This is a genomic window from Bacillus sp. K7, from assembly GCF_053903245.1.
On record NZ_CP096406.1, the window covers coordinates 2301251 to 2413543 of the forward strand.

130 protein-coding genes, 1 tRNA gene and 1 riboswitch (2 of these 132 only partly in view) are annotated in these 112293 nt (G+C 42.9%); of the genes, 24 read left to right on the top strand and 107 right to left on the bottom strand.

Going from position 1 to position 112293, the window contains the following annotated elements; all coding sequences use genetic code 11:
- The 23 genes from M1D98_RS11710 to M1D98_RS11820 all read right to left on the bottom strand — a co-directional run.
- Window positions 1-208, bottom strand: partial view of a TlyA family RNA methyltransferase gene (locus M1D98_RS11710; RefSeq protein WP_121642874.1) — the beginning only. The gene continues 638 nt to the left of window position 1, outside the view; 208 of the gene's 846 nt are visible here — the first part of the coding sequence; it begins with the start codon at window positions 206-208; its stop codon lies beyond the left edge, outside the window.
- On the bottom strand, window positions 205-2106 hold the full coding sequence (dxs, locus tag M1D98_RS11715; protein ID WP_010328292.1) for a 1-deoxy-D-xylulose-5-phosphate synthase: 1902 nt from the start codon (window positions 2104-2106) through the stop codon (window positions 205-207). The genes M1D98_RS11710 and dxs overlap by 4 nt, the downstream gene beginning before the upstream one ends.
- A gap of 180 nt (window positions 2107-2286) precedes the next feature.
- A complete protein-coding gene (locus M1D98_RS11720; protein WP_121642875.1) occupies window positions 2287-3177 on the bottom strand; it encodes a polyprenyl synthetase family protein in 891 nt (296 codons plus the stop codon).
- On the bottom strand, window positions 3167-3421 hold the full coding sequence (locus tag M1D98_RS11725; RefSeq protein WP_039074437.1) for an exodeoxyribonuclease VII small subunit: 255 nt from the start codon (window positions 3419-3421) through the stop codon (window positions 3167-3169). Before M1D98_RS11725 ends, M1D98_RS11720 begins: the two co-directional genes overlap by 11 nt.
- Window positions 3418-4764, bottom strand: coding sequence for an exodeoxyribonuclease VII large subunit (gene xseA, locus M1D98_RS11730; RefSeq protein WP_121642876.1), 1347 nt, complete (start codon window positions 4762-4764; stop codon window positions 3418-3420). Before xseA ends, M1D98_RS11725 begins: the two co-directional genes overlap by 4 nt.
- A gap of 137 nt (window positions 4765-4901) precedes the next feature.
- On the bottom strand, window positions 4902-5753 hold the full coding sequence (folD, locus tag M1D98_RS11735) for a bifunctional methylenetetrahydrofolate dehydrogenase/methenyltetrahydrofolate cyclohydrolase FolD (RefSeq protein WP_010328289.1): 852 nt from the start codon (window positions 5751-5753) through the stop codon (window positions 4902-4904).
- 11 nt (window positions 5754-5764) lie between these two features.
- Window positions 5765-6160: a transcription antitermination factor NusB gene (gene nusB / locus M1D98_RS11740; protein ID WP_010328288.1), complete on the bottom strand. Its 396-nt coding sequence runs from the start codon at window positions 6158-6160 to the stop codon at window positions 5765-5767.
- A 263-nt stretch (window positions 6161-6423) separates the two neighbouring features.
- Window positions 6424-6831, bottom strand: a complete 408-nt coding sequence (gene yqhY, locus M1D98_RS11745) for a fatty acid biosynthesis protein YqhY (protein ID WP_010328286.1) — start codon at window positions 6829-6831, stop codon at window positions 6424-6426.
- Between the two features lie 20 nt (window positions 6832-6851).
- A complete protein-coding gene (accC, locus tag M1D98_RS11750) occupies window positions 6852-8204 on the bottom strand; it encodes an acetyl-CoA carboxylase biotin carboxylase subunit (protein WP_010328285.1) in 1353 nt (450 codons plus the stop codon).
- 11 nt (window positions 8205-8215) lie between these two features.
- Window positions 8216-8698, bottom strand: a complete 483-nt coding sequence (gene accB, locus M1D98_RS11755) for an acetyl-CoA carboxylase biotin carboxyl carrier protein (protein WP_268539298.1) — start codon at window positions 8696-8698, stop codon at window positions 8216-8218.
- A gap of 155 nt (window positions 8699-8853) precedes the next feature.
- Window positions 8854-9516 (bottom strand): stage III sporulation ratchet engulfment protein SpoIIIAH, encoded by a 663-nt coding sequence (gene spoIIIAH / locus M1D98_RS11760; protein WP_268538238.1) that lies wholly within the window; start codon window positions 9514-9516, stop codon window positions 8854-8856.
- Entirely contained in the window at window positions 9517-10206 is a 690-nt protein-coding gene (gene spoIIIAG / locus M1D98_RS11765; protein ID WP_268524170.1) for a stage III sporulation protein AG, read from the bottom strand.
- Window positions 10199-10819, bottom strand: a complete 621-nt coding sequence (gene spoIIIAF, locus M1D98_RS11770; protein WP_010328281.1) for a stage III sporulation protein AF — start codon at window positions 10817-10819, stop codon at window positions 10199-10201. The genes spoIIIAG and spoIIIAF overlap by 8 nt, the downstream gene beginning before the upstream one ends.
- A 13-nt stretch (window positions 10820-10832) precedes the next feature.
- Window positions 10833-12032 carry a stage III sporulation protein AE gene (gene spoIIIAE, locus M1D98_RS11775; protein WP_010328280.1) on the bottom strand — a complete coding sequence of 400 codons (1200 nt, stop codon included), beginning with the start codon at window positions 12030-12032 and terminating at the stop codon, window positions 10833-10835.
- An 18-nt stretch (window positions 12033-12050) separates the two neighbouring features.
- Complete coding sequence (gene spoIIIAD, locus M1D98_RS11780) at window positions 12051-12452, bottom strand: stage III sporulation protein AD (RefSeq protein ID WP_003230228.1); 402 nt, start codon at window positions 12450-12452, stop codon at window positions 12051-12053.
- Window positions 12453-12458: 6 nt separating this feature from the next.
- Complete coding sequence (spoIIIAC, locus tag M1D98_RS11785) at window positions 12459-12665, bottom strand: stage III sporulation protein AC (protein ID WP_003153142.1); 207 nt, start codon at window positions 12663-12665, stop codon at window positions 12459-12461.
- Window positions 12666-12687: 22 nt separating this feature from the next.
- Window positions 12688-13203: a stage III sporulation protein SpoIIIAB gene (spoIIIAB, locus tag M1D98_RS11790; protein WP_121642878.1), complete on the bottom strand. Its 516-nt coding sequence runs from the start codon at window positions 13201-13203 to the stop codon at window positions 12688-12690.
- The gene (gene spoIIIAA, locus M1D98_RS11795; RefSeq protein WP_456279606.1) at window positions 13197-14120 is read right to left on the bottom strand and encodes a stage III sporulation protein AA; all 924 of its coding nucleotides are present in this window, start codon (window positions 14118-14120) and stop codon (window positions 13197-13199) included. The genes spoIIIAB and spoIIIAA overlap by 7 nt, the downstream gene beginning before the upstream one ends.
- A 75-nt stretch (window positions 14121-14195) precedes the next feature.
- Window positions 14196-14477 carry a YqhV family protein gene (locus tag M1D98_RS11800; protein WP_010328278.1) on the bottom strand — a complete coding sequence of 94 codons (282 nt, stop codon included), beginning with the start codon at window positions 14475-14477 and terminating at the stop codon, window positions 14196-14198.
- Window positions 14478-14621: 144 nt separating this feature from the next.
- Complete coding sequence (gene efp, locus M1D98_RS11805) at window positions 14622-15179, bottom strand: elongation factor P (protein WP_010328277.1); 558 nt, start codon at window positions 15177-15179, stop codon at window positions 14622-14624.
- Window positions 15180-15203: 24 nt separating this feature from the next.
- On the bottom strand, window positions 15204-16265 hold the full coding sequence (gene papA / locus M1D98_RS11810) for an aminopeptidase PapA (RefSeq protein WP_121642879.1): 1062 nt from the start codon (window positions 16263-16265) through the stop codon (window positions 15204-15206).
- Window positions 16266-16267: 2 nt separating this feature from the next.
- Window positions 16268-16708, bottom strand: coding sequence for a type II 3-dehydroquinate dehydratase (aroQ, locus tag M1D98_RS11815; protein ID WP_121642880.1), 441 nt, complete (start codon window positions 16706-16708; stop codon window positions 16268-16270).
- An 88-nt stretch (window positions 16709-16796) separates the two neighbouring features.
- Window positions 16797-17336 carry a YqhR family membrane protein gene (locus M1D98_RS11820; RefSeq protein WP_082022592.1) on the bottom strand — a complete coding sequence of 180 codons (540 nt, stop codon included), beginning with the start codon at window positions 17334-17336 and terminating at the stop codon, window positions 16797-16799.
- Window positions 17337-17560: 224 nt separating this feature from the next.
- Between M1D98_RS11820 and M1D98_RS11825 the strand changes: the two genes are divergently transcribed.
- Window positions 17561-18517 carry a DUF1385 domain-containing protein gene (locus tag M1D98_RS11825; RefSeq protein WP_010328273.1) on the top strand — a complete coding sequence of 319 codons (957 nt, stop codon included), beginning with the start codon at window positions 17561-17563 and terminating at the stop codon, window positions 18515-18517.
- A 39-nt stretch (window positions 18518-18556) separates the two neighbouring features.
- Window positions 18557-18952 (top strand): SA1362 family protein, encoded by a 396-nt coding sequence (locus M1D98_RS11830; RefSeq protein WP_100740138.1) that lies wholly within the window; start codon window positions 18557-18559, stop codon window positions 18950-18952.
- Here the strand turns inward: M1D98_RS11830 and M1D98_RS11835 are convergent.
- From M1D98_RS11835 to lipM, 3 genes are all read right to left on the bottom strand, one after another.
- On the bottom strand, window positions 18949-19824 hold the full coding sequence (locus M1D98_RS11835) for a patatin-like phospholipase family protein (protein ID WP_010328271.1): 876 nt from the start codon (window positions 19822-19824) through the stop codon (window positions 18949-18951). The genes M1D98_RS11830 and M1D98_RS11835 overlap by 4 nt on opposite strands.
- 125 nt (window positions 19825-19949) lie before the next feature.
- Window positions 19950-20378 (bottom strand): transcriptional regulator MntR, encoded by a 429-nt coding sequence (mntR, locus tag M1D98_RS11840; RefSeq protein ID WP_010328270.1) that lies wholly within the window; start codon window positions 20376-20378, stop codon window positions 19950-19952.
- A 99-nt stretch (window positions 20379-20477) separates the two neighbouring features.
- The gene (lipM, locus tag M1D98_RS11845) at window positions 20478-21314 is read right to left on the bottom strand and encodes an octanoyltransferase LipM (protein ID WP_456279607.1); all 837 of its coding nucleotides are present in this window, start codon (window positions 21312-21314) and stop codon (window positions 20478-20480) included.
- Between the two features lie 189 nt (window positions 21315-21503).
- On the opposite strand from lipM, the gene M1D98_RS11850 reads away from it, so the two are divergent.
- A complete protein-coding gene (locus M1D98_RS11850) occupies window positions 21504-21884 on the top strand; it encodes a rhodanese-like domain-containing protein (protein WP_010328268.1) in 381 nt (126 codons plus the stop codon).
- Between the two features lie 401 nt (window positions 21885-22285).
- Here the strand turns inward: M1D98_RS11850 and M1D98_RS11855 are convergent, their stop codons facing one another.
- From M1D98_RS11855 to M1D98_RS11870, 4 genes are all read right to left on the bottom strand, one after another.
- Complete coding sequence (locus M1D98_RS11855; RefSeq protein ID WP_268559087.1) at window positions 22286-23491, bottom strand: MFS transporter; 1206 nt, start codon at window positions 23489-23491, stop codon at window positions 22286-22288.
- A gap of 82 nt (window positions 23492-23573) precedes the next feature.
- Window positions 23574-24614: a Gfo/Idh/MocA family protein gene (locus tag M1D98_RS11860; RefSeq protein ID WP_010328266.1), complete on the bottom strand. Its 1041-nt coding sequence runs from the start codon at window positions 24612-24614 to the stop codon at window positions 23574-23576.
- 16 nt (window positions 24615-24630) lie between these two features.
- Entirely contained in the window at window positions 24631-25476 is an 846-nt protein-coding gene (locus M1D98_RS11865) for an HAD-IIB family hydrolase (protein ID WP_456279608.1), read from the bottom strand.
- Window positions 25448-26773, bottom strand: a complete 1326-nt coding sequence (locus tag M1D98_RS11870) for a DegT/DnrJ/EryC1/StrS family aminotransferase (RefSeq protein WP_010328264.1) — start codon at window positions 26771-26773, stop codon at window positions 25448-25450. Before M1D98_RS11870 ends, M1D98_RS11865 begins: the two co-directional genes overlap by 29 nt.
- 103 nt (window positions 26774-26876) lie before the next feature.
- Between M1D98_RS11870 and M1D98_RS11875 the strand changes: the two genes are divergently transcribed.
- Window positions 26877-27866: a LacI family DNA-binding transcriptional regulator gene (locus M1D98_RS11875; RefSeq protein WP_456279609.1), complete on the top strand. Its 990-nt coding sequence runs from the start codon at window positions 26877-26879 to the stop codon at window positions 27864-27866.
- A gap of 423 nt (window positions 27867-28289) precedes the next feature.
- Here the strand turns inward: M1D98_RS11875 and gcvPB are convergent, their stop codons facing one another.
- Genes gcvPB through gcvT form a run of 3 tightly spaced genes read right to left on the bottom strand, consistent with a single transcriptional unit; the run spans window position 28290 to window position 32214 of the window.
- Window positions 28290-29756, bottom strand: a complete 1467-nt coding sequence (gcvPB, locus tag M1D98_RS11880; protein WP_435576535.1) for an aminomethyl-transferring glycine dehydrogenase subunit GcvPB — start codon at window positions 29754-29756, stop codon at window positions 28290-28292.
- The gene (gcvPA, locus tag M1D98_RS11885) at window positions 29749-31095 is read right to left on the bottom strand and encodes an aminomethyl-transferring glycine dehydrogenase subunit GcvPA (RefSeq protein WP_121642889.1); all 1347 of its coding nucleotides are present in this window, start codon (window positions 31093-31095) and stop codon (window positions 29749-29751) included. The genes gcvPB and gcvPA overlap by 8 nt, the downstream gene beginning before the upstream one ends.
- A gap of 30 nt (window positions 31096-31125) precedes the next feature.
- Window positions 31126-32214, bottom strand: coding sequence for a glycine cleavage system aminomethyltransferase GcvT (gene gcvT / locus M1D98_RS11890; RefSeq protein ID WP_268534107.1), 1089 nt, complete (start codon window positions 32212-32214; stop codon window positions 31126-31128).
- Window positions 32215-32386: 172 nt separating this feature from the next.
- Window positions 32387-32488: riboswitch (glycine riboswitch) on the bottom strand.
- Window positions 32489-32656: 168 nt separating this feature from the next.
- Here gcvT and M1D98_RS11895 point away from each other — a divergent pair.
- The 4 genes from M1D98_RS11895 (at window position 32657) to sinR (ending at window position 35870) form a co-directional block, all read left to right on the top strand.
- Window positions 32657-34330, top strand: coding sequence for an SNF2-related protein (locus tag M1D98_RS11895; protein WP_435576534.1), 1674 nt, complete (start codon window positions 32657-32659; stop codon window positions 34328-34330).
- 20 nt (window positions 34331-34350) lie between these two features.
- The gene (locus M1D98_RS11900) at window positions 34351-35145 is read left to right on the top strand and encodes a YqhG family protein (protein ID WP_435576533.1); all 795 of its coding nucleotides are present in this window, start codon (window positions 34351-34353) and stop codon (window positions 35143-35145) included.
- 182 nt (window positions 35146-35327) lie between these two features.
- Window positions 35328-35501, top strand: a complete 174-nt coding sequence (gene sinI / locus M1D98_RS11905; protein ID WP_010328257.1) for an anti-repressor SinI — start codon at window positions 35328-35330, stop codon at window positions 35499-35501.
- A 33-nt stretch (window positions 35502-35534) separates the two neighbouring features.
- Window positions 35535-35870: a transcriptional regulator SinR gene (gene sinR / locus M1D98_RS11910; protein WP_003226345.1), complete on the top strand. Its 336-nt coding sequence runs from the start codon at window positions 35535-35537 to the stop codon at window positions 35868-35870.
- Between the two features lie 84 nt (window positions 35871-35954).
- On the opposite strand, the gene tasA is transcribed toward sinR, so the two are convergent.
- From tasA to tapA, 3 genes are all read right to left on the bottom strand, one after another.
- On the bottom strand, window positions 35955-36740 hold the full coding sequence (tasA, locus tag M1D98_RS11915; protein ID WP_010328256.1) for a biofilm matrix protein TasA: 786 nt from the start codon (window positions 36738-36740) through the stop codon (window positions 35955-35957).
- 62 nt (window positions 36741-36802) lie between these two features.
- Window positions 36803-37375: a signal peptidase I SipW gene (gene sipW, locus M1D98_RS11920; RefSeq protein ID WP_435576532.1), complete on the bottom strand. Its 573-nt coding sequence runs from the start codon at window positions 37373-37375 to the stop codon at window positions 36803-36805.
- On the bottom strand, window positions 37359-38123 hold the full coding sequence (gene tapA, locus M1D98_RS11925) for an amyloid fiber anchoring/assembly protein TapA (protein WP_435576531.1): 765 nt from the start codon (window positions 38121-38123) through the stop codon (window positions 37359-37361). The genes sipW and tapA overlap by 17 nt, the downstream gene beginning before the upstream one ends.
- Window positions 38124-38391: 268 nt before the next feature.
- Here tapA and M1D98_RS11930 point away from each other — a divergent pair, with 268 nt between their 5' ends.
- A complete protein-coding gene (locus tag M1D98_RS11930) occupies window positions 38392-38718 on the top strand; it encodes a YqzG/YhdC family protein (protein WP_026014435.1) in 327 nt (108 codons plus the stop codon).
- A gap of 43 nt (window positions 38719-38761) precedes the next feature.
- Here M1D98_RS11930 and M1D98_RS11935 read toward each other — a convergent pair whose 3' ends face one another.
- The 10 genes from M1D98_RS11935 to M1D98_RS11980 all read right to left on the bottom strand — a co-directional run bounded on the left by M1D98_RS11935 (window position 38762) and on the right by M1D98_RS11980 (window position 44590).
- Window positions 38762-38941 (bottom strand): YqzE family protein, encoded by a 180-nt coding sequence (locus tag M1D98_RS11935; RefSeq protein ID WP_039074466.1) that lies wholly within the window; start codon window positions 38939-38941, stop codon window positions 38762-38764.
- Window positions 38942-39012: 71 nt separating this feature from the next.
- A complete protein-coding gene (gene comGG, locus M1D98_RS11940) occupies window positions 39013-39387 on the bottom strand; it encodes a competence type IV pilus minor pilin ComGG (RefSeq protein WP_268552034.1) in 375 nt (124 codons plus the stop codon).
- Window positions 39388-39771: a competence type IV pilus minor pilin ComGF gene (comGF, locus tag M1D98_RS11945; protein ID WP_121642894.1), complete on the bottom strand. Its 384-nt coding sequence runs from the start codon at window positions 39769-39771 to the stop codon at window positions 39388-39390.
- 25 nt (window positions 39772-39796) lie between these two features.
- Entirely contained in the window at window positions 39797-40144 is a 348-nt protein-coding gene (gene comGE, locus M1D98_RS11950) for a competence type IV pilus minor pilin ComGE (protein WP_268524140.1), read from the bottom strand.
- Window positions 40128-40556 (bottom strand): competence type IV pilus minor pilin ComGD, encoded by a 429-nt coding sequence (gene comGD / locus M1D98_RS11955; protein ID WP_268526947.1) that lies wholly within the window; start codon window positions 40554-40556, stop codon window positions 40128-40130. The genes comGE and comGD overlap by 17 nt, the downstream gene beginning before the upstream one ends.
- On the bottom strand, window positions 40546-40842 hold the full coding sequence (comGC, locus tag M1D98_RS11960) for a comG operon protein ComGC (protein ID WP_014114400.1): 297 nt from the start codon (window positions 40840-40842) through the stop codon (window positions 40546-40548). The genes comGD and comGC overlap by 11 nt, the downstream gene beginning before the upstream one ends.
- Window positions 40843-40855: 13 nt before the next feature.
- Complete coding sequence (gene comGB / locus M1D98_RS11965; protein ID WP_268524138.1) at window positions 40856-41893, bottom strand: competence type IV pilus assembly protein ComGB; 1038 nt, start codon at window positions 41891-41893, stop codon at window positions 40856-40858.
- The gene (gene comGA / locus M1D98_RS11970) at window positions 41880-42950 is read right to left on the bottom strand and encodes a competence protein ComGA (RefSeq protein ID WP_121642898.1); all 1071 of its coding nucleotides are present in this window, start codon (window positions 42948-42950) and stop codon (window positions 41880-41882) included. Before comGA ends, comGB begins: the two co-directional genes overlap by 14 nt.
- A gap of 211 nt (window positions 42951-43161) precedes the next feature.
- On the bottom strand, window positions 43162-43572 hold the full coding sequence (locus M1D98_RS11975; RefSeq protein ID WP_121642899.1) for a CBS domain-containing protein: 411 nt from the start codon (window positions 43570-43572) through the stop codon (window positions 43162-43164).
- Window positions 43573-43636: 64 nt separating this feature from the next.
- The gene (locus M1D98_RS11980; RefSeq protein ID WP_268526938.1) at window positions 43637-44590 is read right to left on the bottom strand and encodes a magnesium transporter CorA family protein; all 954 of its coding nucleotides are present in this window, start codon (window positions 44588-44590) and stop codon (window positions 43637-43639) included.
- 145 nt (window positions 44591-44735) lie between these two features.
- Here M1D98_RS11980 and M1D98_RS11985 point away from each other — a divergent pair, with 145 nt between their 5' ends.
- Complete coding sequence (locus M1D98_RS11985) at window positions 44736-46064, top strand: CNNM domain-containing protein (RefSeq protein WP_435576530.1); 1329 nt, start codon at window positions 44736-44738, stop codon at window positions 46062-46064.
- Between the two features lie 58 nt (window positions 46065-46122).
- Here M1D98_RS11985 and M1D98_RS11990 read toward each other — a convergent pair whose 3' ends face one another.
- The gene (locus M1D98_RS11990; protein ID WP_010328240.1) at window positions 46123-46959 is read right to left on the bottom strand and encodes an STAS domain-containing protein; all 837 of its coding nucleotides are present in this window, start codon (window positions 46957-46959) and stop codon (window positions 46123-46125) included.
- An 89-nt stretch (window positions 46960-47048) separates the two neighbouring features.
- Here M1D98_RS11990 and M1D98_RS11995 point away from each other — a divergent pair.
- Window positions 47049-47119 (top strand) — tRNA-Gln (locus tag M1D98_RS11995).
- A gap of 66 nt (window positions 47120-47185) precedes the next feature.
- Here the strand turns inward: M1D98_RS11995 and mgsR are convergent.
- Window positions 47186-47563 (bottom strand): transcriptional regulator MgsR, encoded by a 378-nt coding sequence (gene mgsR, locus M1D98_RS12000; RefSeq protein WP_010328239.1) that lies wholly within the window; start codon window positions 47561-47563, stop codon window positions 47186-47188.
- A gap of 230 nt (window positions 47564-47793) precedes the next feature.
- On the opposite strand from mgsR, the gene M1D98_RS12005 reads away from it, so the two are divergent.
- Window positions 47794-48039 carry a DUF2626 domain-containing protein gene (locus M1D98_RS12005; protein WP_003226300.1) on the top strand — a complete coding sequence of 82 codons (246 nt, stop codon included), beginning with the start codon at window positions 47794-47796 and terminating at the stop codon, window positions 48037-48039.
- 36 nt (window positions 48040-48075) lie between these two features.
- On the opposite strand, the gene M1D98_RS12010 is transcribed toward M1D98_RS12005, so the two are convergent.
- Window positions 48076-48711, bottom strand: coding sequence for an MBL fold metallo-hydrolase (locus M1D98_RS12010; protein WP_010328238.1), 636 nt, complete (start codon window positions 48709-48711; stop codon window positions 48076-48078).
- Window positions 48712-48867: 156 nt separating this feature from the next.
- On the opposite strand from M1D98_RS12010, the gene M1D98_RS12015 reads away from it, so the two are divergent.
- Window positions 48868-49041, top strand: coding sequence for a DUF2759 domain-containing protein (locus M1D98_RS12015; RefSeq protein WP_010328237.1), 174 nt, complete (start codon window positions 48868-48870; stop codon window positions 49039-49041).
- 31 nt (window positions 49042-49072) lie between these two features.
- Here M1D98_RS12015 and M1D98_RS12020 read toward each other — a convergent pair whose 3' ends face one another.
- The 12 genes from M1D98_RS12020 to M1D98_RS12075 all read right to left on the bottom strand — a co-directional run bounded on the left by M1D98_RS12020 (window position 49073) and on the right by M1D98_RS12075 (window position 59338).
- Window positions 49073-49387 (bottom strand): MTH1187 family thiamine-binding protein, encoded by a 315-nt coding sequence (locus M1D98_RS12020; protein ID WP_010328236.1) that lies wholly within the window; start codon window positions 49385-49387, stop codon window positions 49073-49075.
- A 2-nt stretch (window positions 49388-49389) separates the two neighbouring features.
- Window positions 49390-50445, bottom strand: a complete 1056-nt coding sequence (locus M1D98_RS12025) for a YqgU-like beta propeller domain-containing protein (protein WP_435576529.1) — start codon at window positions 50443-50445, stop codon at window positions 49390-49392.
- Between the two features lie 68 nt (window positions 50446-50513).
- A complete protein-coding gene (locus M1D98_RS12030; RefSeq protein ID WP_100740127.1) occupies window positions 50514-51644 on the bottom strand; it encodes a M14 family metallopeptidase in 1131 nt (376 codons plus the stop codon).
- Between the two features lie 81 nt (window positions 51645-51725).
- A complete protein-coding gene (locus M1D98_RS12035; protein WP_268559093.1) occupies window positions 51726-53642 on the bottom strand; it encodes an LTA synthase family protein in 1917 nt (638 codons plus the stop codon).
- A 114-nt stretch (window positions 53643-53756) separates the two neighbouring features.
- Window positions 53757-54722, bottom strand: coding sequence for a glucose kinase GlcK (glcK, locus tag M1D98_RS12040; RefSeq protein WP_121642906.1), 966 nt, complete (start codon window positions 54720-54722; stop codon window positions 53757-53759).
- Between the two features lie 17 nt (window positions 54723-54739).
- A complete protein-coding gene (locus M1D98_RS12045) occupies window positions 54740-54946 on the bottom strand; it encodes a YqgQ family protein (RefSeq protein WP_121642907.1) in 207 nt (68 codons plus the stop codon).
- A gap of 108 nt (window positions 54947-55054) precedes the next feature.
- Complete coding sequence (gene yqgP, locus M1D98_RS12050) at window positions 55055-56578, bottom strand: rhomboid protease YqgP (RefSeq protein ID WP_121642908.1); 1524 nt, start codon at window positions 56576-56578, stop codon at window positions 55055-55057.
- An 89-nt stretch (window positions 56579-56667) separates the two neighbouring features.
- Window positions 56668-56841, bottom strand: coding sequence for a hypothetical protein (locus M1D98_RS12055; protein ID WP_052245576.1), 174 nt, complete (start codon window positions 56839-56841; stop codon window positions 56668-56670).
- A 66-nt stretch (window positions 56842-56907) separates the two neighbouring features.
- A complete protein-coding gene (locus M1D98_RS12060; RefSeq protein WP_010328228.1) occupies window positions 56908-57471 on the bottom strand; it encodes a 5-formyltetrahydrofolate cyclo-ligase in 564 nt (187 codons plus the stop codon).
- An 84-nt stretch (window positions 57472-57555) separates the two neighbouring features.
- Window positions 57556-57705, bottom strand: a complete 150-nt coding sequence (rpmG, locus tag M1D98_RS12065) for a 50S ribosomal protein L33 (protein WP_003153056.1) — start codon at window positions 57703-57705, stop codon at window positions 57556-57558.
- An 83-nt stretch (window positions 57706-57788) separates the two neighbouring features.
- Window positions 57789-58871, bottom strand: a complete 1083-nt coding sequence (locus tag M1D98_RS12070; protein ID WP_456279610.1) for a glycosyltransferase family 4 protein — start codon at window positions 58869-58871, stop codon at window positions 57789-57791.
- A complete protein-coding gene (locus M1D98_RS12075; protein WP_435576528.1) occupies window positions 58868-59338 on the bottom strand; it encodes a hypothetical protein in 471 nt (156 codons plus the stop codon). The genes M1D98_RS12070 and M1D98_RS12075 overlap by 4 nt, the downstream gene beginning before the upstream one ends.
- Before the next feature lie 179 nt (window positions 59339-59517).
- Here M1D98_RS12075 and M1D98_RS12080 point away from each other — a divergent pair, with 179 nt between their 5' ends.
- Together M1D98_RS12080 and M1D98_RS12085 are read left to right on the top strand one after the other, a co-directional pair.
- Complete coding sequence (locus M1D98_RS12080) at window positions 59518-59871, top strand: hypothetical protein (protein WP_003226272.1); 354 nt, start codon at window positions 59518-59520, stop codon at window positions 59869-59871.
- Entirely contained in the window at window positions 59868-60332 is a 465-nt protein-coding gene (locus M1D98_RS12085) for an MltG/YceG/YrrL family protein (protein WP_121642910.1), read from the top strand. The genes M1D98_RS12080 and M1D98_RS12085 overlap by 4 nt, the downstream gene beginning before the upstream one ends.
- Window positions 60333-60361: 29 nt before the next feature.
- On the opposite strand, the gene pstB (M1D98_RS12090) is transcribed toward M1D98_RS12085, so the two are convergent.
- From pstB (M1D98_RS12090) to M1D98_RS12130, 9 genes are all read right to left on the bottom strand, one after another.
- Window positions 60362-61144, bottom strand: coding sequence for a phosphate ABC transporter ATP-binding protein PstB (pstB, locus tag M1D98_RS12090; RefSeq protein WP_026014432.1), 783 nt, complete (start codon window positions 61142-61144; stop codon window positions 60362-60364).
- Window positions 61145-61154: 10 nt separating this feature from the next.
- A complete protein-coding gene (pstB, locus tag M1D98_RS12095) occupies window positions 61155-61964 on the bottom strand; it encodes a phosphate ABC transporter ATP-binding protein PstB (RefSeq protein WP_121642911.1) in 810 nt (269 codons plus the stop codon).
- A 20-nt stretch (window positions 61965-61984) separates the two neighbouring features.
- The gene (gene pstA, locus M1D98_RS12100; protein ID WP_435576527.1) at window positions 61985-62869 is read right to left on the bottom strand and encodes a phosphate ABC transporter permease PstA; all 885 of its coding nucleotides are present in this window, start codon (window positions 62867-62869) and stop codon (window positions 61985-61987) included.
- Window positions 62869-63798, bottom strand: coding sequence for a phosphate ABC transporter permease subunit PstC (pstC, locus tag M1D98_RS12105; protein WP_039074490.1), 930 nt, complete (start codon window positions 63796-63798; stop codon window positions 62869-62871). The genes pstA and pstC overlap by 1 nt, the downstream gene beginning before the upstream one ends.
- 68 nt (window positions 63799-63866) lie before the next feature.
- A complete protein-coding gene (locus M1D98_RS12110) occupies window positions 63867-64769 on the bottom strand; it encodes a phosphate ABC transporter substrate-binding protein (protein WP_121642913.1) in 903 nt (300 codons plus the stop codon).
- A 153-nt stretch (window positions 64770-64922) separates the two neighbouring features.
- A complete protein-coding gene (gene pbpA, locus M1D98_RS12115) occupies window positions 64923-67064 on the bottom strand; it encodes a penicillin-binding protein 2A (protein WP_456279611.1) in 2142 nt (713 codons plus the stop codon).
- Between the two features lie 113 nt (window positions 67065-67177).
- The gene (locus M1D98_RS12120; RefSeq protein WP_121642915.1) at window positions 67178-68470 is read right to left on the bottom strand and encodes an MFS transporter; all 1293 of its coding nucleotides are present in this window, start codon (window positions 68468-68470) and stop codon (window positions 67178-67180) included.
- Between the two features lie 106 nt (window positions 68471-68576).
- The gene (sodA, locus tag M1D98_RS12125; RefSeq protein WP_014114427.1) at window positions 68577-69185 is read right to left on the bottom strand and encodes a superoxide dismutase SodA; all 609 of its coding nucleotides are present in this window, start codon (window positions 69183-69185) and stop codon (window positions 68577-68579) included.
- Window positions 69186-69365: 180 nt separating this feature from the next.
- Complete coding sequence (locus M1D98_RS12130; protein ID WP_039074493.1) at window positions 69366-69848, bottom strand: DUF456 domain-containing protein; 483 nt, start codon at window positions 69846-69848, stop codon at window positions 69366-69368.
- A 109-nt stretch (window positions 69849-69957) separates the two neighbouring features.
- On the opposite strand from M1D98_RS12130, the gene M1D98_RS12135 reads away from it, so the two are divergent.
- The 4 genes from M1D98_RS12135 (at window position 69958) to M1D98_RS12150 (ending at window position 73620) form a co-directional block, all read left to right on the top strand.
- On the top strand, window positions 69958-70719 hold the full coding sequence (locus M1D98_RS12135; RefSeq protein ID WP_456279612.1) for a DUF1189 domain-containing protein: 762 nt from the start codon (window positions 69958-69960) through the stop codon (window positions 70717-70719).
- A 94-nt stretch (window positions 70720-70813) separates the two neighbouring features.
- Entirely contained in the window at window positions 70814-71113 is a 300-nt protein-coding gene (locus M1D98_RS12140) for a LysM peptidoglycan-binding domain-containing protein (protein WP_456279613.1), read from the top strand.
- A 121-nt stretch (window positions 71114-71234) separates the two neighbouring features.
- The gene (gene ispG / locus M1D98_RS12145) at window positions 71235-72368 is read left to right on the top strand and encodes a flavodoxin-dependent (E)-4-hydroxy-3-methylbut-2-enyl-diphosphate synthase (RefSeq protein WP_082022596.1); all 1134 of its coding nucleotides are present in this window, start codon (window positions 71235-71237) and stop codon (window positions 72366-72368) included.
- A 101-nt stretch (window positions 72369-72469) separates the two neighbouring features.
- Window positions 72470-73620 (top strand): IS3 family transposase gene (locus M1D98_RS12150; protein WP_456279585.1). Its coding sequence is split into 2 segments (ribosomal slippage): window positions 72470-72743 and window positions 72743-73620, totalling 1152 coding nucleotides; the frame shifts between segments, so codons are not numbered across the junction.
- A 62-nt stretch (window positions 73621-73682) separates the two neighbouring features.
- Here the strand turns inward: M1D98_RS12150 and M1D98_RS12155 are convergent.
- Window positions 73683-74069: a DUF308 domain-containing protein gene (locus M1D98_RS12155; protein WP_121642917.1), complete on the bottom strand. Its 387-nt coding sequence runs from the start codon at window positions 74067-74069 to the stop codon at window positions 73683-73685.
- A gap of 132 nt (window positions 74070-74201) precedes the next feature.
- Here M1D98_RS12155 and M1D98_RS12160 point away from each other — a divergent pair, with 132 nt between their 5' ends.
- On the top strand, window positions 74202-74783 hold the full coding sequence (locus M1D98_RS12160; RefSeq protein WP_010330677.1) for a nucleotidase: 582 nt from the start codon (window positions 74202-74204) through the stop codon (window positions 74781-74783).
- Window positions 74784-74821: 38 nt separating this feature from the next.
- Here the strand turns inward: M1D98_RS12160 and zur are convergent, their stop codons facing one another.
- Together zur and M1D98_RS12170 are read right to left on the bottom strand one after the other, a co-directional pair.
- The gene (gene zur, locus M1D98_RS12165; protein ID WP_268522970.1) at window positions 74822-75259 is read right to left on the bottom strand and encodes a zinc uptake transcriptional repressor Zur; all 438 of its coding nucleotides are present in this window, start codon (window positions 75257-75259) and stop codon (window positions 74822-74824) included.
- Between the two features lie 135 nt (window positions 75260-75394).
- Window positions 75395-76276: a YitT family protein gene (locus tag M1D98_RS12170; RefSeq protein WP_039074500.1), complete on the bottom strand. Its 882-nt coding sequence runs from the start codon at window positions 76274-76276 to the stop codon at window positions 75395-75397.
- Window positions 76277-76389: 113 nt separating this feature from the next.
- On the opposite strand from M1D98_RS12170, the gene M1D98_RS12175 reads away from it, so the two are divergent.
- Window positions 76390-76644 carry a DUF2624 domain-containing protein gene (locus M1D98_RS12175; protein ID WP_121642918.1) on the top strand — a complete coding sequence of 85 codons (255 nt, stop codon included), beginning with the start codon at window positions 76390-76392 and terminating at the stop codon, window positions 76642-76644.
- Between the two features lie 26 nt (window positions 76645-76670).
- Here M1D98_RS12175 and M1D98_RS12180 read toward each other — a convergent pair whose 3' ends face one another.
- Complete coding sequence (locus M1D98_RS12180; RefSeq protein WP_010330681.1) at window positions 76671-77564, bottom strand: deoxyribonuclease IV; 894 nt, start codon at window positions 77562-77564, stop codon at window positions 76671-76673.
- Between the two features lie 9 nt (window positions 77565-77573).
- Window positions 77574-78890, bottom strand: a complete 1317-nt coding sequence (gene cshB, locus M1D98_RS12185) for a DEAD-box ATP-dependent RNA helicase CshB (RefSeq protein ID WP_100739395.1) — start codon at window positions 78888-78890, stop codon at window positions 77574-77576.
- Window positions 78891-79057: 167 nt separating this feature from the next.
- On the opposite strand from cshB, the gene vrrA reads away from it, so the two are divergent.
- Window positions 79058-79783: a VrrA/YqfQ family protein gene (vrrA, locus tag M1D98_RS12190; protein ID WP_121642919.1), complete on the top strand. Its 726-nt coding sequence runs from the start codon at window positions 79058-79060 to the stop codon at window positions 79781-79783.
- A 122-nt stretch (window positions 79784-79905) separates the two neighbouring features.
- Window positions 79906-80850, top strand: a complete 945-nt coding sequence (locus M1D98_RS12195; RefSeq protein ID WP_121642920.1) for a 4-hydroxy-3-methylbut-2-enyl diphosphate reductase — start codon at window positions 79906-79908, stop codon at window positions 80848-80850.
- 222 nt (window positions 80851-81072) lie between these two features.
- On the opposite strand, the gene M1D98_RS12200 is transcribed toward M1D98_RS12195, so the two are convergent.
- The 25 genes from M1D98_RS12200 to rpsU all read right to left on the bottom strand — a co-directional run bounded on the left by M1D98_RS12200 (window position 81073) and on the right by rpsU (window position 104103).
- Window positions 81073-82194 carry a Nif3-like dinuclear metal center hexameric protein gene (locus tag M1D98_RS12200; protein ID WP_121642921.1) on the bottom strand — a complete coding sequence of 374 codons (1122 nt, stop codon included), beginning with the start codon at window positions 82192-82194 and terminating at the stop codon, window positions 81073-81075.
- The gene (trmK, locus tag M1D98_RS12205; protein WP_268522988.1) at window positions 82187-82837 is read right to left on the bottom strand and encodes a tRNA (adenine(22)-N(1))-methyltransferase TrmK; all 651 of its coding nucleotides are present in this window, start codon (window positions 82835-82837) and stop codon (window positions 82187-82189) included. The genes M1D98_RS12200 and trmK overlap by 8 nt, the downstream gene beginning before the upstream one ends.
- 244 nt (window positions 82838-83081) lie before the next feature.
- Window positions 83082-83444: a cytochrome c550 gene (gene cccA / locus M1D98_RS12210; protein WP_010330689.1), complete on the bottom strand. Its 363-nt coding sequence runs from the start codon at window positions 83442-83444 to the stop codon at window positions 83082-83084.
- A 327-nt stretch (window positions 83445-83771) separates the two neighbouring features.
- Window positions 83772-84887, bottom strand: a complete 1116-nt coding sequence (gene rpoD, locus M1D98_RS12215) for an RNA polymerase sigma factor RpoD (RefSeq protein ID WP_039074507.1) — start codon at window positions 84885-84887, stop codon at window positions 83772-83774.
- 198 nt (window positions 84888-85085) lie between these two features.
- Window positions 85086-86897, bottom strand: coding sequence for a DNA primase (gene dnaG, locus M1D98_RS12220; RefSeq protein ID WP_010330691.1), 1812 nt, complete (start codon window positions 86895-86897; stop codon window positions 85086-85088).
- Window positions 86898-86930: 33 nt separating this feature from the next.
- Window positions 86931-87425 (bottom strand): YaiI/YqxD family protein, encoded by a 495-nt coding sequence (locus M1D98_RS12225; protein WP_010330692.1) that lies wholly within the window; start codon window positions 87423-87425, stop codon window positions 86931-86933.
- Window positions 87426-87680: 255 nt separating this feature from the next.
- Window positions 87681-88493 carry a pyruvate, water dikinase regulatory protein gene (locus tag M1D98_RS12230; protein ID WP_456279614.1) on the bottom strand — a complete coding sequence of 271 codons (813 nt, stop codon included), beginning with the start codon at window positions 88491-88493 and terminating at the stop codon, window positions 87681-87683.
- Window positions 88494-88518: 25 nt separating this feature from the next.
- Window positions 88519-89157, bottom strand: coding sequence for a transcriptional regulator CcpN (gene ccpN, locus M1D98_RS12235; protein WP_026014545.1), 639 nt, complete (start codon window positions 89155-89157; stop codon window positions 88519-88521).
- Between the two features lie 132 nt (window positions 89158-89289).
- On the bottom strand, window positions 89290-91329 hold the full coding sequence (gene glyS / locus M1D98_RS12240; RefSeq protein WP_456279615.1) for a glycine--tRNA ligase subunit beta: 2040 nt from the start codon (window positions 91327-91329) through the stop codon (window positions 89290-89292).
- The gene (glyQ, locus tag M1D98_RS12245) at window positions 91322-92209 is read right to left on the bottom strand and encodes a glycine--tRNA ligase subunit alpha (protein ID WP_003226213.1); all 888 of its coding nucleotides are present in this window, start codon (window positions 92207-92209) and stop codon (window positions 91322-91324) included. Before glyQ ends, glyS begins: the two co-directional genes overlap by 8 nt.
- A 303-nt stretch (window positions 92210-92512) precedes the next feature.
- On the bottom strand, window positions 92513-93280 hold the full coding sequence (gene recO / locus M1D98_RS12250; protein ID WP_121642923.1) for a DNA repair protein RecO: 768 nt from the start codon (window positions 93278-93280) through the stop codon (window positions 92513-92515).
- A 36-nt stretch (window positions 93281-93316) separates the two neighbouring features.
- Entirely contained in the window at window positions 93317-93460 is a 144-nt protein-coding gene (locus M1D98_RS12255; protein ID WP_010330697.1) for a YqzL family protein, read from the bottom strand.
- Between the two features lie 143 nt (window positions 93461-93603).
- Window positions 93604-94509: a GTPase Era gene (gene era, locus M1D98_RS12260; RefSeq protein ID WP_010330698.1), complete on the bottom strand. Its 906-nt coding sequence runs from the start codon at window positions 94507-94509 to the stop codon at window positions 93604-93606.
- Complete coding sequence (locus M1D98_RS12265; protein ID WP_010330699.1) at window positions 94490-94900, bottom strand: cytidine deaminase; 411 nt, start codon at window positions 94898-94900, stop codon at window positions 94490-94492. Before M1D98_RS12265 ends, era begins: the two co-directional genes overlap by 20 nt.
- A 120-nt stretch (window positions 94901-95020) precedes the next feature.
- Window positions 95021-95392, bottom strand: coding sequence for a diacylglycerol kinase family protein (locus M1D98_RS12270; protein WP_121642924.1), 372 nt, complete (start codon window positions 95390-95392; stop codon window positions 95021-95023).
- Window positions 95373-95846, bottom strand: coding sequence for an rRNA maturation RNase YbeY (ybeY, locus tag M1D98_RS12275; RefSeq protein ID WP_010330701.1), 474 nt, complete (start codon window positions 95844-95846; stop codon window positions 95373-95375). The genes M1D98_RS12270 and ybeY overlap by 20 nt, the downstream gene beginning before the upstream one ends.
- Complete coding sequence (gene pgpH, locus M1D98_RS12280; protein WP_268522977.1) at window positions 95847-97979, bottom strand: cyclic-di-AMP phosphodiesterase PgpH; 2133 nt, start codon at window positions 97977-97979, stop codon at window positions 95847-95849.
- A gap of 78 nt (window positions 97980-98057) precedes the next feature.
- Entirely contained in the window at window positions 98058-99017 is a 960-nt protein-coding gene (locus M1D98_RS12285; RefSeq protein WP_010330704.1) for a PhoH family protein, read from the bottom strand.
- Window positions 99014-100210: a sporulation protein YqfD gene (yqfD, locus tag M1D98_RS12290; RefSeq protein ID WP_121642926.1), complete on the bottom strand. Its 1197-nt coding sequence runs from the start codon at window positions 100208-100210 to the stop codon at window positions 99014-99016. The genes M1D98_RS12285 and yqfD overlap by 4 nt, the downstream gene beginning before the upstream one ends.
- An 18-nt stretch (window positions 100211-100228) precedes the next feature.
- Window positions 100229-100510, bottom strand: coding sequence for a sporulation protein YqfC (yqfC, locus tag M1D98_RS12295; protein WP_010330706.1), 282 nt, complete (start codon window positions 100508-100510; stop codon window positions 100229-100231).
- Between the two features lie 56 nt (window positions 100511-100566).
- Complete coding sequence (locus tag M1D98_RS12300; RefSeq protein WP_121642927.1) at window positions 100567-100983, bottom strand: hypothetical protein; 417 nt, start codon at window positions 100981-100983, stop codon at window positions 100567-100569.
- 24 nt (window positions 100984-101007) lie between these two features.
- On the bottom strand, window positions 101008-102003 hold the full coding sequence (gene floA, locus M1D98_RS12305; RefSeq protein WP_010330708.1) for a flotillin-like protein FloA: 996 nt from the start codon (window positions 102001-102003) through the stop codon (window positions 101008-101010).
- Between the two features lie 21 nt (window positions 102004-102024).
- A complete protein-coding gene (locus M1D98_RS12310) occupies window positions 102025-103338 on the bottom strand; it encodes an NfeD family protein (protein WP_456279616.1) in 1314 nt (437 codons plus the stop codon).
- A 130-nt stretch (window positions 103339-103468) separates the two neighbouring features.
- Window positions 103469-103915, bottom strand: coding sequence for a GatB/YqeY domain-containing protein (locus tag M1D98_RS12315; RefSeq protein WP_010330710.1), 447 nt, complete (start codon window positions 103913-103915; stop codon window positions 103469-103471).
- 14 nt (window positions 103916-103929) lie between these two features.
- Window positions 103930-104103, bottom strand: coding sequence for a 30S ribosomal protein S21 (gene rpsU, locus M1D98_RS12320; RefSeq protein WP_003152957.1), 174 nt, complete (start codon window positions 104101-104103; stop codon window positions 103930-103932).
- A 172-nt stretch (window positions 104104-104275) separates the two neighbouring features.
- Between rpsU and M1D98_RS12325 the strand changes: the two genes are divergently transcribed.
- Window positions 104276-105199 carry a Na/Pi symporter gene (locus M1D98_RS12325; RefSeq protein ID WP_121642929.1) on the top strand — a complete coding sequence of 308 codons (924 nt, stop codon included), beginning with the start codon at window positions 104276-104278 and terminating at the stop codon, window positions 105197-105199.
- A 34-nt stretch (window positions 105200-105233) separates the two neighbouring features.
- Here M1D98_RS12325 and mtaB read toward each other — a convergent pair whose 3' ends face one another.
- From mtaB to hrcA, 7 genes are all read right to left on the bottom strand, one after another.
- Window positions 105234-106589 carry a tRNA (N(6)-L-threonylcarbamoyladenosine(37)-C(2))-methylthiotransferase MtaB gene (gene mtaB, locus M1D98_RS12330; protein WP_010330712.1) on the bottom strand — a complete coding sequence of 452 codons (1356 nt, stop codon included), beginning with the start codon at window positions 106587-106589 and terminating at the stop codon, window positions 105234-105236.
- A complete protein-coding gene (locus M1D98_RS12335; protein ID WP_010330713.1) occupies window positions 106589-107359 on the bottom strand; it encodes a 16S rRNA (uracil(1498)-N(3))-methyltransferase in 771 nt (256 codons plus the stop codon). The genes mtaB and M1D98_RS12335 overlap by 1 nt, the downstream gene beginning before the upstream one ends.
- Before the next feature lie 22 nt (window positions 107360-107381).
- Window positions 107382-108317 carry a 50S ribosomal protein L11 methyltransferase gene (gene prmA / locus M1D98_RS12340; RefSeq protein WP_010330714.1) on the bottom strand — a complete coding sequence of 312 codons (936 nt, stop codon included), beginning with the start codon at window positions 108315-108317 and terminating at the stop codon, window positions 107382-107384.
- A gap of 24 nt (window positions 108318-108341) precedes the next feature.
- Entirely contained in the window at window positions 108342-109472 is a 1131-nt protein-coding gene (dnaJ, locus tag M1D98_RS12345) for a molecular chaperone DnaJ (protein ID WP_010330715.1), read from the bottom strand.
- 198 nt (window positions 109473-109670) lie between these two features.
- Entirely contained in the window at window positions 109671-111506 is a 1836-nt protein-coding gene (gene dnaK, locus M1D98_RS12350; RefSeq protein WP_010330716.1) for a molecular chaperone DnaK, read from the bottom strand.
- Window positions 111507-111529: 23 nt separating this feature from the next.
- Window positions 111530-112093 carry a nucleotide exchange factor GrpE gene (grpE, locus tag M1D98_RS12355; RefSeq protein ID WP_010330717.1) on the bottom strand — a complete coding sequence of 188 codons (564 nt, stop codon included), beginning with the start codon at window positions 112091-112093 and terminating at the stop codon, window positions 111530-111532.
- A gap of 71 nt (window positions 112094-112164) precedes the next feature.
- A protein-coding gene (gene hrcA, locus M1D98_RS12360) for a heat-inducible transcriptional repressor HrcA (protein WP_010330718.1) crosses the window boundary here: on the bottom strand, window positions 112165-112293 show its final stretch. Its footprint extends 903 nt past the window's final position; only the last 129 of its 1032 coding nucleotides appear in the window; the start codon falls outside the window, past its right edge — the gene reads right to left on this strand; its stop codon occupies window positions 112165-112167.

Genomic DNA, 112293 nt, shown 5'->3' on the forward strand with positions numbered 1-112293 from the left:
GCTTTAAGCCGCCTCTGCTCACATATTTCAGCGGGTTTCCTTTGACGGTTAGCGGAAGATCGCGGTCAATTTTTTCTCCCGGCTTGTCCAAGCGGTTTTCGTTTGAATAGACGATCCCCGCCATAATGGCTCTCTTGGCTTTTTCCCGCGTATCCGCCAGCCCTCTTTCTACTAGTAAAACATCTAATCGTTCTTTCTTTGACGTCATGATCCAATTCCTTTGTGTGTCTTCGGCGGCATCAGTAATCGAATGCGGTTTGCCGCCTGCTGTTTTGTCAATCCTATTTCTTCAAGAAGCGCAGTTACGCTGCCGTGTTCAATAAACCGATCCGGGATACCCATTCTGTCGATCGGTGTAAGAAATTCACCTTGATCATGAGCGAATTCTAAAATCGAGCTTCCGAATCCGCCTTCTAAGACCGCTTCTTCAATCGTTAAAATCGGCAAGCCTTCTTTTAGGATATCCTTCATCATCTTTTCATCAATCGGCTTAATATAACGGGCATTCACAACGCGCACGGAAAGGCCTTCTTTTTGCAGCTCTTCAGCTGCTTCAAGCGCCATTTCGATTGTTGTTCCAAATGTTAAGATGACGGCATCGTTCCCCGGTCGCAGCACTTCCCACGTGCCGATCGGAATCGTTTTCAGCTGTTCATCCATTTTGACGCCGAGACCGTTTCCGCGCGGAAAACGCATCGCAATCGGGCCTTCGTCATAGCTGAGTGCTGTATGAACCATATGCTGTCCTTCATTTTCATCTTTCGGCATCATTAAGACCATGTTTGGAATGTGGCGCATAAACGCAATATCAAACACACCTTGATGTGTCTCTCCGTCAGCACCCACAAGCCCTGCTCGGTCAATTCCGATAAACACATTGGCGTTTTGGCGGCATATGTCATGAACCACTTGGTCATACGCCCTTTGCAGGAAGGTTGAATAAATCGCCAAAAACGGCTTCATCCCCTGCATAGCCATAGCTGCGGCCATTGTTGCCGCATGCTGTTCGGCGATTCCTACGTCGAACATGCGATCAGGGAATTCGTTTGCGAAACCTTCAAGCTTTGAGCCAACAGGCATAGCCGGCGTAATGGCGACAATGCGTCCGTCCTCTCGCGCCATTCGCTGTACAGTGCCGCTGACAAGACCGCTCCATGAAGGGGCTGCTGCTTTCGGTTTTACAAAGTCACCGGTATTGATTTTATATGGGCCGGTACCGTGCCATGTTCCGATTGTATCGGTCTCAGCCGGTTTGTACCCCTTCCCTTTTTTCGTGATGACATGCAGGAGAACAGGGCCTTTCGTTTTTTTCGCGTATTGAAGATTCTCAATCAACTCATGATAAGAATGTCCGTCCACCGGGCCTAAATACGTAAAGCCAAGCTCTTCAAAAAACATGCCCGAGACGAGCATGTATTTCAGGCTGTCTTTCACTCGTTCCGCCGTGGCGGCAAGTTTGCCCCCAACTGCCGGAATCTTTTTAAACAAGTATTCGAGCTCATCTTTCACCCACTGGTATTTACCAGCAGTTCGCAGCCGCCCAAGCATAGAGTGAATGGCACCCACATTCGGGGCAATACTCATTTCATTATCATTTAGGATGACAATCATGTCTTTTTTCTCGTCGCCGATGTGGTTCAGCGCTTCAAGCGCCATTCCGCCGGTCAGTGCGCCGTCGCCAATGATCGGAATAATAAATTCATCCGTTCCTTTAATATCACGGGCAGCCGCCATTCCCATCGCCCCTGACAAGGAGGTTGAGCTGTGCCCGGTTTCCCAAACATCATGCTCGCTTTCACTCCGCTTTGGGAATCCGCAGAGCCCTTTGTACTGGCGAAGCGTGGCAAATTCTTTTCCGCGCCCCGTCAGCAGCTTGTGGACATACGACTGATGGCCAACGTCCCACAAAAATTTATCTTTCGGGCTGTTAAATTCTTTATGCAGCGCAACAGTAAGTTCTACGACACCTAAGTTTGGGCCGATGTGACCGCCGGAAGCGGATAACGTTGTAATTAAAAATTGACGGATTTCATCACTTAATTTTTCTAATTCATCAATGGACTTGTTTTTTAAAAATGACGGGTCCTGTATTGATAAAAGATCCAAAGCGGATCAACTCACTTTCAGCATGAATTTCTGCAATGATACATGTCTTCCTCATGCCGAGCCGGACAATGGCCAGTTCTCAAACATAAAAAAAGACAAACGCGCTCTTCCATTTCATTTTTCATTTAAACTGCTTACATTTTACCATATCTCGTGCAGCCGCTTCAAATCAGGATCGGTTTAGTGATCTCTTGCCGCAATTAAATCACAAAGTTCATATAAAAGCTCTTTTTGAAGAGAAAGTCCACTGATTAAACGCTTCGCCTCATTGATATGAACATATAATTTATGTTTGGCCCCTTCCAATGACAGAAGTGACGGGTAAGTCGATTTTTCGTTTGTTGTATCCGAACCGACACGTTTGCCGATTTTCTCTTCACTGCCTTCTAAATCTAAAATATCGTCTCTGATTTGAAAACCGATTCCAATGTGGCTGCTGAAGGTACGCAGTGTTTCAATATCTTCCTCCGGCGCATCCGCCAAAATCGCACCCGCGGTTACACAAAAACCGAGGAGCTTGGCGGTTTTCCGCTCATGAATGGATTCAAGTTCTTCTAATGTGACTTGGCAGTTTTCCGCCTCCATATCAGCTACTTGTCCCCCAACCATGCCTTCAGTGCCCGCCGCTGAAATCAGTTCATTCACAAGCCGAAGACGCTTTTCTGCTGACACCTCGTCTGACAAGTGGGAGGTGATCAACTTAAAGCTTTCCGTGAGCAGCCCGTCACCCGCTAATACTGCTGTCGCTTCACCGAACACTTTATGGTTTGTCGGCTTCCCGCGTCGCAAATCATCATCATCCATGCAAGGAAGATCATCGTGAATTAACGAATACGTGTGAATCATTTCGACAGCACAGCCGACCGGAATGCCGTCCTTTTCATTTTTCCCATATGCGTTTAAAACGGCCAGTACAATGAGAGGCCGCAGCCGTTTTCCGCCAGCCTCAAGGGAATACAGCATAGATTTTTTTAATGAGTCCGGCATATCGAGCTTTTCTGTATAGACAGAAAGCTGATTTTCAATCGTTTTTTTCCGCTCCGCCAGAAAACTCGTTAATTTATTTGTCACCTTCGTCTTCCTCCTGAACACTAAAAGGTGTCAGCTCGCCGTCTTCTTTTAAAATGAAGTCCATCTGTTTTTCGACTTTTTGCAGCTTTTCGTGGCACATTTTTGAAAGAGCCATGCCCTCTTGGAAATAGTTAATCGCTTGCTCTAAAGGCACATCGCCCTCTTCAAGCTTGGACACAATGCTCTCAAGCCCTTTCATCGCTTCTTCAAATGTCATGTTTTCATTTTTTTTCACGTCTGTCATTTTTCTTCCCCTCTCTTTTCTAATACTTCACAGGTCAGCACGCCATCCTTTAGCTTGACCTCAAGCTGGTCCTTCTCTTCTATCTGACTGACACTTTTAATGAGTTCGTCTTCTTTATACGCTAAGCTGTATCCTCTTTCCATCACTTGAAGAGGGCTTAACGCATTCAGCTTGCCTAGTACAGTTTGAAATTGGGAATGCAGCTGATTCATTTGGATATTCATATTTTTTCTCAGCTGATTTGTTTGTTCCTTATACTTTGTTCTCGCTTGCTTCAGCTGTTCATGAGGATGCAGCGCCTCTAATCTGTATGTTTCACGTTCCAGCTGTCTGCTTTTTCGATTTAAAAGAGCGGTTAGCTGTGATTGAAACTGCTGATAGGCAAGGTCAAACTGCTGCTCTTTTTGCGCATACAAACGCTTTGGAAAACGGAAGGCATACGAGGATTGCAGCGTTTGAATCCGTTCTTTTTTCTGGCCGAGATGCTGCTGCATCGCTCTTGTCATTCTGACTTCCGCTGTTTTTATGCGTTCGATTAAATCAGTGGTATGCGGGACGGCAATCTCAGCTGCCCCTGTCGGCGTTGCGGCTCTGACATCAGCGACAAAATCACTGATCGTAAAGTCCGTTTCATGCCCGACTGCTGATATAACCGGAATGTTAGAAGCAAAGATCGCGCGTGCTACAATTTCTTCATTAAACGCCCACAGTTCTTCTATCGAACCGCCGCCTCTCCCGACAATTAATACGTCGCAAACCTCTTTTTCATTTGCCTCTTCAATGCGCGTAACGATGGATCTGCTCGCATTTTCGCCTTGTACGAGCGCTGGAAGAACAATGACTTTTACAAGGGGATATCTTCTTTTTAGAGTTGTAATGACGTCTCTGACAGCGGCACCCGTTGGAGATGTCACAACCCCGATTGTGGCTGGAAATGCGGGGATTTGTTTTTTGTAGCGGTCGTCAAATAAACCTTCTCCGGCAAGCTTCTTTTTTAGTTCTTCGTACGCTAAATAAAGCGCTCCGATCCCGTCAGGCTGCATTTCTTTGGCATATAATTGGTAGTTTCCGCTCGGTTCATATACGGAAATTCCCCCTCTGACCAGCACCTTCATGCCATTTTCAGGTTTAAATGGCAGACGCTCGCTCTGTCTCGCGAACATCACCGACTGCATTCTGGCGTTTTCGTCTTTCAATGTGAAATAAATGTGGCCTCTAGTGTGAATTTTTACATTCGATAATTCGCCTTTAATCCAAATATTTTCAAGGTGAGGATCTACATCGAATTTTCGTTTTATATACTTTGTCAGCGCTGAGACGGTAACATACGCTGTTTCACCCATGTCTCAAACTCCTCTCATAAGCATTCCTGCACCATAACTAAAGAAAACCCGCCCTGGCTTTAGGAGCCTGAAGAAGCGGGTATCGTGCTCATATTCACGGCGGGCAAACGTTGCCGGCTGTGAATATCTCCAATTATCTATGATAACGTACGTTTCGCAGATTTAACAGTATTATGTGCTAGCATCGTGATGGTCATCGGACCTACTCCGCCCGGCACCGGCGTGATGAAGGACGCTTTTTCCTTTGCCCCTTCAAATTCAACGTCTCCGCAAAGCTTGCCGCTTTCCAGACGGTTAACACCGACGTCAATGACAACAGCGCCCTCTTTGATCTGGTCTGCACTGATGAAATTGGCTCTGCCGACTGCCACCACCAGGATGTCCGCTTTTTTCGTATGTTCGGTCATATTTTCTGTTCGTGAGTGACAGTAAGTAACTGTCGCGTTCTCATTTAATAATAGCTGGCCGACAGGTTTGCCGACAATATTGCTTCGGCCGACTACAACAACCTCTTTACCGGAAAGATCGATTTTGGTTTTCTTCAAAAGCTCAACAATCCCATGAGGCGTGCAAGGAAGAAACGTATCTTCGCCAAGCAGCATTTTCCCTACGTTTAACGGATGGAATCCGTCTACATCTTTATCAGGAGAGATTCGCTCGATCACCGCTTTTTCAGAAATATGGTCTGGAAGCGGAAGCTGAACGAGAATGCCGTGAAACTCAGGGTCTTGATTGTATTGATCGATAATGGAAAGCAGTTCAGCTTCTGTGAGGCTGCTGTCAAATTGATCAAGCTTAAAATTCATTCCCATTGTTTCAGCTGCTTTTTTCTTTCCGCGCACGTAAGAGTGAGAAGCAGGATCATCTCCAATCAAAATAACCGCCAGCCCAGGAGTGACGCCTTGCTTTTTAAGCTCTTCTACCTCTTTTGCCAATTGTTCGCGTTTTTCTCTAGCCGTTTCTTTTCCGTCGATGATTGTTGCAGTCATTTTCTTTCCTCCTATGATTGTTCAATATCAGATTTAATGTTAGAAAGAACCCCGTTTACAAACTTTGTCGCTTTGTCATCACCAAACCGTTTTGCCAGCTCAATCGCTTCGTTCATGGAGACATTCACCGGAATGTCTTCGGCATATGCCATTTCGTATGCTCCCAGGCGCAAAATCGCGCGGTCTACATTGGCAATCCGATCGAGCTTCCAATTCACCAGATGCTTGGAGATCATTTCATCCAGCTGGACTTGGTGTTCCAATACCCCGTGAACAAGCTGTTCAAAGAAAGGATCTGTTTTTTCTTCATCCAATGCGTGTTCTATGGCTTCATTTACTGCAATATCGCTGACATCAATTTGAAATAGTGCCTGCAAAGCTTTTTCTCTTGCTGTTCTTCTTTTCATTTTCTTTCTCCTTTGATCCTCTTTATCCGCTTGTCGTTAAGCCATAAAGAGATCATAACATATTTTTTTCGTATCCGCATATTGAAATCAAGGTTTTTCACCCTATTACCGAATATTTTCACACACCTTGATATGATCATTCGGATTTCACGTTCATGAAGAAACTCGGCTGCCTTGAGCCGGCTTTCTTCATGCTTTGAAATATAGGGTAACGTGTAAAAAAACCAAAGGGCCGCCCTCCCCTTGGTTTCTTGTAAAGCCATTTACATTTCTTCGTCGATTTGGACTTCCTGGGCTTTTGTGTCAAATTGAATGCCGACGATGTGAATATTGATTTCGTTAATCGAAAGAGACGTCATATTTAATAAGGTTTGACGAATATTTTCCTGAACGGACGCTGCAACTTTCGGAATCGAAACGCCAAATGTGACGACGCAATATACATCGATCGTAATGCCGTCATCCGCCAAGTCGACTTTGACACCTTTGCCATGATTCACTTTACCGAAGCGTTCGACGACACCTGTCGCAAAGTTTCCGCGCATTTCGGCAACACCGTCAACTTCTGAAGCTGCTATACCGGCAATGACCTCGATGACTTCAGGTGCAATCTCAACCTTACCCAAATGCGTATCTTCTTGATTCATTTTAAGCAAGCTGTTGTCTTTCATTCAATTCACCTCCGTAAAAATTATGAGCCCATTACATCATATGTTTCTAAAAATTTCGTATTAAACTCTCCGCTAACAAATGTTTCATGTTCAAGCAGTTTTAAGTGGAACGGGATTGTTGTCTCAACGCCTTCGATGACGAATTCGCTCAATGCGCGCTTCATGCGGGCAATCGCTTCATCTCTCGTTTTTCCATACGTGATCACTTTCGCAATCATGCTGTCATAGTACGGAGGGATGGAATAGCCCGGGTAAGCAGCTGAATCGACACGGACACCAAGACCGCCTGGAGGCAGGTACATTTTAATTTCACCAGGTGACGGCATGAAATTTTTACTTGGGTTTTCAGCGTTGATTCGGCATTCGATCGCCCAGCCTTGAAATTCAACATCTTCTTGCGTGAGGCTCAGTTCCATTCCTGATGCCACTTTGATTTGTTCCTTAATCAAGTCAGTGCCCGTCACCATTTCTGTGACTGGGTGTTCCACCTGGATTCTCGTGTTCATTTCCATGAAGTAGTAGCGCTGTTCGTTGTAGTCATAAATAAATTCAACTGTTCCCGCGCCTGTATAGCCAACTGCTTTTGCAGCCTTAACCGCTGCATCTCCCATCTGCTCCCTGATTTCTGAATCGAGCGCCGGAGACGGCGTTTCTTCCAAAAGCTTTTGCAGGCGTCTTTGAATCGAGCAGTCACGCTCACCTAAATGGATGGTATTTCCATAGTTGTCGGCAAGCACTTGGATTTCAACATGACGAAAATCTTCTATGTATTTTTCGATGTAAACACCTGGATTTCCAAATGCTGTTGCAGCTTCCTGCTGTGTGATCTTAATGCCTTTGATCAGTTCCTCTTCGGTGCGGGCAACCCTGATTCCTTTTCCGCCTCCGCCTGCGGTGGCTTTTATAATTACAGGATACCCAATTTCATTAGCAAGCGAAACCGCTTCTTCCACATTTTCTATAATTCCTTGTGAACCCGGTACGATCGGAACGCCGGCCTGTTTCATCGTTTCCCGCGCAACGTCTTTTGTTCCCATTTTTGAAATGGCTTCGGCGCTCGGACCAACAAATGTGACGTTAACTTCTTCACACAATTCAGCGAAATCAGCATTTTCAGCTAAGAATCCATATCCCGGATGAATAGCGTCCGTGCCTGTCAGCTTCGCAACACTCACAATATTTGTAACGTTTAAATAGCTGTCTTTTGATGCTTTTGGTCCAATACAAAAAGCTTCATCAGCCATTTGAACATGAAGGGCATCTTTATCAGCTTCTGAATAAACAGCGACAGTCTCAATTCCAAGCTCTTTGCAGGCTCTGATGATTCTGACAGCAATTTCTCCTCGGTTAGCGATTAATAGCTTTTTAATCATGTTATGTCTCCTTACTCTGCTTTTACAAGAAATAGAGGTTGTCCGTATTCGACCAGCTGGCCGTTTTCTACTAATACTTCAACGATTTCACCGTTTACTTCCGCTTCGATTTCGTTGAAAAGCTTCATCGCTTCTACAATGCAGACAACTGTGCCTTCATTTACTTTTGAACCAGCCGTTACATACGGGCCAGCTTCCGGTGATGAAGAAGCATAAAACGTTCCTACCATTGGTGAAGTGATCTTATGCAGATTTTCATCCTGCTTTGGCGCTTCTTGGGCAGGTGCCGGGGCTGCTTGCTGCGCTTGCGGCTGAGCTGCCTGCGGAGCCTGTGCCTGCACTGGTGCTGCCGGCGCCTGCTGCATCACTTGAACAGTGCCCGCTTCATGTTTTTTCAGTTTTAAAGATACACCTTCATTTTCATATACGAATTCATCAATTGAAGACTCGTCAATCGCTTTAATCAGCTCGTGGATTTCTTTACTATTTAACATTCAATCGCACTCCTATGTAAGAAATTTCTTTTTTTATAGGTTACTACTAAAAGTACATACTATGTTTATCTTACAGGAGCGGACTTTTGAATTCAACTCTAATATGAATGGCAACAAAAAGCCCGCTTGATAAGCGGGCGTGTTTTTCATCTTATTTACTTGGATGGCTCGAATGTGACGGCGACGTCTTTCATTGTTTTGATTTCTTTTGCCACAAGGTCTATGATGGCTGTCGCTTTAGATTTTGAGTGTTTGTCTGATTTGACTGTAATGTTGATTTTATCTCCTTCAGCATTGACGAGCGCGTCTTTGTAACCTTGTGTTTTAATCAGGGTTTCCAGCTGTTTTTCTGTCCCTTCCACTTCACTGAGAGCCGTCATTTTATCATAGGCTTCGCTCTTTTCCTTTGCTGTCGCATCATCGCTTGACACAATGGCATTCAGCTCTTCTCTCTCCTTGCTTCTGGCATCTTCTAAATCCAGACGGTACGTAGTAAACAGATCATCATCGGCTGTTTCTGTTACAACAGTTCCTTTTTCACTGGCTTCAGCGGATGTTTCCTTGTCTGCTGATGAATCTTTCGTTCCTTTTGTTCCATCTTCTTTATCCGTTTCTGTTTCAGTTTCCGGTCCGCTTTTTTCCTTCGTTTCTTCCTTGGCAGGCGCTTTTTCAGTCGCGACCTCCCCTGCGTCAGACGCGCTTTGTTCACTTTTCATTTGCACGGCATTTTTGCTTTCTGGAGACATGATATAGTAGACGCTTAACACCACGACAAGACTGAGCATTGTTAATAGCCAAACCGTTTGTTTTTTGAGCATTTATGAATCCTCCTTTATTTTTTTAGGGGCAACCGCAACCCGGTGGCTTGGAACATCCAGGACTCGTGTCACCGCTTCAATAATCGTTTGTTTTATTTGAACGTTGTCCACTCCTTGAGCAACAACGAGTACACCGCGTATATCAGGTTTCTTCGTTTGGACGACAACGGGCGTTTCTTTATCGCCGTTTTTGATCATCACGATTTCTTCTTCCGATGTTTGGTCTGTGACGCTTCTTGTTCCGCCTTCTTTATCGGTTTCTTCAGTGGTTGTATTTTTGTTTGATTTGTTTTTTTCATATACTTTCAGCGACGTTGCGTCAACATTCACAACAACCGAGACATCATCTACACCAATGATCGTTTCAAGAATTTCTTTCAGCTGATTTTCGTATTCTTTTTCATAATCGTCGATGGAGTCTTTCGGTTTATCAGATTTTGAGGCTTTAAACACTTCGGCTGCTTTCTCTTTGCCGGTTCCGGTATCCTGTGATGATACTGCCGTTATCGGTTTGGCGTTTTCCGTTTTCTCCGGCGAAGAAAACAGCTGGCTGACGAGCATGAAGGAAACTCCGAGAACAAAAACGAACAGAAAGTAATGATATTTGGTCAGCTTCGGCTTTTCGCCGCCCTTCGTCTGCCCCGGAAGAAACTGCTTTTTCAATACATTCCATAATCCGCTTTTATTCATTGCCGACACTCTCCCCGCCTTCCATATGAACCGTAATTTTCTCACTTCCGATTTCCCAAATGTCCGCAAGCTGCGACTGGATTTGTTTTGCTTCTTTTTGTTCGGCTGCTTCTTTTGTTACGTACGCATGATCTGTGTCAATGCGAACAGGCGCGACCGTTTGGACCGTGTTTTCAGAAGACGGGGCCATATACACGCTGATTGTTTGAATATCCTCTTCTGAATCTACCTTTTCTCCTGCCGTGAGTTTGATGTGGTCTACTTTGAATTCATCATGACTGAATCTCTCCTCCGCTTTCTTTTTTAGTTGGACAGCCATTTCTTCTAAAATATATGCACGCTGAGAAGCTTGTATTTCTATTTTTTTTGAATCGATTTGATTTTTTATGTCGGCGGACTCTGACTGCCCGTTTTTTGTGAGGTATTCAAAGATGACTGCAGGATCTGTGTTGAAAAGCTTAAAGATCGGCGTAAGCATGACGACAATTAAAAGCAGGCTGACTACCATTTTTGCGTACTTTTGCATGCTGGAGCTTGGCAGCAGCATATCAATCACAATAGCAAATAGGATAAACAACACGATGGTGGTAAGCCATTCAGTTAGAAAACTCATCCGCCAGCCTCCTTTATTTCATCATCATCGTGAGGTTTCCGGCTGTGATGATGACCGTTAGGCTTAAAAAAAACATGAGGGACACAATGGCGAGAGCTGCAAAAATATAAATGACGCTTTTGCTGATGACATCGAGGCAAGTAATGACGGGCCCGCCTCCAAGCGGCTGAAGAATCGCGGCTGCCAGCTTATAAATAAAAGCGAGGGAAAGCACTTTGATTGCCGGAAAGGCCGCTATACAAATCAATATAGCAACACCGAGAATCCCTACTGTGTTTTTCAGCAATAAGGAAGCGCTGATCACTGTATCTGTCGCGTCTGTAAACATTCGGCCAAGAACAGGAATAAAGTTTCCGGTTATAAATTTAGCCGTCCTGAGTGTAATGCCGTCTGTCACTGCAGCTGAGGCTCCCTGAACAGAGATGACGCCGAGAAAGATGGTGAGAAAGACAGCAAGCGCCCCGATGGCGATATTTCTGAGCAGATTGGCCAGCTGCGTAACTTTGTATTGTTCAGTCATGGTACTGACAATGCTTAGAATCGCTGATAAGAAAATCAGCGGCATGACGATATTCTGAATTAATAGACCGCTCGTATTCATTAGAAAAAGGATAACAGGATGAAAGAAGGCTGCAGATACAGCTCCGCCTGAGGAAGCCAAAAGCGCCAGGAGGAGCGGAATAAGCGCCAATATAAAGCTCGTCATCGTCTGAATGGCTTCTGTGGCATAATTGATTGCCACATGAAAACTGTTCAGTGCAAGGATAATCAGCACCATGTATACAATTGAGTAGGCGACCTTGCTGACGGTGCTTTGTTGAAACGCATTTTGCAGAAGCTGCAGGATGACGCAAAAAATGGTGAGTAAAATTAATGTGCCCAGCAGCTTGCCATTAGCCAGCACTTCATGAAACAAATAGGAAAAGAGAGCTTTCAGCCACTCTTGCGGTGAAAATGATTTATCACCATTGATAAACTCTAGTAAGCTGCCTTTTTGGCTTTCCGGCAGCAGTCCGCCATATTCTGTCATAATGTCATTCCAAAAATCACCGATCTTGTCTGTTTCAAGCGTAGCCGCTGTCCTTTCCGCTAATTGCTCAGCCGTTTCAGCATGTTCTTCCGCTTGATCAGCATTATCGGCTGCTTGTACCATTTCTGCACGGCCCGCTATGATCAGCACGGCCAGAACCAAAGCCCAGTGGAAACGCTTCAATCTACCGCCTCCTTTCGGTTATGACATAGAAGGTATAAGTCCGAGAATCGTTTCAATAATGACGGTTAAAATAGGCACAGCCATCACAAGAATTAAAATTTTCCCCGCTAATTCTATTTTCGAAGCGATGGCCCCCTGACCGGCGTCTTTTGTGAGCTGCGCTCCGAATTCAGCGATATAGGCGATTCCGATAATCTTTAAAATGGTTTCAACATAAACCATGTTGACGTTTGCATTGATTGCAATTTTTTCTATCATTCGAATAATGTCGTAGATTTGGTCTACCAAATAAAGAAAAATGGCACAGCCAGCAAACACGACGATTAAAAACGCAAAAGTCGGCTTTTGTTCTTTCACAATCAAAGAAAGGAAGGTGGCGATCAGCCCTAAACCTACAATTTGAACGATGTCAATCTGCAAGCCCCCCTATCCTTGGAATAAAAACACAGCTTTTATCTTTTTAAATAGGTCATCTACAATGGTGGCGACCATAAATAAAATATAGATAAAACCTAACAGTGTCACCCATTGGGCGTATTCTTTTTTGCCCATCTGATCCAAAATCGTGTGCAAAAAAGCCACCACGATTCCCACTCCGGCGATTTGAAATATCACATTCACGTCTACTCCCATTTTATTTTTGCTCCCCTCACGTTTACATCAATAGAAGAATGAGTAACAAGCCCGCTAAAAAGCCCAAACTTTTTATCATCTTTTCATTTTTCGCCTGTGCCTGCTCAGCATCCGCTTCGGAGGCTTCCAAGTGTGTAAGGGCCAGCTTGATATGCTTTTGCTGCGAGATTCGGTCATGAATCCCGAGCGTCTCGCCAAATTGCTTCAACACTTCATATTCGCTTTTTTTCAAAGACATGGTGTCCCACACCTTCTTTAAGCTTTGCTCCCACGCCGTTTTTGCGGAATCGCTTCCCTTGTCCAGCTGATTACTGAATGTGGTGAAAAGAGCCGAAACAGGCTGTGCCAGCTGCTTGGCAATCTGCTGTGAAGCGAGATGAAGCGGCGTATGGCCGTACATGATTTCAGCCTCGAGGGATTGGAGCGCCGCACGCAGCTGGCGGATTTGACGAGGCCGTTCCGTATACATTTTCGCCATCTCAAAACCTGTCCATGTTGTCGCCACCACAATGAATACAGCGCCCAGCAGCTTCAGCATGTCTTCACGCCCATCGTGCCAGACAGCACATTTCCATCTTTATCGTAAATGCGGCTTATTGTGCCCGGCCCCTTCGCTCTCGATAATTCCAAATAGCGGTCAAAGGCTCTTTCTTCCCACAAACGCTTTAATGAAGGGCGCTTCATCAGATCAGATATACTCCAGCCATGCGCCGATACGATGACTGAAACCCCTGCATGCAGCGCCTCAAGAAGGGCATCTGTATCTTCTATACGTCCAATTTCATCGACGATGATCACCTCAGGGCTCATAGACCGAATCATCATCATCAAGCCCTCAGCCTTTGGACAGGCGTCTAACACGTCAATCCTCTGTCCGAATTGATGCTGGGGAATGCCGCGCAGGCATCCGGCAATTTCTGAACGTTCATCGACGATTCCTGTTTTTGCGGGTGACATGCCGTTTTTGCCGGTGCTCGAGAGTCTCGCAAGATCTCGTAGAAGTGTCGTTTTACCAGTTTGCGGCGGACCGATAATCAGCGTATTCAGCCAGCTGTCTTGAAATAAGTATGGAAGCAGCGGCTCCGCAATCCCCAGTTTTTGCCGGGCAATTCGTATATTAAAAGATGCGATGTCACGGAGGCCTTTCACACCTCCGTTTTCCGTAATGACTCTGCCTGCCAATCCGACTCTGTGGCCGCCTCTGATCGTGACATACCCTTTCTTCAGCTCTTCTTCGAGCGTATACATACTATAGTTGCTAAGCCGGCTGACGATCAGATGGGCATCCTCAGCCGTGCCCGAATAGGACAAAAAAACAGGTTGTCCTTTCCGAATCAATTCAACAGGGCGGTTGACCCGAATTCTGATTTCTTCGATTTCCAGCCATTGATGTTCCGGCATTTCAGAAAGGGCGTTTTTCATGGATTCAGGGAGAACCTCAGCGATTTCATTCAACAGAGCCTCCTCCTTTCTGCCGATTGGCTTCTTTAAAATGTATGATGTGAGGCAGACTTTATGACAAGCCTCTCTTTATTTATGAACACCCGCCAGAATCAAAATCACACCGGTGAAAATCAGAATTAGCTTTGCATACGACAGCTGCCCGGCAATTTGGTAGATTCCGACAGTCATGGTGATGATAAAAATCAGCGGACCGACAATAGCGAGAATGCTGTTAACCACAACCGCCTTCCGGACATCATTTGTCACAAGCATGATAATCGCTGCCGTCAGCTCAATCATAGAGGATAAAACTCGCAACCCGGCCATTGTTAAAACAGTAGAATTGATATTTCCAAGCAAAAATTTCATAGCACTCTTCCAACCTCCCATTTTTTTATATGATATGCTCTAGCTTGCGGAAGTAGTCTTGTCATTTTCGTATAAAAGAAAGATTCTGTTTTTGGGCACAAAAAAAGCCTGCTCCCATTTGGGAACAGACTCCGTTTTTTTCGTCTATGCTCTTGAAACGTATGAACCGTCAGATGTGTTGACAACAAGTGTGTCGCCTTCATTCACAAAGAACGGCACGTTTACAATAAGGCCGGTTTCCGTTTTCGCAGGTTTTGTACCGCCAGATGCTGTATCACCTTTAATGCCAGGTTCAGTTTCAACAACTTTCAGTTCAACTGTGTTTGGAAGTTCGATACCGAGCGTCTCATCTTGGTACATCATAATATGCACAGACATGTTTTCAAGCAGGTATTTTAATTCCTCTTCGATTTGAGTCTCGCTTAGTTCAAGCTGCTCATAAGAAGAAGTATCCATAAATACATGCTGATCTCCGTTTGCATATAGGTATTGCATTGTTTTTGTTTCAATTTGCGCCTTCGCTACTTTTTCACCTGCGCGGAATGTTTTTTCCTGAATCGCGCCAGTGCGAAGGTTGCGGAGTTTAGAGCGGACAAACGCCGCGCCTTTACCAGGTTTTACGTGCTGGAAGTCAACGACGCGCCAAATGCCGCCGTCTACTTCGATTGTTAATCCTGTACGGAAATCGTTAACTGAAATCATGTTTAATGTCCTCCTATATTCCAATCACAAAATAATAAGTTCTTTTGGGGAATGGGTGATTGTCCGGTTGCCGTTTTCTGTAATCACGATGTCATCTTCTATGCGGACACCGCCTGTTTCTGGTATGTAAATGCCCGGCTCCACTGTGACCACCATGCCCGGTTCAAGGATAGCTGAAGATCTGACGGACAATCCCGGCGATTCATGCACTTCCATGCCGAGTCCGTGTCCGGTTGAATGGCCGAAATATTTACCGTAGCCTTTTGCCGCAATGTGATCCCTTGTGAGGGCGTCGGCTTCTTTCCCTGTCATTCCCGGCTTCATATGTGCGACGCCTAATGCCTGAGCATCAAATACGACCTGATAAATCTCCTTTAACCGATCACTGGGCTGACCTACAGCGACCGTTCGGGTCATATCAGAACAATATCCTTTATAATAAGCACCAAAATCAAGCGTAACAAGGTCTCCGCTTTCAATCAGTTTGTCACTGGCCACACCATGCGGAAGGCTTGACCGAAGGCCCGAGGCGACAATCATATCAAAAGAAGAGCTGTCAGCTCCCTGGCTTCTCATATAAAACTCCAGCTCATTGGCAACAGCGATTTCAGAAATGCCGGGTTTCATAAACGTCAAGATATGTTTAAAGGCATCATCTGCAATCTTCGCAGCTTCCTCTAATATCTTAATCTCTTCACTAGACTTAATCAAGCGCAACTTTTCCACAGATTCAGCCACGGGCACTAATTCAGCCTCGCTGATAACCGCGCTGTACGACGCATATGTGCCGTATGTCATGCTATTTTGCTCAAAGCCAAGGCGCTTGATGCCGAACGCTTCAACCGTGTCGGCGGTGGTCTGAATCAGGCTTCCGCCATGCTCAATGATTTCAAAGCCCTTTACCTGAACCTTCGCCTGCTCTGTATAACGAAAATCCGTAATAAACGCTGCCCTGTCACCTGATATCACAGCGAGGCCCGCCGAACCTGTAAATCCTGTCATATAGCGTACATTCGTGCTGCTTGTAATCAGCATTCCGTCAATCCCGAGCTGTCCTAACTGGTCTCTTAATTTCTCTAGTTTCATCTTTATTCTCCCCCTTGCTGGCTTAATAAGTAGCGAATCGCAAGCTTATAGCCTTCAGCTCCAAGTCCGACAATCTGTCCTTTCGCAACTGGAGCAATGACCGACTGATGTCTGAATTCCTCCCTTGCATATAAGTTTGATACATGCACCTCAACCACAGGAAGGCCGATGCTCGAGACAGCATCCCTGATTGCATAGCTGTAATGGCACAGCGCGCCAGGGTTCAGAACAATGCCGTCGTATTGCTCCGCTGCCTCATGGATGGCATCTATCAAATCACCTTCGTGATTAGACTGGAAGAAAGTGAGCTGGATATGTAAAGCTTCAGCAAATCGAAAAAGATCTGTTTCAATGTCGGTCAGTGTCCGGCGGCCGAATACCTCCGGCTCACGCTCCCCCAGCCGATTGACATTCGGCCCGTTTAAAATCAAAAAATGAGGCACATAAATCTCTCCTTTTCGCGAGGGTTTCCCATGTAAAAAAATGTTCACTTCTCGTGAACATTTTATCATAATGAAAAGGGATAATACACTATTCTCTATGCGCTGTTCCCAGCGCACGTGCAAGCTTTTCCGAATTCAGCTCATTGTATTCAAATGAGATGGAATAACCGACAAACAGCCCGTAAAGCAAATAGATGCAAATGGTCGTCATAACTGTATCTGCTTTCAGTTCGGTCACCGCGCGAACATCAGGAAAAATGGGATTGAAAACAAAAAACACGAGCAGCCAAAGCAGCAAGCCGTATAAAATGCCCGGCCACATTGTTTTCAGCCGTTTCAAAAGAAGAAAATATAGAAATGCTGCACCGATTGATAGAATGCCGATTAAAATGATGCTGACTACTGTTCCCAGTCCATGTTTTTTCCACTCTCCGAGTACAAACGGCTGTAAAATCATATTCGGGCTGACTTCAGAAAAATGAAACAAATACGCAATATAAGCGATAAAACTCCATAATACGCCTCCGAAAAAACCTGTTGCCGCCACCCTTCCGGCCATCGGAACAGGCGGCCCCTGCTTCTCATTCGATTGTTCATGTTGTTCTGTGTTTTTTTCGCTAGTCATCATGGCACCTCCAGTTAAAGTGTGCCCCAAAAATGAAATGTCAATAAAAAAGCTCACACTTTTTAACAGCTGCGAGTAAAATTTGAAATTAACGGGTATAATGCTTGTAGAAAAGCATGGCTATGACAATTTTTCAGCCTGTCAATCTAGAGGTTTAGCGCTGTTTCCTGTACAATAGAGTGAAAGGAAATGGTTAGCAATCCTAAAGAAATAGGCAGGTTGATAATATGTCAAAACATAAAATTCCTCCCGCTTACGGCGGGCAGGCAGTTGTAGAAGGCGTTATGTTTGGCGGAAAGCATCATTACGTTACAGCAATCAGAAGAACGGATGGAAGCATCGACTTTTTTAAGCTTCCCCGCAAACGCAACCCGAAACTGAACATCGTGAAAAAGATTCCGTTTTTACGAGGGATCGCGGCCATTATTGAAGCGAGCGCAAACGGCACCAAGCATTTGAATTTTTCTAGCGAACGTTACGGGCTTGATCCATCTGAAGACGAGACACTTGAGCAGGAAGAAAAAAAAGCCTCCGGGCTGTCTATGTATCTCAGCCTCGCGGTTATCGGCGTCTTATCATTTTTGTTCAGTAAATTCGTATTTACATTGGTTCCTGTTTTTTTAGCTGAACTGACAAGGCCGATTTTTTCATCAGACACAGCGCAAATCGCGGTTGAAAGCCTGTTTAAGTTGATTTTACTGCTCGGTTACATTTATTTTTTATCCATGACACCGCTCATTAAAAGAGTGTTTCAATATCATGGAGCCGAACATAAAGTCATAAACTGTTATGAACAGAATTTGCCAATTACAGTAGAGAATGTTCAAAACCAATCTCGGCTTCATTACCGCTGCGGATCAAGCTTTATTTTATTTACAATTATTGTCGGCATGTTTGTCTATTTGCTTGTTCCGACAGATCCGCTTTGGCTGCGTGTAATAGATCGTGTCGCACTGATACCGGTCGTACTCGGCATATCCTTTGAAGTTCTGCAGCTGACAAACAAAGTGCGTGATATTGCCGGACTGAAATGGCTTGGGTACCCGGGTCTCTGGCTTCAGCTGTTAACAACAAAAGAACCTGCGGATGACCAGGTTGAAGTTGCCATCGAAAGCTTTAACGAGCTTCTCAGACTCGAAGAAATGTCTGAACAAAATCAAAAGCCTTCTCACAACGTCATCTAATATCCGTTGCCCTGCTATTACTTTCGGAGGTGGACAGTTATGAATCATCGTGTACAACCTATTATTGCTGTATTAATTGCGCTGGGTGCGTTCGGTTTTCTCTATGTGCTGATAACCGATCCCGGAGAAATGGCAAAAATGGCGGTAACCATCATCGTGGCAGGCATCATTATTTACTTTATTGTAAAATATGTAATGAAACGAAATGCGGGCAGCGAAGGAGCGGCCTTCAAAAAAGCGGCGAAACAATCCCGGCGCCGGATGAAAGAACAAAAAGCGAAACACCGCGCCGGACATAAGGGACGTGTCAGCCACCTGCGAAGCGTTCCGAGCGCCAGCAAGCCTAAGCCGATGATTCTCAAGAAAAAAAGCCAGACTCAGCTGACTGTTATAGAAGGGAAAAAAAACAAAAAGAAAAACAGAGCGCTTTTTTAGTAGGTCCACTGTTTTAAAAACTGCTCTGTCCGTCTTTTACCTAGCTCAATCAGGGCTAGTTTTTTTTGTTGTGTTAATTGAAAATCGGTTGCCATTACGTCGTCAACCGGGAGAAATATGATGTTTTGTTCATAGCGTGACGCAATGTGCCTTGCGTCATGCGCATCCTTCATCGTTTCAAACAGGGCGCCGAACAGTTCGAAAGCGTTGCGGATATTTTTTCTCGGACGCTCCCTTTCCCGCGGCGCAAGTGTTACACCAATCACAGGGCGCTTTCTTTCCTTTGAAAACAGCCAGATGGGAAAGTTGCTTAACACCCCTCCGTCAACAACCGTGGCGGTGTCTGTATCCGTTTTTAATTTTATCGGCTCAAAAAAATACGGTATGCTGCAGCTCATTCTTACCGCTCTGGCCACCGGAAACATATCGGGATTTAGCCCGTAACGGACCAAATCGTCCGGCAAAATGATCATGGTGCCGTTTGTCAGATCAGAAGCGATAAGGCGAAGAGACCCTTTCTGCAAATCACCGAAAACCCGTATGCCTTTCGCTCTTAACAAATCAGCAATCCACTTTTCTAACGTATCTCCTTTATATAAGCCAAGGCGCCAGTAAATGGACACCCATTGGAGCATTTTTAAGGGGAGAAATGAGTACCGCTGATCCAGCAGTTTCTCTCCGTCCACTTCTTCAATTAACGCGTTGATTTCCTTACTGGTGTAACCAGATGCAATGAAAGCGGCAATAATTGCGCCCGCGCTTGTACCCGCAAGCCTTTTAAAGCGAAAGCCTTTTTCCTCAAGCGCTTCATAAGCGCCTGCAAGGGCAATGCCTTTTACTCCTCCGCCGGAAAATACACAGTCAATATACATCTCATTTCCCTCCCCCTCCATCCGATCGTTTATTACCATTTTAAGAAAACACGCGAAGAAATAGACCAACGAATGACGCGCGGCGCAGCGCATCAAAAAAGACGGCCTCCTTCGAGGCCGCCTTTTTACTGATTATGGTCTTCTGTTTTCTTTTGGATTGATTTCAGATGTTTTTTGCGGGCATCATCTTCTTCAAAATATTGAACAAGATCCCCGATGCGATCAATGCTGTTCCAGCTTAAGTGATGTTCGATTCCTTCGACATCGTTATATATTTTCTCTTCTTCAACACCAATGATTCTTAAAAACTGCTCAAGCAATTCATGTCTGTAAACCAGCCGTTTGCCTATTTTTTTCCCTTTAGACGTTAACACGAGACCGCGATATTTTTCATAAATTAAATATTCGTCTTTATCTAGTTTTTGAACCATTTTCGTTACAGAGGAGGGGTGGACTGCCAATGCTTCCGCAATATCGGAAACCCGCGCATATCCTTTTTCTTCAATCAGCATATAAATCTGTTCAATATAATCTTCCATACTTGGTGTTGTCATCAAAACCCTCCCAAAAAGCACCTTAACTTTATAAACCATTACAAGTTTACACTAATGAACTTGAAAAAACAAGGACGCTTCGCGGGTCAAAAGCCCTGTTTACCGCTTGTAATTCCATTCATCTGAAGCGTACTTTGTTTCTGCCAAGTGTTGTACAAAATCAAGCTCTCCCTGAGACAGTTCGTATGGCTCCAAATGAATGTTAAGACCTGTTTCAAACCCTTCTTTAAAGGCTTTACGGGCCTCGTCCATCGTTACCCGCTTTTCAGTGAGTTCGTTAATGGCAACAGCTTTATTTTTGAAATTGCGCTGCATCCGCTCTCTGACTCTTTCACTCGGATACAAAAACAGATCAAACAGCTTGTCCTCATCCAAATCAAGGAGAATAGAGCCATGCTGAAGGATCACGCCTTTTTGTCTTGTTTGCGCGCTTCCCGCCACCTTGCGTCCCTCGACGACAAGCTCATACCACGAAGGCGCGTCAAAACAAACAGATGACCGCGGATTTTTTAAGCTTTCTTTTTCTTTTTCAGTTCTCGGGATGGCAAAGTAAGCGTCCAGACCGAGATTTCTAAAGCCTTGGAGGATGCCTTCTGAAATGACTCGGTATGCCTCAGTGACCGTCGCCGGCATTTCGGGGTGTTCTTCTGAAACAATCACGCTGTATGTCAATTCTTGATCGTGCAGCACACCTCTTCCGCCGGTTGGGCGTCTGACGAATCCAAGATTATACTTATGTACTGCTTCAAAATTAATTTCCTTTTTAATATTTTGAAAATACCCTACAGAAAGAGTCGCCGGATTCCAGCCGTAAAAACGGATAACCGGGGGTATTTTTTTTTCGCTGTGCCAATATAAAAGCGCTTCATCAAGCGCCATATTAAATGCAGGATATGCATTGCCTGAGTCTATAAACCGCCACGTTTCTTTTTCCATTTTGAGACCTTCCTTACCGTTTTAATAGAATTAGTTTATCAAACTGCCGGGAAAATGAAAAATATTTTCGTTCCATTATGGATGACAATCGCGCTATGCTTTACTATAATAGAACTTGTCGAAAACGGCTCTATCACCTTGTTTTATGAACAGGGTTTTGATTTTATATGCTAAAGGAGTAGAACCACATTGTCTAATATGATCGTTTTGATTATTTTTGCTGCGTTTCTCGTGTATATGATTGCTTCATATGTCTATCAGCAGCGAATTATGAAAACACTTACGGAAGAAGAATTCCGCGCGGGTTACCGAAAAGCGCAGCTGATTGATGTTCGTGAGCCTAATGAGTTTGAGGGCGGGCATATTTTAGGCGCCCGCAACATTCCGCTCTCCCAGCTGAAACAGAGAAAAAATGAAATCCGTCCGGACAAGCCTGTTTATCTGTACTGCCAAAACAGCGTCCGCAGCGGACGCGCGGCACAAACCCTGCGCAAAAACGGCTGCACTGAAATTTACAACCTAAAAGGCGGCTTTAAAAAATGGGGCGGAAAGATTAAAGCAAAGAAATAAAGCTAAACAGCTGCCTATTGGCTTTTAAGGTATTTTTCGCTTTTCCTTTTCTTATATTTTTTTCGCCTGAGCATTAAAAAATCCTTCTTTCGTTCAACAAGAACGTTTGAAGGATTTTTTTACTGCCCACATGAAAAGACTCAAAGGACAGAACACTAGTTAACATTGCCATTGCCCATATATCCCGATTAAGTGCCCTTTTAGAAATGGCCATCACAGAGCTTTTTCGCCTGATCTTTACAAAAAAGTATGGCAAAAAAACGCTGATCATTCCCCTCAAGCAACTCCAGCGCCTTTTTTTAGATACATTTCATACTGCCGAGAAAACACTCGACAGCCAGAGAGGACACTACATCCTCTTCTTACTTACGATAGGTTCGTATCTTTCATTTACACGTTTGTTACTGTGTTTTTGAAGCTTTGCTTTCAATTGAAATAGGGTCTTCTGTTTTCGTTCTCCTAATCTTTACAGATATGCCTACTAAAATCATCGCCATCGTTGTAAATATCCCCATGGTTAATAAGATCGTATCCTGATTTAAACTCCATCCGATTAAGAAAGAAATGATCGCTCCTCCGAAACTTGCCGAAGCAATAAATAAACTTGTCACTTCGTCAACGTACTTTTGAATCATGATTGAGGCTAGTGTTAATGCAATGGGAAATATGCCCGCTATACACAGACCAATCAAAAATGTACCACCCAATTGAAAGATTGGGTTGCTTATATAAGAGAAGGCAATCAACAAAACAATTAAACAACTGCAACTAAATAGAAGATACTTCGAAAAATCAAGCCTTCTGCTTACTAAACCAATCAGGATTCTTCCTATGATGATCCCCACCCAGAAAAAGGAGACACTTATAAGGCTAATTTGTGCATTGTCTTGGTTTATCATGATGGAAGGTAAAAAGTTGGCAAAATTCGTTTCAATTCCAGCATATAGGAAAGCAAAAAATACAAAAAAGCCTAACTGCTTTGATTTTTTTCTATCTTCTATAAAGTATTGAAAGGCTCCTGCATCTGGCAGGGACACTTGCTGGTTAGCGTTCTTAGTGTACTTTCTGTTCTTGGATAAGAACATTAACCACCCTGCTAATAGGACAAACAAAAAGGTGAATATGCAGTAATATGGTACATACCAGTTATTAATATTGATGAAGGAATTAATGAATAATGGAAAAGATAAAGCGCCTAATCCGAAAAGGACTTCCAACTTACTCATTTTTTCTGCATTACTTGCAAAATTAGCAATGACAAAGGAACCAACTGTTGTTTCTAATGTACCTGCCCCATATCCTAAAAGAAAAGCCATTACAACAATATAATACCAATCTTTGGTTAGAAAAAAGAGACTTAACGCCACAAGCATGATGGTTAAAGCGAACGTCAGTGTCCTAAAGTGACTGTATTTCTTAATCATTAACGGTGCCATTAATACGCCGCTTAGGAAACCGGTAAACTGAAAGAAAATGATGACCGAAATGTCGTCTGTTGTCTTGTTAAAAGACTCTAATAAAAATGGTGTCAAACTCCCTGTTGAGATATGGATAATGCCCACTGTAAAAAAGAAAGCATATCCAAATAAGTATGTCCCTCTTACCATTCCTTACACCCCTATATGAAAAAGCAGGAAAATGAATTCCTGCTTTTTTAGTAGCTTACCTTTTTGAATCACTAATTGACTGCTAAACAGACATTTTTTGAAAGTTGCTATCTTTCTCAAAGAACATTTCCAATACTTCCTGAGATCTAAAACCATCGATAAAAGAAGGAATCTCAACCCAATCTTTCTGAGTTGATTCAATCCAATTGATTAACTCGCTTCTAAAAGAATCAGCCCAACCATAAAATTCGTTTGGCGGATCGTTTAACAAACTTTGCGGCACTGGGCAGTCTACCGCGTACAAGCCATCAATGAGCTTGTAAACGTGAGGATTACCTGTGTGGTATTTAAACTCTTTTTTGTGCCCCACTACCTCGATGCTAAAACCACAGTCTTCAGGTACAGAGCTTTTTGATGTGATGATATTGACAAATACCTTGTTTTTCAGTTGACCATAAATTTCCGCATAGTCATCTACAAGTACCTGTTTTTCTTCTTTTGTTTTTACATTTGTGTTCATCTTTGCTCTTACTGATTCTGGGATGAAATCACTCTCAAACAAATACCATACCATGTCGATAAGATGAATACCCAGATCCCCCAATGATCCACTAGTCTTCTTACTATTAGCGTCATCTCTCCAAGTAAACTTCTTACGTCTAATTGCACTATTTTTCTTGAAATGTACTTTTATGGACAGGATATTGCCTAATTCATTATTGATGATTAAACTTTTTAAGATATTTACGTAAGGCAAATATCTATAATTAAATCCCATACAAGCTCTGACGTCTAACCTTTCAGCAGTATCTTTCATTATGCTTGCTTCCTCAAGAGAAATGGCCATAGGCTTTTCACACAATACATGCTTATGTTTTGCTAATGCTTGCAAAGCATGTTCTTTATGGCAAAAGTTTGGGGATGCTACAATGATACCTTCTGAGACATCAATTAGTTCATCTACATGTTCATATGTCTTCCCACCGAACGTTTTAACAAAGCTTGCCGCCTGTTGTTGATTTATATCATACACCCCTGCTAACTCTGCATTTTTTATTGTAGATAAAGCCGTTGCATGCGCTCTTGCAATACCACCTGCACCTATGATTCCAATCTTCTTCATATCTATTTCCTCCTCATTATCCAATTAATTTTTTCAAGGTATTTGTAATGCCTTTTGAGTACTCACTATCAGATATAAGGTGGTGCAAGTTTTTGGCTTCTTGTGTTGCATTCTTTAAGAGATAGCCATTCCCTACCGCCTGTAGCATACGAACGTCATTTCCACTATCTCCAAATGCGATCGCATTTTCGGCATTTAGGTTGTATTTCTCTAACATAAACTTTACAATCTCGTGTTTTCCTGTTCTCATGGGTATAAAATCTACATCATAGCTGCCTTCAGGATCACCTGCTAAGGGATTACACCGATTTATATTAACTGAAACACCGTATTCCTCGCAGATCTTTTCAATGGCCGACAGGTTTTTCTTGTCGTTTATTTCATCTTGTTCCTGATAATAAAAATTATGCTTATACCGTGACTTTCCTAATTGAGTTTGTGGATCCAAAAAAATGTTCTCATTTTCACGTAACTGTTTCACAAGCATCTCAATCTTTTCTTTACTAAACGATTCATTTATACGACTGTTCCACTCATTATCTTGCTGTCCGAAGTTATGCTCTGAAAAGTACGTAATTTCTGTTCCCAGATCACTAGCTATAAAATGCGGGAAATATTTAAATTTTCCCCGTCCCATTTTATCGAGAATAGACTCTATACTACTCCCAGTAACCCATCCGATTAGCAGTTCTCCATCTTTGCTTTTTTGTTCTAGATAGTCTTCGAGTTCATATATGTGTTGTTGTTTCTGTTCATCGATTGTATGCGGAAAATACGTTTCATCAAAATCACAAAAAACAATGTACTTAGGATGTTCAACTTTGGATAACGTTTTATACTCCGATTTCTTGCTTAATAACATCAAACAGTCCCTCCAACACTCTGTCTTGTTCTTCTAATGTAAATGACGGATATAAAGGCAAGTGCAGTACCTGACGATGAGCCTTTTCCGTATGAACCAATTGGAGTTTTGCATACTTGTCCTGCACTAAAGGAGTTTTTTGCATATGAGACAGTACTGGATAATACACATCTGTTTGAACACCAAAATCATCATTTAATGTAGTCATAATGTTTGTCCTATCTTCTGTTCTTACCTTAATAGGAAACAGATGCCACACATGATCTTCACTTAATTCTGGCAATTCAATAAGGCCTTTATTCTGTAATTCTGCTAATTGAGTCATGTATCTATCCGCCAAGAATAGTCTTTTGAAGTTGTTTAATGAGAGGTACTTTATTCTCTCTAAACCAATCGCTGCCTGTATATTGTCCATTTTTGAATTAAAACCAAAATTGATGGCTTTCTTATTTTTCACATTTACTTCAAAACCATGATAACTAAATTGAATGCATTTTTCAGCGAGCTCTTCATTATCAGTCGCTATCGCCCCAGCCTTGCCGCATACACCAACATTCTTATATGGATTAAAGCTTAATGTAGTAATGTCTGCATACTTTCCTAAGTCTGTCAGTCCAATCCCTTGGCAAGCATCCTCAATAACTTTCAATTGATAACGATTTGCTATTTGACGGATATGCTCCATTTCTGAATGTTTTCCGTATAAGTGCACAGGCAGAATAAACTTTGTATAAGGAGTTATTGCTTCCTCAATTTTGTTAGGATCGATGCAGAATGTTTGCGGGTTAATATCCGCATAGACAGGAACGCCTCCCAAAGCTAATACAGCATTTTCAGTAGCTGAAAAGCTATTAGCCGGCATGATTACTTCATCCCCCCGGTTTAACCCTAATGCCAGTAATCCTATCATGATCGCATCGGTTCCGCTGCTAGTTGCAATTACATACCTTTTATGTAAATATGTAGATAAAACCTTTTCGAATTGGTCTACATAGGAACCACTTGTAAATTTTCCAGTTGGCAAAACTTTAGTTAACGTTTTTAAAATATCATCCACTTCATCATTGGTTATTAATCTATCAACAGGCAAAAAAGGGACATTTCTTATTTCACGATGTTTTTGGTAGTTGAAAAGATCATTTTCAATATCTGTATTTTCTTTTAATACGTGTCTCCAGCGCTCGTTTACAATACTGTCTTCAATAACAAGTTCTTTTCCTTGCACGTCACCTTTTAAATGTTTTAGCAGCAACATGTTTTCTTTACTTTTACCTGTAACTTTAACCTGTTTTTGCATGAACAGTACCTCCAATGATTTGTAATCTGGAAAATTTGATACAAATTTATCCTAATTTCTGAAACCGATAACATGTCAATAACTTTTTTAAGGAAGGGAAAATATGCCTACAATCGATGAGATAGCAAAATTGTGCAATGTGTCTAAAACCACAGTATCTAGAGTATTGAATAATCATCCTTATGTGTCGAAAGAAAAAAGAGACATGATCTTAAAAACGATTAACGAACTTGACTACACGCCCAATTATTTAGCACGGAATTTCAGAAGAAATAAGACGCAAACGATAGCTTTATCGGTTCCGAGTATCGACCATCCATTTTTCACTCAATTAATAAAAGGGGTCTCTCATGAAGCGCTGTCTAAACATTACAAGGTCGTTGTATTTCAAACCTTTTATGACCAACAGACAGAACTAGAGCTATTAGAGTTATTGAAACACAAAGAAGTTGACGGTATTATTCTTGGAACGTTAGAAAATGAATGGGAGAAGATTTCCCCTTTCCTGAAGTATGGGCCTATCTTATTATGTAATGAGTATCATCACTCAGCGGACATAACGATCATTGGGTATGATGAATTTGAAGCCGCATACATGGGAGTAGCACATTTAATTGAAAGAGGACATAAAAAAATTGGATTTTGTTTTGATACTCCATATAGCGAAGCTCAACGTCAGAGGAAAGAGGGTTATTTGAAAGCTCTACAAGATTACAATTTACATCATAAAAATGAATGGATATTCGGCGAATTGTTTAATATCGAGGATGGCTTTCGCGTTTTTGATAAGATAAAAGATTTAAAAGACAGGCCCTCAGCAATATTTACAGGGAATGATCAAGTCGCCGCAGGGATTATTAAACAGGCGATAAAAAGCGGCTTTCATGTCCCAGAAGACTTAGCTGTCATTGGTTTTGACAACCAACTGATCTGCCAAGTCGTCACCCCGACCATAACTACGATTGATATTCCGATAATAGAATTAGGTCAACAGGCTGTGTTGAAACTCATCGAGAATATTTCGGGTAACACTTCTTTAAACAGAAAAATTATTAAACTACCAACAAAACTTATGATCAGAGAGTCAACTTAACGATAGATTTTCGCTTCGTTATCATTTTATATCTTTGTATAAAAAAAGAGGTTATTCTACTCAACCTCTTTTTCAATCAGAAAACCTGTTTTTTGAATTCTCCTCCATGCTCCCATACCAAAGCCGCAAAGATTTCTTCGCCTTTCATTACGCCCACTGGCAGCTTCACTTCAAATCTCATGCAATGAACCCCTTTTCAAAAAAATTTCTTAAGAGGGCTAACGATGGATTGGTAAAGATTCCTTTGGATAGAGTGACAGCTGCATTAAAAAATCCTTCAAACGTTCTCATTGAACGGATGAAGGATTTTTCATGCTCACCAGTTGCACGCCAAAAAAGGCGAAGAAATACAAAAAACACCTTAAAAACCAGTTTAATGAACGAATTGAACCCACATACAATCTATTAGGCAGCTGTTGTTATTTATCTCTTTGCCCCCTCATACCTGAGCACCGGGTGTCTCGCCGCTTTTGTTTCATCCATTCTCTTTACAATTGTCGTATGCGGCGCCTCTTGAACGAGCTCAGGATTCTCCTCCGCTTCTCTTGCAATTTGAATCATAGCGTCGATAAACGCATCCAGCGTTTCCTTTGATTCCGTCTCTGTCGGCTCAATCATGATGCATTCTTCAACATTAAGCGGAAAATAAATCGTAGGCGGATGATAGCCGAAATCAAGCAGCCGTTTTGCTATATCAAGCGTACGGACTCCCAGCTTTTTCTGCCGCTTGCCTGACAATACAAATTCGTGCTTGCAATGACGGTCAAACGGAAGATCGTAATAAGGCGCGAGCTTTCTCATCATATAGTTGGCGTTTAACACTGCGTTCTCAGTAACAGCCTGTAAGCCATCAGGCCCCATGGAGCGGATATACGTATACGCTCTGACATTGATGCCGAAGTTGCCGTAATACGGCTTCACGCGGCCGATCGAGTGTGGGCGGTCATCATCAAATGTAAAGCGCCCTTCCTTTTTGATTAAAACTGGCTTTGGCAAATAAGGAATCAGCTCTTTTTTTACACCGACAGGGCCTGAACCGGGACCTCCGCCGCCATGAGGGCCAGTGAATGTTTTATGCAGGTTGAGATGCACCACGTCAAATCCCATATCTCCCGGTCTCGCTTTGCTTAAAACCGCATTTAAATTGGCGCCGTCATAGTACAGTTTTCCGCCCGCTTGGTGAACGATTTCCGCCATCTCGGTGATCTGCTCCTCAAACAGGCCAAGCGTATTCGGATTCGTCAGCATCAGAGCAGCAGTTTCTTCATTCACCGCTCTTTTTAAATCTTCCAGATCGACAAGCCCATTTTCATTCGATTTCACCGTAACCGTTTCAAAGCCGGCTACTGTCGCTGAAGCCGGATTTGTCCCGTGCGCGGAATCAGGAACAATGACCCTCGTCCGCTTGAAATCCCCGCGCGCTTCATGATAGGCGCGGATCATCATCAGCCCCGTCCATTCGCCATGCGCCCCGGCAGCGGGCTGAAGTGTGACCTCATCCATTCCCGTAATGTCCTCGAGGTGCTCGCTTAAATCATATAAAAGCTCTAAAGCGCCTTGCACCGTATCTTCATCTTGAAGAGGATGAATTGCAGCAAAACCGGGAATTCGCGCGATCTTTTCATTGATTTTCGGATTGTATTTCATTGTGCAGGAACCAAGCGGGTAAAAGCCCGAATCCACCCCGTGATTGCGTTTGGACAACGCTGTATAATGGCGCATGATATCCAGTTCGGACACCTCAGGCAGCTCTGCGTCCACGTCACGGGTGTAGGTGTCTGATAAGAGGTCCTCCAATTCGATTTCCGGTACATCGAGCTCTGGCAGGCTGTAGCCGATACGGCCTTCTCTGGAAAGCTCAAAAATAAGTGCCTGATCCTGATTATTCATGGCGATCCCCCAATTCCTGAATGAGTGCGTCAATTTCTTCTTTTGTTCTCAGCTCCGTTACAGCAATCAGCATATGACAGTCCATCCCTGGATACGTCAGCCCAAGATCATATCCGCCGATGATGCCTTTTGCCAGCAAACGCTGGTTCACAACTTTCACCGGTTCATCCAGTTTGATGACAAATTCATTAAACATCGGGCCGTCAAATATAATGAGGAGGCCCGCTTTTTTCGCTTCTTGCTTTGCATAGTTGGCTTTTAGGATATTTTGGCGGGCGATTTCTTTTACGCCGTTTTTCCCGAGAGCTGTCATGGCGACAGAAGCTGCCAGTGCATTTAAAGCTTGATTCGAGCATATATTTGATGTCGCTTTATCCCGGCGGATATGCTGTTCTCTGGCTTGTAATGTAAGCACAAATCCTCTTTTGCCGTTTTCGTCTTCCGTTTGTCCGACGAGACGGCCCGGCACCTTTCTCATTAACTTTTTCGTGACGGCGAAAAAGCCGCAATGCGGGCCGCCGTATGCTGAAGGAATGCCGAAAGGCTGCGCATCGCCGACGACGATATCAGCCTGAAACTTGCCCGGCGGAGTGAGGAGGCCTAACGCAAGCGGGTTAGCTGACACAATGAACATGGATTTCCCTTGATGAGCGATAGGCTCAATATCCTTTAATGGCTCGATCCGTCCAAAAAAATTCGGGTACTGAACGATCACTGCGGCTGTATCCTCGCAAACGGTTTGGCGCAAAGCGTCAAGATCTGTGACACCATCCGCACTGGGAACTTCAACAACTTCAATATACTGGCCTTTTGCGTACGTTTTCAGCACTTCTCTCGATTCTGGATGCACGGTTTTTGACACAACGATTTTTTTCTTTTTCGTATGGCCGGAAGCAAGCATTGCCGCTTCTGCCAAGGCTGTTCCGCCGTCATACATAGAGGAGTTGGCAATATCCATTCCTGTCAGCTCACAGATCATCGTTTGGAATTCGAAAATGGCCTGAAGCTCCCCTTGCGAAATTTCCGGCTGATAAGGCGTATACGCCGTATAAAACTCAGAGCGTGAAATAACATCATCCACGATCACAGGCTGATAGTGGTCATATACACCCGCTCCCAAAAAAGAGGCGTGTTGTACGGTATCGCTATTTTTAGAGGCCAGCTTTGCCAGCTCTCTTGTGAGCTCGGTTTCTGATTTCGCTTTTTTGATTTGATACTCTTTTTTATATTTGACGTTTTCCGGTATATCAGCAAATAGTTCATCGACGCCGCTTACGCCGATCGCGGCAAGCATTTCCTGTTTATCCTTTTCTGTTGCGGGCAAATAACGGTGCTTCATGTGTTGACTCCTCTCCCCAAAGAAAAAATATTAGCGTTTATAAAATGGTGTTTTAACAACCTTTGCTTTCACTAATTTTTTGCGAATCTCTACCTCAACTATAGTCCCGATTTCACTCGCTTCCGCAGCAATTAAGGCAAGGCCGACGTTTTTCCCTAATGTCGGTGACTGCGTGCCGGTTGTCACCTTTCCGACGGACTTGCCATTATGGAACACTTCATATCCGTGCCGCGGTATCCCTTTTTCAATCATTTCGAGTCCGACAAGCTTTCGCTTCGCTCCTTTTTCTTTCTGTTCACTCAATACTGACTTGCCAAAAAAGTCAGACTGTTTTTTGTGCTTTACGGCAAAGCCTATACCTGCTTCAATCGGTGTAATATCCCGGGTCAGCTCCTGGCCGTAAAGGGGGAGCTTCGCTTCAAACCGGAGCGTATCACGTGCGCCGAGACCGCATGGAATCAGTCCGTATGCTTCTCCTGCATCAATGATTTTCTCCCATATATCCACAGCGTCATCCGTGCGGCAGTAAATTTCAAATCCGTCCTCACCCGTATAACCGGTGCGCGAAATAAGCGCTTTGCAGCCGCTGATATCAGCCTCATCAATAAACGCAAACGGCTGTAATGCAGATAAATCTGAAGACGTCAGCGTTTTTAAGATTGTTTCTGCTTTTGGCCCCTGTAGAGCTAAGAGCGCGATCTGATCAGACAAATGATCAATCTGCACATCACCTGCGGCATGTTCTTTCATCCAAGCCAAATCTTTATCTATATTAGAAGCATTAATGACCAGCAAATAATGGTTCTCACCTTTTTGATAGACAAGTAAATCATCGACGGTTCCTCCGTCGGAATAGCACATTGCGGTGTATTGTGCCCGGCCCGGTGTTAACGCGGAAATATCATTGGTCATCAGCCTTTGCAAAAAAGGCAGACTGTCATTTCCTGACACTTCGATTTCTCCCATATGAGAGACATCAAACAGCCCGGCTGCAGTTCGGACAGCTTCGTGTTCCTTTTTGATAGAAGAAAATTGAACAGGCAGCTCCCAGCCCCCGAAATCAATCGTTTTCCCTCCATATTTTTTATACAGGTCAAATAACGGCGTTCTTTTCAGCATCGAATTCCTCCCCTTTTTCAACGGCGCAGCTAAAAAAACATAGAAAAAAGGACAGAGAAACACCTCATGTAAAATGAAGGTTCTCTGTCCTGGCACCTGAAAGTTTACTTTGCATACGCAAAGACGTCCCCTTTGGTGGTTTGCGTATCTGCGCAAACACTCTCCAGAGTTGCGTCGAGCAAGAGTTCTTTTGCCTGAGAGATTCACTCCGCAGTTTGCTCCTTCGGCGCCTGAATCCCGAGATTCTCGGTCAGGTCTCTCCCCTTGCTGTCATTCGCTCATATTTTCATGCTGTTATGGACATACTATAGCAATATCTTACATCAAATACATACTCATATCCTACCACCATCACTATATGCTGGGCAACACCAATTTGGGCAGATTTTTCTGATATTGTTCATTTTAAGAATCGAAGAATAAGAAAGGCGGTTTCAAAGCAATGGACGCAGAATTGATCAACGATACAAAATGGCCTGAAGAATTCGCGGAAAGGCTTCAACATGATGGCCCTTGGGCGAACTGGGAACTGTACAAGCTCTCTGCAGAAATCCAGGAAACATTAGCTATACCTGAATTTAAAGGCTTACGGGCTCCTTTATACCTGCCTTCCTTTACACCGCTCCCGCACCAGCTTGAGGTTGCGCAAAAAGTGGTTGAAAAAATGAACGGAAAAGCGATTTTAGCAGATGAGGTGGGTCTCGGGAAAACAGTTGAAGCGGGACTGATTCTAAAAGAATATATGATTCGCGGATTAGCCAAGAAAATTTTGATCCTTGTGCCCGCGTCCCTTGTGTCGCAGTGGGTCAAAGAGCTTCAGGAAAAATTTTTGATCCCAGCCGTTGAACAAAAGAAAAGCTACGTGTGGGAGCAGAGCGATATTGTCGTCTCATCAATCGATACCGCAAAGCGTTCGCCCCACCGGGAAATCGTGCTGTCTATTCCATATGATCTCGTTATTATTGACGAGGCACACAAACTGAAAAATAGCAAAACGAAGAACTATGAATTTGTCCGGAATCTCGTAAAAAAATATTGCCTGCTTCTTACAGCGACGCCAATTCAAAACCGTATCGAAGAAATTTTCAATTTGGTGTCCTTATTAAAACCCGGCCATTTAGGCAGTCAAAATCACTTTCAAGAAGAGTTCGCCAATAAGAAATCCAGTTTAGAAGCGCATGAGCATTTAAAAGATCTTGTAAATAAAGTCATGATCCGAAACAGGCGGCGTGATACTGGACTGACTTGGAAACAGCGGCATGTTGAAACAGTGCCGATTGAATTTTCTCCATCAGAACAAGCGCTTTACGATGAAATTTCCAGTCTGAAGGAGGGCATCAATAAACCGGCCAGCATGTTCTCGATTATGACATTGCAAAGAGAGTGCTGTTCAAGCAGAGAAGCGGTATATATGACGCTGAAAAAAATGCTCGATCAAAAAGAAAAACAAGCACCGGCGATTGATGAAAACACCATTTCGGTTTTAATAGACCGCATCAACCAAGTCACACAAAACTCTAAAGCGCTGCAAGTCGTTGATCTGATCAAGAAGATAGACGATAAGGTCATTATTTTTACAGAATATCGGGCAACCCAGATTTACCTCCAATGGTTCCTTCAGCAAAACGGCATCAGCTCCGTGCCCTTCAGAGGCGGATTTAAGCGCGGGAAAAAAGACTGGATGAAGGATCTTTTTCGAGGAAAGGTCCAGGTTCTGATTGCAACTGAAGCCGGCGGAGAAGGAATTAACCTGCAATTTTGCAATCACATGATCAACTATGACCTGCCATGGAATCCGATGCGCCTTGAGCAGAGAATCGGAAGAATTCACAGGCTCGGCCAGGAGCGTGACGTACATATTTACAACATGGCGACAAAACATACGGTGGAAGAACATATTTTAAAGCTGCTATATGAAAAAATTCATTTATTTGAAAAAGTGGTCGGTGAACTTGACGATATATTAACGAAAATTCAAGTAAACAATTTCGAAGAACACCTGCACGACATCTTGTACCATTCCGCAACAGAAGAAGAAATGAAAATCAAAATGGACAACTTAACCTCATTTTTGTCTTATAAAAAACAGCAGCCTGCTGAAAAAAGAGGATCTTAGCCTGTAAGGAGGTTTTATAAGTGAGACAGCAAGAGGTTCACGATTTTCTGCTTCGTTTTTTCCAGGCAAACAGCTGCCCGATCGTCGATCAAGGTTCCGGCTATATGACAGTGCAGCTTACCGTTGAAATGGACAAACAGATCATGAACCGCCCTTTCTACTGGCACTGGCGCGAGAAGACAGGCGGCGATCCGAAACCGATGAAAATCACTTTTATAACAGATAAAGAAACTGCACCAAAAGACCTAGATGGCGAATTTATTTATTTTGGGGCCCCCCGCCTTTTTCAAATGTTCAAAGCTGTTAAACAAAATGGGAGATTTACCAGAATGTATGAGAAAATTGAGTCAGCTGGAGCTAAAGTCCCACTTCAGCCTTGGCTTAGTATAAATGTCACGATTTCATACCAGTCCGACATGAAAAAGGATAAGCTATTGTCACTAGGTCTTCACCTAGTCTCTGGAACCATCATTGAACATTTTCAAAGCAAGCTCACACAGCTTTCACTGACGTCTCACATCTGTGACTATTGCTTCACCATATCACCTATGATCAAACCGGCAAGCGGCCTTAAGCGGATGGAAAACTATATTGCCAAATCCGCTATGCAGGAGCCGTCAAACTGGGCAGAACAGGCGGTGAACAGGTGGGAGAATGACTTGTCATTGCTTGATAAGTTTTATGAGCATACAGAAGAAAAACCAGAAGAGTATCATCTAGAAAAACAGGCGCTGAAATCCCTGTATCAACCGAAGATATCAATAGAAATTGAAAATGGCGGTTTATTTTATTTGCAAAATAATATTTCAAGCTAACTTTTTTGCCATTCGACATCGTTCTCGTTTTTTTTGAAAAAATGCGATTATAATAAAGGTGTATTGGAAAAAAATTCTGGTAATTTCAATGGCAAATGACTTCCAGAGACGCTGAAGGCACACAAGAGTCATGGCCGGGCTGGCTGAAATACATAAACAAGTATTTTAGGAGGAGAAACTGCATGAAAAATGCAAAACAAGAGCACTTCGAATTAGATCAAGAATGGGTTGAATTGATGATGAAAGCCAAAGAGGCAAATATCAGCCCGGAAGAAATACGAAAATATTTACTTTTAAACAAAAAGTCTGCTCATCCTGGTCCGGCAGCCAGAAGTCATACCATAAATCCTTTCTGAATGTGCTATAATATCACAAGGAAGGTGATGACATTGATTGGCCAGCGTATTAAACAATACCGTAAAGAAAAAGGCTACTCACTATCAGAACTAGCTGAAAAAGCTGGGGTAGCGAAGTCTTATTTAAGCTCAATAGAACGAAATCTACAAACGAACCCCTCCATTCAATTTCTCGAAAAAGTCTCCGCTGTTCTGGACGTCTCGGTTCATACTTTGCTCGATGAGAAACATGAAACCGAATACGATGGTCAATTAGATAGTGAATGGGAGAAATTAGTTCGCGATGCAATGACATCCGGGGTATCGAAAAAACAATTTCGTGAATTTTTAGATTATCAAAAATGGAGAAAATCCCAAAAAGAGGAGTAGTGCCTGAGCAGAGGCACTGACTCCTCTTTTGTCAATACACATCAAGAAGGCCCAGTATATTAATACTGGGCCTTCACGATGTTATTAATTTTTATCCTCACTGTGCGCTTTTTCATTTTCTTTAATGTAACCGTCTTTTTCAGTATGTTCCTTTTTGACTGTCAAACCGTTCCACTGTGTTGCTTCAAACGAGAATTGAAGCTGTACTGAGTTGCCTTGGTATTTATTTTGAACCATTAGGCCGTTTTCGTCTTTTGTTTTATCATCTTTAAATTGGATCTCCATTTGAACCTGATCAAAATCAATCGGTGTCTTTGGAACACCATCATATTCTGGAGCGGTTGTACCGTCAATTGTGGCTACATTGACTTTACCGCTTGCATGTAAAAATTTAGGGTCAATTTGTTTTTTGATTTTTTCAGCAGCCTTTGCATCATTTTTAGCAGACATCAAATACAAGTCCTTGAGGTTGGCATCATCTAAGATAATATTTTTAGGGTATCCATTGCCGCCCTCTTTTCCTACTGTCAATACTGTTACTTCAAACTGGCTTAGAAAATCTTCTGCTGATGTATTGCTGCCGCCGTTTGCTTTAAATTCACCGTAATTCAGCGCCATTAATACTTCTTTAATCGCAAGTGTGCCGTTATTTTCAAATTGAAAGTCTTTCGTCAATTTGTCTCCCGGCTTTAAATTTGATAAATTGACACTTGCTGAATTTTCCTTAGCAGATAAATCAAGTGTACCTGACGCAAAAGTAGCATCCGTTGATTTAATGTCATTAAAAGCTGCCCATGTTCCTCCTCCCACTAAAGCTAATCCTAGTGCTGCGGAAGCAACTCCTAAACTTAATTTCTTTTTCATGCCCATGGCAAACTCCCCTTTTATTGAATGATTTATATCGAAACCTGTTTCCAGGTTTACAACTGAAGTTAAGTGGACATCGTGCTGTCCTTTGTATCTGTTTCCAATGCTTTTGTCTTTCTTTCAATTTCTCTAAAGGCGCTAGTGATCGTCACAAAAGCGTACACCAGCAGCATCACGCCGGGAACAATCAGTAAAACAGCTGTTCCGATTGGCTGGCTGGCAAAATGAAGCATATAGCCGGCATATGGGAGCTGAAAACCCGTATATTGCGCTCGGACATTTTCGTCCGATACAAGCGCTGAATCAGCTGCGGCGTTATTGTCCCCTTTTGTTTTAAACAACAAATGGTCTCCTTGCTTCGTCACATCAACAATCCTGTGGGTGACCGCCGTATGTTCATCCTGCATAAATGTAATGACGTCACCCTTTTGAAGCTCTTTCACACCGGTGATTTCTTTGACCAATATTAAAGAACCTGTGTTGAACTCGGGCTCCATTGAACCCGAGAGAACTGATTTCAGCGTGTATCCAAACACTGCCGGTTCTCCCCCGGATGAACGAGTTGATATCACGACAAGCGTAAGTACAATAATGAGAGTAAAGATGATCACGTAGAGAATATTACTGATCATCTTCATTGCTTTTTTCATCCTCTTCCCCGCTTTCCTTCTCAACTGATTGAGTATCTTTATCTTTCGTTGTTACCGCTTCTTGAGATCCGTCCTCTTCATTTGTTTTTTCTTGCATATTCTTTTGTGATGTTTCCTTCGCCTTTTTGACGGCAGGCTTCGTTTCTTTTTTCGGGACTGTCGGTTTTTCATCGCACCTTGCAAGCGTCATTGGCTCCGACCACTCAAAAGTACTGCCGTCTGCAGGATATCCGGCCGGTTTATATACTTTAAATGCATAAATGCCGGGTTTCATTTTTTTCTTCGTTTCGATTTTATATAGTGAATCGCCAATTTGCTTGGAAATGAACCCTTTTTCGATCACGTTTCCATCCTTTAATGGCTTGCGGGCGTTTTCCAGCTTATGAAGCTCCCACTTCCATTTTGATTTCTTCAATTTCTCACCTGTATTTTCGAACTTAGCAAATAAAGTGACAGGTGAGCATACAGTGCCTTTCGTATTCGTTTGATCTGACAGGTGCAAATCACTTTGGTCCCAGCGTTTATCGTAATGGCAGTTTTTATCTGTATGCTGAAAGTCTTTACACGTTCGAAGTGACATATTTAATGTTTCTGTATCATGAAAAGCAGCGCTTGTGTCACCGGAAATTTGTAAGCAAATCGCGGCAGTCAGACTGAAAATGACTGAAAGCTGAAAAAAAAGCAGCACTTTCAGTTTCGTCATCGCTTTTAGCTGATTGCGGAACAATCGAAACATCTCTTACCTCCTGTAGAACACTGTAACGTAATATGACATTTGTTCTCTTTAAAGAACTATACATAAAGTATATTCAACGTTTAATGGTTTGAAAAACACCAAAATCGACCATTTCGTTCGTTTAAACGAATATTTTCGCCATCTTACAAAGTCTTACTCAGTATTACTCATCTTTTTATATTTTTGAAATTTTTGGGATTGCTTTGTGAGAAAGCAGATGCATATCCAATTATGATTTGGAAAACATAAACAAGGAAAGGGTGACAGCATAATGATCAAACCGTGTGTGATTTGTCTTTCTCTTCTCGTTTTCGGCACCTCTGCCGCTCACGCAGAAGAAATGCCGCTTATGGCCGCCCGCCACATATCAAAATGGGAAGAGCTTGCAGTAAAAGAAGCAAAAAAAAGGTACCCGCTCGCACAGGTACTGTTCAAACAAAAAGTATGGGACCGCAAAAGAAAAGATGAGGCAGTGAAGCAATACCATTTAACCCTAAAGGAAGGATCAAAGGAATTTGGCGTATTTGTCACAATTTCATTCAATCCGTATAGCCAAAAGGTTCATAAAATTGCCATATTAGAAGAATATCAATAAGGTCCTCCATTTAAGAAGGACCTTATTCACTATATCTGTGCAATTATTTTTTTCGCTTTAGCCATAACTTGAAACCATAGGGGAAAATACCGAACCACTGCTGTGAAGCAGGTATTTTTGTTTCTTTCCGTACCTCTTTTCGTTCTTTTCGCTCATCTTTTGGGGTATCTATATATTTGACAAGTTGTTGAGTCATGTATTTGACATAATCATTCGTTTTCACGTGATCACCTCATCATTCAATTATTATGAGTGTTGGCTCACAGGACTTTTTTTATACCTCCTTTCTTTGCTTCATTCCGTCCAGCTCAGCAGTTGTTTCTGTTTTTGATCAAACACTAGTTGTGCAGTTCTTTCGGTTCCTGACTCTGTCATGGCTTTTAAGTTAATTTCTTTTTGCTCTTTTATCGATGTCTCATAAATGTCATAAGACACCTGCCCATATGTAAACTGCTGTGAACCCTTTTGGCCTTTCCGTTGCTCAAGGATATGCCTTATGGACAATAGCGCGCCATTCTGAAGTAAATTTTCTCCTGTATATAACTCTTTTGTTTCCTTTTCAAACATGCAGCGCGAAATATACTGAGCAGCAGTAAAGTTCACGACCAGCAGCACAAGTGCGGATATAAAAAGAACAGCGGGATATATAAAACCTCTCGTGCGATACATTCACCCTCCTCCTAAATACGGGTAAACGGGAAACGCAGTTTGATACACTTCTTGATTCTCACTTTCAACTTTCATCAAAACAATCCCGTTTTCAATCTCAGCTTTCATCGCTGTGATATGATCTAGAATCGGAACATGCCCTTTGCCATCCACCCTTTTTCGTATCATGGAGTGATAGGCTTCAAAACGGATATCTTGCCCAGAAGAAGTGGTACAGATCAACACGCTCCCACGCTCGGCTGTCTTGACTGCGGGTGACTGCTTGCACTCGTTCATCATTTGCTCCACCGAAATCATCCATTCTTGCTCTGTGAAACCCTCATGTTCCTGCTGGCGCAACAAAAACAGATGAAAGATCATAGCTAACGATCCTGATATGAGCAAAAAGACGGAAAGCGAAAATAGTACGTTAAGAAGCGTAAAGCCAGTCTGTTCGCATAATGCTGAGGCAAAATGGTTTTTCTTTATAAGCTGCTGCTGAGATGCATACGGTTTGATAATCCCCCTCCTCCTCCCACTTCAGCGCATAGATATTATTGTGTTTCGCAACTGTTTTTGAAGCAGTTCCTTCACCAGTCATCATATATTCGCTTATGCTTTCATTCATGATCTGATACCCGATCTCTCGTGATTTCGCTATATCTTCATCAGCTATCAGTTTGCTCCACAAGGGCACGACTGTCAGCAATAAAAACAGCCACAGGCTTAGCGCAGACATTGTTTCTATTGTAGAAAAACCCTTATTTTCTCTCCACATTAACTCTTCCGCTCCCTAAATAAACTGTGATGTCATAAGCGGCATGTCCTTTTACGCGTAATTTCCCGCCTGTATTCGGATGCCCTTTCTCATTAAATTCCAAACGGTCTTTGAGTGTCAGCAGCTCTATAGAAAGTCCTGTCGGATAGGATCTTTCAATCACCGTTTCATCCGTGACTAACTGATACTCTTTTCTGTGAAAGAGAATTTTTGTTCTTTGATGACTGGACATTGCAGTCTGCTGCGCAAGCAAAATATCACTTTTCAGCTGCCATGCCGCCTGACGAACGGCTGTATTCCCATAAACAGGAGGAAGTGCGGTAAACACCGCAATTAAGAGGATAGAGGCGAGACTTAACACAAGCAAACTTTCTAAAAGAGTAAATCCCTCCTCCTTTAATTTAATGTTCAACCTTAACTTCTCCGCCAGTGATGATAATGTGTTTCCCATTTGGACAAACTGCATCCTTTTTCACATAGCCCTCTGACTGTAAATCAGCAAGGCTCGGTGTTTGCCCTTCATGGTCAAGCTCAAATGCAGTCATTTGCGCCTTAATCATATTTTGCAGTCCCTCGCACCCTTTTTTCTGAATGGTTTGATTATGTTTCGTGACGTTCGGTATCGTAATTAAAAGCAAGATTGAAATAATAAAGAGCACAATTAGCATTTCAACAAGTGTAAATCCTTTCTCATTCATCGGCCTCTTCCTTTCATATTTGATTCATCATCTGATACATAGGCAAGAGCATAGACAAATACACAAATAAGATCATCGCAGCAACAAACCCATAAATCACAGGCTGAAGGATGCCTGTCCATTTTTGCGCCTTGTGTTCCAGCCGCTGCAATATGAACTGGCTGTATGTGAAAAGCTCCCGATCCAGGCGGCCGCTCAGCTGGCCGTGAGATATGACCTTTGAAAAATCCTTTTCATAAAAAGGGCTGTCACAAATAGCGGCTTCAATTGATTCACCAGCTTTTAACCGTTCAATCACTTGCTCAGCCTCGCAGCGGTAAAAAGGGAGAAACGTTTGTTGTTTAAATGCATTTAGGCTGTCATAAATGGAGAGGCCTGATTGTAAAAGGCTGCTTAGCTGCAAAGAAAAAAAGTAGCTGTTAAACAGCCTGATTAGGTTTCCAACGAAAGGGATCCTGACACAAATAAGCATTTGCCGAGCAGGCGGTTTTTTCTTAAACACAACCCAATAATAAAGCCCGATACCTGCTGCAAAAAAAGCCGTCAGAATGACCATCAGATCAATATGCTGAAAAAAAGCGAAAAGCATATCAGTAAAACGTGAGGTTTTCATATTCATCGATTGATAAATGCCGGAAAACTGAGGAATGATGATGGACTGTAACATATAAAACATGACAGCGACTGTAAAGATGAGGAAAAGCGGATAGCGCAGCACCCTTTTCAGCTCGTCTGCCTGTGCCAGTTTTCGTTCCAGAAGCTCTCCGCTCTGGATCATGGCAGAAGGCAATTCACCATGTGTTACAGCAAAATAACAAATGCCTATAGCTTCCTTATGAAATGACAAACTCTTTAATACTTGATAAAACGGAGCCCCTTCCCTCAAACGAGTGACCGCGTCAGCCAAGGCGGCCGCCTGCCTCTTATTCAACTGAAGTTTCATCAGGCGTAATCCATCCATAAGCGTATATCCGCCAGCCATCATTTCACCAAGCCGCTTCAATAACAAGGCTTGATCCTTTAACGGCCAAGTTTTTCTAATCTGTTTCATGATAAACCCACCGGTCATAGTTATTTGTGGTCAAGTAGCCGAGTGCAATTCCTTTTCTAATAATTTGACGCAGTGTTTGATATTGGTAATTTGCATGATTTCCTTTTGCCTCCTGAATGCATTGCTGAAGGTTTTTTCCGTAAAGCAGTTCATAAACGCTTGCTCTTCTGGTGTTTCGTGACTGGCGGCAATACAACGATGAACATCCGTTTTCACAAAACGGGCAAGTTAAATCAACCAAACGCTGAGCCGCTACCGCAATGACAGTCTGTTCGATTTCATTCATATTAATGCCGAATTCAAGCAGCCTGTAAATCGCGCCCTTCGCATCTCTCGTATGAAGGCTCGTCAGCACCAAATGCCCCGTCATCGCTGCCCGTACTGCGATTTCAGCTGTTTCCGCGTCTCTGATCTCACCTAAAATAATCATATCCGGGTCATGGCGCAAAATAGCCTTCAGACCTGCCGAATATGTCACACCCGCTTTTTCATTCACCTGCACCTGCAGAACATCCTCATCCCTTGTTTCAACAGGGTCTTCCAGTGTGACGATATTTCGATTAAAATGTTTTTTTGCATATTGAACGAGAGAGTATAATGTTGTCGTCTTCCCTGAGCCAGTCGGCCCTGTAAAAATGAGCATGCCGTGTGAATGTTTTAAAAATGAGAGTAAAGTGGCTCCCGTCTTCGGAAATAATGACAGTTTATCGATCGAAGGGATATTGTATTGAGGCATCACTCTGATCACGAGGCTTTCTTCATTAATTGTGGGGAGTGTCGACATTCTTAAATGAACATGTCCCTCCTCTAGCTTTAACGTCAGCGAACCATTTTGCGGTTTTCGTCTTTCCCCTATGTCCATCGCTGAGAGAAATTTAAAATGTGAAATCAGTCTTACACACTCTTCTTTTTTCATGTTCCTTTTTTTCAACAAGGCATGATCTACCCGGAAATGAATGACGGCGTCCCGCTCCCTCGGCACAATGTGAATGTCAGAAGCCTTTGTTGAATACGCCTCTTCAATTAAGGTTCTGCTTGTCATTTCTATTGAATCCAATTTGATTCCCTCTCCTTTCCATGCGTATTGTAGAAAAATAAGGACTGGTAATCAAATGGAGAAAAAGTGGTTTTCCCGGGATGTTATATGTAGAAAAATCAATTCCTGCTGGCAAAAAAGATTGTTTCAGCTGAATATACCGCATTGGTTTTATTATTTTCTCAATAAAAAAGCAGACATGGTGATCATGTCTGCTTCACTTCATCTTTCGTTATGCTGGTTTAGAAATTTCACTTAATGCTTCTCCGGCTTTTTGATCAGTATCCTTCTCAACGGAAAGATCGCCTAATGCCACAATACCGGCAATTCGTTCGTTTTCAAGAATCGGTAAACGGCGGATTTGGTGCTCTGCCATAAGCTGACTCGCTTCTTCAGCAGACATATCGGGATGGCCGGATACGGTGTCAGCGCTCATGATGTCACTCGCTTTTGCATCCACCTGATTTTCAGCTAAGCATCTCGTCACAATATCGCGATCAGAAACAATCCCCTTAAGTGTGCCATTTTCACAGATTGGAATAGAACCGACATTGGAGTCTCTCATCTGTTTCGCTAGTTCCGTGATTGAAGCGGTTGGTTCACAGCATTCCACATTCTTTGTCATGATGTCTCTTATTTTCATTTCCATTCCTCCTTTACCGTGTTCTATTTATTGTTTATCCGCTGCACAAAAAATGAAACATCTCCTACAATGTCCGCCTTTTTCGAGATTTCTTTTTCTTCTTCCCCTCCTGCAGCATATCTCCCGTCCAGCCTTTCTTCATCAAATACAGGTAGATCAAGACCGTAGACGTGATAATCAATAGGAGGGAAATAAGATATCCGTACTTCCAATTCAGCTCTGGCATCACCGAAAAGTTCATTCCCCAGAGAGCCCCCAGTCCTGTAACCGGCGTAAAAAGCGTTGTAAAGATGGTCAGCGCTTTTACAATTTCATTTCCTCTGTGAGAGGTAATGACTTCCTCTGAATGCAGCAAACTATTAAGCTCCTTTTCAAATTCCCTAATGTATGTAACCCCCCTGTCAATTTTCAGGTGTACCCGCTGATAATCCTTTTCTCCTTTATTATGCGGCAAAAAGGTTTCCTTCAACGCCATTTCGATTTTTTTGGCGCTTAGAATTAAGTTTTTCCAGGTCATCAGCTCATGGTGCAGGAGATGAACGCGGTTTAAAATGCTTTTGCTATTGTCGTCTTTGATTTGCCATCTAAGCTTTCTCAGCTTTACTTCAAATTCATCTACACCGATTAGATAGGCATTCATTAATTCACCAAGAAGGATTAAAAATCCCTCTATGGCATTGTCCGCTCTTTCCATTTGCTGGACTACTTGTTTTCCCTTAATCCCCTTCAAAATCGAAAAATCAAAGTTTATTGTAAAAAAATATTGCCTGGTAATATAAAAGTGAAAAACGGTATGGTCGTTTTCCTCATCCACCCCCTGATCATATACAATTGAGCCAAATACCGCTTCATTTTCCGTTTCATTTGTGTCTACGCGCAAAAAGTTGACATGGTGATTATTTTCAAACCACTTTTCACATTGAGGCCAGTGAGAAAAGTGGATCAGATCTCTTGCCTTATCTCTTTCCTGAGGCCCCATTTGGTACCAAAACCAATCCTTTCCCGTATGTGCCTTCATGACAAGCTCCTCCAAACTTTTATTCTTTTATTCTTTAATTGCCCAAGATAGGCATCACTAAACCAGTCAGCCGCTTCCACACACATGTTTTGTGTGCATTTTCCGGTGGTATGGATCTAAAAAGACATCGGAAAAAGGGAGGTGCATGCCTTCCTTGGAGAAGGCAGTTATTTTGGAATTTATCAGTTTACTAGCAGTCGCTATTCTCATTTTGTTAACAGGATTTTTTGTCGCCGCAGAATTTTCCATTGTAAAAGTGCGGCGATCCAGAATTGACCAGCTTGTCGCAAAGGGAAAAAAAGGTGCTAAAGCGGCAAGGCACGTCATCACTCACCTTGATGAATATTTATCTGCCTGCCAGCTGGGCATTACAGTGGCAGCTTTAGGACTGGGTTGGTTGGGGGAACCGACCGTGCAAACCCTGCTTCGCCCCCTTTTTCATAAAGCGGGGTTAAATGAATCGCTCACCCACCTTCTTTCCCTTGTCATTGCCTTTTTAGCGGTGACGTATTTAAATGTCGTCATCGGGGAGCTGGCGCCAAAGAGTTTCGCCATTCAAAAAGCAGAAAGCATTACCTTAATGCTCGCCAAACCGCTGATTTGGTTTTATAAAATCATGTTTCCATTCATTTGGCTGCTGAACCACTCTGCCAGGTTGATTACAGGGTTGTTTGGGCTGAAGCCGGCATCAGAGCATGAACTGGCGTATACAGAGGAAGAACTGCGGGTTCTTTTGGCTGAAAGCTATAAAAGCGGCGAAATCAGAAAAAGTGAATTAAAATACGTGGATAACATCTTCACCTTTGATAAACGAATGGCAAAGGAAATCATGGTTCCCCGAAATGAAATGGTTAGTTTGTCACTTGATGAAGATGTAATCCCAAGTCTGCAAGAAACAGTAAAGGAAACGAAATATACACGGTACCCCGTGGTAAGAGAGGATAAAGATAACGTCATTGGCGTCATCAATATGAAAGAAGTGCTGTTTACAATGCTGACGGCAAATTTTTCACTCAACAAGCAGCAAATTGAACCTTTCATTCAGCCCGTTATCCATGTTATTGAGACAATTCCGGTTTATAAATTACTGCTGAAAATGCAAAAGGAACGCACCCATATGGCGATTCTTATTGATGAGTACGGCGGGACTTCCGGCTTGGTCACTGTCGAGGACATAATCGAAGAAATTGTAGGAGAAATTCGCGATGAATTTGACGCGGATGAAGTGCCTCATATCCGCGAGCTCGGAAAGAATCACTATTTATTAAATGCAAAATTATTAATCAGCGATGTAAACAACCTGCTTGGAACAGATTTATCAGAAGCAGAAGTGGACACGTTGGGCGGCTGGTTTCTGACCCGAAATATAGACGCCGAGGCTGAAAGTGTGATTGAATATGATGGCTACACTTTTAAGGTGAAAGACATCGACAACCATCACATTTTATTTATAGAAGTTAAAAAAGCTGAATAGCCCACGGGAGGCTGTTCAGCTTTTTCCAGAATGAACATGATCATGATGGTTCAGGACATCATGATTCTTCTATTTTAAATCCTTTATTCGCCAGGGCTTTAGCAAGACTTTGCTCGGTTTTCACATTCGAAAAATCAAGACCAAGCTTTACCACAGTCTGGGCAATCTCCGGCCTGATTCCTGAAATAATCGTCTCAATTCCGAGCAGTTTGGTGCTGTCAATCACTTTGAAAATTTGATAAGCCACCATTGTATCAACGATGGGAACGCCCGAAATATCTAAAAATAAATAGGAAAGTTTTAACGCTGAGCATTGCTGCAGCACCGACTCCAAAATCGTCCTCGCTCTGTACGTATCAATTTCACCGACAAGCGGAAGAATCCCTATCCCGTCAGAGATCGGCATTATCGGCGCACTCAATTCATTAATCATTTCTTTTTGCGCGTTTAATTGTATCATTGTAACTTGTGAATATTCTCCAGTAAACACTTCGATGATCTCATCAATGGTTTGATTCAAGATCCGGCTCCACTCATAAATATCCTGAATACCGATTTCTTGAGAAAAGGCTTCGCTGAACGTCTGGATCCATTCAAACATGATGTGCCTGAAGGCGTTAAACTGGCCGACACTTTCTGTTACACTTACTTCATGAACAACTCGGTCTCTGGCGCATTGAAGAGACCATCGATTGAGCTCATCCTTTACGTCTTCTTTTCTAAGGGATTTCGCCACGATGGTCACTAATGATTCATGCTGGTCTTTTAACTTTTGTTCTAACTTTTTTTGATCCTTAGCGGACTGCAGCCAACTTCCTTTTGATGCGCAAGTTTCCAGCCATTGTTTGATAATATCCTCTTTGTGCTCTGTTACATGCTGATCAAGAGCTATCATCTTAATGAGCTACCTCCTGTTTTTTTTTGAAAAATGATGTTTCATATGTATAATGCGTCTTTCTCTACACATACTATGTTTACATTCGATGGGCTATAGCCAAGCGGTAAGGCAATGGACTTTGACTCCGTGATCGTTGGTTCGAATCCAGCTAGCCCAGTTTCTGAACAGGTGAAAAACCGAAGATAAGCTGATTCAAATAAATCAGCGGATCTTCGGTTTTTCATCATGCAGATTGATGAACCGTTTTCTTCTTCGATAACTTCAACAGTTCTCCCGGATTATACCCGATCACCAGCTTTTTGTTGTCTACAAGAATCGGACGTCGCAAAAGCTTCGGCTTCTCGATTAAAAGTTCCAGCACCTCATTTACGGTCATCTCTTCGATGTTTAGATTTAAATTTTTGAAGGTCTGGCTTCTTGTCGCTAAAATTTCATCAATACCTTCTGTCGTTAACGATAAAATGTACTTTAATTCTTCTACTGTCGGTGTTTCTCTGAATAAGTGCCGTTCATTAAATTCGACTTGATGTGCTTTAAGCCAATGTTTTGTTTTTCGGCATGACGTGCAGCTTGGATATGAGTAAAAAATGATTTGTTCCATTTCTTTTTCCTCCTCAGTTAACCATCTCTTTGTAGAATAACTACCCGGATCATTTTTTTTTAAACCATTAAAAGAACTTTTTTTTGAATTATTTTTTAAAAACCATTCATATAATAGAAAACACAATCAAAGGAACAAATTCCATTTGTATAACAATAATGAAAATGTTTACATTTCTAGGTGTGTTCTATTATAATAACAGTCAGAGGGACTCTCGGGAGGGGATAAAAATGAATCGCATGTTCCGGGTGTTAGGATTTTGGACGGGAATTTTTGCAGTCATGTTTTATTTGGGTGATATGAAAGATGCTTCCCTATTATTTTTTGGACAGACGATCTTATTTGTATTTCTATCGTATTTGAACTTAACTGAACGCATGTATATCTATATTTTTGGCGCTTATTTAACGATTTTCTTTGCCGGCTTTACATATTACTCGATTTTTATTATGGTGCCCGGCGGAGGAGGCCATTAAATGCAAAGAGACAAACCTTATCGGTTTGTCTCTTTTTTACAATGAAAATCCATTTAAAAACGGATTTTGATCCTGCTCAGTCTGCACGTCTGTTTCAGGGCCATGGCCGCTTAACACCAGCGTGTGCTCCGGCAGCGTAAGCAGTTTTTCATGAATGGACGTCAGCAGCGTCTCTTGATCGCCTCCTATTAAATCCGTACGCCCTATCCCGCCTTGAAACAGGACATCTCCGGAGATCACCAAGTCAGCATCCTTCGCATAGTAAGAAACACTGCCTGGTGAGTGTCCCGGTGTAAATAATGTTTCCAAATGAAACGGCCCGATGTTCAGCTCACCGTCCCCTTCAATGAAATGATCTGCAGGTTTAGCTGTGACTTCTATTCCCCGCAGCATGCCGGAGCCGTTTAAAGAGGCATCCGTAAGCCAATTCTTCTCATTTTGATGCAGATATACAGGAATATTCCACTTTTCTCTCACTTCATCAAGCGCCCCAATATGGTCAAAATGGGCATGTGTAAGCAAAATGGCTAAAGGCGTCAGCCCTTTTTCTTTTATGTATTGATTGATTTTATTTCCTTCGCCGCCCGGATCAAAAATCAGGCATTGATCATCATTGATGAGAAAATATGCGTTCGCTTGAATCGGCCCAACTGGCATTCGTCTCCATTTCACTATCATCACCTCTTTCTTTTTATGCTCCTATTATGAGGGTTTTTGAAAAAAGATTCAAACAATCGCAATGAAAACGCTATCGACAAACCTATAAAAAACAGGTAGAATAAAAATGGAAAGAATTGCAGGTTTTTCAATGTAAAAGGGGGCTGCGTAATGTTACTAGTCGTGATTTTCGGCCTTGTCACTCTTTTCGCTTTATGGGGAGTCTTGCGTTCTGTTAAAAATAAAAACATACTTGGTTTTTTATTGGCCGGAGCCACCTTATTTGTCTTTGGTTGGTTTACCGTGATGACCGTGATAAACAGCGGCTATCCAACAGCACATTAAAACCTGTATCCAATCGGATACAGGTTTGTTTTTATTGCTGTAAATGTTTATTGACACTTTCTATTTTGCTTTCAAGCGTTGTTTTTTTGTCACGCCTGTCATCAATTCGGATGTTTGTCGCCACTCTGTGCAGCCCTTTTTGAAATGGGGCTTCGTGAATTTCCTGAATGACTGTGAAAAGGTCACTAAGTTCTCCCTCGATCAGCGTATTCATCGGTGTCAGCTGATATTTGATTTTCCCTTTTGCTTGATATCCTTCTAAAATCTTTTGCACATCGGCCACGTAAGCACTCACACTAGGTGTTTCCGTTCCGATTGGGATAATGGTTACATCTGCGATAGCCATTGTTATTCCATCTCCTTTTGATCAATAATGAGTTGCTTCATTTTATGTGATTTTAATGAAATGATCTGCTCAAAATGAAAGCCGTATAACGCATATTTTCCATTCGGAGAAATTTGAATCGGCTCCATTTCCTGCAGAGAGAACATATCTTTTGCCTTTCCTGATGACACATTGACAGCTGCGAGCTTATATGCGTCGCCGCTTCTTTTAAACGTATAAAACAGGTCTTTTGTTTCATCAAAATCATATTCCATCGGAGCCAAACTTGTATATTTCGTTTGAAGCGGCAATTCCACTGTAACTGGCGATTTTGATTGCGGCGTAGTAAAATGATACGTCCCTTTTTGTCCAGAAGCTGATTTGACAGTAAAACTCATTTGATGAAAAGAATCAAAGAAAAGAACGTCATCCCCGAGCTTCTGTTCCGTTTTCGAGGCCGTATCAAACGAGTATAAAGACCCTGACTTATCGTCTCTTCCCTCTCTTACATAATCAAATGTGCTTTTGGATGTCCAATGAATAAACGGAACCTGTACCGGGCTTAAGGTAGAATCGTCTTTTTTGGCATTCACCTGATATGTATGAAAGTCCCAGTTTTCAGAGAATACCGTAATCATCATTTGATATGGATCATACTGATTCCAAGCAGTCTCGAGCTCATATGTTTCATATTCTTTTTGGTAAAGCGTCTCACCTTTTGCATTAAGCAATAACACTGCTGTCTTATGGCTGTGCGTAATTTGGAGAAGAATCATCTGCTTCCTTGAATTTATTTGAACATCAACGATTTGTCCATCCGTCCGATAAAGCTTTTTCTCTTTGCCGGTAAAGATGCTGTACGAAAAAAGCTCTGTTTTCGTCGGATCGGACGCGGTATATAAAATTGTGCTGTTCGTAAGCCAGCCCTCTGCTCCATCCGCTTTTTCCGCGGAAAGCGGAATAATATCTTTTTCCTCATCTTTTGCCGCCGATGCCTGTTTTTGCTGCTGATGAGATGGTTCGCATGCCATTAAACTAAACAGCAAAGCCGACAGCAGCATGAAACAAACTGATCTCATCAGCCTTCCCCTCCGATCATCTTTATTGTCGCATATTTGCTGCGGCAGAAAAAAGAAAAAGTTTTCAGTTATTCATGAAAACATAGCGACCTCCACAAAATGCCGCTTGTCGCGTGATAAATATGTGAAAACTGCTGAAACGGCAAAGGGTTTTGACCTTTTCCAAGTTCCACCGTATACCCTTCTTTAAAATAATGGTGAATAAACCAATCGCGAAACCCCGCATAGCTGTCTATATCCCTTATCCCTTTATAAATGTTCCCGCTTACCTTCTCAAAATCCTTTATGACTGCAGCAGATTCTTCAGGCTCAAGGCCTTTGTAACCCCAATAAATTTCTTCTCCCTGAGTATGGAGAGCCAGCAGTCTGTCAGGCGGATTCTCCGTTACCAGACGGTACATCGCAGTGGATTCCGGTTCCGTAAGCGGAGTGGTTCCCGGGTAATCGCGGTAGCTGGGTGCTGTCGGCTTGCGGTGTTTCTCAATTTCCCATAATGACGGAAATTGTTTATTTAAATCAACTCCGTTTATGTTTGCCTTCCATTCATTAAAATTCGGGCGATGGCCATTTAGCCGTTCGAGCTCCTCTTTTCTGGTTCCCATGCCTTCTGATCCATTCAAGACTAAATCAACGCCATCCGGATTGACAAGAGGAACGAGAGACAAAGAAGTGCTGCTGAACAGCTTCATAGGAGAAAAGCCAAAGAAAGGCGAGTTGCAGCATAATGACATGCAGTATTCCTTAAACCATTTCAGCAGGACAGATGTGGTGATCCATTCATTCGCATGAAATGAGGCGTTCATATGAACCTTTTTTTCCGCATGCTCCCCGCCAGCCTTCAGCTCCCAGATTGGTCTGCCAAGTACAGAACGGCCGATTTCCCTGCATGAAACAAAAGGAAACACATGAATGATCTTCTTTACTTCCTTTTCAACCGCTGCACCATCATAGATTTTTTCTTGTTTGATCCAGTTATCAGAAAGATCAAGCTGCCGAGGCTGTAAAAAGTTCTTGATCTCCTGAATGGTTTGAAGTTCCTTATCGTGATTTTCTTGAATCATATAACCAGGACAATATAATTGGTGCTTCTGTGCGGAACGATTTGCACTTTTCAGCAGTTCCTCGTCTATCTTCAGCTCTCTCGCCACTCTGGCCAAATTGTGCTTGATCTCAGGTTTCACCGTAATAAACGCCATCATCATCCCCCTTTTTTGTTACTATATGACAGCATTTTAAAAAAAAGAAAGCCTCCCGCCACTTTGATGGGGGAGACATTGTAATTACGATGCCTGATCAAGCATTTGTTTTTCTTTACGTTTTGACGAATTGTCCAGCCTTTTCTGATCGTAAAATCGCAACAAATCCCCATAGATGATTTCATCAGAAAGTGATAGCTCCTGTTTCGCTTTATCAGCAAATGCTTCACACTGTTTTGCCTCTTTTAGCGGCTTACCGGTCTCTTTGTCATAACAAACACCGTCAGTGTATACAACCTGATCCGTGATAAAGCTCCCGTCTCGGAGTACGGTAAAGTCCAGTTTTTCCTCTGAAAGCAAATCGTTGCCAAATTGAATTTGATCTTTCGTTTCAATCCCCAAAAGGTTCATCAGCGTCGGCCTGATATCAATCTGCCCGCCCACTGTTTCAATGGTTTGCGGCTTTTTATCGGTAATGCCGGGAATATGAATGACAAGCGGCACCTTTTGGAGCTGCACTTCTTCAAATGGTGTAATCTCTTTCCCTAAAAATTGCCCCATCGCTTCATTGTGGTTTTCCGATATTCCGTAATGGTCACCGTATAATACAATAATAGAGTTGTCGTATAACCCGTCTTCTTTCAGCTTATCGATAAACCGTTTCAGCGCCTCATCTTGATAACGTACAGTAGGGAAGTATTTATTTAGCGTCTTGCTGCTTGAATCATATTCATCAATCAATTTGTCCTCTTCATCAAGATCAAACGGGAAGTGGTTTGTCAGTGTAATCAGCCTTGAATAAAACGGCTGAGGCAGATTTTTCATCAGCTCTGAAGACTGCTCAAAAAATTCTTTATCCTTCAGTCCCCAGCCAACTGAATTTTTGTCAGTCACATCGTAAGAGTTGATATCTAAAAACGAATCATATCCAAGCGATTCGTACATTAAATCCCGATTCCAAAAGCTTTTATTATTAGCGTGAAGGACAGCTGAATAGTAACCGCTGTTTTTCAAAATCTCAGGCGCGGCCCTGTATTCGTTGCCTGCATTTGTAAAAAACACGGCGCCTCGTCCAAGCGGATACAGTGAATTATCCACGATAAATTCAGAATCCGATGTTTTCCCTTGGCCGGTTTGGTGGTAAACATTACTAAAGTTGTAGCTCTGTTTGATAAAGTCATTCAGAAAAGGGGTAATTTCTTGCCCATTCACCTTTTCATTAACCACAAAACTTTGCGTTGATTCTAAGGATACAAGAATGACGTTCCTTCCTTTTGCAGCGCCGAATAAGCTTTTGTTGGCATCTTTCGCATTAGCGGTTACATAGTTTTCAATTTCCGTGAGGCTGTTGCTGTCAGCTAAGGCTCTTTGGGCCGACTGCTTGGATTGAAGAACACCGTCGTAAACATGAAAGTTAAACAAACTGATGTTTTTAACAAGCATTTCCCTGTCAAATGAACGTGTCAACAGCTGAGGTCTTTCCGCTTCAGACAAGCCCAAATTGAAGAAATAAACAGAAGCAACAAACAGAAAATATGCCGCACGTTCATTTTTCGTGGAGGGAATGTCCGATCGAAAAGCTTTTTGCCGGGAGTGAAGCCATATTAAAACTGCAATATCTACCGCCAATAGGAGGTCTGTCGGCTCTAGAAGTGTTCCGATGCTGCTTCCGAGATCACCCATATTGCTCGTTTGAAAAAGAACAGGGATCGTTAAGAAATCATTGTAAAAACGGTAAAAAACCATATTCGCCAGCAATACAAATGTGACAAGACAGCTCATCGCAATAATGTAACGATTTCTGATTTTACCTTTTAAAAACAGGCTGAAGCCAAAAATGAGCAGTAAAAAGCTTAATGGATTGATAAACAGAATAAATTCCTGCGTTAGATTGTCGATTTTAATATGAAAACTGGTTTTGTAAACAGCATACGTTTTCAGCCACATCAATAAAATGGCAATCAGCATAAATGAAATCTTCGAAAAAAACGTTTTTCGCATTTCAACCTCCTATGCAGCACGCTCAAAAATCAGTCTATTCCTAACATTCTCATTAACACATCAAATTAAATCTTAACCTGAGCATAACAAAAAATCAATTTCATTTACACAAGTTTAACAATTTTGGTGTTTCAGCCATTCGTTTTTAGCGATCCAAGCCCCGCCGATGACGCCGGCATCATTCCCAAGTGTGGCAATAGAAATATCAGCCGCTTCGGCTGCCCGTGGAAACGCACATTTGCGGAATGTTTTCTCGACTTTTGACCTCAGCATTTCACCGGCTCTCGAAACACCGCCGCCAAGAACGATTTTTGATGGATTAAGCGAGCTTGCCAAATTTCCAAGCACCAAACCAAGGTGCTTGGCTACATACTCAACGACTTCAAGGGCAATTTCGTCATGTTCACCCGCCGCTTCAAATACATCTCGCGCTGACAAGTGTTCAGTAGCTTGTAAACGTGTCGTCTTTTTAGCATTTGCTATTTTCTCTTTTGCAATTCTTACAATCCCGGTTGCCGACGCTATCGTTTCGATACAGCCCGTTTTCCCGCAGTTGCAAGGCGCTCCGCCTTCAGGAATGCTGCAAATATGACCGATTTCCCCGCCTGCGCCATTTATGCCATGTACAATTTCACCATTTACAATGATGCCGCCGCCAACTCCTGTGCCAAGCGTCACGAGAATGACGTCTTTTGCGCCGTCACCCGCTCCCTTCCACATTTCCCCGAGCGCGGCAATATTCGCATCATTTTCTATCACAGCCGGAATACCGGTCTCTGTCTCCAGGTGGTTCTTTAAAGCGTAATTTTTCCATCCGAGATTTACCGTTTCATAAACGACTCCTGCCGCCATATCTACAGGACCTGGTGCGCCCATTCCGATGTATTTGATGATATGTTTCGGCTTTTGCAGCTCATCCAGCTTGCTGTCGATTGTTTTTGCAATAGTAACAGTAATGGTGTCACCGGTTTTATCAGTCGGGACTTCCCACTTATGCTGTATTTCACCATATTGGTTAATCAAAGCTAGTTTAATTGTTGTTCCTCCCAGATCAATGCCTGCAAACCATATCTCGTCCATTTTTATCACCTTAGCCTTTACATAAATCTTTTCTGTTTTGCTTGTTCCAATTCTTTTCGAAGGACAGATGCCGCTTTGGCCCACTGCTCCTTCTCAATCATGTGGTTCATGTATAATTCCTTTAATTCATCCAGCATAAACTCTATTTCAAGCTCTCTGTCTCCAAAATAAACAATGTGGCCAAACGTTTTTAACAGCTGCTGCACATCATAAAATGTATTCATTTTTCCTCACCATTCTTACCTATCATAAGCGTATTCATATAGATAAGCCAGTCAAGAAGAAAACGCTGACAATGAGCCAGCCTCCCTCTTTGGCATATATGCCATTCCTTATGATACTTTATTGTTCTCAATATGCTGCTGCATCTCTTTGTAGCGCTGCTCCTTCGGCTTCAGTTTTATAGCCGACTCGATAGCCTTTTCCGCTTGACCAAGCTCATTTTTTTCCGCATACAGCAAGGCTAAGTAGTAATAAGAGGCATGGTCTTTAGGTTCTTTTTTCACTGCTCTTTCCAACAGGGAAATGGCCTGATCATATTCGCCGATATGAATGTCAGAAACAGCGAGAATTTTCAATAAATCGGCCGAGGCATCTTTTTGTTCCGCTTCTCCATTCAGCAATTCTGTTACTTCTTTATACTTCCCTTCCTGATACAGCTCGTTTGCCTGCTGAATCAGCGCTGACTCCTGATGAGAAGGCGAATGCAATCCGTAATATAAAAAACCAGCCGCCAGAGCAACCAAGAAAACCGCTGACAATAGTCTTCTTCCCAATGCTCCGGCTTTGGGCAATCCTAATGCGGCAGCTGCGAAAAAGCCGCCAATCAAGCCGCCGATATGCCCCGAATTGTCAATATGAGAAACCGCAAAACCAAAGCCCAAATTGATGATAATAATGACAATAATATTGGTTCCAATGGTTCTAAAAAACATTTTCCGATTTGACAAAGCTACATACAGCAGTGCTCCTAAGCATCCGAATATGGCTCCTGAAGCGCCAGCTGAAGGATACGGGCTGAACACAAAGCTTGCGATCGAACCCGTAATGCCTGCCGCCAGATAAATCAGGAGAAATCTGCCCGATCCGTACATCCGCTCAACCGCTGTGCCGACCGACCATAAAGCCAGCGTATTAAACGCTAAATGCACAATGCCGATGTGAAGCACAATCGGCGTCAAGAGCCGCCACCATTCACCAGCTGCAATCAGGCTGTTTTCTTTTGCTCCAAAAGCGACAAGCGTCTCTGTATTTGTGCTGCCTCCCTTTATTTCAAGCAAGAAAAACATCAAGACTTGAAGCGCGATGAATAAATAAGTAAAGAACGGTTTTCCGTTTTGAAACACCGCTGCTTCATTTTTTCTTTGTTCTTCTTGTTTCAGAATCAGCGAAAGAAAACGCTCTCTCGCCATTTGCGCGTCTTCGAACGAAGCGCGGGCTTCTGTATATTCTTCTGCTCGATATGATGGAAAAACAGCTTGAAGATCATCACGAAGCATGGTTCCCCTCACGATCGCCGGCTCAACTGATACAGGCCCCATCTCAAAAGGCTTTTCGGCGATCTCTTCCCAGTCATCGACAGGGGCTTCCGCTGAAAAAAATACATTCAGCAGCTTCATCCGACGTTTGCCCACTGACGTTCTGATTCGTTCTACTCGTTCAGCCTGCTCTTCTATGTCCCTCGCCATTTCCTCACGAAAATCAATATCATGTTTATAAAGGCGAACCAGATCATAAGAGGACTTGTCCGGTGCTTCCAGCCATATTTCATCTGACTCACCGGCTTGTATGACGCCATACCCGTTTTTCACAAAGTGCGCCGCGATTTTCCAATATGTATACTCCAGTAAATACATGTGTACCGCTCCAATGGTTTTTTTTCATTATAACAGCTGGCGGCTCCGAACGCCTACTGAAAGCAAAAAATCCCGTTTTTCACGGGATTTCAGAAAGCTTGCTGGATAAATTTATTGCGGATAAACGGAATTCTTAAAAAGAAATGGATAAAAGACCGCCTGATTCTCGGCTGGCTTAGTACGGTATTCATAAGACGATAGCGGTTTTGATAAAACATGACAGCTGAAACAGCGAAAATGGCATAAATCATAAGTTTTTTCATCATATCCCTCCTGCCAATAGGGTTTGTCATTCTTTCTTATTTATTCTTGAATAAGGAGCAGGAAAGTTATGAAAAACAAGAAATGATCTGATCTTCTGTTATCAGCTTATGTACCGGGATGTCATGCGGTTGACGGGGAACATGCGCAAACAGCTGGCACTTCAAGAGCAAAGAGACTGTCTTCCCTTTATAATCGCTTAAAAAACGGTCATAATAGCCGCCGCCAAAGCCGATCCTAAACCCGTCAGTATCGAAACAAACACCTGGAACGATTATCAAGTCAATTTGTGATGGTTTCACTGCTTTTGTTTTTTCAATCATCGGCTCAAGAAGTCCGGCGTAAACGGTTTCGAGCTGATCATCGGTCTGATATGTGCGGAATTGCATTTTTTTCGTACCAGGGTCGCATTTTGGAATACAAACTTGTTTTCCTTCTTTCCAAGCCTGCTCAATGACTGGACGCGTCGGTATTTCCAGCTCTCTGGAGATGGTGACGGCAATGGTGCTGGCATTTTGCCACTCCGGCAGTGAAAACAAATGCTTGTACATACGTGCTGTTTTTTGAATAAGTTCTTCACTTGATACAGCAGATAGTGCCTCTATCGTCTTTTTCCTTAATTGTGATTTCATCTCTCATCCCCCTCGGAATAGAAAAAAAGCCAGAACCTTTTTCAAAGCTCTGGCTTTTTTCTCACACCTCAAACAGCTAGGCTGTTATTTTGTTTCACGGTGTAACGTAGATTTTTTATCACGTGGGCAATATTTTTTAAATTCAACGCGGTCTGGATTGTTGCGTTTGTTCTTTTTAGAAATATAGTTACGCTCACCACATTCAGTGCAAGCCAAAGTAATATTAACGCGCATTATTTTCCCTCCAAACTAAAATCATTTACTTATTCAGACTTATATATAATACCACTATAATGGACGGAATGCTAGGCTGTTTTTCAATGAATTACTGAATTATTCATGATACGCTCATAAAGCTGTAAATATGATGTCATAAGGAGCCGGGGATGGTGTTGTTTGAGTACTTGTTCTCTGCCTGCTTCTTTGATCCGGCGGGCTCTTTCCCGGTCTTTTAATAACCTGTCCAGCAGGTCAGCCGCTTCCTGCGTGCGCGTGAAATCAATGGTGTATGCCGTTTTGCCGTGAAGGGCAAAGTCACAAAAACCGCCCGACGGAGAAACGGCAGTCAGCACACCTTGTTCCATGCTTTCCTGTGCGGCAAGTCCAAACGGCTCATAAACACTAGGGAAAACAGCCATTTCACAGTGAGACAGAAACAATCTGATGTCTCTTCTGTGCAGAACAGGCAAGAATAGGACACGTTCCGCCAAGTTCAATGCTGAAGCCAATTTTTCACAGGAGGAGCGAGACGGCCCCTCCCCAGCCAGCACCAAATGAAGGTCAGGCTGACGCCGCCTTAGGAGAGCAAACACCTTTAACAGCTGAGCAAATCCTTTTTCTGGAACAAACCTGCCAAATGAAAATAAAAACCTTCCTTTCATCATGCTTCGCTGAATTTCTCCCTTTTCCTCCTCCATAGATGCAGGGCTTGGAATAACGGTTATTTTTTTACGAGTTACATTATCAAGCGAGCGTTTCATAAAAGAGCTCAATACAATCAGTTCATCAGCAGCTTCTATCAGGAGACGTTCGGTCTGCAGTCTGTATGGATGCGGCGCTTCTTGGCACACCTTTTTTCTTTCGCTTTCTAGACCGTGGATCGTCACTGCAAGAGGGAGGCCGAGCCGTTGTTTCAAATCATGTGCGGCAGGGGCTGTCATGTCGTCATGGGCATGAATCAAGTCGACACGTTCATTGCAGGATAACACATGTTGAATCATTGTAAAATTCGCATCAGCTATGAAATCTTCAAACTGCGCATATGAAAACATCTGCCTTTTTGGCGTGCAAACGGTTATGTTGATATACGGTTTTAAATAGGAGATGAGTCGGTTTAAATGGACACCAATCCCGCTTTTCGGCTCTTGAGGATGTTCGAGAGCCAGCATGAGAACGTTCATTGTTCTTCTTCCCCTTTCCCATAACAGGTATAAGCAGAAAATTGCTTCTCCCACCTGATATCCGCATTCTGAGTCTGAAAGCTGTTCAGGTTACTAACTCCATTTTCCGCAAGATAGATGTCCCCTGTATCGGCGAGTTTGAGAGAGACATTCATTGAGTTAACGATTCTATACTCAGCCCGATAAACAGCATCACCAGCCGCCTGTCCAAGCGTCCACTTCCCTTTATGATACGCTGTGCGTATTGTTCTGACAGCTTCGATATCTTTCCTTTTGAGAACGATGCGCAATTCTATTATCATATCCTGCGGACTTTCGAAAAGCACAGCTTCAGCCAGCTGCATTGTTTCTTCTGAGAGTGCCCAGCTTACAGTCAAGGTATGAGCGTTTTGAATGGTCATGTCGAATGTGTCCCTAAAAAAAGAAAGCTTATGTCGTATATTATAGGGAAATGGGTATTTATCCATGGACTGCTGACATTCTCCTTTCCTCTCGTTCACTCGGTGTTCCTATTAAACCATTACATAGAGTGGAAGCAAAGAAAGATTTGTCGACAAAATCTCGTTTTTTTTGCGAATACCTTTAGAAACGATTGGTTTTATGGTATAAAAAAGAAGGATAAAAAAAGAATAGAAGGTGATGAAACGTGGAAATTGCTATTATTGCGTTGTTTATCGTCAGTATAGCGCTAATTGCATTCTCATATTCTCAAAGAGATCCGATGAAAGATGTAGAGCAAGAGCTCGAAACACTGCAGCTTTCTGCGATGCAGGAAATTTACAAGCTCAAAAAGAAAATGACAGTGCTTGAGGAAGAATTGCTGGAAACAAACCTTGTCATCCGCAAATCAAAGCATAGCGATATCAATCAAAAGATCGCTAAACAAATACTTTCAAAATATAATAACGGCATGTCCGCTGAGGCGATCGCTAAAGCTGAACATGTATCAGTGGAAGACGTCAATACGATTATCAAAGATAACGAGAAGGTGCTCGTATGACAAAACGGGGCATTCAGGCATTTGCTGGCGGCATTATTTTAGCGACAGCCGTTCTTGCAGCTGTTTTTTATCTGACAGACGAAGACCAGGCGGCCGCTGTAAAAGAACATAAAACAGTAACCGAACAAGACGTGAACAATTACCTTGATTCTAAAAAAATGGTTTCTGTTAACCGTGATGAATATCAAAAACTTCTTGATTCAAAAGAGAAATCCTTGAACGACGACAGCAGCCCAGACACGAAAACAAACAAAGTAAAAACGTACAAGCTCAACATTAAAGACGGCATGAGCACCGCTGATGTATCTGCTATTCTTGAAAAAGAAGGCATTATCTCCTCGGCTCAAGATTTTAACGACTATGTCATTGATGCCGGGTATCACAAAGAAATTCGCGCAGGCGAATTTAAAGTGAAATCAGACATGAGTTTCAAAAAGATCGTAAAAACGTTAACACGATAAAAAACAGGCTGACTGTCAGCCTGTTTTTTTTATCCAAACTTCCCTGTGATGTAATCAAAAGTTCTTTGATCCTGCGGATTAGAAAACATTTGATTGGTATTGTCACATTCAACAAGCTCACCCATATAGAAAAAAGCTGTTTGATCAGAAACCCTTGCTGCCTGCTGCATGTTATGCGTAACGATGACAATGGTATATTGATGTTTCAGCTCAAGAATGAGTTCTTCAATCTTTCTTGTTGAAATTGGATCTAATGCAGATGTCGGTTCATCCATCAGCAAAATATCAGGATTTGTCGCAAGCGCTCTGGCGATACAAAGACGCTGCTGCTGGCCTCCTGATAACGAGAGTGCAGATGAATGCAAACGATCCTTCACCTCATCCCATAACGCCACATCTTTTAATGACTTTTCCACAATGTCTTGAAGCTTCTTTTTATTTTTAGTGCCGTGGACTCTCGGTCCGTAAGCGACATTATCAAAGATCGATTGCGGAAACGGGTTTCCTTTTTGGAATACCATGCCGATATTTTTTCGTAAATCGACGATATCCACTTTATCCTTTAAAATATTGGTGCCATTATAATGAAGCTCCCCTGCAAGCTTTACATTCGGCGTCATCTGAATCATCAAATTCAATGTTTTAATGAAGGTCGATTTCCCGCATCCTGACGGCCCGATAATCGCCGTGACCTCGTTTTCATAAATGCTCAAATTGATATTTTTCAAGGCATGATGCTGTCCATACCATAAGTCCATTCCATTGACTTGATAGACTTCCTGTTTCATTACAGCTTTGGTAGCAATACTCATTGCCGCCCTCCTATCCGAATTTCCCGTTAATATAATCCTCTGTCTTTTGCTGCTTCGGACTAGTAAAAATCTGCTCAGTCTGTCCGTATTCGACAAGCTCTCCGTTTAAAAAGAATGCTGTCCGGTCAGAAACCCGCAGCGCCTGCTGCATATTGTGCGTGACAATAATAATTGAGTATTCCCTTTTCAGTTGTGTTATTAATTCTTCTATTTTTGCATTTGAAATCGGATCTAGCGCTGAAGCTGGTTCATCCAGCAGAAGAACAGCCGGCTTCATCGCAAGCGTTCTCGCGATACATAAACGCTGCTGCTGGCCTCCTGATAATGAGAGTGCAGACGAATGCAAACGATCCTTCACCTCATCCCAGAGCGCTGCTTTTGTTAAGCTTTCTTCCACAATCTCATCTAGAACAGCTTTATTCCGCTCTCCGGCATATTTCAATGCGTGTGTGATATTCGCATAGATCGATTTCGGAAAAGGATTCGGTTTTTGAAAAACCATTCCGATTTCTCTTCTTAAGCTGACAACGTTAATATTGCCACCCAGTATATTTAATCCTTCATAAAGGATTTCGCCTTCAGCTCTTGCCGAAGGAATTAAGTCATTCATTCGGTTAATGTTTCTCAAAAAAGTAGACTTTCCGCATCCTGACGGCCCAATCAAAGCGGTGACCGCATTCTTTTCAATATCCATATTCACATGGTGAACCGCTTGTTTCGTTCCGTAAAAAATAGACAGATCTTTCACTTCGATCACGTGGTTCTGTTTTGGAACGAAAACAGCACGTTCAGGCTTTTCTTTTACCATTTGTTCAGACATGTTTTTCGCCTCTTTCCGTTCTAATTTGCCGTAAGCTTTTTGTAGATCATCGTGCCAAGCCATCTCGCTGAGAGATTAAACACAAGAACAGAAATGACCAGCACCGCAGAACCTCCGTTGGCAATCGCTTCAGCATCCGGAATGATTCCTTGCGTATTTACGTTCCAAATGTGAACGGCAAGTGTTTCAGCGGGCCTGAAAATATTAAATGGCGATGTTTCAGAAAACGGGTTCCATTCTGTAAAATTAAGGCGCGGTGTTGTCAGACCGGCTGTAAATAATAATGCCGCAGCTTCTCCGAATACCCTTCCTGACGCTAAAATCGCTCCTGTAATGATAGAAGGGATTGCACTCGGAATTAAAACCGTTTTTATGGTATGCCAACGTGATACACCTAAAGCGAGAGAGGCTTCCTTCAGATCTTTAGGGACTGAACGAATTGCGTCTTCTGTCACTCGCACCATGACAGGAAGGTTAAAAACAGTTAACGCAAGCGCCCCGCCTATGATCGTATATCCCCAGCCTGTTAAGTTAACAAACATCAGTAATCCAAACATCCCAATCACAATTGACGGAAGTGATGAAAGCACCTCTATACATGTTCTGATAAAATCAGTCACCTTGTTATTAGGCGCGTACTCAGCCATGAACACTCCGCCGCCCACACCGAGCGGGATTGTAATCAGCATCGTGATAAACAAAATATAAAAGGAGTTAAACAGCTGGTCGCGTATTCCTCCTCCAGCTGCTATGGCGCTTGATTTTGTCGTAATAAAGTCAAAGCTGATCTGGGAAACACCGTTTATAATAATATAGGAAAACAAGCCTGCTAGAATGGCTGTGATAATGGCTGCGCACAAACCAAACATTCCGGTAGCCAGTTTATCTGTTATTTTGCGGTTCATTACACTTTCCTCCTAGATGACAAGTAGCGAATAAGCAGGATGAACAAGAATGACATCGCCAGAAGCACCAGCCCCATTGACCACAGCGTATTGTTTTCAACGCTGCCGTACGTGGTATGGCCCATATTTAACGTGATGATCGTTGTCAGTGTTCCTGCAGTGTCAAACAGGCTTTCCGGCAATACTCTTGTATTTCCAATGACCATCTGAACAGCCAAAGCTTCTCCGAATGCCCGTGCCATACCAAGCACAACAGCCGTCATTAATGTCGGAAAAGCTGCGGGCACAAGTACTTTTCTGATCGTCTGCCATCTTGTCGCACCAAGCGCGTAAGAACCTTCTCTTAAACTCTTTGGAAGAGAAGCCATCGCATCAGCTGAGATCGATGTGATGGTCGGCAGAATCATAATCGAAAGGACAATCGTTCCCGCCAATAAACTGTGCCCTGTTCCGCTCGATTTGAACTGAGCGATAAACGGCACTAACACTGTAAGACCTATGAATCCATAAACAACAGATGGAATGCCGACTAAAAGCTCAATCACCGGCTGGAGCACTTTCTTTCCCCAATTCGGCGCAATTTCCGTCATAAAAATCGCACCTGCAATGCCGAGCGGCGCAGCAATGAGTGCAGAAAGAATCGTTACTGCAAATGATCCAAAAATAAATGGCAGCACTCCATATTTCGGATCCGTATCTGTAGGGTTCCAATTTAGGCTCGTTAAGAATTCAATTGGGCTTACACCATTTACCAGAAAAGATTGCAGCCCCTTAACGCCGAGGAAAATGGTGATCGCAACAGATGCCGCAATCATAATAAGCGCACAAGCTGTCACAATCATTCTTCCCCGAACTTCATCCAATTGCCGATTTTGCCTTGAGCTGATTAAACGCTCGCTCACAGACATATTTTCTCTATTGTTTATCATTGTTTTACACTCCTATGAATGTGTTAAGAGGAGAAACGGCTGTCACCGCACTCCTCTTTTTATTAAGATCAGCTTTGCTTCCCTTCGGCATCGCGTGTCACTTTCATATCAGTAACCGGGATGTACCCTTGGTCAGTAACAATGCTTTTTTGAATGTCTTCACTCTTTAAATAATCAAGAAATTCTTTAGCCAAATCTGTCGCTTCACCTTTTGTGTAAGAATGCTGGTAAGCCCAGATCGGATACTCGCCAGCCGCAACATTTTTCGCTTCAGGTTTTACGCCGTCAATAGATAGTGCTGTGACTTTGTCATCTGTTAAATATGAGAATGCAAGATACCCAATCGCTCCAGGAGTATCAGCAATGATTTTTTTCACTGTGTTAGATGAATCTTCAGTAATGCCTTCTGCAGGCTCTTCTCCGTCAAGCGCATATTTCACAAATGTAGCACGTGTACCAGAAGAATCAGGACGGTTTACAAGTGTGATCTTTTGGTCTTTGCCGCCAAGCTCTTTCCAGTTTTTGATTTTGCCAGTGAAGATTTTTTTCAATTCATCCTTTGAAATGTCTTTCACACCAGCATCAGGGTGTACAGCTGCTGCCATACCAACTACTGCGACTTGATGATCGACAAGCGCTTTTGCATCGATTCCTTCTTTTTCTTCAGCAAAAACGTCTGAATTTCCGATCTGAACAGCTCCTTCAGAAACTTGAGAAAGCCCTGTTCCAGAACCGCCAGCTTGTACTTGTATATCTGCATCAGGGTTTTCTTCCATAAACTTTTCTGCGGCAGCGAGTACTAATGGCTGCATAGCCGATGAACCAGAAATGGTTAAAGATCCTGATGCCTTTTCTTCTCCTTTTGAAGAATCGCTATTTGATTTTTCACTTTCTCCTGCATTTCCGCATGCAGCTGCGATCATCATAAAAGCAGCCATCAGAAGCATAAGCACCCATTTGTTTTTTTTCATTTCCTGAATTCCCCCTGCGTATAATGTGTAATTTGTCCTACACGTATAGAGTAAAGGTTCTGTGTAAAAAGGGTTTGTATTGAATGTTAAGGTTTTGTAAATCAATGCGTTTTTTTGTATAAAAAAAACGCCCACAGAATGTGAGCGTTCCTTTTAGTGATTAGAAGACGTTGCGTTTTCTTCAATTTTGTCTTTATTCTTTTGCTGAGTATCTTCTTTGTCCTGCTTCGACTTCAGCTCAAAATATTTATCCAATACTTCTCTGCCGATATCATTTGTAATGGTATATTTAGCGCCATAATCTATATAAGCCCAAGGCACTACGACAGAGATCGCTATTTCTGGATTATCAGCCGGGGCATAAGCGACAAGTGTCGTATTATAAGTCCCAGTACCTGTTTTTGATTTATCAGGCCCATCATAGAAGGACTGCGCTGTTCCTGTTTTGCCGGCAGGCTGATAGGATGCTGAAGCAAATTGGCTGGCTGCTGTCCCTTTTGTCATCACTCGTCTGAACCCAGCTTGTACCTCTTTAATGTACTCGCTTTTCATGTCAATTTTATTCAGCACTTCAGGCTGAACAGATTGGACAACTGCCCCAATCCCTTTTTCAGCATTGGGTTCCCTGACTTCTTTTACAAGCTGAGGCTTCAAGCGATAGCCGCCGTTTGCAATCGTTGATACGTATTGCGCCAGTTCCAGCGGTGTATACGTATCATACTGGCCGATCGCATAGTCAAGCAAGAATCCTGTTAGTCTGTTTGTTCCTTTATAGCCCGTCATTTCATTCGGAAGATCAATTCCCGTTTTGACACCCAATCCAAATTGGCTAAAGTGATTACGGAATGTATCAAAGGCCGCAGTATCTATTGGTAAAGCTTGATGCGGTTTATACTCGCCTTTACCGATTGCGATCGCAGTTTTAAACATAAATACGTTGGAAGACTGCTCTAACGCTCTTTGAATATTAACCGAACCTAAATTCTTCCATGATTTTTTGCCATTTTTATCTTGACCGATATATAACGGCTCATCTTGAAAAACCGTATTTAAGTTAATCGCGCCGGTTTGAAGACCCGTTAGTACGGTTGCACCTTTAACAGCTGACCCCATGGCATAGGATGAAGTCATATTTCCCAAAGCATAATCATCAAACTTGTATGTTCCATTTTCTTGTTTAATCTGCTTGCCCGCCATTGTCAGCACTTCACCGTTTCTTGGATCCATCATGACAACGAAAGCGCGGTCTAACAATTGAGTGCTTGCTCTTGTTTTAGCTGATTTTAAATTATTCTCAATGATTTTTTCAACGGATTTTTGCAAATCAATATCAATTGTAAGCACGAGATCCTTACCGGCTTTGCCTTCAGAAACGGTTTTTGTTCCCGTGACATTGCCGTTTGCATCTGTGATGTTTTCGACTTTAGCTTTTTGTCCTTGCAGAAGGCTTTCGTATTGGTATTCCAAATAGCTTTTCCCGACTCTGTCATTTCGGCTGTAGCCAAGCGACAGGTAATGGTCGAGCAAGTTGGACGGCAAGCCTTCATCAGAGCTGGAAACACTTCCGAGCACTGAGCGAAGAAGATTTTTATACGGATATTCACGTTCCCAATCGGACGTGACATCCACACCCGGCAGTTCGTCTAAATGTTCACTCACCACTGCCATTTCCTTCGCTGACACATCTTCATTTTTGATATATTGAGGAGTCAATGCGTATCCTGAATCCATCTGTCTTTTGATGGCGAGGATCTGCATGTCTTTATCCGTCAGGTCATTCATCTGCTTATCGGTAATCCGTTTCAGCTGAAGCTGATATAAATCGTCATCGGATAATTTTTTGTCTTCTGCCTGCTGTCTTTCTTTAGAGGTAATCAGCTTTTTGGCTTCATTTGGCCTAGTCAAAATCCAATAATCCTTCTTATCCCGTTCTGTTACTTTTTTCGTATCGACTTTAATCATCTCGGACAGCTTTTTTGCGATCTTTAACCGCTGCTCTTGCGAGGTTGATTTAGATCTGGTGTATGTGATTGCATTTAAAGCCTTATTTGTCACGATGGCATTAAAGTTGCGATCATAAATTTTCCCGCGCGGCACCGCCGAGCTGACTTCACTTTGTTCCTGCTTATTGGCTTGATTTTTGTAGTCATCGCCTTGCACGATCTGCTTGATGCCCAGTTCCACAATGATCCAGGTAAAGATAACGAAGGCAGCTAAGAATAAAATATTCAGCCGGATCGGAAGCGACTTCTTTTTCTCTTTATGATTTTGTTTTTTTGGTTGATTTCTCCTCATAACATCACCTTTTTCTATTTACAGAAAGAAAAGACACTCAAGTAAGAGTGCCAATTTTCATTTTAAAGGTTTTTTCGACTTTTTTCTACAGATAACCCCTTTTTGACAAAAAATTATCTTTCGCCTTTTAAAAGATTCGGTTCCGTGACCCGTTTTTGGCCGTCTTCTTCCATCGTTTGATTTTCCTCTTCTTTATCCTTAAAACGGATGTCCTTGACAAAATAATAAATCAGCGGATGTCCTATGCCCAAGATCGCGAGTGACAAAGGAATTCCCACGTCCTCCTTCAGAAGGGCCACGATCAGGAGAAAAGATAAAATGGAGACGATCCTGCCGGCGTTTAAAAACAATTCCCTCAGCACGATATATTCGATTCTTGCTTTTCTGGCATGTCTCGCCCGGCCTATCACATCATATGTAAGTGATACATATGGCACGAGCAAAAGAGGATAGCCAATCGCAATAAAAACGCCGTATGTCAATAATGTCGTAAAGCTCATATGAAACAGAATCAAAAACAGCGCTCCATACAGAATAAGACCGCCCAGCAAAATCGATTTTTTCCTGGCCTTTTTCTTAATCAGCCTGGACGCAAAGTAATAGGCAAAGAAAGAGACAGCTGAGTTGACAAGGCCGAATGTGCCAAGGGCCAGTTCGCTATTTGTTTCAATAAATACAAAAACACTGATTAAAAAAATGAAAATGCCTTCTCTCAAGCCTTGAAAAAAATGCGCATTTGTAATTCTGCGCCAATTCATATTGCTATGGCGCTCTCCAAACACTTTGCTAAGCATAAATCGGCCCTTTGATTCTCTTCGTTTTAAAAAAAAGCTCATCACAACAGCCAATGCAAACAAACTGAGAGAGAGGCTGAAAATCACTGTGTAACCCGTATTATTTTCAAGCCTTGAGATGACAAATCCCGCTACAATCGGACCGATCATTCCTGCAGAGGAAGACAGAATGCCCATAAATCCGTTGAAAAAGTCTCGCGTATCCGGCTCTGTGATTTCAAAGGTCAGCACGTTAAACGCAAGCCAATAAAAGCCATAGCCCACTCCGAGCACTGCGCCAATCAGCACAAGCCGGCTGGCTGCTGTTTCTCCGGCTAAAAGCACACTTAAATAAAAGGCAGCTAAAAAAATGACGCCGAATCTTAAAATGAACACCCTGTCTATTTTTTTGGCTAACCGTCCAGCCAAATAAAAGGTTATCGGCTGCATTGTCACAATGGATAAATTATATATCGCCAAATCAATAAACTTCCCTGACTGCTTCCAGAGATACACATTAACAAATGTATTGGACAGGGCAATTCCCAGTGAGTAAAGCCCGCCAATGGTCAATAGAAAAAGTAACCCTTTGTTTACGTCTACATCGCCAATCACTTTTTTTAGTTTGCTCATTACTGACTCCCCTTTACTATCCCTTAGTCTGTCTCTCTCAAACCGAGATATGTAAAAAGAAGACATAAAAAAACAAGGCCCTCTATTGAGGACCTTGCTAGTGTCATTATTTTGCTTCGCTATATAGACGAGCCACTTCGTCCCAGTTTACAACATTCCAGAATGCTGAAATGTAATCAGGACGGCGGTTTTGATAGTTAAGGTAGTATGCATGCTCCCAAACATCAAGGCCTAAGATAGGCGTTTTGCCTTCAGAAAGCGGAGAATCTTGGTTTGGCGTGCTTGTGATTTCAAGTTTGCCATTGTTCACAACAAGCCATGCCCAGCCAGAACCGAAGCGTCCAGCTGCCGCAGCTGCGAATTGCTCTTTGAATTTGTCAAAGCTTCCAAATACACTGTTGATCTCATCAGCAAGCGCGCCAGTCGGCTCGCCTCCGCCGTTTGGAGATAAAAGTGTCCAGAATAATTTGTGGTTCGCGTGTCCGCCGCCGTTGTTGCGGACTGCAGTGCGGATGTTTTCAGGAACAGAATTAAGATCTGCAACAAGCTCTTCAACTGATTTGTTAGCAAGAGCAGTGTTTCCTTCAACCGCTTTGTTTAAATTTGTAACGTATGTGTTGTGGTGTTTCGTATGGTGAATAGTCATAGTTTCCTTGTCGATATGCGGTTCTAAAGCATCGTACGCATAAGGTAATTCTGGAAGTTCGTAAGCCATGATAATTCCTCCTTTAATATATATATGTACTGAAATGCCGCTTCACAGCGAGCCTTTCTTCATTCAATGTAACAAAAGAATGCTGCGTAAGCAATGAAAAAGCTCACATCTTGGCTCATTTCAGCGGATATATTTCACTTTAACCGATAATTCGCCCCATTAAACATCCGCCCGCCATTCTTATAGAACCGTCCATAAAAAATATCCGATCATCAACAGCTGTATCATGCCCTTTGCAATAACGCCTGTTAAAAAGCCGATGAGTGAGCCGAGCCCGATTTTAAACGCTGACTTGACGTCCTTTTGGTGGACGATAAGTTCTGCACAAACAGCCCCGATAAACGGGCCCAATATGATCCCTGCAACCGGAATGATGAATGGCCCAATTAATAAACCGATCGTGCTTCCCCATATGGCAGCTTTGCTTCCGCCGAATCTTTTTACTCCAAGCAGATTAGACACATAATCCGCGGCGAATAATACTGCGGCAAAAACAGCTTCCACGAGCCAGAACATATAAGAATACGGACTGAAAGAAAACAAAAATCCATACAATACAAATCCGGCAACGATAAATATGACACTCGGAATAATGGGATACACCAGGCCAATAAAGGCGATGATAAATACCGCCGCAATCAACAACCAATACAACATATCCATAGCATCCTTCCTCCCTTTTACACCTGTCTTCTTTATGTCTTCCTTGTATTCACACGCAGGCAACGATACAATAAGCAACATATATTAGTATAGCTAGGAAGTGAAGATAGTGAATGTATTTCAGCTTTTCATCAAAAGTACATACTCTCCCCGTGATATTGCAAAAACAAGATTTCAAGGAATCGGAAAAGCGATTCTTTATGTATTTTTACTTTGTGTCCTTTTTGCAATTCCTACCGCTTATTATGTAAGCTCAGGGACCGTCAAATCAATGAATGCCTTTAAAACCGTGTTAAACAAAGATTTCCCTGATTTCACAATTTCAAACGGCAAACTTCAAACGGATACGAAAAAAGCCACGGAATCACAGGCAAATGGTTTCGTTATCGTATTTGATCCGACCGACGCCTACGGCACCAAGCAAATTGAAGCAAAGCAAAACGCGATCGGCATCCTCCAGAACAAATTTGTTTTGGCCATTGACGGACAAGCCCAGGAGATGCCTTACTCTATGATGCCGTCAGAGTTAAAGAAGAAAGATGTCATTACAGGTTTAAACCAAAATAAAACCATGATCGTTGTTGTTCTCTCAGCTCTCATTTTCCTCGTAACTGCCGCAGGAAAATGTATTGAAGTATCATTCTTGGCGCTTATCGGAGTCATCATTAAGAATTCGCAGAGAAAGCAACTGTCCTACCATCAGCTTTGGAAGCTTTCCGCCTATTCCATCACCCTTTCGACCGTATTCTTTACGATCATGCGTGCATTAGAAGCGACCGTCCCAAGTGAATTTTTACTGAACTGGTTTGTCAACTTTGTCATCCTGTTTCTCGTATTGAAAGAGATTCCATCCAAAAAAGCTGCTTTATAATCCGAGACTGCATTCGCAGTCTCTTTTCTTTTGTCATGAATCTAAACGGACAAGCATACTATGGTATAAAATTTCGTATGCGGGAGGAAAAGTGATGAAGCGTCTTACCTTTGTATGCAGCATTGTTTTTATCCTTTTTATTCTTTTTTATGATCTTAAAATTGGAACAATACCCATTCAGGACCTTCCTGTCTATGAAGCATCAGCAAAAACGGCTGCACAAGGACCCGTTTTTAAAACGGTTAAGGTACAGCCGGGTGACACGGTTATGTCAATTGTCGGACAAGCAGGTTCGCCAGACGACATTGTAAAGGATTTTGAAGCACTGAATCCGAATGTGAGGGCCAACGCCATTCAAGCCGGAACAGCGTACAAATTCCCTGTCTACCCTTAATTAACGTTAATTTCTTGTCAGTTTGGCGAAGACACTGTTACAATGTAATTTGTAAAATAAATTCACATACACCATACTAGAATTGTTACATCTAGAAGCGGCAACTACAATTAAGGAGCGATTGCAAGTGAGTGAAATCACACATCGTACAAAAACGCGTCCCGTAAAAGTGGGACCTTTAACAATAGGCGGCAACAATGAAGTTGTCATCCAAAGCATGACAACAACAAAAACACATGATGTAGAAGCAACGGTTGCGGAGATTAACCGTTTGGCTGAAGCCGGATGCCAAGTCGTCCGGGTAGCATGTCCGGATGAACGGGCGGCAAACGCCATTGCAGATATTAAAAAACGGATTACCATTCCGCTCGTTGTAGACATCCATTTCGATTATAAACTTGCGTTAAAAGCCATTGAAGGCGGCGCCGATAAAATCCGAATCAACCCTGGCAACATCGGCCGCCGTGAAAAAGTCGAAGCGGTCGTTAAAGCGGCTAAAGAAAAAGGGATTCCGATCAGAATCGGAGTAAACGCTGGTTCACTTGAAAAGCGGATTTTAGAAAAATACGGTTACCCGACTGCCGACGGAATGGTAGAAAGCGCACTTCATCACATTAAAATTCTTGAAGATCTTGACTTCCACGATATTATCGTCAGCATGAAGGCATCGGACGTCAACCTTGCGATCGAGGCTTATGAAAAAGCGTCAAAAGCATTTGATTACCCGCTGCACCTCGGGATTACCGAATCGGGAACGCTGTTTGCCGGAACAGTAAAGAGCGCAGCAGGACTCGGCGCAATTTTAAGCAAGGGCATCGGAAACACCTTGCGTATTTCATTAAGCGCAGATCCTGTGGAAGAGGTAAAAGTAGCAAGGGAGCTTCTGAAATCTTTCGGCTTAGCCTCCAATGCTGCCACACTCATTTCATGTCCGACTTGCGGCCGTATTGAGATTGACCTCATCAGCATCGCCAACGAAGTGGAAGAGTATATTTCCAAGATTAAAGCACCGATCAAAGTTGCTGTTCTAGGCTGTGCTGTAAACGGACCTGGTGAAGCAAGAGAAGCCGATATCGGGATTGCCGGCGCACGCGGAGAAGGGCTGTTGTTCCGGAAAGGAAAGATTGTTCGTAAAGTTCCAGAGGAAACAATGGTAGAGGAACTTAAGAAAGAAATCGACATTCTAGCTGAGGAACACTACGCAAAGCTTGAAGCTGAAAAAGCAAAATTAAAAGAAGAGACACAAAAAGCTTGACGGGAACGGGACTGACCCCATAAGATGAGACAAATAAAAACACCTTCAAGTTTGAATACGGATGATTGTTATCCGACATTAGACTTGGAGGTGTTTTTTCTATGGGGACAAGAGTGAGTTATCCGCTTGAAGTGAAACAGAAGGCTGTAGAAATGAGATTGGCAGGCGTACCTATGAAAGAGATCATGCAGGAGTTGAATATCAAAAATAATACGCAGATTAAGACATGGGTCAGATGGTATAAGGCTGGGGATACACATCGATTTGAACAGCCTGTTGGTAAGCAATACACTTATGGAAAAGGTCCGGAGTATTCTTCCGAATTAGAGAAACTGCAGGCAGAGATTCGTTACCTGAGACAACAGAATGAAGTTTTAAAAAAGTACAACGAATTGGAAAGGAAGTTGATAGCAAAACGTCAGTCGAACTTGTAGAAATATTGCACAGCACAATGACCGTGCAGGATATCTGTATTCATTTAGGTATCTCTCGGGCGTCTTATTATCGTTGGAAGAAGAATATGATGAAGGATCATCCCAAACGCCATTTGGAAAAACAAATCGGCACGTTGTGCCGAGAGCACAAGTATAGATATGGATATCGAAAAATCACAGCCATATTAAAAAAGGGAATGTGTATTAACCATAAAACGGTTCAGCGTATTATGCAGAAAAATCAGTGGCAGTGCCGTGTTAAGGTGAAAAAGCGCAAGAAGAATGGGCAGCCATATGCCGTGGTCGATAATATATTAGATCGGAACTTTCAGTCTGATCATCCTCTTGAAAAACTGGTAACGGACATCACGTATTTGCCTTATGGGCAGAAACAATTGTATCTATCCAGTATATTGGATGTATACAATGGAGAAGTGGTTGCTTTTACGATTGGAGATAAGCAGGACACAGCCTTTGTCTTAGACACACTTGATCAGCTGCCAAATCTGCCTGAAAGCTGCGTGTTACATAGTGACCAAGGATCTGTGTATACATCTTACGAGTATCAGAAAGCTGTTAAAACAAAAGGCATTACCATGAGCATGTCCCGCAAAGGGACGCCCGCTGATAATGCCTCCATCGAATCGTTTCATTCCTCACTAAAGTCTGAAACGTTCTATCTTAACAGCATTGATCGAACCACGACCGCCATCGTAGAACGAACTGTCATAGAATACATTCATTATTATAACAATATTCGTATTCAAACGAAACTAAACAACCAATCACCGATAAACTATCGGCAATTGGCTGTTTAAAAGGTGTTTTGATCCCTGTCTCAAAAACGGGGGCCAGTCCCGAACCCGTCAAGCTTTTTATGTTAAAAAAACGGAATAATAAATATTCCCAGCACTAACGAGACGACACCGATACCCATCGCCCAAGCTCCCAGGCCCTGGGCACCTCTTCTTCTTGCGATATAGCCGACAATAATACCGGCAGCTCCCAATAAAACAGGCAGTACAAACAAAGAAATAATGGACAAGGCTAACGCAATATATCCCATTCCCCGTCCTTCATTAACATTGCCGCCGCTGCGGTTATTGTCTCGATCATTGTTTCGATCACTAGCGCGGTAAGGTTCTGCGATTTCAGCAGCCGTTTCCTCAAAAAAACCATCATTGTCGCGGGTAATATTTGTGCCTTCAGAACCATGATCAACATAGTAGCTGTTGTTGTCACGTTTTTCGTAATCTGCCACCTTCAATTCCCCCTTCTGTTTTATTAAAGGAGCTTTTATAGTTTGAACCAATTTACCCGTTTCATGTTTGCTAAACTTTTCTGGTAATGTTAATTGTTTATGTTACACTTGAAAGGATGAAACTGAAGGAGTGTGGGCATGTTACGCTTAGGAATAGATATTGACGGCACAATAACAGCTCAGGATACATTCGTCCCTTATTTGAACCGCTCGTTTAATCTTTCCATTTCATTAGACGATATGACGGATTATGATTTGACAAAGCTGTTACATATTACGCAGGAAGAATTTTGGGATTGGATGAATCACAATGAAGCGATGATATATAAGGAAGCAATGCTTGCGCAGCACGCAAAACAGTCACTTGATCTCCTTAAAGAGGAACACAAGCTTATTTTTATTACAGCCAGACGAACTCATCTCACTACTATTACCTATGAATGGTTTGACAGACAAAACATTCATTACGACCACATCGAACTCGTTGGCGGCCATCATAAAGTGGATGCAGTCAAAAATCACAACATCGACTTGTTTTTTGAGGATCATCACGGAAACGCAATGATGATCGCGAAAGAAGCCGGGATTCCGGTGATTTTATTCAATTCCCCTTATAATCAGCTTCCCATTGATTCGAATATCATCAGAGTGAGCAACTGGCTAGAAGCCGTTCAATGGATAAACAAAAACAAGCATCATTTGATACGTGTCAATAACTGAAAAAGGAGCCCTTGGCCCCTTTTTTCATATCTATACAATTACACAGTTGTGTTTTCTTGGTTTTCCGATGTACAACCAGGGCAGGTGCCGTAAATCTCAAATTTATGCCCGCTGACCTGATAGCCATCCAAATCATCATAAAGCTTGTCCATTGGACATGACTCAATTTCCTTTGTTTTGCCGCAGGCAAGACAAATAAAGTGATGGTGATGATGGGTAAACGAACATTTAAATCGGAAGAGCTTTTCACCGGACAACTCAGTTGTTTCCAAAATACCTAGTTCTTCATATAAAGAAAGATTTCTGTAGATTGTATCAAAGCTTAAGCCGGGATAATCATCATTTAATGCGGACAGTACGTTTTTAGCGGTAAGATACTTGTCTGAATCAGCAAAAAGCTGCAGCATATCTTCCCGTTTATTTGTATATTTATATCCGTTTTCTTTCAGTAGGTTCAACGCTTCTTGTACGTTCATGAAGGGTCCCCCTTTTCTTTGCTTAAGAACGTATCACATGTATGAAAAAGAAAATGGCAGCTGTCTGACCAGCAAGCCATTTTCTTTACCGCAGATAAAATTATACCCATAAAATGAATAAAAGTAAATGAAAGCCTAGTGAATTGCGTTTTTGAATTTTCCGCCTCTCGTTTCATGAGTATTCATAATGGTGATGAAGGCGTTATGATCTACTTCAAACACAATCGCCTTCAGCTTTGTCACTTCCAGTCTAGTGACAACAGCATAAATCACGTCCTTTTCTTCGTCAGTATATCCGCCTTTCCCCTTCAGCTTTGTTGTTCCTCGACCAAGACGGTGCAAAATCGCATCGGAAATTTCGTCATACTGATCTGACACAATAATGACAGCTTTTGTTTCATCAAGCCCCTGAATCACGGCATCAATGGTTTTCATCGCAATATAGTAAGTCATGAAAGAGTACATCGCTTGCTCAGGGCCGAACACAAAACCAGCCCAAATGAAAATGAATACATTGATGAGCATAACGAACTCACCTACTGAAAAGGGCAGTTTTTTCGTCAGCAAAATCCCAAGAATTTCTGTGCCGTCCATTGAACCTCCGTTTCGAATAACGAGCCCGACACCAAAGCCGAGTAAAAGACCTCCGAACACAGTTGCCAAAATAGGCTGAGTTGTAATGGCTTCCACATGGTGAAGCGAGGATTCAATAACGGCAAGCCCGACAATTCCAATCATCGTTGAGACAAGGAAGGTCTTACCGATATATTTATACCCGAAGATCATAAAAGGAATATTTAAAATGACAACAAATATAGCGAAATTCAGAACGGGCGTTGACATAAAGAGGTAGTCTAAAATAAGTGATACACCAATAATTCCGCCATCAATAAAATTGTTGGGGATTAAAAATAATTCAATGCTAACAGCCGCAGATGCAGCTCCTGCCAGAATCATGAAGACCCTGAACATAAAGCGGGAAAATGTTTCTCTCTTATGTTGTTTGGTTGGGGTCATAAAATCTCCTTTCCTGAAATAATGATATTAAATAATTATAAATCTATTTTACCACTAAACACTGACACATTTTGATGATTTGCCATACATTAAGTCTGGAGGTGGAACGATCGATGATTTTATTTCAAAGAATTATTTTGCAGCGCCTTAATCAGGCTACTGCTGACGATTTGCTGAAGTACTCAAAACAATACGGAATCAGTTTGACAAGATCGCAAGCCATTGAAGTAGCAAACCTGTTATACGGGAAAAATGTGAACATTTTTAATGAGAATGAACGAATGCGGCTGCTGAAACAGGTAGAGGCCATTACATCAAAAGAAACAGCCCAAACCGTTAATGAACTATTCAAACAATTCACAAGCTAAAAAATGGGGGACCTATCCCCCATTTTTTATTGCTGTAAAATTTTTTCGAGCAAATTGTCATCAAATTGTTTTTCTTTCAGCATGTCAATCTCAAAGCGGTATGGCGGCTTCTTATTCTTTTTATCTTCACCGACATACGGTGTTTCAAGGATTTTTGGAATGTCTTTTAACTGCTCATGGTGAACTACATACTGCAGTGCCTCAAATCCGATTTCACCAAAGCCGATGTTTTCATGGCGGTCTTTTCTCGCGCCTTTGACATTTTTGCTGTCATTAATATGGAGCACTTTTATACGGTCAATGCCGACGATTTTATCGAACTCATTTAGCACGCCGTCAAAGTCTTCAACAATCTGATATCCGGCATCATGTGTATGGCACGTGTCAAAGCATACCGACAGAAGCTCATTGTGTGTAACGCCATCGATAATCTGTGCAAGCTCCTCAAAGCTTCTGCCGCACTCTGATCCTTTTCCTGCCATTGTTTCTAATGCAATCTGGACATTTTGATTCGGATCAATTACTTCGTTTAATCCTTCAATAATTTTTTTGATGCCTGCCTCAGCTCCCGCTCCTACGTGAGCGCCTGGGTGAAGGACAATCTGCTTCGCTCCGATGGCCGCTGTCCGTTCAATTTCAGAACGAAGAAAATCGACACCCAGCTCAAAAGTGGACGGATTTGTCGTGTTGCCAATATTAATAATATAAGGCGCATGTACGATAATCTCGTCAATGCCGTTTTCTTGCATGTGTGCCCGGCCAGCTTCTATATTTAAGTCTTCAATTTTCTTTCGGCGCGTATTTTGCGGTGCGCCAGTATAGATCATAAACGTGTTCGCCCCATAAGAGGCAGCTTCCTGGCTTGCAGCCAGAAGCATATGTTTCCCGCTCATAGAGACGTGTGAGCCTATTCTCAACAACAGGTTCCCCTACTTTCTTTTTTTAGATTGGTTTCTTCTCTGTTTTTTCTTGATTTTCTCCATCTCATAGCTCATTTTCTTTTTATATCCAGGCTTTACCTTCTTCGGTTTTTTCACGAGACGATGCGCCATTTCATCCGCTTCGTTCGGCGTTTTTTTGCGCTTCTTGCGGCGCTGGCGGTCATCGCCTTTTTTCCACTCGCCCTTTTCAAGCTCTAAATAATCAAATTCGATGCCCATTTTCTCAAGTCTGGCTAATGCATCCTCATCAGAAATCTCGTAAATGGTCATCGCTTGTCCTGATGAGCCGGCGCGAGCGGTTCTGCCCACACGGTGGACATAGAAATCAAGGTCCTCCGGCAGCTCATAGTTGATCACATGGCTGACACCTTTAATATCGATGCCTCTTGCAGCAAGGTCAGTTGCTATGACATAAGTGAATTCCAAATCATTAATCTGTTTCATGACTTTTTTCCGCTCACGAGGCGTTAATCCGCCATGCAGCAGGCCGATTTTCATGCCTTTGCCAGTCAGATATTGAGCAATATGGTCAGCCGTGTTTTTCGTATTGGCAAACACAATGCCCAGGTAAGGATTCAAATGGGACATGATGTCAAAAAGGAGCTTGTCCTTGTCACGATGTTTCGAGGGAATGAGAATATGCTCGATTTTCGCGGCAGTCACCTGTTTTGGCTCCACGTGGGCGTATTTCGGATTTTCCATATACTTTTTCAAAAATGGTTTCAGCTTTTCCGGAATGGTCGCTGAGAACACAAGCATCTGCAAATCCTCAGGCATGCGGGAACCAATGTAATCCACATCTGCAATGAACCCCATGTCCAGCATCAAATCCGCTTCATCAATGACGAGCGATTCCGCTTTATGAACACTTAACGCCTGTTCTTTGATTAAATCGGCAATCCGGCCGGGTGTACCGACGACAAGGTGCGGCTGTGTCTTCAGTTTATCAATCGATTTCTGTTTATCTGTGCCTCCGATAAAACATTTCGAGCGAATCTGGGCGCCTTCTTCACCTTGGGTAATTTTAAGCGCTTCCTGATGAATCTGGTTGGCAAGCTCTCTTGTCGGAGCGGTGACGACAACCTGAACGACATCTTTCGCAGGATCGATTTTGTTTAATAAAGGCAGTAAATAAGCGTGCGTCTTTCCGGTTCCCGTCTGTGACTGGCCGATGACACTTTCTTTTTTTAACACTGCAGGAATCAGCCTTTTCTGAATATCTGTCGGTTCGTAAAAACCAAGGCGATGTACTGCATCTATAATAAACGGTTTCAATTCATATAGTTCAAATTTCGTTTCTTTCATTTTTCCCAGCTCCTTAAAGCGGACATTATGTATCCATCATTACATTATACCCGATTTCGCTTAAAAACACCACGGTTGCAAGGCTTTTGTTTTATTCGGTTATGTTAAGCAAATACCGAAGCACATGCATATTCTAATAGCAGAGAGAGCTGAAAGGAGGTACAAGTATGTTTTCACCACAGCAGCCGATGAGAAATTATCAACAGCCCGGACCGCCCCGCCCCATGCCAAATCAGCAAATGATGGGCAGGAGACCGCCTAATATGCGCAGACCTTCATTTGGACAGCAGCAAGGTTTTCAGCAATCAGGACCATTTCTTCCTCAGGCAAATGCCGGGACGAGAAATAGTGCAGGTGCAGGCGGGGGCTTAAAAGGAATGCTGTCAAGGTTTTTGCCCGGCGGAGGAGGCGCTGGCAGCGCCGGAGTTCCTGGAGCAGGCGCAGCAGCGAGCGGAGGAGCAGGTCTCCAAGGGATTCAAAATATCGCCAACCCTTCATCTTTATCCAGTATGCTCGGGAATGTGCAAAAAGTGCTTGGCATGGCGCAGCAAGTCACCCCTATGATCCAGCAGTACGGCCCGTTAGTCCGTAACCTGCCGGCAATGATGAAGCTGTACAGCCAATTAAGTAAAAGTGATGATACAGAGAGCAACGAGGATCATGAAAAACAAACAGATGCGGAAGATATCTCAGAAACAGAGAACAAGGCTGAAGGAAAGACCTCAGACGATGACAAAAAATCAAAGCAAAAAGGTTCTTCTCTCCCCATGAAATCTAAAAAACCTGTCAGTGAAGAGCAAGAATCAAAAACATCTGCCCCGAAGAAAAATAAAACTGCCCCTCCTTCTTCAAAGAGAAGATCAGGCAGTTCAAAGCCGAGATTATATATTTAACATTCTTTGATATCTGAAGTAAGATTGGCTATAATGAGATCAGAAGAATGCAAGAATAGAGCCGTTTGATTACGGCTTTTTATATTGCTTTTACTCACTTCAGTATTGGAGGATAACCAAAAATGGACGTAATTAAAATATCACCGCGCGGCTATTGCTATGGCGTTGTTGATGCTATGGTCATTGCCAAAAACGCGTCACTTGATAAGAGCTTGCCAAGACCCATCTATATCCTCGGGATGATTGTTCATAATAAACACGTCACTGATGCGTTTGAAGAGGAAGGAATCTTTACATTAGACGGCTCTAATCGTCTGGATATCCTGAAACAGGTTGACAAAGGCACTGTGATTTTCACTGCTCACGGTGTTTCTCCTGAGGTCAGAAAAATCGCCGAAGAAAAAGGATTAGTCGCAATTGATGCTACATGTCCGGATGTGACGAAAACCCACAATTTAATTCTAGATATGAAAGACAAAGGTTATCACGTCATCTATGTCGGCAAAAAAGGGCATCCAGAGCCTGAAGGAGCGGTTGGTGTAGCGCCTGAGATCGTTCACTTAGTTGAAACCGAAGAAGATGTGAAAAATCTTGATATCCAAGCAGAAAAATTGATCGTGACCAATCAAACAACAATGTCTCAATGGGATGTTCACGACATTATGGAGCTTGTCAAAGAGAAATATCCTCATGTCGAATATCACCAAGAGATTTGCCTGGCTACCCAGGTGCGGCAGGAAGCTGTATCAGAACAGGCGAAAAAAGCGGACCTAACAATCGTTGTCGGCGACCCGAAAAGCAACAATTCAAATAGGCTCGCTCAAGTGTCGGAGGAAATAGCCGGCACAAAAGCATACCGAATCGGCGACCTGAGCGAATTAAAGCTCGAATGGCTGAAAGGCGTTCATACCGTCGCCGTTACTGCGGGGGCTTCAACACCAACGCCGATTACAAAAGAAGTCATTCGTTTTCTGGAGCAGTTTGATCATGAAGATCCATCAACTTGGACAACTGAACACAATATACCGCTCAAAAAAATACTCCCGAAAGTAAAAGCAAAAAACTGAGGCTGAATAAGCCTCAGTTCAGATTGTTGACAAAGTCATAAAACGGTTTTTGTTTTATGACTTTGTCATCTATTCAGCGTGATTGAAAACCCTTGAAGTCTAGGAAGGACGAGCATCGGAGCACAGCGAATGTAGGAATTCGTGAGCACCGACGCGCAGGCCTGACAACGAATGCGAGGGTTTGTCGACACGCTGAACTGAGGCTGAATAAGCCTCAGTTTTTTATAGAAATGCAAATGGATTTGTATCTGTTTCAGAAACAAAGATATTCACGTTCAGCTTTTGATCTTTGCACATTGATGTTAGTTTTCTCGTGACGCCTTCTTTCATAACTTTTTCCGCGTAATGGCCCGGATCAACAACATTCAGGCCAAGCATCATCGCATCATGAGCCACATGGAAGTATAAATCTCCTGTGACGTAAACATCGGCGCCCTTTCGTTTCGCATGATGAATATACTTGTTGCCATCTCCGCCAAGAACAGCCACCTTCTTCACCATGCTGTCCGCTTCACCCACCATTCTGACGCCATTGACGTCAAGCTTGTTTTTCACGAATAAAGCGAATTCCTTAAGCGTCATCTTATTTTTAAGTGTTCCGACACGGCCAAGCCCTTTTTCAGCAGGAGACTGCTCGACAGGATAGATATCGTAAGCGACTTCTTCATATGGATGGCTTTTTATCATTGCTTTTATAACAGCTTTTTCGATGCTTTTAGGAAACACAGTCTCCAGCCTAACTTCATGAACAAGCTCAAGCTCTCCCACCTCACCGATAAAAGGCTCAGCGCCGTCCAATGGCTTAAAGCTGCCGATTCCCTCAGACGAAAACGCACAATGGCTGTATTCGCCAATATGGCCGGCTCCCGCGTTTCCGAGCGCCGCTCTGACCTGCTCTTCATATTCCTTCGGCACATATACGGCCAGCTTTTTCAGAGGATCAGTATAAGTAGGCGCCAGCACCTCCGTCTCTCTCAGCTCTAATGCCTCAGCAAGCAAATCATTCACGCCGCCGTCCGCAACGTCTAAATTTGTATGAGCTGCGTAAACAGCGATATCATGCTTCAAACACTTTTCAATTAACCTTCCGGCCGGCTGGTCTGTTGATATATGTTTTAGCGGCCTGAAAATAGGAGGATGGTGAGCAATAATCAAATCAACCTCTTTTTCAATGGCTTCATCTATAACGCTCTCCAACACATCAAGCGTAACCATCACATTTTTAATCGGTTTGTTTAAGGTGCCGATTTGCAAGCCGATTTTATCGCCTTCGACTGCATAGGCTTTCGGGGAAAATTGTTCAAACAGCTGGATGACCCGCTGCCCATTTACAGTTTTATCCATGATTAATAACCTCCTTTAGCAGCTCCATTCGATCGGCGAGCTCCTTTAATTTTTGTTTATTTTGCTCTGTTGCTGCAGCTCGGCTGATCTGCTCATAAATGCCTTGTGTGTGCTGAAGCTCTTGTGTCCATTTTTTCAAAAAGACAGCATTCTTTTCTTTAGCCAAGAAAGGGCCGACGAGCATTCCGGCTGATAAAGAAATACCGCCATAAGCCGCATCCCGGTCACCCGCATCGGCGACAAGCACCTCATAGCACTTTCCATCTTCTTCAAGGATCACCTCATCTATCAGCGCATACCCTTCCTTATAAAGCCACTCCCTGATATGAACAGCATGAATATTCGGCTGTAAAATAAGCCGTTCTTTTCCCGTTAATTTGTCTTTACCCGCCTCTAAGATCTGCGCGATCAAAGATCCGCCCATTCCGGCAATCGTAATCGCATCGGCTTCACCTTTTTTAATCACTTCCAGGCCATCTCCCTGCCTTACAGAAATGTGCGAGGCTAGGCCTGATTTTTCAACCTGCCGCTTGGCGGACAAAAACGGGCCGTTTGTTATTTCTCCGGCAATTGCCCCGCTGGCTTTATGATTCAGCACCGCATAACAAGGAAGGTAAGCATGGTCAGACCCGATATCGGCCATCACCGCCCCATGCGGTATGTACTCGGCTACTGTTTGCAATCGTTTCGATAATTTTAATTCGTTCACTTGTCATCACAACTTTTCTCAATCATTTTTTCCTTTTCTATCATATAAAAAATCAGCCCGGAATCCAAGCTGAGTGAATGATTTTCAGTTGTTTTCTTTTGATGCGGCACATAAAAAAATAAAAGGCTGTCGAGAACATCTCGGCGGCCTGAGAACTATAAGGAGAAAAATAGATCTTTTATTTAATTTTAGATACCCACTCTGCCATATCATCCAGCTTATCGGGCGGAACAAGACCGGATGGCATTCCGTTACCGCCTTTTTCGATCTTGGTTTTTATCTCAGCGACATCTTTCTTATCGCCTATCCCTTTTAAGCTCGGGCCTGAAACACCTTCATAATTTTCACCGTGGCACGTGATACAGTTTGCCTTGTAAATATCCTCAGGTGAAGCGTTTGCATGTTCTTTTTCAGCAGATTTGCTTTCTCCTCCGCTTGCAATCTCTCTGGAATCATCAAGCCCTTTTACTGCTAAAAAGAAAGTCAGACCAATACCTAAAACAGCGATCAGTAAAAATGGAATAAGCGGATTCCATTTCATTTCCCTTCCCCCTTTTTGTTCCTTCCCCTATGTAAACACTTCTAATTCTAACTTATTTTAACAAAAAGTAAATGGATTGCTCTGCAAAAGTTTTTAATTCACACTTTATACAAAATTAAATAGAAGCATGTCTATTTCTCTGATATCCTTTTTATTCTATTGTATAATTTATTGTATACGCTTACAATAGAAAATATGGATTCATATTTTGAAATTTTTCCTCACAATGTTCATTTGCAAATGACATCAATTTTCAGTAAAATAAAGGCATATTATCCATATATCTTTTTGATAAAAAAAGAACGGATCTGCAAGACCCGTTCCATCTTATTCGAGGAAATCTTTCAAACGTTTACTTCTGCTAGGATGTCTTAGTTTCCGCAACGCTTTAGCTTCGATTTGTCGAATACGCTCTCTCGTTACTCCAAATACCTTGCCGACCTCTTCTAATGTTCTTGTACGGCCGTCATCAAGACCGAATCGAAGACGCAATACATTTTCTTCACGATCAGTTAACGTATCAAGCACATCTTCCAGCTGCTCTTTCAACAGCTCATATGCGGCATGGTCTGAAGGTGAAGTTGCTTCTTGGTCTTCAATAAAATCACCAAGATGTGAGTCATCCTCTTCACCGATCGGTGTTTCCAGCGATACCGGCTCTTGTGCGATCTTTAAGATTTCGCGTACTTTTTCAGGTGTTAAATCCATATCTTCCGCAATTTCTTCAGGTGTTGGTTCTCTGCCTAAATCTTGCAGTAATTGACGCTGCACACGGATTAATTTATTAATGGTTTCAACCATATGAACGGGAATCCGGATCGTTCTCGCCTGGTCGGCAATGGCGCGTGTAATCGCCTGTCTGATCCACCACGTAGCATACGTACTGAATTTATAACCTTTGCGGTAATCAAATTTTTCAACGGCTTTCATCAGACCCATATTGCCTTCCTGAATTAAGTCAAGGAAAAGCATTCCGCGTCCGACATACCGTTTTGCGATACTGACAACAAGCCGCAGGTTCGCTTCAGCCAATCTGCGTTTAGATTCTTCGTCACCCTCTTCAATCTTTTGAGCGAAGGCGATTTCTTCTTTTGCAGATAGAAGGTTAACCCGGCCGATTTCCTTTAGATACATCCGAACTGGGTCATTGATTTTGACACCAGGGGGTACACTTAGGTCATTAAGGTCAAATTCTTCTTCGGCTTTGGCAAGCTGCTGAATATTAGGATCTTCTGTTTCTTCATTCTCACTAATTAATTCAACACCTTGTTCACCTAAAAATTCATAATACTCATCCATTTGGTCTGATTCAATTTCAAAGCTGGACATACGCTCGGCAATTTCTTCATATGTCAAAACGCCACGTTTTTTACCAGACTCTGTTAATTGCTCTTTTACTTGATCGAATGTTAATTCTGTCTCGTGGGTTTGTTTATCAGCCATTATGGATCCCTCCTTCCAAAGCTTGCAACGAATTCTATAAGCGGTATGATTCTTATTCGGTCCATTCAGGCGTTTTCTATAGGATCTGCCTTTAATAATGTGCGAATAATGAAATGACAATTCATGATGAGGTCAAGCGATCTATTTGCTCCTCCGCAAGGAATCATTGCCAATACATGCTTCTCATCGGTTTTCCAGTCATTTTAAAGATCGGTTCAATGTAACGATTTCTTGAGCAAGAGAAGCAGCCCTTAAAAAATCTTTTTGCCTTTCGGCTTCGGCTCTTTCCGCTTCTTTTTCTTTTATCATTGACCAATTTCTGTGATTCAACACTTTTTTTACATAATCTGATAACTCGGCTTCGCTGAGTTCTTGATTCATCTGAAGCATTAAAATATCAGACAACAGCTGGCTTATATGATCATCCGTCACCCTTGCCATCAGATGCTGCGGCGTCAGCTCGGCTCCCTCTTCATAAAAAGCGTAAAGATAGGCGGCTAATGCGCGGTGCTCATCAATATTAAATTGAAAGCCTACCCGGTCAATCACTTTTTTAATGACGCTCCGATCTCGAAGCATGTGGGCGAGTAACAGCCTTTCTGCATTTTCATACGCCGGACGCAGGCGTTTTTGCCTCGCCTTTGTCGTTAGATGCGCTCGCCGTGTTTTCGTCTCACCGCCATTGTCAGCAGGTTTGCTTTGCTTGCTGAAAACAGCCAGCTGTTCGGTTAAAGACTCCTGTGAAAGCGAAAACTCTGAAGCAAGCTGTTTGACATAGACTTCTTGCTCAAGCGATCCTGAAAGCGTGCTGATTTCTTTCAGTACATCTTTAATGTAAGTTAAGCGATCACCTTCATCGGACAGGTTCTTTCCTTTTCGGAAATATTGCATTTTGAACGCCATCACGGTGACACTGGCGTCGATAATGTCGTTTTTAAATTTTTCCCCGCCGAACTTTTTGATGTAATCGTCGGGGTCCAATCCGTCAGGAATCATTGCAACTCTGACTTTGCATCCTTTACTCTGCAAAAGTTCAGAAGCTTTTAAGGTGGCTTCATATCCGGCTTTATCGGAGTCGTAGCAAAGAATGATCTCCTCGACGTTTCTTCTCAGAATCTTGACATGCTCATCTGTCAGAGACGTTCCCATCGTGGCTATACTCTCTTTCACACCGGAGTCTACGGCCGATATGACATCGGCAAAGCCCTCAAATAAGACCGCTCTTTCCTGCTTTCTGATATGAAGGCGGGCCTTATAAAAATTGTAAAGCAGTTTACTTTTATGAAAAAGCGGTGTTTCAGGACTGTTCATATACTTAGGCTGCTGACTGCCAAGAGCCCTGCCTGAGAACGCAACAACAGCCCCGTGATGATCATGGATCGGAAACATGACACGGTTTCGGAAACGGTCAAAAAATCCGCTTCCGTCTTCACGTCTGATCAAAAGACCCGCTCTTTCCATTTCCGTCTCACTATAGCCCCTCTTCACGAGAAACTTCGTGATGAAGTCCCAGGAATCAAGAGCATAGCCGATCTGAAATTCATCAATCAGCTCTTTCGTAAAGCCCCTTGAAAGCAGATAATCCAATGCTTCTTGACCTTCTTTTGTATTTATTAACAAATGATGGTAAAATTTCTTCAAGAGCTCATGAGCCTCAGCCATTTTTTGTTCTACGGAAGATTCTGGTCGGGCTCCGGAATGGACTGTGATATCATCCGGAAAATCAATCTGGTATTTGTCAGCAAGGTGAGAAACCGACTCAGCAAATGAATAACCTTCCATCTGCCTTAAAAAAGAGAAAACATTGCCGCCCGCTCCGCAGCCAAAGCAATGAAAAATCTGTTTGTCGGGCGATACGGAAAACGAAGGTGTGCTTTCTCCATGAAAAGGACAGAGTCCAAAGTAGTTTCGGCCTTGCTTCTTTAATTGAACATAATCACCTATGACTTCAACGATATCTGCCGACTTTTGCACCTGATCCACAATTTCATCTGGTATCCGATTTCCCATCCTATAACACTCCGTCGTACATTATTCGATGCTTTAGTGCAAAATCCCTTCATCGTTCGACAGGATTTTTTGCAGTAGTGTAATAAATCGTTCTCGATCTTCTTTATTCAATTTTTTAGGACCTTTGGCGTATATGCCTTTTCTCCTTTGTTTACCGGAAAAATGACGGCTCTCAAGAGCAAAATCAATCGTATCTTCTTTGTAAAGACGCCCTCTTTCCGACATAACTGAGACATTTCTGTTCAACAGCAGGGACGCTAATCCGATGTCCTGCGTCACAACAACATCTCCCGGTTTTACATGATTTGCGATATATAAATCAGCAGCTTCTTTATGAGGATCAACATACTTCCATATTTCTTCCTTGCTTCTGGAAAGCTGATAATGTTCAAATGAAGCGACAAAAAGAACTTGAACGTTATAATCGGATGCTGTTTGCAAAATTTCATCTTTTACCGGACAAGCGTCAGCATCGACAAAAATCGTCTTTTCTTGTTCATTAAGAAGAGTAATTCTCCATCCCTCCATTAAACTCCTGCATAAAAGCAAGCAAAATCGCACATCCTTTAGATCATTGCGGATGTATGTGAATTTGTCGAAAAATTTCCGGGAGAAATTCTTGACATCTTACCCATAATAGTTTATTCGTATCACACGAACCTTAAACCTAAAATTAATCATTTTATCACAATTTTTTATTATAATACAAACTTCTCAAAGATGCTATTGTTTTTCATTATTCCCTTTTGGCATCGCCAAAAACCCAGGATGGAGCGTCCTGAGTTACATGTTTTTTGTTTTGAGATGATGGATAATATTCGCTGTTTCTTCAACCGCTTTATTTGAAACATCAACAACCTGGCACCCGATCCGATTCACAATCTTTTCGAAATATTCGAGTTCTTCTTTGATTCTGTTGATATTTGCATAGATCGCTTTGTCATTTAGTCCGAGTGATTTCAACCGTTCTTTTCTAATGTGATTCAGTTTATCCGGGCTAATCTTTAAACCGATGCATTTTTTCGGATCAACGTTAAAGAGTTCTTCCGGCGGGTCAACTTCAGGTACAATCGGAACATTGGCAACCTTCAGGCGCTTGTGGGCGAGATATTGAGACAGTGGTGTTTTAGACGTTCTCGATACGCCGATCAAAACGATATCCGCTTTTAAAATCCCTCTTGGATCCCGTCCATCATCATATTTCACTGCAAACTCGATGGCCTCCACTTTTTTGAAATAATCTTCATCAAGCTGGCGCACCCGCCCCGGTTCGTATTTCGCTGTTAAACCGTAGGCTGTTTCCATTTTATCAATTAACGGGCCGATAATATCATAATATAAAACATTTGCTTTTTCCGCTTCGGCAATCAAATATTCTCTTATTTCCGGCACCACGAGTGTAAAACAGATAATGCCGCCGTCTGCCTTCGCAAGTGAAATCACTTCATTGATCGTGCCTATATCTTCAACATAAGGAATTCTTCTGACATGTGTATCGTCCGCTGATCCGTTAAATTGGCTGAGCGCTGCTTTTACTACCAATTCAGCCGTTTCACCGACGGAATCCGATACGACATAGATGATGCGGTTATTCATATTATCCCCCCGTTAGTTTGCGATGTTATAGGATTTCATTTTCTGATAAACTGACAAGTATTTTTGTCATATTCGTTTTTGTCACTCTGCCGATCACTTCAAAGCCTTTATCGGTATCTTTGATAACAGGCAGTGCATCAATTTGTTTTTCTATCAGATGCTTTGCAATGTCCATCACATAATCCTCACGTCTGCACACTGTAATGTTCGGCATCCTTGTCATGATGATGTGAACAGGGACAGATGTAAGCTCCTGCTGGCCAATGCTCGCTCTCAGCAGGTCTTTTCGTGAAAGCACCCCGACTAAAACAGCATCGCGGTCCACCACAAACAGAGTACCTACATCTTCTAAAAACATGGTGCAAATCGCATCGTACACAGAAACGTTTTCATGAATCACAACGGGGATAGATTGAAAGTCTTTCACCTGAAGCTTTTTGAGTTTATCTGCCAAGAGCTGGGTGCCGGTTTTCCCAGTGTAGAAATAACCGACTCTCGGGCGCGCCTCGAGGAATCCTGACATGGTGAGTATGGCTAAATCCGGACGCAACGTTGCCCTTGTTAGGTTCAGCTTTTCTGCAATATGCTCCCCTGTAATTGGCCCGCTTTCTTTTACAATCTGCAAAATATGTTCTTGCCGTTTATTTAGTTCGATCGTACTCACCACCTTTTCACTTCATGTCTATGTAAAGAAATAATAATCCATATTATATCGTAATTATCTTGCAATCAAACAAAAAACATATAAATGGAGAAAAGACGATTACCGATCACACAGCAACCGCCTTTTCTCTCTCTATTTTACAATAAGGGCATTCATATTCGCAAAGGACTTGATCTCATCCGCCAAGCTTACCATTTGCGCCAAACGGTTTGCCTTTAATGTCTCGCTATCTGCTATCACCATTGTATGATCGAAGTAAGCATCGATCGGTTCTTTTAAGGCTGCAAGTGAATCAAGCGCCGCCTCGTAATCTTTTTCGCGGAAGTTTTCCTGAAGGTTTTGCTTCGCTGTTTGGTAGGCATCAAACAGGTTTGCTTCGTATTCATTTTCAAACAGGTCAGGCTGAATGTCTCCGCGAACTCCTTTTTTGCTGATAGAGATGACTCGGCCTAGAGCTTCTGCTGTTTCCTTAAAGCCTGGTGCACCAAGCTTTTGTTCCAGCACTTGTGCTTTATGCAGCGCTGAGTACGGCTCAAGCTGAGAGCTTTCCAGCACGGCGTCGATGACATCGTGTCTGATTTGTTCAGCATTCAAGACATATTTCAGACGCTGAGTGAAGAAATCCAGCAGTTCTTTTTCTTTTTCGGTTTGTACGAAAGAAAGCAGCTCTTCAAACGAAATTCCCCAGTTGCGGTCAAGAAGAATCGCAACAATACCGCTCGCTTGGCGGCGCAGGCCGTAAGGATCCTGAGAACCAGTCGGAATAACGCCGATAGAGAAGAATGAAGCGATTGTATCCAGCTTATCGGCCATTGCTACAACAGCTCCAGTGAAAGTAGAAGGCGTTTCTCCGCCTGCTGATCTAGGCATATAGTGTTCGTTGACTGCAGCAGCCACAGCTTCATCTTCTCCAAGCATTCTCGCATACTTTTCACCCATAATTCCTTGAAGCTCAGGGAATTCGTATATCATATGCGTGATAAGATCGAATTTTGAAATTTCAGCAGCCCGCTTCACATGTTTTAATGTATCTTCATCAGCCTGAAGACGGCCCGCAAGCTTCTCTGCGATTGAAGTGACTCTTCTGACCTTATCAGCAAGAGAACCAAGCTCTTCATGGAAAACAATGTTTTCAAGCTTCTTCACATTTGCATCAATGTTTAATTTCTGATCTTCCTTGTAGAAGAATGAAGCATCAGATAAACGCGCGCGCAGCACTTTTTCATTGCCTCGTGCCACATTTTCGATCGCGTGGCTGTTTCCGTTTCGGACTGTGATAAAGTAAGGCAGTAAATCGCCGTTTTTGTCTTTGACAGGGAAGTAGCGCTGATGCTCTTTCATTGTCGTGACCAGCACTTCCTCAGGAATTGTCAAAAACTCAGATTCAAATGAACCGTAAAGAGCTGTCGGATATTCTACTAAGTGATTCACTTCATTAAGAAGGTCTTCGTCAACTGGAATGTTCCAATTGTTGTCTGCAGCCATCGCTTCCAGCTGAGATTGAATCATCTGTTTCCGGATATGAGGGTCGGCGATGACGTGCTGTTCTTTCAGCTGCTCTTCATAAGCGGAAGGTGAATCAATTGACACTTCATGTCCGAGAAAACGGTGTCCCTGTGTTGTCCGGCCAGACTCAACGTTTGTGATAGAAAATGGAATGACATCCTGTCCAAATAAAGAGACAATCCATTTGATTGGCCGGATATAACGCAAATCTTCATTTCCCCAACGCATGTTTTTCGGGAAGTTCAAGCTCGTAACCAAGCCGCTCAGTTCCGGCAGAAGCGATTTCGTTTCTTGGCCGGCTTGGAATTTTTGCACAAATACATACTCTGTGCCTTTTACTTCTTTGATGTACAGGTCATTCACGTCTGCACCTTGGCCCTTTGAAAAGCCAATTGCCGCTTTTGTCCAGTTCCCGTCTGCATCAAGGGCAATTTTTTTCGCAGGCCCTTTCGCTTCTTCTTTAATATCATCCTGTTTTTCTGCTACATCCTTTACGAGTACAGCAAGGCGTCTAGGTGTATTGAAGAGCTTCACTTCACCGTGAGTGATATTTTTTTCATTCAGCCAGCCTGTCAGCTTCTCGCCAAGCTGAACCATACTGTCATGTAAAAAGCGCGCCGGCATTTCCTCTAATCCGATCTCTAAAAGTAAATCCTGTTTACTCATGAGAAGAACCCTCCCCTTTAAGCATTGGGAACCCTAGCTTTTCTCGTTCCTCATAATAGGTTTTTGCTACTTTTCTCGCTAAATTCCGCACTCTTGCGATATAGCCTGTCCGCTCGGTAACAGAGATCGCGCCTTTGGCGTCAAGCAGGTTGAAAGTGTGCGAGCATTTTAGCACATAATCATATGCCGGATGAACAAGCCCGTTATCCATTTGCTTAATCGCTTCTTTTTCATACGTGCTGAATAATTGGAACAGCATATCAACGTCTGACGTTTCAAACGTATAGACGGAATGCTCGTATTCTGCCATCATGAATAAATCTTTTACTGTAAACCCTGATGTCCACTCCAAGTCGAAAACATTCTCTTTATCCTGGATATAAGACGCGAGGCGCTCAATTCCGTACGTAATCTCTACAGAAACTGGTTTACACTCTAGTCCTCCGACCTGCTGGAAATACGTAAATTGAGTGATTTCCATTCCATCAAGCCATACTTCCCAGCCAAGACCCGCGCAGCCTAATGACGGATTCTCCCAGTTGTCTTCAACAAAGCGAATATCATGCTCAAGCGGATCAATTCCAAGCGCGCGCAAGGAATCTAAATACAGCTCTTGAATATTATCAGGAGACGGTTTAATAATGACCTGGAATTGATGATGCTGATACAGTCTGTTCGGGTTCTCCCCGTAACGGCCGTCTGCAGGGCGTCTTGAAGGCTCTACATAAGCCACTTTCCACGGCTCAGGGCCGATACTGCGCAAAAATGTATACGGGCTCATCGTGCCGGCCCCTTTTTCTACATCGTATGCCTGCATAAGCACACAGCCCTGACTGGACCAATGCTTTTGCAAGGTTAGAATCATGTCTTGAATATTCATGTCAAGCACCTCCACTTTTCCTTCATAAAATGACTGCGGCGGCAACCAAAAAACTCCCGTCTCTATGCTTGCCAGCCGCAAACATAGGGACGAGAGTTCTCCCGCGGTTCCACCCTAGTTGCTGAGAACAAAATCCCAGCCTCTTTTTTTAAAATTGCTCAAGAATGCCTTTCGTTGCGTGCTCATCCTTAGCTTACACCGCCCTAAGGTCGCTTTACAATTTATGAGGTAAACGCAAGTACTTCTTTCTCTCACTGCAACATATTTTATAATAAATGATCATATAAAAAGATGGACCAGATGTCAACTTTTGTTTTCGCCCATAAGATGTTTCATACTCTCCATTTGATCTAAAAAGCGCTTTGATTTTAAATATAACCCTGAGTATTCTTCATAATATAAATCAATCACTTGCTTCAATTCAGCTTTTGTTTCCTGTTTTAAGGACACATTGCCCAGCCTCGATAAATCAAAGTAATAAAACAGTCTCAACAGCCTTGCTGTTTGCGGTTTAATCGGAACCCTGTAAGGATCTTTTTCAAAACAGCGGTGGCAAATAAAACCATTATCACGGATAGAAAAATGAAAGGTCCCATCCTGGCTTTTACAATGCACACAGTGATTGAGCTCGGGATACAGCCCCATGACACCGAGCATTTTCATTTGAACGATAAAGATGATAACGTCCGGGTCAGTTCCTTCATTCAGCTGTTTGAGCGATTCTAAAATGAATTCAAACAAATAAGGGTTCGGCTTTTTTTCTTCTGTGCCTCTGTCGACTAACTCGGTGATATAAGCAGCATATGCTGTTAAAAACAGATCTTCCCTGATACCTCTCAAGCTGAGGATCATTTCCCCCTGCTGAAGCGTTCCGAGGCCGGATGTTTTTTGCATTAAGAACGAGCCATACAAAAAGGGCTGGCTGACTGCTGATAAACGGCTGTTCGGTTTTTTGGCGCCTCTGGCCATCACACCTACTTTTCCGTGTTCTCTTGTCAGTAAAGTAACGATTTTATTCGTCTCTCCGTAATCATTTGTGCGAAGAACGATTCCTTCACATTTTGTCAGCATTTCCGCACCTTCCTAAAGCAGGAGCGGCCAAGAGGTTTATAAAATTGGATAATCAAATCGGGCTAGCTCATCTTCTAGTTCTTCGGGTCTATCCATGTTCTCTTTTTCCAGTTCTTTAAAAAGAAGATACGTATCAACATTTCCTGTTTGAGAAAATACGTTCCAGGTAAAATTCAACACAAGAAACCCACCTTTCTGTAGTTAAACTAGCTTACCTAAACTCCAAATTCTTACCTTTATCTTGACCAGATGTCCTCCATTTCATGTTAAACAAAATTTGCTAATGTATCCCTGTTCCTGTGAGATCATGACACAGCGAGAGATTAATATTCATCCTCTTTAAAGCCAAAATCGCGAAGCTGGGACATTTTATTACGCCAGTCTTTCTGCACTTTGACCCATAATTCAAGGTAGACACGGGAGCCTAACAACGCTTCAATATCCGCTCTCGCTCTTTTTCCGACTTCTTTTAGCAGGCTTCCTTTTTTCCCGATTACAATGCCTTTTTGGGAGTCCCGTTCGACCACAATCGTGGCCGCCACGTGAACAGAACCATTGTCCTGCCCTTTGATTGATTCGATGGCTACCGCAATGCTATGCGGGATCTCTTCTCTCGTCAAATGCAGCACTTTTTCCCTGATAAGTTCAGAAATGATAAAGCGCTCCGGATGGTCGGTTACTTGGTCACTCGGATAGAATTGCGGCCCTTCCGGCAAATATGCTTCAATCTGAGTGAGCAATGTTTCGATATTATTTCCCTCTAGAGCAGAAATTGGAACAATTTCCTTAAAAGGATAACGTCCGCGGTATTCGTCAATTAACAGAAGCAATTGATCGGGATGAATTTTGTCAATTTTGTTTACGATTAAAAATACAGGCGTGGACAGATTCTGCAATTTCTCAATAATGAATTCGTCGCCCTTCCCGTAGCCTTCCTCGGCGTTGATCATAAACAAGATCATATCGACTTCTTTTAATGTATTTTGCGCCACTTTCATCATAAAGTCCCCAAGCTTATGCTTAGGCTTATGAATCCCGGGTGTGTCAATAAAAATCGTTTGTGATGTACCTGTCGTCAGAACTCCTTGCACTTTGTTTCTCGTCGTTTGGGGCTTATCGCTCATAATTGCGATTTTTTGTCCAATGACTCTGTTCAAAAATGTGGACTTTCCCACGTTTGGTCTTCCGATAATAGATACAAATCCTGATTTAAAGCTTTCGTTCGTCATGTAAATCCTCCGATGAAAATGCGCCTGGCAATAATTCTTCCACAGTCATTTCTTTTATTTGTCCTTGTAAATTTGTCATTACGACAATAACATCCTTTGTGCAAAGCTCAGAAATCACCTGGCGGCATGCTCCGCACGGAGATACCGGTCCAGGGGTGTCTGCCGCAACAGCCAGCATCTGAAACTCTGTATCCCCTTCAGAAACAGCTTTAAATAAAGCGGTACGCTCGGCGCAATTGCACATGCTGTATGCCGCGTTCTCGATGTTGCAGCCTCTGTACACTTTTCCATCCTTGGTAAGAAGAGCGGCTCCGACTTGAAACTTGGAATACGGCACATACGCCATATCACGTGCTTTTAATGCTTCTGTTATTAATTCCTGTCTGTTCATGTGTACATGTTCCTCTCTTACCTATAATGGTACCGCTATCACTTTATATTTTACATAATCGCGCGCTTTTTTTCACGCCCATTTCTAAAAATGTAAAATAAATGTAAGAATCTTCAGCGATTACAGCTTTGGCAAAAAAATAAGTAAACCAATGATACACGAAATGACGGCAAAAACGCAAACAGCCCCAGCGGCAGCGTCCTTAGCCGCTTTAGCAAGCGGGTGATGTTTGTCTGTTATTAAATCAACCGTATGTTCAATGGCTGTATTTAAAAGCTCTAGCGAAAGCATTCCGCCGATCAAAAGGAAAATAACCGCCCACTCGATCAGGCTGAGCCCCACGAGGAAGCCGCAGATGAGAACAGCACACGCGGCTGCGGCATGAAACTGGAAATTCCGCTCCGTCCGCGCTGTTTCCCGGATGCCCCTGCCTGCATGCACGAAGCTTTTGAAGAATCGCTTCAGCTCATTTCTATGATCTCTTGAGTCCATAGGCGTCCAGCAAATCCTTTTGCTTAGTAAACATCTCCTCTTCTTCCTCTTTCGTCATATGGTCATATCCTAAAAGGTGCAGGAATCCATGCACGGCTAGAAATCCGAGCTCTCTTTTAAAAGAATGGTTATATTCTTCGGCCTGCTCTCTTGTACGGTCCGCACTAATGATAATATCACCTAAAACAGGCGGTATTTCCGCGCCCACAATTTCCACTTCGCCCTCTCCTTCCTCTTCAAGAGCAAATGAGATGACATCTGTCGGCGCATCCTTCCCGCGGTACTCTTTATTAATCTGCTGTATGTCTTCATTGGTAACGATCGTGACCGAAACTTCAGCCTGATCCTGAACGCCTTCACGCTCAGCGGCAAATTGAAGCAGATTCTCTACTTCTTTAAGCATCTCTTCAGAGACACTCCCCGTTTCATCAACAATATCAATCAGTAAACTCATCTATTTCACCTTCTTAGTAGCCTCCGGATATTCAATCCGGGAGTGGAAAATTCCTTTTAATGTTGCACAGAGTGTTTTGGCGATTGTATCCAGCTCTTTAAATGTCAAATCGCATTCGCTGAACTGTCCGTCCTGCAGCTTATCGGATATGATACCCCGGACAAGCTTTTCAATTCGCTCTGGATTTGGATTATGCATGGATCTGACGGCTGCTTCAACACTGTCAGCCACTGATATAATCGCGGCTTCCTTTGACTGCGGCTTTGGCCCCGGATATCGGAACTCTTCTTCTGTAATCTGGTCGCCTTTTTCCTTCGCTTTATAATAAAAGAACTTTAACAGCGAGGTTCCATGATGCTGCTCAGCAATGTCGACAAGCTCTTTCGGAAATTTATAGCTTCTCAGCATGTTCGCACCATCAGTCGTGTGAGAGATGATAATATTTTTACTCAGCTGAGGAGAGAGCTTGTCATGCGGATTGTCAATATTCATTTGGTTTTCAATAAAATACTGCGGCCGCTTTGTTTTTCCAAGATCGTGGTAATACGCGCCAACTCTAGCAAGCAAACCATTCGCTCCAACCGCCTCGCAGGCTGCCTCTGACAAATTGGCAACCATTACACTGTGATGATATGTACCTGGTGTTTCTGTTAATATTTTGCGCAAAAGCGGATGGTTAGGATTAGACAGCTCAAGCAGCCTCATTGTGGATAAAATGCCAAAGCCTGTCTCAAAAAACGGCATCAGGCCGATGATCAATACTGACGAAGCAAACCCCGACACAACGCCCATCAGCATTAACGTGCCGATCTCAAGCCCCGACAGCGCGGTGTTTTGGATCAATAATAAGGAAAGAACAACAATCATATTAATAAAGGCCACGAAAAGCCCGGTCTGCAAAATCTTTGATCTGGCATTGTGTTTTCCTAAAAATAAAACACCTGAAATTCCGCTGATCAAATAATAAATTCCTATGACATAATTGAATGTTCCCGTCACACCCTGATTAAACATCATACTTCCGCAAATCGCAAGAATGATACTTCCCAAAATAGCGATGCGTTCGTTCATCAGCAGTTTGATTAAGATTGCGCCGGCCGCAATAGGAACAAGATACCCGATATTATTATATTCCATCTTCTGGAATAAACTGACAACCTCCATGATAATAAGCAAAAGCGTTGTGATAATGGAGAACAGCAGGACAGATTGGTTTTTGAATTTCAGGTTTTGGTTTTGTTTTTCAAAGTAGTACACAAGCGTTGCGATGAATAGTCCGATCATAATTAATAATCCGCTGATCGGTTTAAAGAGATTTGAGTTATTTAATAACCCGGTCAGTTCGAGTTTTCTGTACACTTCCCGGTCAATGAGGTCGTTTTCTTCAACGAGCACCTGTCCCTGTTTAATCTGAACCTGCTGGACATTGTCTGACGCTTCCTGCCTTTTTGCCTCCGTTGCTTTCGGATCAAAAACGTAATTCGGAATAATAGCAAAACGCCCGATTTCTGTCGCCGCTCCCAAGTATTTTGATGGGATAGAATTGCCCTTTAGCTCTTTTTCTACTTTATCCTTTGCATCAGATAGTTTATCCGAAGAGATTTCACTGCTCATGACCGTATTTACTGCTGTAATGACGGTATCCCTGACAAAAGAAAAGTCTTCACTGTCTGCTTTCAGCAATGTCTTGATGGAATCCTCTGATATGGAATCATTCACATCTGACGTTAATTTGTTCTTCACAGACTTCACCATTGATTTTTCCGATGGTGATTTGCTGTCTTCTGATGATTTTTTCACTTCGCTGATACTTTCGAAAATAGATGATACAAGGTCAATCCGATTGTCTGTGTATTCTTTTTTTAATGTATATTGATCTTCAACCGCGTCCTCAGCGGCCTGCTTTTTTTCTTCTGTGGCTTTTTGATCTTCCACGGTTGCCGGAGCATAAATGGTCTTGTCGCTGACTGAAAATAGGTCTAAATCAAGTGTTTCCGGCTTAACATGTACAAAAAGCAAAGCAAACATAATGGCAGCCAGCAGAAGATACAGCAGTACATGCATAGAGCGGGCATTAGTAAAGCTGCTCCATTTTTTTGAGCTGCTTTTGGTCTTCCCCTTCTTTTTCAACACAAGAACCTCCTCTGGAAACATCAAGCCCATAAGCAATCATAAAAATGACCCGATAACGCGCGATCGGGTCATTCAGCATTAATTTTGCTTATCGTATGCTTCAATAATTTTCGCAACAAGCGGATGTCTGACCACGTCTGTCTGGTCTAGCTCAATCATAGAAATGCCGTCTATTCCTTTCAGCATCTCCTTCGCTACTGCAAGTCCCGATTTGACGCCTTTCGGCAGATCAATTTGGCTAACGTCACCTGTAATGATCATTTTAGAGCCAAAACCCAGTCTCGTCAAAAACATTTTCATTTGAGCAGGCGTGGTATTCTGTGCTTCATCAAGTATAACATAAGCATCATCAAGCGTCCGTCCCCTCATGTATGCAAGCGGGGCAATCTCAATGACGCCTCTTTCCATCAGACGTTCTGTATGGTCTGCCCCAAGCACATCATGAAGAGCGTCATATAGCGGGCGCAAATAAGGATCTACTTTCTCTTTGAGGTCACCCGGGAGAAAACCAAGGCTTTCACCGGCTTCTACGGCAGGTCTTGTCAAAATGATCTTTTTGATATGTCCATTTTTCAAAGCGTGGACTGCTTTTACGACAGCCAGATATGTTTTCCCGGTTCCCGCCGGACCAATGCCGAATACAAGGTCATTCCGCTTCATAGCGGCCACGTATTCCCGCTGTCCCATCGTTTTTACACGGATTGGTTTGCCTTTTGCGGTTTTTGTAATTTCTTCATCATACATGCTTTCAAAGTATTCAAGTTCATTCTTCTTTGCCATTTTGACGGCGTAAATCACATCACGTTCAGAGATCTCTATCCCCTTGCGAATTAAAGCGAGGAGCGATCCCAGCAGCCTGTCTGCAATCTGAAACGATTCTTCATCGCCTGAAACATAAATCGTTTCGCCGCGCGTAATGATATTTACATTCAGATCTTTCTCCATCAATTTCAAAAAAGAATCTTGGTTCCCGAACAGTGAAAGCGCCTCGTCCGGGCTTTTCAGTTTTTGATTCATCGCAAGTAAATGTTCTGTCATTCTTCAGTCTCCCTGACAATAGGTGTGGTTTGAACGATATCTTCTATAACTTGGTAGAGAATAATCAACTTTACTTTACCATTCTCAACAGTCTGGTGCAAAACTTTTTCACTTTTCACCTCGCCGTTTTCGCCTATTTTATCCTCTACATCCTGTTTACCCATTTTAATGCCTTCTTGAACCGCTTCTTCTTTCGTATATTTTCTCAAAGCCTCTTCACTTTCTCTCGTTTGCTCTTTGATATAGGATACAGGGAGCTTAAATCCGAGAAAATGGAGCGAATGCTTTTCTTGTTCCGTTTTTGGATGCTTCAACTCCTCTTGTTTAAGCGTCATTCCCCAGATCGGGATGGCCAAAGAGCCAAAAGAAAGCTTGTGCTTTGTCCTTACTTTGCCCGTATAGACGTTAAATAATGTTTCAAGCGGGACCGTCACTTCGGATCTGTACCAGGTTTCTCCGTAAATGTCTGCTTTTGAGGCGACTTCCTGCTGATGCTCTTCGCTCCCGATCAGTCCCGAAACAAGCAGCTGTCCCTTTTCCACATGATCATGGATTGCGGCCATCGGCTGACCTTTTTGGACAAACATTCTAGTAATGGTTGCTTTCTTTTTGGCAACGATATCGCGCGGGCTAACATACTTTTCTTTTTCGGGCTCATTTTTTTCCACGACTTTCATGTGAATCGTCGTCCCCTTCAGATCAACTCCGACCCAAGTGATATTGTCTATTCCATTGGTTAACGATTTTTGTATTTTTTCGGGTGACATCATTAAAAACTGCAGACGCCCCTTTTTGACGCCAATGTCCTTAAGATGCTGCATCATTTGATGTTCCGTTTCAGGGTTAGCGCCTGTCACATCAATTTTCCACACCATATTGGAAAGCAAAAACAAAAGGATGAAAAACATTGCAAAACCGATCGTAAATCCTATATTCAACTTTGATTTCAATAATAGAAAAGGAAATCCCTTCCGGTTGATGAATTGGGCTTTACATTTAAATTTTCTTCTTATCCGCCGAAAGGCATGTACATCCTGAAGCTGTAGATATAACAATACGGCTTCTTTCTTTTTTTTGACATGAAAGACCGGAATCCCTTGTCTAGTGCATTCATTAAGGAGCCGTTCAATCCCTCTTCCCGTCAATTCAAGCTGGACCCTACCCGAAAAAAAAGACAGCCATTTATTTTTCACAACATTTCCCCCTCGGCTTTATGACTCAACATATCGAACGACATCAATCGTACCCTCCAAAAGAATTTCTTCCGGAAGAATCGCCTTGATGACAAAATTTTTACCTGATATGATGCACTGGCCCTGCTTCAGCATCAGCCTCACTTCATTCTCACTGAAAAGCAAAAGGCCTCTGTGGTTTTCTATGTAGATATGAAGTCTGCCAACCATTGTAATCCGCGGCAGATCCATCATAACGTCCGGGGGAATTTCCAATGCTTTTGTCAGCCAAGCTTTTACACGATTCTTTCTTTGCCCCATACAAAAAGAACCCCCTTTCATCTCATATGTATGATTTGAAAGGAGGTTCTAACACTTTAATTTTTGCGGGCCGTGCGCATCGTATGGTGAGGTTTTTTTGCCCTTGGAGGCCCGAACACCTCGCCTAAGACGATCCCTTGTACCACAGTATCTTTATTAACCTGGAGCATTTTTTGTTTTGTATATACTGCTTTTTGTTTAACTGCAGTAAGATCACGTTCCAGCCCTTTTAGATTTCTTTCTGTTTCTCTTCGTCTTTCTTCCGCTTCCCGTCTTGCCTGTTCTATGCGGTTAGGAATCGGTACAGGGGCATCTTCAGACTGCTTCTTTTGAGGAGAAGCCGTTTGCACCTGCTGAGGTTTGTTTCTGTTTTGGCTGTTTTTGTTTTCCTCTTTGCTCTTTTTACCGAAAATCATAGATATGATTCCGATAAGCGCTGCGATAATGAGCGGATTGGTCAGTATATCTTCCATCAGCGTTCTCCCTTCTTAGAGAGATTATGATTTACTGTCTTCATCAGACGAATCTTTCGTCAGCTTGCCGAATGAATCACGCATGTCTGTGTCAGCATCAATGTTTTTGATATTCATGTAATCCATGACGCCAATATTTCCTTCACGCAAAGCTTCTGCCATCGCAAGCGGCACTTCCGCTTCGGCTTCTACCACTTTCGCACGCATTTCCTCTACGCGGGCGCGCATTTCTTGTTCTTGGGCGACAGCCATCGCACGGCGTTCTTCCGCTTTTGCCTGCGCGATGTTTTTATCAGCCTCGGCCTGATCGGTTTGTAAAATCGCGCCGATGTTTTTGCCAATGTCAACATCAGCAATATCGATCGAGAGAATTTCAAACGCAGTTCCTGAGTCCAATCCTTTTCCGAGTACTGTTTGAGAGATCATGTCAGGGTTTTCAAGCACTTTTTTGTGACTTTCAGATGAACCGATTGTAGAGACAATCCCTTCGCCGACACGGGCCACAATGGTTTCTTCCCCTGCTCCCCCAACGAGACGATCGATATTCGCTCTTACTGTAATTCTTGCTTTCGCTTTTACTTCAATCCCGTCCATAGCCACACCGGCAATAAACGGTGTTTCAATTACCTTCGGATTAACACTCATTTGAACGGCTTCCAATACGTCGCGGCCGGCAAGATCGATAGCGGCACAGCGTTCGAATGATAGTTCAATGTTAGCTCGCTGAGCAGCAATCAGCGCGTTGACGACTCTGTCAACATTTCCTCCAGCGAGATAATGGCTTTCAAGCTGATTGGTGGCAACATTAAGCCCAGCCTTATGCGCTTTGATCAGTGGATTCACCACTCGGTTTGGTATAACGCGGCGAAGCCTCATTCCTATCAAAGTGAAAATGCTGATTCTTACTCCGGCAGCTAATGCTGAAATCCAAAGCATGACAGGGACAAATGTAAAAAATACAGATAAAACAATGATCCCTACTACGACAATAGCCAAAATCATTAGTGTTGATGGATCCATATCAATTCTCCTCGATTCTGTTTAAATTTCTCTCACGACGATGCGTGAGCCTTCCACTTTTACCACTTTTACTTTCTTGTCTTTTTCTGTAAATGATCCCTCCGAAACGACGTCAAGGCGTTCATCATCAATAATGACAGTGCCGGCAGGACGCAGCTGTGTATAGGTTATGCCCACTTTCCCTATTAAGTCCGTGCGCGTTTGATTTGATACATAGCCGCTCTCCGTATTTGTCGAGTCATTTAACACAAATTTTTTAAAGAATTTCATACGCTTTCCCAACACCCTTGTCAGTAAAATGAAAGCTGTAATAGAAACAGCTGAGGCGATCAAGAGAGAAATCGCCATGACAGTGAAGCTTCCCGCGGCTAAAAACAGGCTCGCAACAATCGCTCCTAAGCCCAGTAATCCAATGATTCCCCCGGGAAGGAAAATCTCTAGCAGGATGAGAATCACCCCTCCAGCAAAGAGAAGAACTGTCTCGTATCCAGCCAGGCCTGCTGCGAGATGCCCGTAAAAGAACAGCAATAACGCGATGAACCCAACCGTTCCAGGGATGCCGACACCCGGGGAAAAAAGCTCAACCGTCAGACCTAAAAAAGCAATCGTCAGCAGAATAGGCACAATGACGGGGTTCGTCAGCCATCTCGCTGTCTTTTCCATAAAGCTTTCCTCTGCATAACGAATATCCGCTTTTTCGAAACCAAGCTCCTTTACGAGTGCGGTTACATTGTCAGTAGTTCCCTCTGAATAGCCTACATCCATTGCCTTATCAGCGTTAAGTGTAAGCAGATCTCCCTTCGGAGCACCGACCTCCTTGGCATCTATATCCGGGTCAGCCATAGCGAGCGCATATTTAGGATCGCGATTATTTTTTACTGCCGCATCTTCAAGCTCTGCCAGCCAAAGTGATTCAGCTTTTTGGCCAGCGGCATTGCCTTTACCGTCAATAATCGCGGCTGCTCCCATTTTTCCGCCGGGCGCCATATAAATATTATCGGCTTGCAGGGCAATATATGCACCAGCTGACAACGCATGTTTATTTACATATGCAGTGACCGGAACCTCGCTTTCGGTTATCGAGTCCGCTATATCAATAGCTGATTTGACCAATCCTCCCGGCGTATTGATATCAAGAATAATATGATCTGCATGCGCTTCTTTTGCATCTTGTAACGAACGGGACAAAAACGAGGCGAGGCCCTGTTCGACATTTTTCTCAACCGGGATGACATACACCGTTTGTTTTTCTGCTTTTGCGTTCAGTTCTACGCCTAATAAAGAAAGTAAAAATATGCTCAAGAGAGCAGCACGGAATCCTTTGGTATGAAGCAAGGGCAGTATATCCCTCCTTCCTTTTTATAATAAGTGCCTTCTCTTTATACGTAACAATGTATCAAAGGTTTCATTTTTTTATGTATAAAAAAAGACATCTCTCTTAGAAAGATGTCCTTTTTTACGCCATTTAAGACAATTGATTGCTAACAAGCTTATTAATTAAGCTTCCATCAGCTTTGCCTTTTACTTTAGGCATAATTGCACCCATTACTTTTCCCATGTCCGCTTTTGAGCTCGCACCAACCTCAGCAATGGTTTCATTTACGATTGTAAGCAGCTCTTCTTCTGACAGCTGCTCGGGTAAATAAACTTCTAAAATGTCCAGCTCTTTTTGAACTTTATCTACTAAATCTAAACGATTAGCGTTTGAAAATTCCTGGAGGGAGTCTTTACGTTGCTTAAGTTCACGAGAAAGGACAGTCAGTTCCTCATCCTCGGTCAAACTGTCTTTCTTAAGCTTAATTGCTTCATTTTGAAGTGAAGCCTTAACCATTCGAACGACAGTCAGTTTGTCTTTCTCACGGTTTTTCATATATAGCTTCATATCCTGGTTAAGACGCTCAAGAAGACTCATAAATCCACCCTCTTTTAGAATTTGCGTTTTCTAGCAGCTTCAGACTTTTTCTTGCGCTTTACGCTAGGTTTTTCATAAAATTCGCGCTTTCTTGCTTCTTGCAAAGTACCTGTCTTTGATACACTGCGTTTGAAGCGACGAAGAGCATCTTCAAGCGATTCGTTTTTTCTAACGACCGTTTTTGACATTCTCTTTCCCTCCCTCCGAATACACCAATCGACTACCTTTAAGTTACACATATAAACATGTACTTTGACATTATAATATAAGCCATCAGTCAGGTCAACTAAGTGAGTTCACTTTTCCGTCATGAGTACGACTGCCTGTCTATATAATGATGGAAAGGGGTTGGTGAATAGGATGTTGATTTTGATCGGTTTTATTGCTCTTATATTATTCTTTCTCGCAGGCATGAACATGCTTCGAAAAGGCCTCATTTCAATGGCGTACTCAAAAATTGAAGAACGATTGCTCTTTTTTACGGACCATCCATTAAAAGCGTTCTTTATCAGTATTGTATTTACAGGGATTCTTCAGAGCAGTTCAGCCTTTATGGTCATTGTCATCGGCTTTGTAAGTGCGGGCGTCCTTCCTTTTAAACGGACGATACCGATGATTCTGGGAACAAATGTCGGATCTACCTTTACAACTGAATTTATCGCCATTAAAATGGATGTTTTGATTTGGATTCTTTTGATTGGCGGCTTATTGTTTTTTCTGACCGGCAGATATCCCTTGAAACAGCTGGGAACAAGCTTTCTCGGACTCGGCATCATCTTTTTTTGCATCACCGGGTTCAGTCACCTTGCAGGACCGCTTACAAAGCTGAAAACAGGAGCAGACGTTCTATACCACGTGAACGATTCAAGCTGGTCCGCATTGCTTATCGGTATGGTGCTGACTGCCATTATTCACTCAAGCTCCGTTTGCATCGGTATTTTGATGAGTTTTATGAATGAAGACATTATCGGACTGACACAGGCGATGAGCGTCGTGCTCGGGTCAAATATCGGGACATGCATTACAGCTGTTATGGCTGCTGTATCCGGCGGCTATGCTGCGAAACAGACAGCGTATGCCCATGTCGTGTTTAACGTGCTGGGTGTGGCTCTTGTATTTCCTTTCCTGACAGCAGCGACCAGCTTTGTAGAACAGCTATCACCAGATCCCGCACAAAAAATCGCGCATTTCAGCCTTTTATTTAATGTGGTGACAGCTCTTTTATTTCTTCCGCTCACCACCTTGTTTTACCGCTTGATTCACTTTCTCATTCCCGCAAAATAAAAAACCGGTACATATGGATGCACCGGTTTAAAGGTTAAGAAGATAAACGCATGTGTTCAGTTATTTCATCCTCGACAACACGGACAAATTGCCCTTCGTTGTAAGGATAGCCTGCTTTTAGGATTTTGACTTTCACGATTTTGCCGATCATCTCTTCCGTTCCTTTGAAAACAACTTTCATATAGTTGTCCGTGTAACCGACAAACATGTTTTCTTCTTCTGTTTCCTTATACGCTTCCTCAGGGATAATCTCAAGCACTTCATTTTCATACTGGGAAGCGTATTCCTTCGCGAGCTGGTCGGATAGGGAAATCAGGCGGTGTACACGCTCATTTTTTACGTTTTCATCCACTTGACCTTCCATTCTCGCAGCCGGCGTTCCTGTGCGTTTACTGTAAGGGAAAACATGCAGCTCAGAGAATTGATGTTCTTTAATAAAGTTGTAGGTTTCCATAAATTCTTCTTCAGTTTCGCCAGGGAACCCTACAATCACATCAGAAGTGACAGCTAAGCCAGGCAATGCTTTTTTCAGTTTGTGCAAACGGTCTGCAAAAAACTCCATCGTATATTTACGTCTCATCCGTTTCAGCACAGTGTTTGATCCGGATTGGATAGGAATATGCAAATGGTTGACTATCTTATTTGAACGGTCTAAGACCTCGATCACTTCATCTGTGATTTGGCTCGCCTCGATTGAAGAAATTCTAATCCGTTTCACGCCTTCAACACGAGTATCTAATTCTCTCAAGAGCTTAGCGAAGCTGTAATCTTTCATGTCTTCGCCATAGCCGCCCGTATGAATACCAGTAAGAACAATTTCTTTATATCCGGCATCGACAAGCTGCTGGGCTTGTTTAATGACTTCTTCAGGGTCGCGTGAGCGGAGCAGGCCGCGCGCCCATGGAATAATACAGAATGTGCAGAAATTATTGCAGCCTTCCTGGATTTTCAATGACGCTCTTGTCCGGTCCGTGAAAGCAGGCACATCAAGCTCCTCATACACTCTAGCTTTCATGATGTTGCTGACACCGTTAATCGGCTGGCGTTCTTCACGGTATTGGTCGATGTAGCCGAGCATTTTTTCACGGTCTTGCGTTCCAACGACAATATCGACACCAGGGATCGCCATAATTTCAGCAGGTGAGGTTTGGGCATAACAGCCTGTGACACAGATGACACCGTCAGGATTTTGACGAATGGCGCGTCTGATCACTTGGCGGCTTTTTTTATCGCCCGTATTGGTTACCGTACATGTGTTAATGACATATACATCAGCTGTTTGTTCAAAATCTCTTCTTTCATAGCCCGCTTCTTTGAAAAGCTGCCAGATCGCTTCTGTTTCATAATGATTGACTTTACAGCCAAGCGTATGAAAAGCAACAGTTGCCATTATTGATCACCTCTTAATAACTCTGTTTGATAAGAAATCGCACTCAACGCGTAAAGCGGAGCGGTTTCTGTCCTTAAAATTCTCGGTCCAAGCCCGCACGGCACACCGTCTTTCTCTGTGAGCCGCTCAACCTCCGCTTCTGTTAAACCGCCTTCGGGGCCAAACACGACCAAAAGGGATGATCCTTTCGGAAGGCTGCTTACAACCGCGCTGAACGCGTTTATTTCACCTTGCTTCGATGACTCCTCGTATGCAACGACACATTTATCGAAATCCTGCATCCTTTGAAGAAGCTGTTGAAAAGAATGGACATCCATCACTTGCGGCACTTCGTTACGGTACGATTGTTCAGCCGCTTCCTTCGCAATTTTTGTCCATCTTTCCCGCTTTTTCTTAGCCTTTTTGTCATCCAGCTTGACAACAGAACGCGCGGCTTGGAAAGGGATAAAGGCATGTGCTCCGAGCTCAGTTCCCTTTTGGATAATCCATTCAAGCTTATCTCCTTTCGGGAGGCCGCTTGCAATATAAACCTTTATCGGAAGCTCTCTGTTTTCATTCGTCCATTCTACCACAAGACAGGACACATGATCCTTGGAAACAGATTGAAGTTCACATTTTGCCTCGATGCCGTCTTGAGAGCAGCAGATAATCTGGTCTCCCTCATTCATTCTCATCACGTTCACAATATGATGAACATCTTCGCCGGTTATTGTAAAAGCCGGCGCTTCCTCCATTTGCTGCTTCGTGAGCTCGATAAAATATCGTTGCATACGCTGTGACACCTACTAACTGTTATTTTTTCGCAATAATGCTGACCCAATCTTCCATAGAAAGGATTTCTACGATTGTAAAGCCAGCCTGCTCCAGGGCTTCTTTTACTTCTTGTTTTTTATGCGAGATGATACCTGACGTAATAAAATAACCGCCTTTTTTTAACAGGCTGTACGCTTGTGAAGTAAAGCGAAGAATAACTTCAGCCAAAATGTTGGCAACAATGACTTCATGTTCTCCTTCAATTCCGTCTAACAAATTGTTTTGCTTTACTTGAGCAATATCGCTCACTTTGTTCAGCTTGAGATTGAGGCGTGCACTTTCTACAGCTACGGGGTCAAGATCGTAGGCATGAACCGATTCAGCCTTAAGCATTGCAGCTGCAATGCTTAAAATTCCGGAACCTGTACCGACATCAATCACCTTATCACCCTTTTGCACAAAGCGTTCAAGCGCCTGAATACAGAGTACGGTTGTCGGGTGTGTGCCTGTGCCGAATGCCATTCCCGGGTCCATTTCAATAATCAGCTCATCCGTATGGACCGGCGTATATTCCTCCCACGTCGGCACAATTGTAAACTTTTCAGAAATTTTTACCGGATGATAATATTTTTTCCAGGCAGTCGCCCACTCTTCTTCATTGACTTCAGAAATCGTGATGTGATTTCTGCCCAAATCAATATTGTAAAGAAGCAGATTATTGATTGTTTCTTTAATGCCGTCCACTGTTTCGCCCAGAAAGCTGTTAACCGGCAGGTACGCTTTAACAATGACACCCTCGTCTGGATAATCATTGGGGTCGAGCTGGTAGATTTCCCCGTACACATTCTCACGTTCTTTTATTAAATCAAGCGGGTCCTCTATCACAACCCCACTTGCACCAGCTTCATGCAAAATATTTGAGATAGGTTCGACCGCTTCATGTGTTGTGTGAATGCTTAATTCGGACCATTTCAAAACTACCAACTCCTCATCCAATAATTAATCGCCTTTGAACGCGCGTTTTACCTTATCAAAGAAACTCATTTCCTGTTCGTCAGGCAGGTTTCCGCTGACCTCGGCAAATTCGCGGATAATGTCTTTTTGTTTATCAGTCAGGTTTGTCGGCGTGACGACACGGACGACGATATGCTGGTCACCTTGTCCATAGCCTCTGACATTTTGAACGCCTTTGCCTCTTAATCTAAATTTTGTTCCTGTCTGTGTACCAGCTGGAATTTTCAACTTCACTTTTCCGTGCAGCGTCGGAACTTCCACTTCATCTCCAAGAGCAGCCTGAGCAAACGTTAACGGCATTTCACAGTAAATATCATCGCCGTCACGTTCGAAGAACTCGTGAGCGCGTACGTGGAACACAACAAATAAATCTCCGGCAGGGCCGCCATTTACGCCTGGTTCACCCTGTCCCGCGAGACGAAGCTGCTGTCCGTCATCTACACCGGCTGGAATGGTCACGCTGATTTTTTTGCGTTTTTTAATTTTTCCTTTTCCGCCGCAATCCGCACATTTGTCCTTAATGATTTTGCCCGTGCCTTCACAGTGGTGGCAGACCCGTCTGTTTACGACTTTTCCAAACGGCGTATTTTGCTCCACGTTCAACTGGCCAGAGCCTCCGCAGTGCGAGCACGTTTCCGGATTTGTTCCAGGTTTCGCACCTGAACCTTTACAAGTATCACACGTTTCCTCGCGCGGAATTTCAATGGTTGTTTCTTTACCGAAAGCGGCGTCCTCAAACGACAAGGTCATCGTATACTGCAAGTCGGCCCCTTGGCGCGGCGCGTTTGGATCTCTTCGTCTTGTGCCTCCGCCGAAAATGCTTGAGAAAATATCATCGAAACCAAACCCGCCGAAATCTCCGCCGCCGCCAAAACCGCCGCCGCCGAAGCCTTGGTTAGGATCAGTATGGCCAAATTGATCGTAATGTGACCGTTTTTGGTCATCAGACAGCGTTTCGTACGCTTCTTTTACCTCTTTAAATTTTTCATCTGATCCTGCTTCTTTGTTAATATCAGGATGATATTTTTTTGACAGCTTCCGATAAGCTTTTTTAATTTCATCCTTAGAAGCGCTCTTACTTACTCCCAGCACTTCATAGTGATCACGCTTACTCATCTCGCTTCACTCTCCCGAATTTCTCACATAAATTAGATTGTATCATTTTGAATTATGATTTTTCAATTCCTTTTATCCCGGGCAAGAAAAAAAGTCAAAGCCAAGAGATGCCTGACTTTGACTTTCTAATCATTGAATCAGATTATGAAATGGGTTCTTTCCGATCAGCCCCAAAAGAGGGACTGGCTCGAAAAAAACTTATTTTTTGTTTTGGTCGTCGTTTACTTCTTCGTATTCAGCGTCAACAACGTTATCATCCGCTTTGCCTTCTGCGTTTGCATCGCCTTGCGCTTGCTGTTGTTTAGCAGCTTCCTCGTAAAGCTTCATAGAAAGCTCTTGAACGATCGTTTGAAGCTCATCTTTTTTCGCTTTGATCTCTTCAAACTCGTTTTTCTCAATCGCCGCTTGTAAAGCGTCTTTGGCATCATTGGCTTTTTTCACTTGTTCTTCGTCCACTTTGCCTTCAAGATCTTTTAATGTTTTCTCCGTTTGGAAAACAAGCTGATCTGCTTCGTTGCGGACTTCGATTTCTTCTTTTTTCTTCGCATCAGCGTCAGCATTTTCTTCCGCTTCTTTTACCATGCGTTCGATCTCATCATCAGAAAGGCCTGAAGACGATTTGATTGTAATGTTTTGCTCTTTTCCTGTGCCTAAGTCTTTTGCTCTTACGTTTACGATACCGTTTTTGTCAATATCGAAAGAAACTTCGATTTGAGGCACGCCGCGTGGTGCTGGCGGGATATCAGTAAGCTGGAAGCGGCCGAGTGTTTTGTTGTCGGCAGACATTGGGCGCTCACCTTGAAGAACATGGATATCAACAGCTGTTTGGTTATCAGCAGCAGTTGAGAACACTTGAGATTTGCTTGTCGGAATCGTCGTGTTGCGGTCGATCAGTTTTGTGAACACGCCGCCCATCGTTTCGATACCGAGAGAAAGCGGTGTAACGTCAAGAAGAACAACGTCTTTTACGTCACCAGTGATAACGCCGCCCTGAATCGCAGCACCAAGCGCCACAACTTCGTCAGGGTTTACGCCTTTATGCGCTTCTTTTCCAGTTTCTTTTTTGATCGCTTCTTGTACAGCAGGGATACGTGTAGATCCGCCAACAAGGATGACTTTGTCGATTTCGCTTGCAGAAAGTCCTGCATCTTGAAGCGCTTGACGGACAGGACCCATTGTACGCTCTACTAAATGTGAAGAAATCTCTTCGAATTTAGCGCGGGTTAATGTCAGTTCAAGGTGAAGCGGTCCCGCTTCTCCAGCTGTGATGAACGGTAAAGAAATTTGCGTAGAAGATACGCCGGAAAGATCTTTTTTCGCTTTTTCAGCTGCGTCTTTCAAACGCTGAAGCGCCATTTTGTCTTTTGACAGATCAATGCCGTTTTCTTTTTTGAATTCAGACACAAGATGATCGATGATGACTTGGTCAAAATCGTCACCGCCCAGACGGTTGTCACCGGCAGTTGAACGAACTTCGAATACACCGTCGCCTAGTTCAAGGATTGAAACGTCGAATGTACCGCCGCCAAGATCGTATACTAGGATCGTTTGATCTTCCTCTGTTTTATCAAGCCCGTATGCAAGCGCAGCTGCAGTCGGCTCGTTAATGATACGTTCAACTTCAAGACCTGCAATTTTTCCAGCGTCTTTTGTCGCTTGACGCTCAGCATCGTTAAAGTATGCAGGAACTGTGATCACTGCTTTTGAAACGGTTTCGCCAAGATAGCTTTCAGCGTATGATTTCAGGTGTTGAAGGATAATGGCAGACACTTCTTGAGGAGTGTAATCTTTTCCTTCAACTTCAACTTTATAATCAGTACCCATATGGCGTTTAACAGACATGATTGTGTTAGGGTTTGTGATAGATTGGCGTTTAGCCACTTCCCCTACTTGGCGTTCACCGTTTTTGAATGCGACAACTGATGGTGTTGTGCGGTTTCCTTCTGCATTAGCAATAACTTTAGGCTCGCCGCCTTCAAGCACTGCAACACATGAGTTTGTTGTACCTAAGTCGATTCCGATAACTTTACTCACTTGAATAACCTCCTGCTATGTAATTATTGATTCACTTTGACCATGGAAGGACGAATGACGCGATCCTTCAGCTTGTAGCCTTTTTGCATTTCCTCAACAACAATGTTGGAGCCGTAATTTTCATCTTCGGCCTGCATCACAGCTTGATGCAGATTTGGATCAAATTCCTGCCCTACAGCTTCGATGGCTTCCACGCCTTCTTTTTTCAAGGCTTCTACGAGCTGGCGGTGGACCATTTCCATTCCCTGAAGCAAACTCTTCGTCTGTTCATTGTCGGCCTCAACCTGCAGCGCTCTTTCAAAACTGTCAAGAGCCGGCAGCAATTCAGCCACGATGTTTTGAGAACGGTATTTTTGGGACGCTTCCATTTCTAAACGGCTGCGTCGTTTATAATTTTCAAAATCTGCTTGAACACGCAAAAGTTTGTTTTCTTTTTCTTCAAGCAAACCTTGCAATTCATTCATTTTATTTTCAAGACGTTCACTTTCATTTGTTTCTTCCCGCTGCTCTTCAGCGGCAGCTTGATCTTCCATGACTTCTTGCTCTTCTGTTTCGTTTTGTTCAACGGTTTGTTTTTCTTCTGACATTGTGTTCACCTCCCTCAAAGTGTAAGAAGAAGGGCGGGTGCTGCCCTTCGATAAAATTTGCCAAAATTCCCTTATTCATCATACAAACTTGTCAATGCTTTTGACAAGTCCGAAGTCACATGCTGAAGCAGACTGACAACCCTGGAATAATTCATGCGGGTCGGGCCGATGATCGCAATTGAGCCGATCTGCTTCTGATC

Excerpts from the sequence above, each read along its gene's own strand:
- cshB (WP_100739395.1), bottom strand. The coding sequence starts at position 78,890 with ATGAAAGAAACGAAATTTGAACTATATGAATTGAAACCGTTTATTATA.
- M1D98_RS12005 (WP_003226300.1), top strand. The coding sequence starts at position 47,794 with ATGAATCGCATGTTCCGGGTGTTAGGATTTTGGACGGGAATTTTTGCA.
- lipM (WP_456279607.1), bottom strand. The coding sequence starts at position 21,314 with ATGGAAAAAGAAACGTGGCGGTTTATAGACTCAGGCAATGCATATCCT.
- M1D98_RS12025 (WP_435576529.1), bottom strand. The coding sequence starts at position 50,445 with ATGAGATCAGTTTGTTTCATGCTGCTGTCGGCTTTGCTGTTTAGTTTA.
- pstA (WP_435576527.1), bottom strand. The coding sequence starts at position 62,869 with ATGAACCGCAAAATAACAGATAAACTGGCTACCGGAATGTTTGGTTTG.
- era (WP_010330698.1), bottom strand. The coding sequence starts at position 94,509 with ATGACGAACGAAAGCTTTAAATCAGGATTTGTATCTATTATCGGAAGA.
- M1D98_RS12225 (WP_010330692.1), bottom strand. The coding sequence starts at position 87,425 with ATGGAGGGATGGAGAATTACTCTTCTTAATGAACAAGAAAAGACGATT.
- sinI (WP_010328257.1), top strand. The coding sequence starts at position 35,328 with ATGAAAAATGCAAAACAAGAGCACTTCGAATTAGATCAAGAATGGGTT.
- M1D98_RS12120 (WP_121642915.1), bottom strand. The coding sequence starts at position 68,470 with ATGAGCAAACTAAAAAAAGTGATTGGCGATGTAGACGTAAACAAAGGG.
- M1D98_RS12110 (WP_121642913.1), bottom strand. The coding sequence starts at position 64,769 with ATGAAAAAAAACAAATGGGTGCTTATGCTTCTGATGGCTGCTTTTATG.
- spoIIIAC (WP_003153142.1), bottom strand. The coding sequence starts at position 12,665 with ATGGGAGTAGACGTGAATGTGATATTTCAAATCGCCGGAGTGGGAATC.
- rpsU (WP_003152957.1), bottom strand. The coding sequence starts at position 104,103 with ATGTCAAAAACGGTCGTTAGAAAAAACGAATCGCTTGAAGATGCTCTT.
- M1D98_RS11990 (WP_010328240.1), bottom strand. The coding sequence starts at position 46,959 with ATGATAGCTCTTGATCAGCATGTAACAGAGCACAAAGAGGATATTATC.
- glyS (WP_456279615.1), bottom strand. The coding sequence starts at position 91,329 with ATGAGTAAACAGGATTTACTTTTAGAGATCGGATTAGAGGAAATGCCG.
- M1D98_RS12160 (WP_010330677.1), top strand. The coding sequence starts at position 74,202 with ATGTTACGCTTAGGAATAGATATTGACGGCACAATAACAGCTCAGGAT.
- M1D98_RS12265 (WP_010330699.1), bottom strand. The coding sequence starts at position 94,900 with ATGAACAGACAGGAATTAATAACAGAAGCATTAAAAGCACGTGATATG.
- M1D98_RS12035 (WP_268559093.1), bottom strand. The coding sequence starts at position 53,642 with ATGCGAAAAACGTTTTTTTCGAAGATTTCATTTATGCTGATTGCCATT.
- M1D98_RS11870 (WP_010328264.1), bottom strand. The coding sequence starts at position 26,773 with ATGCAAAAACAGGTTAAAGTTACAGGTAAAAGTAAAGAAAACATGTTG.
- M1D98_RS11835 (WP_010328271.1), bottom strand. The coding sequence starts at position 19,824 with ATGTATATTGACTGTGTATTTTCCGGCGGAGGAGTAAAAGGCATTGCC.
- floA (WP_010330708.1), bottom strand. The coding sequence starts at position 102,003 with ATGGATCCATCAACACTAATGATTTTGGCTATTGTCGTAGTAGGGATC.
- M1D98_RS12170 (WP_039074500.1), bottom strand. The coding sequence starts at position 76,276 with ATGACCCCAACCAAACAACATAAGAGAGAAACATTTTCCCGCTTTATG.
- accB (WP_268539298.1), bottom strand. The coding sequence starts at position 8,698 with ATGTTAAATAGTAAAGAAATCCACGAGCTGATTAAAGCGATTGACGAG.
- M1D98_RS12325 (WP_121642929.1), top strand. The coding sequence starts at position 104,276 with ATGTTGATTTTGATCGGTTTTATTGCTCTTATATTATTCTTTCTCGCA.
- M1D98_RS11980 (WP_268526938.1), bottom strand. The coding sequence starts at position 44,590 with ATGAAGGCACATACGGGAAAGGATTGGTTTTGGTACCAAATGGGGCCT.
- grpE (WP_010330717.1), bottom strand. The coding sequence starts at position 112,093 with ATGTCAGAAGAAAAACAAACCGTTGAACAAAACGAAACAGAAGAGCAA.
- glcK (WP_121642906.1), bottom strand. The coding sequence starts at position 54,722 with ATGGACGAGATATGGTTTGCAGGCATTGATCTGGGAGGAACAACAATT.
- M1D98_RS12015 (WP_010328237.1), top strand. The coding sequence starts at position 48,868 with ATGTTACTAGTCGTGATTTTCGGCCTTGTCACTCTTTTCGCTTTATGG.
- papA (WP_121642879.1), bottom strand. The coding sequence starts at position 16,265 with ATGAAACTAGAGAAATTAAGAGACCAGTTAGGACAGCTCGGGATTGAC.
- comGC (WP_014114400.1), bottom strand. The coding sequence starts at position 40,842 with ATGAATGAGAAAGGATTTACACTTGTTGAAATGCTAATTGTGCTCTTT.
- sodA (WP_014114427.1), bottom strand. The coding sequence starts at position 69,185 with ATGGCTTACGAACTTCCAGAATTACCTTATGCGTACGATGCTTTAGAA.
- tapA (WP_435576531.1), bottom strand. The coding sequence starts at position 38,123 with ATGTTTCGATTGTTCCGCAATCAGCTAAAAGCGATGACGAAACTGAAA.
- pstC (WP_039074490.1), bottom strand. The coding sequence starts at position 63,798 with ATGATAAACAATAGAGAAAATATGTCTGTGAGCGAGCGTTTAATCAGC.
- gcvT (WP_268534107.1), bottom strand. The coding sequence starts at position 32,214 with ATGCTGAAAAGAACGCCGTTATTTGACCTGTATAAAAAATATGGAGGG.
- M1D98_RS11855 (WP_268559087.1), bottom strand. The coding sequence starts at position 23,491 with ATGGTAAGAGGGACATACTTATTTGGATATGCTTTCTTTTTTACAGTG.
- mntR (WP_010328270.1), bottom strand. The coding sequence starts at position 20,378 with ATGACAACACCAAGTATGGAAGATTATATTGAACAGATTTATATGCTG.
- glyQ (WP_003226213.1), bottom strand. The coding sequence starts at position 92,209 with ATGAATATTCAAGACATGATTCTAACCTTGCAAAAGCATTGGTCCAGT.
- M1D98_RS12020 (WP_010328236.1), bottom strand. The coding sequence starts at position 49,387 with ATGGCTATCGCAGATGTAACCATTATCCCAATCGGAACGGAAACACCT.
- M1D98_RS12030 (WP_100740127.1), bottom strand. The coding sequence starts at position 51,644 with ATGATGGCGTTTATTACGGTGAAACCTGAGATCAAGCACAATTTGGCC.
- gcvPA (WP_121642889.1), bottom strand. The coding sequence starts at position 31,095 with ATGAAGCACCGTTATTTGCCCGCAACAGAAAAGGATAAACAGGAAATG.
- comGE (WP_268524140.1), bottom strand. The coding sequence starts at position 40,144 with ATGTGGAGAGAAAATAAGGGTTTTTCTACAATAGAAACAATGTCTGCG.
- cccA (WP_010330689.1), bottom strand. The coding sequence starts at position 83,444 with ATGAAATGGAATCCGCTTATTCCATTTTTACTGATCGCTGTTTTAGGT.
- pbpA (WP_456279611.1), bottom strand. The coding sequence starts at position 67,064 with ATGAGGAGAAATCAACCAAAAAAACAAAATCATAAAGAGAAAAAGAAG.
- spoIIIAB (WP_121642878.1), bottom strand. The coding sequence starts at position 13,203 with ATGCTGAAGCTGCTGGGCGCTGTATTCATTGTGGTGGCGACAACATGG.
- M1D98_RS11725 (WP_039074437.1), bottom strand. The coding sequence starts at position 3,421 with ATGACAGACGTGAAAAAAAATGAAAACATGACATTTGAAGAAGCGATG.
- M1D98_RS12060 (WP_010328228.1), bottom strand. The coding sequence starts at position 57,471 with ATGAAATCACAATTAAGGAAAAAGACGATAGAGGCACTATCTGCTGTA.
- mgsR (WP_010328239.1), bottom strand. The coding sequence starts at position 47,563 with ATGGAACAAATCATTTTTTACTCATATCCAAGCTGCACGTCATGCCGA.
- M1D98_RS12315 (WP_010330710.1), bottom strand. The coding sequence starts at position 103,915 with ATGAGTCTTCTTGAGCGTCTTAACCAGGATATGAAGCTATATATGAAA.
- M1D98_RS12270 (WP_121642924.1), bottom strand. The coding sequence starts at position 95,392 with ATGGACTCAAGAGATCATAGAAATGAGCTGAAGCGATTCTTCAAAAGC.
- yqhY (WP_010328286.1), bottom strand. The coding sequence starts at position 6,831 with ATGAAAGACAACAGCTTGCTTAAAATGAATCAAGAAGATACGCATTTG.
- M1D98_RS12285 (WP_010330704.1), bottom strand. The coding sequence starts at position 99,017 with ATGACAGAACATTTACTTGCGATGAATCAAAAACTGAAAAGCCCGGAC.
- trmK (WP_268522988.1), bottom strand. The coding sequence starts at position 82,837 with ATGGCCGATATCGGGTCTGACCATGCTTACCTTCCTTGTTATGCGGTG.
- M1D98_RS12070 (WP_456279610.1), bottom strand. The coding sequence starts at position 58,871 with ATGAACGTTCTCATGCTGGCTCTCGAACATCCTCAAGAGCCGAAAAGC.
- pstB (WP_121642911.1), bottom strand. The coding sequence starts at position 61,964 with ATGTCTGAACAAATGGTAAAAGAAAAGCCTGAACGTGCTGTTTTCGTT.
- M1D98_RS12200 (WP_121642921.1), bottom strand. The coding sequence starts at position 82,194 with ATGGATAAAACTGTAAATGGGCAGCGGGTCATCCAGCTGTTTGAACAA.
- M1D98_RS11895 (WP_435576534.1), top strand. The coding sequence starts at position 32,657 with ATGGACGCAGAATTGATCAACGATACAAAATGGCCTGAAGAATTCGCG.
- M1D98_RS12045 (WP_121642907.1), bottom strand. The coding sequence starts at position 54,946 with ATGAATACATTTTATGATGTGCAGCAGCTGTTAAAAACGTTTGGCCAC.
- tasA (WP_010328256.1), bottom strand. The coding sequence starts at position 36,740 with ATGGGCATGAAAAAGAAATTAAGTTTAGGAGTTGCTTCCGCAGCACTA.
- comGG (WP_268552034.1), bottom strand. The coding sequence starts at position 39,387 with ATGTATCGCACGAGAGGTTTTATATATCCCGCTGTTCTTTTTATATCC.
- M1D98_RS12140 (WP_456279613.1), top strand. The coding sequence starts at position 70,814 with ATGAAGCGTCTTACCTTTGTATGCAGCATTGTTTTTATCCTTTTTATT.
- xseA (WP_121642876.1), bottom strand. The coding sequence starts at position 4,764 with ATGGGTGAAACAGCGTATGTTACCGTCTCAGCGCTGACAAAGTATATA.
- M1D98_RS12075 (WP_435576528.1), bottom strand. The coding sequence starts at position 59,338 with ATGGATAAATACCCATTTCCCTATAATATACGACATAAGCTTTCTTTT.
- M1D98_RS11830 (WP_100740138.1), top strand. The coding sequence starts at position 18,557 with ATGAATCATCGTGTACAACCTATTATTGCTGTATTAATTGCGCTGGGT.
- spoIIIAH (WP_268538238.1), bottom strand. The coding sequence starts at position 9,516 with ATGCTCAAAAAACAAACGGTTTGGCTATTAACAATGCTCAGTCTTGTC.
- recO (WP_121642923.1), bottom strand. The coding sequence starts at position 93,280 with ATGCTGACAAAATGTGAAGGAATCGTTCTTCGCACAAATGATTACGGA.
- vrrA (WP_121642919.1), top strand. The coding sequence starts at position 79,058 with ATGTTTTCACCACAGCAGCCGATGAGAAATTATCAACAGCCCGGACCG.
- M1D98_RS11820 (WP_082022592.1), bottom strand. The coding sequence starts at position 17,336 with ATGATGACTAGCGAAAAAAACACAGAACAACATGAACAATCGAATGAG.
- M1D98_RS11825 (WP_010328273.1), top strand. The coding sequence starts at position 17,561 with ATGTCAAAACATAAAATTCCTCCCGCTTACGGCGGGCAGGCAGTTGTA.
- gcvPB (WP_435576535.1), bottom strand. The coding sequence starts at position 29,756 with ATGAATAATCAGGATCAGGCACTTATTTTTGAGCTTTCCAGAGAAGGC.
- M1D98_RS12175 (WP_121642918.1), top strand. The coding sequence starts at position 76,390 with ATGATTTTATTTCAAAGAATTATTTTGCAGCGCCTTAATCAGGCTACT.
- M1D98_RS11975 (WP_121642899.1), bottom strand. The coding sequence starts at position 43,572 with ATGAAAATAAGAGACATCATGACAAAGAATGTGGAATGCTGTGAACCA.
- mtaB (WP_010330712.1), bottom strand. The coding sequence starts at position 106,589 with ATGGCAACTGTTGCTTTTCATACGCTTGGCTGTAAAGTCAATCATTAT.
- spoIIIAG (WP_268524170.1), bottom strand. The coding sequence starts at position 10,206 with ATGAATAAAAGCGGATTATGGAATGTATTGAAAAAGCAGTTTCTTCCG.
- rpoD (WP_039074507.1), bottom strand. The coding sequence starts at position 84,887 with ATGGCTGATAAACAAACCCACGAGACAGAATTAACATTCGATCAAGTA.
- yqgP (WP_121642908.1), bottom strand. The coding sequence starts at position 56,578 with ATGTATTTACTGGAGTATACATATTGGAAAATCGCGGCGCACTTTGTG.
- ybeY (WP_010330701.1), bottom strand. The coding sequence starts at position 95,846 with ATGAGTTTACTGATTGATATTGTTGATGAAACGGGGAGTGTCTCTGAA.
- M1D98_RS11860 (WP_010328266.1), bottom strand. The coding sequence starts at position 24,614 with ATGAAGAAGATTGGAATCATAGGTGCAGGTGGTATTGCAAGAGCGCAT.
- folD (WP_010328289.1), bottom strand. The coding sequence starts at position 5,753 with ATGACTGCAACAATCATCGACGGAAAAGAAACGGCTAGAGAAAAACGC.
- M1D98_RS12085 (WP_121642910.1), top strand. The coding sequence starts at position 59,868 with ATGACAAAACGGGGCATTCAGGCATTTGCTGGCGGCATTATTTTAGCG.
- yqfC (WP_010330706.1), bottom strand. The coding sequence starts at position 100,510 with ATGGGGCAAAGAAAGAATCGTGTAAAAGCTTGGCTGACAAAAGCATTG.
- M1D98_RS12230 (WP_456279614.1), bottom strand. The coding sequence starts at position 88,493 with ATGAATAACCGCATCATCTATGTCGTATCGGATTCCGTCGGTGAAACG.
- nusB (WP_010328288.1), bottom strand. The coding sequence starts at position 6,160 with ATGAAAAGAAGAACAGCAAGAGAAAAAGCTTTGCAGGCACTATTTCAA.
- rpmG (WP_003153056.1), bottom strand. The coding sequence starts at position 57,705 with ATGCGCGTTAATATTACTTTGGCTTGCACTGAATGTGGTGAGCGTAAC.
- dnaJ (WP_010330715.1), bottom strand. The coding sequence starts at position 109,472 with ATGAGTAAGCGTGATCACTATGAAGTGCTGGGAGTAAGTAAGAGCGCT.
- M1D98_RS12300 (WP_121642927.1), bottom strand. The coding sequence starts at position 100,983 with ATGGAAGATATACTGACCAATCCGCTCATTATCGCAGCGCTTATCGGA.
- spoIIIAF (WP_010328281.1), bottom strand. The coding sequence starts at position 10,819 with ATGAGTTTTCTAACTGAATGGCTTACCACCATCGTGTTGTTTATCCTA.
- zur (WP_268522970.1), bottom strand. The coding sequence starts at position 75,259 with ATGAACGTACAAGAAGCGTTGAACCTACTGAAAGAAAACGGATATAAA.
- efp (WP_010328277.1), bottom strand. The coding sequence starts at position 15,179 with ATGATTTCAGTTAACGATTTCCGTACAGGATTAACAATCGAAGTAGAC.
- accC (WP_010328285.1), bottom strand. The coding sequence starts at position 8,204 with ATGATTAAAAAGCTATTAATCGCTAACCGAGGAGAAATTGCTGTCAGA.
- sipW (WP_435576532.1), bottom strand. The coding sequence starts at position 37,375 with ATGAAGATGATCAGTAATATTCTCTACGTGATCATCTTTACTCTCATT.
- M1D98_RS11865 (WP_456279608.1), bottom strand. The coding sequence starts at position 25,476 with ATGTTATTAAGCAAGAAATCGGAGTATAAAACGTTATCCAAAGTTGAA.
- M1D98_RS11800 (WP_010328278.1), bottom strand. The coding sequence starts at position 14,477 with ATGAAATTTTTGCTTGGAAATATCAATTCTACTGTTTTAACAATGGCC.
- pstB (WP_026014432.1), bottom strand. The coding sequence starts at position 61,144 with ATGAGTATTGCTACCAAAGCTGTAATGAAACAGGAAGTCTATCAAGTC.
- M1D98_RS12130 (WP_039074493.1), bottom strand. The coding sequence starts at position 69,848 with ATGGATATGTTGTATTGGTTGTTGATTGCGGCGGTATTTATCATCGCC.
- M1D98_RS11875 (WP_456279609.1), top strand. The coding sequence starts at position 26,877 with ATGCCTACAATCGATGAGATAGCAAAATTGTGCAATGTGTCTAAAACC.
- M1D98_RS12335 (WP_010330713.1), bottom strand. The coding sequence starts at position 107,359 with ATGCAACGATATTTTATCGAGCTCACGAAGCAGCAAATGGAGGAAGCG.
- M1D98_RS12195 (WP_121642920.1), top strand. The coding sequence starts at position 79,906 with ATGGACGTAATTAAAATATCACCGCGCGGCTATTGCTATGGCGTTGTT.
- comGB (WP_268524138.1), bottom strand. The coding sequence starts at position 41,893 with ATGAAACAGATTAGAAAAACTTGGCCGTTAAAGGATCAAGCCTTGTTA.
- dnaG (WP_010330691.1), bottom strand. The coding sequence starts at position 86,897 with ATGGGAAATCGGATACCAGATGAAATTGTGGATCAGGTGCAAAAGTCG.
- M1D98_RS12055 (WP_052245576.1), bottom strand. The coding sequence starts at position 56,841 with ATGAAAAAACTTATGATTTATGCCATTTTCGCTGTTTCAGCTGTCATG.
- M1D98_RS11985 (WP_435576530.1), top strand. The coding sequence starts at position 44,736 with ATGCCTTCCTTGGAGAAGGCAGTTATTTTGGAATTTATCAGTTTACTA.